This window comes from Microbacterium sp. C7(2022) (assembly GCF_028823665.1).
Lineage (GTDB): Bacteria > Actinomycetota > Actinomycetes > Actinomycetales > Microbacteriaceae > Microbacterium.
The window spans coordinates 227556-342898 of record NZ_JAPEHV010000002.1 but is presented as its reverse complement, the minus strand read 5'-3'; the positions used below and the strand labels follow the sequence as shown (position 1 = coordinate 342898).

Annotated in this window: 101 protein-coding genes, 1 tRNA gene and 1 riboswitch (2 of these 103 cut by a window edge); of the genes, 56 read left to right on the top strand and 46 right to left on the bottom strand. The window is 65.6% G+C overall.

Translation table 11 applies throughout. The annotated features are described in order from the left end of the window. Positions 1-679, top strand: partial view of a 4-hydroxy-3-methylbut-2-enyl diphosphate reductase gene (locus ON062_RS03705; protein ID WP_274645883.1) — the 3' portion only. It extends 362 nt beyond the left edge of the window; only the last 679 of its 1041 coding nucleotides appear in the window; its start codon lies beyond the left edge, outside the window; it ends in the stop codon at positions 677-679. Continuing rightward, a complete protein-coding gene (locus ON062_RS03700; RefSeq protein ID WP_274645772.1) occupies positions 676-1251 on the top strand; it encodes a DUF6264 family protein in 576 nt (191 codons plus the stop codon). Before ON062_RS03705 ends, ON062_RS03700 begins: the two co-directional genes overlap by 4 nt. Positions 1252-1333: 82 nt before the next feature. On the opposite strand, the gene fbaA is transcribed toward ON062_RS03700, so the two are convergent. Continuing rightward, positions 1334-2365 carry a class II fructose-bisphosphate aldolase gene (gene fbaA, locus ON062_RS03695; protein WP_274645771.1) on the bottom strand — a complete coding sequence of 344 codons (1032 nt, stop codon included), beginning with the start codon at positions 2363-2365 and terminating at the stop codon, positions 1334-1336. Between the two features lie 191 nt (positions 2366-2556). On the opposite strand from fbaA, the gene glpX reads away from it, so the two are divergent. Then, positions 2557-3546 carry a class II fructose-bisphosphatase gene (gene glpX, locus ON062_RS03690; RefSeq protein WP_274645770.1) on the top strand — a complete coding sequence of 330 codons (990 nt, stop codon included), beginning with the start codon at positions 2557-2559 and terminating at the stop codon, positions 3544-3546. A gap of 107 nt (positions 3547-3653) precedes the next feature. Beyond that, positions 3654-3863 carry a UDP-N-acetylmuramyl pentapeptide phosphotransferase gene (locus ON062_RS03685; protein WP_274645769.1) on the top strand — a complete coding sequence of 70 codons (210 nt, stop codon included), beginning with the start codon at positions 3654-3656 and terminating at the stop codon, positions 3861-3863. Here ON062_RS03685 and ON062_RS03680 read toward each other — a convergent pair. Next, positions 3860-5194, bottom strand: coding sequence for a DNA recombination protein RmuC (locus ON062_RS03680; RefSeq protein ID WP_274645768.1), 1335 nt, complete (start codon positions 5192-5194; stop codon positions 3860-3862). The genes ON062_RS03685 and ON062_RS03680 overlap by 4 nt on opposite strands. Positions 5195-5263: 69 nt before the next feature. Continuing rightward, positions 5264-5866, bottom strand: coding sequence for an exonuclease domain-containing protein (locus ON062_RS03675; RefSeq protein ID WP_274645767.1), 603 nt, complete (start codon positions 5864-5866; stop codon positions 5264-5266). Positions 5867-5936: 70 nt separating this feature from the next. Between ON062_RS03675 and ychF the strand changes: the two genes are divergently transcribed. The 6 genes from ychF to ON062_RS03645 all read left to right on the top strand — a co-directional run bounded on the left by ychF (position 5937) and on the right by ON062_RS03645 (position 9786). Next, the gene (ychF, locus tag ON062_RS03670; RefSeq protein ID WP_274645766.1) at positions 5937-7010 is read left to right on the top strand and encodes a redox-regulated ATPase YchF; all 1074 of its coding nucleotides are present in this window, start codon (positions 5937-5939) and stop codon (positions 7008-7010) included. A 33-nt stretch (positions 7011-7043) separates the two neighbouring features. Beyond that, entirely contained in the window at positions 7044-7325 is a 282-nt protein-coding gene (locus ON062_RS03665) for a type II toxin-antitoxin system RelE/ParE family toxin (RefSeq protein ID WP_274645765.1), read from the top strand. Next, positions 7312-7614 carry a HigA family addiction module antitoxin gene (locus ON062_RS03660; RefSeq protein WP_274645764.1) on the top strand — a complete coding sequence of 101 codons (303 nt, stop codon included), beginning with the start codon at positions 7312-7314 and terminating at the stop codon, positions 7612-7614. Before ON062_RS03665 ends, ON062_RS03660 begins: the two co-directional genes overlap by 14 nt. Continuing rightward, on the top strand, positions 7611-8174 hold the full coding sequence (locus ON062_RS03655; RefSeq protein WP_274645763.1) for a GNAT family N-acetyltransferase: 564 nt from the start codon (positions 7611-7613) through the stop codon (positions 8172-8174). The genes ON062_RS03660 and ON062_RS03655 overlap by 4 nt, the downstream gene beginning before the upstream one ends. Before the next feature lie 90 nt (positions 8175-8264). Continuing rightward, positions 8265-9098 carry a hypothetical protein gene (locus ON062_RS03650; protein ID WP_274645762.1) on the top strand — a complete coding sequence of 278 codons (834 nt, stop codon included), beginning with the start codon at positions 8265-8267 and terminating at the stop codon, positions 9096-9098. Positions 9099-9117: 19 nt separating this feature from the next. After that, the gene (locus ON062_RS03645; RefSeq protein WP_274645761.1) at positions 9118-9786 is read left to right on the top strand and encodes an alpha/beta fold hydrolase; all 669 of its coding nucleotides are present in this window, start codon (positions 9118-9120) and stop codon (positions 9784-9786) included. A gap of 3 nt (positions 9787-9789) precedes the next feature. Here ON062_RS03645 and ON062_RS03640 read toward each other — a convergent pair whose 3' ends face one another. Further along, complete coding sequence (locus ON062_RS03640) at positions 9790-10140, bottom strand: LysR family transcriptional regulator (RefSeq protein WP_274645760.1); 351 nt, start codon at positions 10138-10140, stop codon at positions 9790-9792. Between the two features lie 116 nt (positions 10141-10256). On the opposite strand from ON062_RS03640, the gene ON062_RS03635 reads away from it, so the two are divergent. Further along, complete coding sequence (locus tag ON062_RS03635) at positions 10257-12017, top strand: solute carrier family 23 protein (protein WP_274645759.1); 1761 nt, start codon at positions 10257-10259, stop codon at positions 12015-12017. A gap of 130 nt (positions 12018-12147) precedes the next feature. Further along, positions 12148-13257: an acyl-CoA desaturase gene (locus tag ON062_RS03630; RefSeq protein ID WP_274645758.1), complete on the top strand. Its 1110-nt coding sequence runs from the start codon at positions 12148-12150 to the stop codon at positions 13255-13257. A 239-nt stretch (positions 13258-13496) separates the two neighbouring features. On the opposite strand, the gene ON062_RS03625 is transcribed toward ON062_RS03630, so the two are convergent. Continuing rightward, positions 13497-15011 carry a DHA2 family efflux MFS transporter permease subunit gene (locus ON062_RS03625; protein ID WP_274645757.1) on the bottom strand — a complete coding sequence of 505 codons (1515 nt, stop codon included), beginning with the start codon at positions 15009-15011 and terminating at the stop codon, positions 13497-13499. 179 nt (positions 15012-15190) lie between these two features. Here ON062_RS03625 and ON062_RS03620 point away from each other — a divergent pair, with 179 nt between their 5' ends. Further along, the gene (locus ON062_RS03620) at positions 15191-17098 is read left to right on the top strand and encodes an ABC transporter ATP-binding protein (RefSeq protein WP_274645882.1); all 1908 of its coding nucleotides are present in this window, start codon (positions 15191-15193) and stop codon (positions 17096-17098) included. 3 nt (positions 17099-17101) lie between these two features. On the opposite strand, the gene ON062_RS03615 is transcribed toward ON062_RS03620, so the two are convergent. Genes ON062_RS03615 through ON062_RS03590 form a run of 6 tightly spaced genes read right to left on the bottom strand, consistent with a single transcriptional unit; the run spans position 17102 to position 23681 of the window. Then, complete coding sequence (locus ON062_RS03615; RefSeq protein WP_274645756.1) at positions 17102-18073, bottom strand: glycosyltransferase family 2 protein; 972 nt, start codon at positions 18071-18073, stop codon at positions 17102-17104. Continuing rightward, positions 18070-19215 (bottom strand): cysteine desulfurase family protein, encoded by a 1146-nt coding sequence (locus ON062_RS03610; protein WP_274645755.1) that lies wholly within the window; start codon positions 19213-19215, stop codon positions 18070-18072. Before ON062_RS03610 ends, ON062_RS03615 begins: the two co-directional genes overlap by 4 nt. A 2-nt stretch (positions 19216-19217) precedes the next feature. Continuing rightward, on the bottom strand, positions 19218-20075 hold the full coding sequence (gene nadC / locus ON062_RS03605; protein ID WP_274645754.1) for a carboxylating nicotinate-nucleotide diphosphorylase: 858 nt from the start codon (positions 20073-20075) through the stop codon (positions 19218-19220). Further along, positions 20069-21619, bottom strand: a complete 1551-nt coding sequence (gene nadB, locus ON062_RS03600) for an L-aspartate oxidase (protein WP_274645753.1) — start codon at positions 21617-21619, stop codon at positions 20069-20071. The genes nadC and nadB overlap by 7 nt, the downstream gene beginning before the upstream one ends. Then, entirely contained in the window at positions 21616-22947 is a 1332-nt protein-coding gene (gene nadA, locus ON062_RS03595; RefSeq protein WP_274645752.1) for a quinolinate synthase NadA, read from the bottom strand. Before nadA ends, nadB begins: the two co-directional genes overlap by 4 nt. 11 nt (positions 22948-22958) lie before the next feature. Next, the gene (locus ON062_RS03590; protein WP_274645751.1) at positions 22959-23681 is read right to left on the bottom strand and encodes an NUDIX domain-containing protein; all 723 of its coding nucleotides are present in this window, start codon (positions 23679-23681) and stop codon (positions 22959-22961) included. Between the two features lie 141 nt (positions 23682-23822). Here ON062_RS03590 and ON062_RS03585 point away from each other — a divergent pair, with 141 nt between their 5' ends. From ON062_RS03585 to gcvP, 4 genes are all read left to right on the top strand, one after another. After that, positions 23823-24998 carry a MarP family serine protease gene (locus ON062_RS03585; protein ID WP_274645750.1) on the top strand — a complete coding sequence of 392 codons (1176 nt, stop codon included), beginning with the start codon at positions 23823-23825 and terminating at the stop codon, positions 24996-24998. A gap of 70 nt (positions 24999-25068) precedes the next feature. Continuing rightward, positions 25069-25165: riboswitch (glycine riboswitch) on the top strand. A 156-nt stretch (positions 25166-25321) separates the two neighbouring features. Further along, positions 25322-26491: a glycine cleavage system aminomethyltransferase GcvT gene (gene gcvT, locus ON062_RS03580; RefSeq protein WP_274645749.1), complete on the top strand. Its 1170-nt coding sequence runs from the start codon at positions 25322-25324 to the stop codon at positions 26489-26491. Positions 26492-26504: 13 nt separating this feature from the next. Further along, positions 26505-26888 (top strand): glycine cleavage system protein GcvH, encoded by a 384-nt coding sequence (gene gcvH / locus ON062_RS03575; protein WP_274645748.1) that lies wholly within the window; start codon positions 26505-26507, stop codon positions 26886-26888. Continuing rightward, entirely contained in the window at positions 26885-29779 is a 2895-nt protein-coding gene (gene gcvP, locus ON062_RS03570) for an aminomethyl-transferring glycine dehydrogenase (protein ID WP_274645747.1), read from the top strand. Before gcvH ends, gcvP begins: the two co-directional genes overlap by 4 nt. A 239-nt stretch (positions 29780-30018) precedes the next feature. Here gcvP and ON062_RS03565 read toward each other — a convergent pair whose 3' ends face one another. Beyond that, positions 30019-30915 (bottom strand): hypothetical protein, encoded by an 897-nt coding sequence (locus tag ON062_RS03565; protein ID WP_274645746.1) that lies wholly within the window; start codon positions 30913-30915, stop codon positions 30019-30021. A gap of 267 nt (positions 30916-31182) precedes the next feature. Continuing rightward, on the bottom strand, positions 31183-31986 hold the full coding sequence (locus tag ON062_RS03560; protein ID WP_274645745.1) for a CPBP family intramembrane glutamic endopeptidase: 804 nt from the start codon (positions 31984-31986) through the stop codon (positions 31183-31185). A gap of 208 nt (positions 31987-32194) precedes the next feature. Between ON062_RS03560 and ON062_RS03555 the strand changes: the two genes are divergently transcribed. The 3 genes from ON062_RS03555 (at position 32195) to ON062_RS03545 (ending at position 36825) form a co-directional block, all read left to right on the top strand. Continuing rightward, positions 32195-33976 carry an ABC transporter family substrate-binding protein gene (locus tag ON062_RS03555; protein ID WP_274645744.1) on the top strand — a complete coding sequence of 594 codons (1782 nt, stop codon included), beginning with the start codon at positions 32195-32197 and terminating at the stop codon, positions 33974-33976. A gap of 85 nt (positions 33977-34061) precedes the next feature. After that, complete coding sequence (locus ON062_RS03550; protein WP_274645743.1) at positions 34062-35609, top strand: ABC transporter permease; 1548 nt, start codon at positions 34062-34064, stop codon at positions 35607-35609. A gap of 1 nt (position 35610) precedes the next feature. Further along, positions 35611-36825 carry an ABC transporter permease gene (locus ON062_RS03545; protein ID WP_274645742.1) on the top strand — a complete coding sequence of 405 codons (1215 nt, stop codon included), beginning with the start codon at positions 35611-35613 and terminating at the stop codon, positions 36823-36825. Positions 36826-36836: 11 nt separating this feature from the next. Here the strand turns inward: ON062_RS03545 and ON062_RS03540 are convergent, their stop codons facing one another. Continuing rightward, complete coding sequence (locus ON062_RS03540; protein WP_274645741.1) at positions 36837-37433, bottom strand: PH domain-containing protein; 597 nt, start codon at positions 37431-37433, stop codon at positions 36837-36839. A gap of 23 nt (positions 37434-37456) precedes the next feature. On the opposite strand from ON062_RS03540, the gene ON062_RS03535 reads away from it, so the two are divergent. The 8 genes from ON062_RS03535 (at position 37457) to ON062_RS03500 (ending at position 49353) form a co-directional block, all read left to right on the top strand. After that, on the top strand, positions 37457-39160 hold the full coding sequence (locus ON062_RS03535; RefSeq protein ID WP_274645740.1) for an ABC transporter ATP-binding protein: 1704 nt from the start codon (positions 37457-37459) through the stop codon (positions 39158-39160). Between the two features lie 43 nt (positions 39161-39203). Continuing rightward, the gene (locus ON062_RS03530) at positions 39204-41882 is read left to right on the top strand and encodes an FtsX-like permease family protein (protein WP_274645739.1); all 2679 of its coding nucleotides are present in this window, start codon (positions 39204-39206) and stop codon (positions 41880-41882) included. Further along, the gene (locus ON062_RS03525; RefSeq protein WP_274645738.1) at positions 41879-44578 is read left to right on the top strand and encodes an FtsX-like permease family protein; all 2700 of its coding nucleotides are present in this window, start codon (positions 41879-41881) and stop codon (positions 44576-44578) included. Before ON062_RS03530 ends, ON062_RS03525 begins: the two co-directional genes overlap by 4 nt. Further along, entirely contained in the window at positions 44578-45498 is a 921-nt protein-coding gene (locus tag ON062_RS03520; RefSeq protein WP_274645737.1) for an ABC transporter ATP-binding protein, read from the top strand. The genes ON062_RS03525 and ON062_RS03520 overlap by 1 nt, the downstream gene beginning before the upstream one ends. Next, positions 45495-46175 (top strand): ABC transporter ATP-binding protein, encoded by a 681-nt coding sequence (locus ON062_RS03515; protein ID WP_274645736.1) that lies wholly within the window; start codon positions 45495-45497, stop codon positions 46173-46175. The genes ON062_RS03520 and ON062_RS03515 overlap by 4 nt, the downstream gene beginning before the upstream one ends. Before the next feature lie 101 nt (positions 46176-46276). After that, entirely contained in the window at positions 46277-48190 is a 1914-nt protein-coding gene (gene typA, locus ON062_RS03510) for a translational GTPase TypA (protein WP_274645735.1), read from the top strand. An 84-nt stretch (positions 48191-48274) separates the two neighbouring features. After that, positions 48275-49042, top strand: coding sequence for an AzlC family ABC transporter permease (locus ON062_RS03505; protein WP_274645734.1), 768 nt, complete (start codon positions 48275-48277; stop codon positions 49040-49042). Further along, the gene (locus ON062_RS03500; RefSeq protein ID WP_274645733.1) at positions 49039-49353 is read left to right on the top strand and encodes an AzlD domain-containing protein; all 315 of its coding nucleotides are present in this window, start codon (positions 49039-49041) and stop codon (positions 49351-49353) included. Before ON062_RS03505 ends, ON062_RS03500 begins: the two co-directional genes overlap by 4 nt. A gap of 84 nt (positions 49354-49437) precedes the next feature. Here the strand turns inward: ON062_RS03500 and ON062_RS03495 are convergent, their stop codons facing one another. Genes ON062_RS03495 through ON062_RS03470 form a run of 6 tightly spaced genes read right to left on the bottom strand, consistent with a single transcriptional unit; the run spans position 49438 to position 56473 of the window. Further along, positions 49438-50769 carry an ABC transporter substrate-binding protein gene (locus ON062_RS03495; RefSeq protein ID WP_274645732.1) on the bottom strand — a complete coding sequence of 444 codons (1332 nt, stop codon included), beginning with the start codon at positions 50767-50769 and terminating at the stop codon, positions 49438-49440. A gap of 47 nt (positions 50770-50816) precedes the next feature. Next, the gene (locus tag ON062_RS03490) at positions 50817-52028 is read right to left on the bottom strand and encodes a branched-chain amino acid ABC transporter permease (protein ID WP_274645731.1); all 1212 of its coding nucleotides are present in this window, start codon (positions 52026-52028) and stop codon (positions 50817-50819) included. Further along, positions 52025-52963, bottom strand: a complete 939-nt coding sequence (locus ON062_RS03485) for a branched-chain amino acid ABC transporter permease (protein WP_274645730.1) — start codon at positions 52961-52963, stop codon at positions 52025-52027. Before ON062_RS03485 ends, ON062_RS03490 begins: the two co-directional genes overlap by 4 nt. Next, the gene (locus ON062_RS03480; protein WP_274645729.1) at positions 52960-54858 is read right to left on the bottom strand and encodes a long-chain fatty acid--CoA ligase; all 1899 of its coding nucleotides are present in this window, start codon (positions 54856-54858) and stop codon (positions 52960-52962) included. Before ON062_RS03480 ends, ON062_RS03485 begins: the two co-directional genes overlap by 4 nt. Beyond that, complete coding sequence (locus ON062_RS03475) at positions 54858-55691, bottom strand: ABC transporter ATP-binding protein (RefSeq protein WP_274645728.1); 834 nt, start codon at positions 55689-55691, stop codon at positions 54858-54860. The genes ON062_RS03480 and ON062_RS03475 overlap by 1 nt, the downstream gene beginning before the upstream one ends. Beyond that, the gene (locus ON062_RS03470; RefSeq protein ID WP_274645727.1) at positions 55688-56473 is read right to left on the bottom strand and encodes an ABC transporter ATP-binding protein; all 786 of its coding nucleotides are present in this window, start codon (positions 56471-56473) and stop codon (positions 55688-55690) included. The genes ON062_RS03475 and ON062_RS03470 overlap by 4 nt, the downstream gene beginning before the upstream one ends. 164 nt (positions 56474-56637) lie before the next feature. Here ON062_RS03470 and ON062_RS03465 point away from each other — a divergent pair, with 164 nt between their 5' ends. The 4 genes from ON062_RS03465 to ON062_RS03450 all read left to right on the top strand — a co-directional run bounded on the left by ON062_RS03465 (position 56638) and on the right by ON062_RS03450 (position 59964). Beyond that, entirely contained in the window at positions 56638-57009 is a 372-nt protein-coding gene (locus ON062_RS03465) for a histidinol dehydrogenase (protein ID WP_274645726.1), read from the top strand. 9 nt (positions 57010-57018) lie between these two features. Beyond that, complete coding sequence (gene fdxA / locus ON062_RS03460; RefSeq protein ID WP_274645725.1) at positions 57019-57342, top strand: ferredoxin; 324 nt, start codon at positions 57019-57021, stop codon at positions 57340-57342. Between the two features lie 27 nt (positions 57343-57369). Further along, complete coding sequence (gene dapC / locus ON062_RS03455; RefSeq protein ID WP_274645724.1) at positions 57370-58482, top strand: succinyldiaminopimelate transaminase; 1113 nt, start codon at positions 57370-57372, stop codon at positions 58480-58482. Between the two features lie 183 nt (positions 58483-58665). Next, on the top strand, positions 58666-59964 hold the full coding sequence (locus ON062_RS03450) for a citrate synthase (protein WP_274645723.1): 1299 nt from the start codon (positions 58666-58668) through the stop codon (positions 59962-59964). A 64-nt stretch (positions 59965-60028) separates the two neighbouring features. Here the strand turns inward: ON062_RS03450 and dapD are convergent, their stop codons facing one another. After that, positions 60029-60976 carry a 2,3,4,5-tetrahydropyridine-2,6-dicarboxylate N-succinyltransferase gene (gene dapD, locus ON062_RS03445; RefSeq protein WP_274645722.1) on the bottom strand — a complete coding sequence of 316 codons (948 nt, stop codon included), beginning with the start codon at positions 60974-60976 and terminating at the stop codon, positions 60029-60031. Positions 60977-61063: 87 nt separating this feature from the next. Between dapD and dapE the strand changes: the two genes are divergently transcribed. The 3 genes from dapE to ON062_RS03430 all read left to right on the top strand — a co-directional run bounded on the left by dapE (position 61064) and on the right by ON062_RS03430 (position 63611). Continuing rightward, entirely contained in the window at positions 61064-62140 is a 1077-nt protein-coding gene (dapE, locus tag ON062_RS03440; RefSeq protein ID WP_274645721.1) for a succinyl-diaminopimelate desuccinylase, read from the top strand. Beyond that, positions 62122-63348, top strand: a complete 1227-nt coding sequence (locus ON062_RS03435; RefSeq protein WP_274645720.1) for a glycosyltransferase family 39 protein — start codon at positions 62122-62124, stop codon at positions 63346-63348. Before dapE ends, ON062_RS03435 begins: the two co-directional genes overlap by 19 nt. 89 nt (positions 63349-63437) lie before the next feature. After that, positions 63438-63611, top strand: coding sequence for a DUF3117 domain-containing protein (locus ON062_RS03430; protein WP_127095811.1), 174 nt, complete (start codon positions 63438-63440; stop codon positions 63609-63611). Positions 63612-63685: 74 nt separating this feature from the next. Here the strand turns inward: ON062_RS03430 and ON062_RS03425 are convergent, their stop codons facing one another. Continuing rightward, positions 63686-64321 carry an O-methyltransferase gene (locus tag ON062_RS03425; RefSeq protein ID WP_274645719.1) on the bottom strand — a complete coding sequence of 212 codons (636 nt, stop codon included), beginning with the start codon at positions 64319-64321 and terminating at the stop codon, positions 63686-63688. 69 nt (positions 64322-64390) lie between these two features. Between ON062_RS03425 and ON062_RS03420 the strand changes: the two genes are divergently transcribed. Next, the gene (locus ON062_RS03420; RefSeq protein WP_274645718.1) at positions 64391-64792 is read left to right on the top strand and encodes a Sec-independent protein translocase TatB; all 402 of its coding nucleotides are present in this window, start codon (positions 64391-64393) and stop codon (positions 64790-64792) included. 1 nt (position 64793) lies between these two features. Here the strand turns inward: ON062_RS03420 and ON062_RS03415 are convergent, their stop codons facing one another. The 3 genes from ON062_RS03415 to ON062_RS03405 are packed head-to-tail and all read right to left on the bottom strand — an operon-like array spanning position 64794 to position 67761. Then, complete coding sequence (locus tag ON062_RS03415; protein WP_274645717.1) at positions 64794-65948, bottom strand: Mrp/NBP35 family ATP-binding protein; 1155 nt, start codon at positions 65946-65948, stop codon at positions 64794-64796. Beyond that, positions 65945-66472, bottom strand: a complete 528-nt coding sequence (locus ON062_RS03410; RefSeq protein ID WP_274645716.1) for a DUF1003 domain-containing protein — start codon at positions 66470-66472, stop codon at positions 65945-65947. Before ON062_RS03410 ends, ON062_RS03415 begins: the two co-directional genes overlap by 4 nt. Beyond that, positions 66472-67761, bottom strand: a complete 1290-nt coding sequence (locus ON062_RS03405; protein WP_274645715.1) for a CBS domain-containing protein — start codon at positions 67759-67761, stop codon at positions 66472-66474. The genes ON062_RS03410 and ON062_RS03405 overlap by 1 nt, the downstream gene beginning before the upstream one ends. Positions 67762-67800: 39 nt before the next feature. Here ON062_RS03405 and ON062_RS03400 point away from each other — a divergent pair, with 39 nt between their 5' ends. Next, entirely contained in the window at positions 67801-68484 is a 684-nt protein-coding gene (locus tag ON062_RS03400) for a general stress protein (RefSeq protein ID WP_274645714.1), read from the top strand. Then, on the top strand, positions 68484-69191 hold the full coding sequence (locus ON062_RS03395) for an alpha/beta family hydrolase (RefSeq protein WP_274645881.1): 708 nt from the start codon (positions 68484-68486) through the stop codon (positions 69189-69191). Before ON062_RS03400 ends, ON062_RS03395 begins: the two co-directional genes overlap by 1 nt. Here ON062_RS03395 and ON062_RS03390 read toward each other — a convergent pair. The 3 genes from ON062_RS03390 to ON062_RS03380 all read right to left on the bottom strand — a co-directional run bounded on the left by ON062_RS03390 (position 69173) and on the right by ON062_RS03380 (position 73437). Continuing rightward, positions 69173-70897, bottom strand: a complete 1725-nt coding sequence (locus ON062_RS03390; RefSeq protein WP_274645880.1) for a gamma-glutamyltransferase family protein — start codon at positions 70895-70897, stop codon at positions 69173-69175. The genes ON062_RS03395 and ON062_RS03390 overlap by 19 nt on opposite strands. Before the next feature lie 67 nt (positions 70898-70964). Continuing rightward, positions 70965-72374 (bottom strand): aminopeptidase P family protein, encoded by a 1410-nt coding sequence (locus ON062_RS03385; RefSeq protein WP_274645713.1) that lies wholly within the window; start codon positions 72372-72374, stop codon positions 70965-70967. Positions 72375-72414: 40 nt separating this feature from the next. Next, positions 72415-73437, bottom strand: coding sequence for an endonuclease/exonuclease/phosphatase family protein (locus tag ON062_RS03380; RefSeq protein ID WP_274645712.1), 1023 nt, complete (start codon positions 73435-73437; stop codon positions 72415-72417). Between the two features lie 92 nt (positions 73438-73529). Between ON062_RS03380 and ON062_RS03375 the strand changes: the two genes are divergently transcribed. Next, positions 73530-74393 carry a PHP domain-containing protein gene (locus ON062_RS03375; protein WP_274645711.1) on the top strand — a complete coding sequence of 288 codons (864 nt, stop codon included), beginning with the start codon at positions 73530-73532 and terminating at the stop codon, positions 74391-74393. Positions 74394-74429: 36 nt separating this feature from the next. Here the strand turns inward: ON062_RS03375 and ON062_RS03370 are convergent, their stop codons facing one another. Next, positions 74430-74864, bottom strand: coding sequence for an SHOCT domain-containing protein (locus tag ON062_RS03370; RefSeq protein WP_274645710.1), 435 nt, complete (start codon positions 74862-74864; stop codon positions 74430-74432). Between the two features lie 106 nt (positions 74865-74970). Continuing rightward, positions 74971-76479 carry a DEAD/DEAH box helicase gene (locus ON062_RS03365; RefSeq protein WP_274645709.1) on the bottom strand — a complete coding sequence of 503 codons (1509 nt, stop codon included), beginning with the start codon at positions 76477-76479 and terminating at the stop codon, positions 74971-74973. Between the two features lie 193 nt (positions 76480-76672). On the opposite strand from ON062_RS03365, the gene ON062_RS03360 reads away from it, so the two are divergent. Next, positions 76673-77386, top strand: coding sequence for a ferritin-like fold-containing protein (locus ON062_RS03360; protein WP_274645879.1), 714 nt, complete (start codon positions 76673-76675; stop codon positions 77384-77386). A gap of 31 nt (positions 77387-77417) precedes the next feature. Here ON062_RS03360 and ON062_RS03355 read toward each other — a convergent pair whose 3' ends face one another. Together ON062_RS03355 and ON062_RS03350 are read right to left on the bottom strand one after the other, a co-directional pair. Further along, positions 77418-77708, bottom strand: a complete 291-nt coding sequence (locus tag ON062_RS03355) for a hypothetical protein (protein ID WP_274645708.1) — start codon at positions 77706-77708, stop codon at positions 77418-77420. Position 77709: 1 nt separating this feature from the next. Continuing rightward, entirely contained in the window at positions 77710-77934 is a 225-nt protein-coding gene (locus tag ON062_RS03350) for a DUF3107 domain-containing protein (protein WP_274645707.1), read from the bottom strand. Positions 77935-78051: 117 nt separating this feature from the next. Between ON062_RS03350 and ON062_RS03345 the strand changes: the two genes are divergently transcribed. Both ON062_RS03345 and ON062_RS03340 read left to right on the top strand, forming a co-directional pair. After that, on the top strand, positions 78052-81273 hold the full coding sequence (locus ON062_RS03345) for an ATP-dependent DNA helicase (protein ID WP_274645706.1): 3222 nt from the start codon (positions 78052-78054) through the stop codon (positions 81271-81273). After that, positions 81234-84599 carry an ATP-dependent DNA helicase gene (locus ON062_RS03340; protein WP_274645705.1) on the top strand — a complete coding sequence of 1122 codons (3366 nt, stop codon included), beginning with the start codon at positions 81234-81236 and terminating at the stop codon, positions 84597-84599. The genes ON062_RS03345 and ON062_RS03340 overlap by 40 nt, the downstream gene beginning before the upstream one ends. A 14-nt stretch (positions 84600-84613) precedes the next feature. On the opposite strand, the gene ON062_RS03335 is transcribed toward ON062_RS03340, so the two are convergent. Continuing rightward, the gene (locus tag ON062_RS03335) at positions 84614-85864 is read right to left on the bottom strand and encodes a phosphotransferase (protein ID WP_274645704.1); all 1251 of its coding nucleotides are present in this window, start codon (positions 85862-85864) and stop codon (positions 84614-84616) included. Between the two features lie 324 nt (positions 85865-86188). Between ON062_RS03335 and nudC the strand changes: the two genes are divergently transcribed. Next, on the top strand, positions 86189-86884 hold the full coding sequence (gene nudC, locus ON062_RS03330) for an NAD(+) diphosphatase (protein WP_274645703.1): 696 nt from the start codon (positions 86189-86191) through the stop codon (positions 86882-86884). Beyond that, entirely contained in the window at positions 86881-88599 is a 1719-nt protein-coding gene (locus ON062_RS03325; RefSeq protein ID WP_274645702.1) for an ATP-dependent helicase, read from the top strand. Before nudC ends, ON062_RS03325 begins: the two co-directional genes overlap by 4 nt. Before the next feature lie 796 nt (positions 88600-89395). Here ON062_RS03325 and ON062_RS03320 read toward each other — a convergent pair. Then, positions 89396-90793, bottom strand: coding sequence for a zinc-dependent metalloprotease (locus tag ON062_RS03320; RefSeq protein ID WP_274645701.1), 1398 nt, complete (start codon positions 90791-90793; stop codon positions 89396-89398). Positions 90794-90918: 125 nt separating this feature from the next. Here ON062_RS03320 and ON062_RS03315 point away from each other — a divergent pair, with 125 nt between their 5' ends. Continuing rightward, positions 90919-92046, top strand: coding sequence for a S16 family serine protease (locus ON062_RS03315; RefSeq protein WP_274645700.1), 1128 nt, complete (start codon positions 90919-90921; stop codon positions 92044-92046). A 71-nt stretch (positions 92047-92117) separates the two neighbouring features. Then, a complete protein-coding gene (locus ON062_RS03310) occupies positions 92118-95021 on the top strand; it encodes a UPF0182 family protein (RefSeq protein ID WP_274645699.1) in 2904 nt (967 codons plus the stop codon). Positions 95022-95096: 75 nt separating this feature from the next. Here the strand turns inward: ON062_RS03310 and ON062_RS03305 are convergent, their stop codons facing one another. The 7 genes from ON062_RS03305 to idi are packed head-to-tail and all read right to left on the bottom strand — an operon-like array spanning position 95097 to position 100690. After that, complete coding sequence (locus tag ON062_RS03305) at positions 95097-95996, bottom strand: prenyltransferase (protein ID WP_274645698.1); 900 nt, start codon at positions 95994-95996, stop codon at positions 95097-95099. 1 nt (position 95997) lies between these two features. Next, positions 95998-96312 (bottom strand): lycopene cyclase domain-containing protein, encoded by a 315-nt coding sequence (locus ON062_RS03300; protein WP_274645697.1) that lies wholly within the window; start codon positions 96310-96312, stop codon positions 95998-96000. Continuing rightward, complete coding sequence (locus ON062_RS03295; protein ID WP_274645878.1) at positions 96309-96632, bottom strand: lycopene cyclase domain-containing protein; 324 nt, start codon at positions 96630-96632, stop codon at positions 96309-96311. The genes ON062_RS03300 and ON062_RS03295 overlap by 4 nt, the downstream gene beginning before the upstream one ends. Beyond that, positions 96632-98206 (bottom strand): phytoene desaturase family protein, encoded by a 1575-nt coding sequence (crtI, locus tag ON062_RS03290; RefSeq protein ID WP_274645696.1) that lies wholly within the window; start codon positions 98204-98206, stop codon positions 96632-96634. The genes ON062_RS03295 and crtI overlap by 1 nt, the downstream gene beginning before the upstream one ends. After that, positions 98203-99090, bottom strand: coding sequence for a squalene/phytoene synthase family protein (locus tag ON062_RS03285; protein WP_274645695.1), 888 nt, complete (start codon positions 99088-99090; stop codon positions 98203-98205). Before ON062_RS03285 ends, crtI begins: the two co-directional genes overlap by 4 nt. Next, on the bottom strand, positions 99087-100139 hold the full coding sequence (locus ON062_RS03280) for a polyprenyl synthetase family protein (protein WP_274645694.1): 1053 nt from the start codon (positions 100137-100139) through the stop codon (positions 99087-99089). The genes ON062_RS03285 and ON062_RS03280 overlap by 4 nt, the downstream gene beginning before the upstream one ends. Further along, positions 100136-100690 (bottom strand): isopentenyl-diphosphate Delta-isomerase, encoded by a 555-nt coding sequence (gene idi, locus ON062_RS03275; RefSeq protein ID WP_274645693.1) that lies wholly within the window; start codon positions 100688-100690, stop codon positions 100136-100138. The genes ON062_RS03280 and idi overlap by 4 nt, the downstream gene beginning before the upstream one ends. Positions 100691-100857: 167 nt before the next feature. Here idi and ON062_RS03270 point away from each other — a divergent pair, with 167 nt between their 5' ends. Next, a complete protein-coding gene (locus ON062_RS03270) occupies positions 100858-101247 on the top strand; it encodes a MarR family winged helix-turn-helix transcriptional regulator (RefSeq protein ID WP_274645692.1) in 390 nt (129 codons plus the stop codon). 53 nt (positions 101248-101300) lie between these two features. On the opposite strand, the gene ON062_RS03265 is transcribed toward ON062_RS03270, so the two are convergent. Next, a tRNA-Met gene (locus tag ON062_RS03265) sits at positions 101301-101374 on the bottom strand. A 102-nt stretch (positions 101375-101476) separates the two neighbouring features. On the opposite strand from ON062_RS03265, the gene ON062_RS03260 reads away from it, so the two are divergent. Then, positions 101477-101728 carry a DUF6328 family protein gene (locus ON062_RS03260; RefSeq protein ID WP_274645691.1) on the top strand — a complete coding sequence of 84 codons (252 nt, stop codon included), beginning with the start codon at positions 101477-101479 and terminating at the stop codon, positions 101726-101728. Then, positions 101725-102540: a carbon-nitrogen hydrolase family protein gene (locus tag ON062_RS03255; protein ID WP_274645690.1), complete on the top strand. Its 816-nt coding sequence runs from the start codon at positions 101725-101727 to the stop codon at positions 102538-102540. The genes ON062_RS03260 and ON062_RS03255 overlap by 4 nt, the downstream gene beginning before the upstream one ends. Here ON062_RS03255 and ON062_RS03250 read toward each other — a convergent pair. Continuing rightward, the gene (locus tag ON062_RS03250; RefSeq protein WP_274645689.1) at positions 102537-103742 is read right to left on the bottom strand and encodes an aminotransferase class I/II-fold pyridoxal phosphate-dependent enzyme; all 1206 of its coding nucleotides are present in this window, start codon (positions 103740-103742) and stop codon (positions 102537-102539) included. The two genes, ON062_RS03255 and ON062_RS03250, sit on opposite strands and share 4 nt — an antisense overlap. A 117-nt stretch (positions 103743-103859) precedes the next feature. Between ON062_RS03250 and ON062_RS03245 the strand changes: the two genes are divergently transcribed. The 3 genes from ON062_RS03245 to ON062_RS03235 are packed head-to-tail and all read left to right on the top strand — an operon-like array spanning position 103860 to position 108208. Next, positions 103860-105443 (top strand): S1C family serine protease, encoded by a 1584-nt coding sequence (locus tag ON062_RS03245; protein ID WP_274645688.1) that lies wholly within the window; start codon positions 103860-103862, stop codon positions 105441-105443. Between the two features lie 48 nt (positions 105444-105491). Continuing rightward, on the top strand, positions 105492-106772 hold the full coding sequence (locus ON062_RS03240) for a CDP-glycerol glycerophosphotransferase family protein (RefSeq protein WP_274645687.1): 1281 nt from the start codon (positions 105492-105494) through the stop codon (positions 106770-106772). Then, the gene (locus ON062_RS03235) at positions 106769-108208 is read left to right on the top strand and encodes a CDP-glycerol glycerophosphotransferase family protein (protein WP_274645686.1); all 1440 of its coding nucleotides are present in this window, start codon (positions 106769-106771) and stop codon (positions 108206-108208) included. Before ON062_RS03240 ends, ON062_RS03235 begins: the two co-directional genes overlap by 4 nt. A 12-nt stretch (positions 108209-108220) precedes the next feature. Here the strand turns inward: ON062_RS03235 and ON062_RS03230 are convergent, their stop codons facing one another. Then, complete coding sequence (locus ON062_RS03230) at positions 108221-109249, bottom strand: glycosyltransferase family 2 protein (RefSeq protein WP_274645877.1); 1029 nt, start codon at positions 109247-109249, stop codon at positions 108221-108223. Positions 109250-109359: 110 nt separating this feature from the next. Here ON062_RS03230 and ON062_RS03225 point away from each other — a divergent pair, with 110 nt between their 5' ends. Further along, complete coding sequence (locus tag ON062_RS03225; RefSeq protein ID WP_274645685.1) at positions 109360-110652, top strand: CDP-glycerol glycerophosphotransferase family protein; 1293 nt, start codon at positions 109360-109362, stop codon at positions 110650-110652. Between the two features lie 21 nt (positions 110653-110673). On the opposite strand, the gene ON062_RS03220 is transcribed toward ON062_RS03225, so the two are convergent. Further along, on the bottom strand, positions 110674-111366 hold the full coding sequence (locus ON062_RS03220) for a phosphocholine cytidylyltransferase family protein (protein ID WP_274645684.1): 693 nt from the start codon (positions 111364-111366) through the stop codon (positions 110674-110676). A gap of 196 nt (positions 111367-111562) precedes the next feature. Between ON062_RS03220 and ON062_RS03215 the strand changes: the two genes are divergently transcribed. From ON062_RS03215 to ON062_RS03205, 3 genes are read left to right on the top strand one after another with little or no spacing between them, the layout of a single operon-like run. After that, positions 111563-112750 carry an ABC transporter ATP-binding protein gene (locus ON062_RS03215; RefSeq protein WP_306802175.1) on the top strand — a complete coding sequence of 396 codons (1188 nt, stop codon included), beginning with the start codon at positions 111563-111565 and terminating at the stop codon, positions 112748-112750. Next, on the top strand, positions 112726-114291 hold the full coding sequence (locus ON062_RS03210) for a hypothetical protein (RefSeq protein WP_274645683.1): 1566 nt from the start codon (positions 112726-112728) through the stop codon (positions 114289-114291). Before ON062_RS03215 ends, ON062_RS03210 begins: the two co-directional genes overlap by 25 nt. 60 nt (positions 114292-114351) lie before the next feature. Next, positions 114352-114618 carry a DUF3039 domain-containing protein gene (locus ON062_RS03205; protein ID WP_274645682.1) on the top strand — a complete coding sequence of 89 codons (267 nt, stop codon included), beginning with the start codon at positions 114352-114354 and terminating at the stop codon, positions 114616-114618. On the opposite strand, the gene ON062_RS03200 is transcribed toward ON062_RS03205, so the two are convergent. Continuing rightward, on the bottom strand, positions 114597-115343 hold the 3' portion of the coding sequence (locus ON062_RS03200) for a nicotinate phosphoribosyltransferase (protein ID WP_274645681.1). The gene runs 615 nt beyond the window's last position; only the last 747 of its 1362 coding nucleotides appear in the window; its start codon lies beyond the right edge, outside the window; the stop codon is at positions 114597-114599. The genes ON062_RS03205 and ON062_RS03200 overlap by 22 nt on opposite strands.

Genomic DNA, 115343 nt, shown 5'->3' with positions numbered 1-115343 from the left:
GAAGGTGCACCGCGAGGCCGTGCGCTTCGCTCGCGACGACTTCGAGATCCTTCTCATCGGCCACGAGGGTCACGAAGAGGTCGAGGGGACTGCGGGGGAGGCGCCCGAACACGTCACCATCGTCAATTCCCCCGAAGACGCGGACCGCATCGTGGTACGCGACCCCTCGAAGGTGGTGTGGTTGTCGCAGACGACGCTGTCGGTCGACGAGACGATGGAGACTGTCAGACGCCTTCGGGTGCGTTTTCCCGAGCTGCAGGATCCGCCGTCGGATGACATCTGCTACGCGACGCAGAACCGCCAGGTTGCGATCAAGAAGGTCGCTAAGGACGCGGATCTTGTGATCGTTGTGGGTTCGGCCAACTCGTCCAACTCGGTCCGACTTGTCGAAGTCGCCCTCGAGTACGGGGCCAAGGCGGCCTATCGTGTGGACTACGCCGACGAAATCGAGCAGTCCTGGCTCGACGGCGTGGAGACGATCGGGCTGACCAGCGGAGCATCGGTTCCCGAGGTGCTTGTCGAGCAGGTGCTGGGCGATTTGGCGGGGGCAGGCTTCCGCGATGTCGAAGAAGTCCGCACGGCAGAGGAAGATCTTCTCTTCTCGCTTCCTAAGGAGCTTCGCCACGACAACTCTGGAAAGAAGGACGACCGCGCACTCGGAGGGCGAGCGCGCGCATGACGGACTCATCTGATCCTCGCCCGCGTCCGCAGTACGGCGAATACGCGACACCCGAAGAGCAGCGCGCTCGGATTCGCCAGCCAGACGTGGCGGCGGCTCTCGACGTGGGGATGCCCGCGCACGAGGTGGCTGAGCCCCCAGCTGAGACGGATGCCGCACCCGGCGCCGGCGCCGCGCACGCCGTTCCCACGCCGAAGCGTCGCCCCGTTGATCGCATCGTCACGTTCGGGTTGCTCGCGTACGGGTTGATCACCGTGGTCACATCGTTCAACACGCTCGTGGACTACAACGCCTACGCTGCCCAGGTGCTCGAGATGATGGGTGCCGACCCGGGGCTCGCCACGGGGATCGACGGTCGATCGTGGGGCGTCGCTGCGGCCCTCGTTCTCGCAGGCGGCTGGCTGCTGACAGCGGCACTCTCGTGGCTCAGCCTTGCGCGCGCGCGAATCACGTGGTGGATTCCTGTCGTCGGAGCGATCGTGTTCACCACCGTGTCGGCTGTCCTCATGCTCACTCCGCTGATGAACGATCCTGCTGTGTGGGACGCCCTCCTCGCGGGCGTCGCGGGCTGAGTTCTCGCGCGACGCCCGCACATGCAACGATGCCGTGGCGTCCCTGTCACAGGGACGCCACGGCATCAGACGTTGAGCGGCGTCAGGCGGCGAGGCTCTTTCCTGCGGAACCCAACTGCTGGGTTGCTTCGACCACGCGGGCGGCCATCGCGGACTCGGCGATCTTTCCCCATGCGCGCGGGTCGTAGGCCTTCTTGTTGCCCACTTCTCCGTCCACCTTGAGCACGCCGTCGTAGTTCTGGAACATGAAGCCTGCGACTGAACGCGTGAAGGCGTACTGGGTGTCCGTGTCGATGTTCATCTTCACCACACCGTTGGCCACAGCGAGGGCGATCTCTTCCGAGGTCGATCCGCTACCGCCGTGGAAGACGAGGTCGAGGGGCTTGTCACCCGTACCGAACTTCGCGGCAATGCCTGCCTGGATCTCGCCGAGGAGTTCAGGGCGGAGCTTCACGTTGCCGGGCTTGTAGACGCCGTGCACGTTGCCGAACGTCAGTGCCGAGATGTAGCGGCCGTTCTCGCCCAGGCCGAGTGCTTCGACGGCCTTGGTGACGTCCGCGACCGTCGTGTACAGAGCGTCGTTGGATCCTTCGTGCTGCACACCGTCCTCTTCGCCCCCCACGACACCGATTTCGACCTCGAGGATCGCGTTGATGTTCTTCAGACGGGGGAGGAGGTCCTTGGCGATCTGGATGTTCTCATCCAGCGGCACAGCGGAGCCGTCCCACATGTGGGACTGGAAGATCGGGTTGCGGCCGGCGCGCACTTCCTCTTCGGATGCTTCGATCAGCGGCATGACGAAGCCGGGCAGAGCGTCCTTGGGGCAGTGGTCGGTGTGCAGGGCGATGGTGATCGGGTAGTTCTTGGCGACTTCGGTGGCGAACTTCGCGAAGGCGAGTGCCCCTGTCGCGCGTCCCTTGACGGAGTGGCCGGCGAAGTAGTCTGCGCCGCCGGTGGTCACCTGGATGATGCCGTCGGATCCGGCCTCGGTGAGTCCCTGGAGGATGGCGTTGATCGACTGCGAACTCGCCGCGTTGATGGCGGGGTATGCGAAGCCACCGGCCTTCGCGCGGTCCAGCATCTCGGCGTACTGCTCGGGGGTTGCGACGGGCATGAAGGCTCCTTCATCGTGACAGCGGGTGCACTCAAACTCTAGCGAAGCACCTGCCGATGTCCGTGTGTGTGAACATTCGCCGTCGAGAGGTCTAGGCTCGGGATGCTGTGGGTGAAAGATTCACTAATCTTTCGTCCTTACGCACGTAAAATTTCGACCGCAATCGGTGAGATGGTGGCTACGCTGGCGGAATGGTGAGTCTGACCGCGGATATGTCCCCGCTGCATCCCGACCGAAATCTGGCCCTCGAACTGGTGCGAGCAACTGAAGCGGCGGCGATTCGCGCAGTTCCGTTTATCGGTCGCGGTGCGAAGGAGGATGCCGACGGTGCGGCTGTCGACGCCATGCGCGCGTTCTTCACCACCGTGAACTTCGACGGCACCATCGTCATCGGTGAGGGCGAGAAGGACGAAGCACCGATGCTCTTCAACGGAGAGCGTGTCGGTAACGGAAAGGGCCCGCGCGCAGACGTCGCTGTCGACCCCATCGACGGGACGTCGTTGACGGCAGCAGGACGCAACAACGCACTTTCGGTGATCGCGGTCTCCGAGCACGGCACCATGCTCGACGCCTCGAGCGTGTTCTACATGGACAAGCTGGTCACCGGGCCCGCGGGCGTCGGCGTCGTCGATATTCGACTGCCCATTGGGGAAAACATCAGACTGCTGGCGAAGGCGCTAGGCAAGCCGGTGGATGAGATCGTCGTTTCGGTGCTTCATCGCCCCCGGCACGAGGAACTCATCCGAGAGATTCGTGAGGCCGGTGCGGGAACGCGCCTGATGAGTGACGGCGACGTGGCGGGTGGCATCAACGCGGCCCGGCACAACGCCCGTACCGATATGTGCGTCGGCGTCGGCGGGAGCCCCGAGGGCATCGTTACCGCGTGCGCGATCAAGGCGCTTGGTGGACACATCCAGGGTCGGTTGTGGCCACGCGATGACGCCGAAAAGCAGAAGGGCATCGACGCCGGGCTGAAGGTTGACGGCCACGTCTACGAGGCCGATGACCTCGTGAAGGGTAGCAACACGATCTTCGTTGCGACCGGTGTCACGGATGGGCAACTCGTCGCCGGTGTTCGGCGTGATGGCGGGTACGTCTATACCGAGTCGGTTGTGCTTCGCGGTGCATCGGGGACGTTGCGCCGGATCTCTTCCGAACACCTCGTTTCTAAGTGGCTGTAGCTGCTCGTTTCGCGGTTCACTGCGCACTCTGACAGAGATTTCTGGCAGAATCGCTGGCGTGCCACGAGGCACATCGGCGGTGCGCCACGTCATCTGAGGAGGAGCCGATGTCTACACCCACCGGTGGTTCTGCGCCTCAAACGGGCGCGCAAATGGTGATCGCCAACGCTATCGATCCCGCTCGTCGCCCCGACGTTCTGCTGCGCAAGCGACGCGAAGAGGGCCACGAGATCAGTGCGTGGTGGATGATCGGTGCGTTCGTCGGGGTGTCAGCCGCAGTTATCCTCATGATGAGCTTCATCCCCGGCGGCGCCTAGTCCTCCCACGCAGCGATGCGAGATCGGATGTCTCCGATCTCGGCGGTGGCGGTGGCGGCTTCGGGGTCGCTTTCTTCTGGTGAGCGTCGCGGCGTCTCCCGTGAATCGAGAGCGTCAAGGAGTTCGGGTTGCGTGAGCGGTCGCGGTGTCGCTTCGATCGACGCCGGTGCGGAGACGGAGTCGAGTTTCGTCTGATCGATGCCGGGGAACTTCCGTGCGGTGACCAGGACGCGCGACTCTAGGGAGCCCGCGAACTTGTTGTAACTGGTGACCGTGCGCTCGATCGCCCGGCGGAGGTCGTCTGCATGCGCGGCAAGACCTCCCAGGCGGTCGTAGAGCTGTGTGCCCAGGTCGAAGAGTTGGCGTGCCTCGCGGGAGACCTCTTGCTGCGTCCACGTGTAGGCGACGGTCTTGAGCACCGCCCACAGGTTGACGGGAGAGGCGAGAGCGACGCGCTTTCCGAAGGCGTAGTCCAGAAGCGACGGGTCGGTATCGAGCGCCGCTGCGAGAAGCGATTCACTGGGGACGAAGCAAACGACAAACTCAGGGCTGGACTCGAGCCCGGCCCAGTATGACTTCCGCGCGAGCGCGTCGACGTGAGCGCGCACAGCCTTGACGTGCTTGTCCAGGAGGGCGGAACGGTGCGCCGCCTGGGCGCCCTGAGCGGTTGGCGCAATCGCGCTGGCTTCGAGGTAGGCGTCGAGAGGAACCTTGGCATCGACGGCGATCGCCTTGCCTCCGGGCAGCCGGATGACCATGTCAGGGCGTCCCGCGCCGGCATCCGATGAGATCGAGGCCTGCAGATCGAAGTCGACGTGCCGCGTGAGGCCTGCGGCTTCGACCACACGCCGCAGTTGGGTTTCACCCCATACGCCCCGTGTCGCGCCAGAGCGCAGGGCCCCGGCGAGCGACTCCGTGGTCGCGCGGAGCGCCTCGTCGGACTCGTGCGCGCGGCGCAGTTGTTCGGCGAGCGAGCCGAATTGTTCTTGGCGGTCGCGCTCGAGTTCGCTGACCTTGCCTTGCATCGCGATGAGAGTCTCTTGAACGGGGGCGAGTGCGCGCAGGATCGTCTGATCCCGTCGGTCCCGCTCCTCCCGCGCCGCATGATCCTGGCGTACCTGCTGCGACAGCTCTCGATACTGCAGTTGCTGCGCGGTGAGCTGTTCATGCATGCTCCGCCGCTCGGCGTCAGAGGCGGCGAGGCGCGCTCCCATGGCGATCATCTCGCCCGACGTCCGGGCGGCGTGTCGAGTGCCCCCGACATACAGGCCAGCGAGCAGGCCGAGCGCGAGGCAAACGGCGGCGATGATCACGACTACGAGTGCGTCCATATGCCCATGGTCACGTACACCACCGACATCGGCCGTGAGGCGCCGCCCGGGAGCGTGGCGAGCGGCGAATCAGGCGGCGAAAACCGTTCGCGCGGGTGCGTCGGTCACGGCGATCTGTGACACGCGCACCGCGTTCGCCTCCGCCAGATCGTCGATGCTGTCGTTCTGTCCTCGGCGAGCTGCATCGATCACGACGTGTGCGCACGCCAGGGCATCGGCCACAGCGTTGTGATGCGCGAATTCAGCGAACCCTGCCTCGGCGGCCACGAACGGCAGCCGGTAGGACGGAAGGTCGTACACCTTGCGCGCGATCTGGAGACTGCACGCGTACCGGTACGCCGGTAGCTCGTCGCCGGTTACCGCACAGGCACGCTTCAGCACGGCCATGTCGAAGCCAGCGTTGTGAGCGACCAGAACGTCGTCGCCGACGAACGCGATGAGATCGATCAGCTGCTCGGACCACGAGGCCGCGTCCGCGACGTCTTCTGCACAGATGCCGTGGATGCGGGTGTTGAGCTCGAAGAACTCGCCATGGCCCGGCGGCGGCTGAATCAGCCACCCTGCCGTCGTGACGACCTGGCCGTTTCGAACGCGTACGAGACCGACGGCGCACGCGGACGCGTTGCTCGAATTCGCGGTCTCGAAGTCGATCGCGGTGAAATCCAGAGGCACGCCACCACCGTCCCCCGCGGGGGCGACCACGGCGGGCAGGCGCGCCGCGCGCCGCGTAGACTGGCTTCCCGTGGCTCTCACTATCGGCATCGTCGGCCTGCCCAACGTCGGCAAGTCCACCCTCTTCAACGCACTGACCAAGAACACGGTTCTCGCGGCGAACTATCCGTTCGCCACGATCGAGCCGAACATCGGCGTGGTCAATTTGCCCGATCCCCGGCTCGACACGCTTGCCGAGATCTTCCACAGCGAGCGCATCCTTCCGGCCGCGGTGTCCTTCGTCGACATCGCCGGTATCGTCCGCGGAGCGAGCGAGGGGGAGGGCCTCGGCAACAAGTTCCTCGCGAACATCCGCGAGGCTGACGCGATCGCGCAGGTCGTCAGGGGGTTCGCTGACGACGACGTTGTGCACGTCGATGGCGCCGTCGACCCCAAGAGCGACATGGAGACCATCAACGCCGAGCTTCAGCTTGCGGATCTCGAAACTCTTGAGCGCGCCATCACGCGTTACGAGAAGGAAGTGAAGGGTCGCAAGCTCGATCCCGCAGTGCTGGCGACGGCGGTCGAGGCGAAGGACGCGCTCGAAAGGGGCGTGCTGCTCTCAGCATCCGGAATCGATCTTTCTCTCATCAAGGAACTCGGTCTGCTCACGGCAAAGCCGTTCATCTTCGTTTTCAACGTCGATGAGGCTGTGCTGACGGATGCCGCGCGAAAGGCTGAACTCGCGGCACTCGTCGCACCGGCACAGGCGGTTTTCCTCGACGCGAAGATCGAGTCCGAGCTGATCGACCTCGACCCGGAAGACGCGGCGGAGCTGCTGGCGTCGACGGGGCAGGAAGAGTCCGGACTCGACCAGCTCGCTCGCATCGGCTTTGACACGTTAGGTCTTCAGACCTACCTCACGGCCGGCCCGAAGGAAGCCCGCGCATGGACGATCGGCAAGGGCTGGAAGGCCCCGCAGGCTGCCGGCGTGATTCACACGGACTTCGAAAAGGGCTTCATCAAGGCGGAGATCATTTCGTTCACAGACCTGGTCGAAACCGGCTCCGTACTCGAAGCGCGCTCCAAGGGGAAGGCGCGCCTGGAGGGCAAAGACTACGTGATGCAGGACGGCGACGTCGTAGAGTTCCGATTTAACGTCTAGCGTTATTGACGCGATGCGTTATGCTCTTGGTCGATGATCAGGTCGTTCGGAAGTAAAGAAACCGAACGACTGTGGCGTCGCGAACGCGTGCCGTCGATCGATCCTCGGATCCACTCGGCGGCGTTGCGCAAGCTGCGTCAGGTGGGAGCCGCCGAGTCATTGGACGATCTCCGGCTCCCGCCGGGAAACCGACTCGAAGCGCTGAGAGGCGATCGTGCCGGACAACACAGCATCAGGATCAATGATCAGTGGAGGATCTGCTTCGTGTGGACCGATGCTGGACCAGAGGAGGTGGAGATCGTTGACTATCACTGACAAGATTCCCCCGATTCACCCGGGCGAGGTCCTCATGGAGGACTTCATCAAGGGCTTCGAGATCACTCAGAACAAGCTCGCGGTCGCAATCGGTGTACCGCCACGCCGCATCAACGAGATCGTGCACGGCAAGCGTGGAATCACGGCCGACACGGCTCTTCGATTCGAGCGCTATTTCGGGGTCACGGCGCAGTTCTGGCTTAATCTGCAGACGCGGTACGAGTTGGACCTAGCCGAGGACCGGGTCGCCGAGCAGATCGCGGCGATCACTCCGCTGAAGGTCGCGTGAACGACGAGCCGGTCGCTCTCCGGCGACTTCGGCGCAATGATGCGCCCGCCGTGCTCGCGGCGTTCTTGTCGAATGCAGACATGGCGCGTCAGTGCGATGTCAAGGCGATGGTCGACGCGGAGCGGTATGTCGATCGACTGATCGAAGCGGGGTCTCCGCACGAGGCATGGGCAGTCGTCGAGGACGATTCGCTGGTCGGCGTCGTCTGCGTGTCCGTTGACCATGCGAATCGTAACGGCTGGTTCTGGTATTGGATGACCGATGCTGCGAGAGGGCGCGGATGGACCGCTCGGGCGGCTGCGACGGTTGCGGACTGGGCGCTGAGCGCGCGCGGACTGGAGCGCCTCGAACTCGGGCACCGGGTGAACAACCCAGCATCGGGTGCGGTCGCCCGACGTGCCGGGTTCATCAAGGAGGGCACCGAGCGCGCGAAGTTCCTGGTCGATGGTCACCGGGTCGATGTCGACACATACGGGCGGCTGCAGTCCGATCCAGCGCCGGCACACACCGACATCCCGATGATCGGCGGGCACATTGCCCCCGCAGATGGCCGTGGGTGACGTAACGTCGTGGAGTTCCGCTTCAACGTGTAGCGCGGGTCGCGTCACCCGTGCACGGGCATCGCGGGCGGATGCAGGTACCGTGAGTGCGTGACCAGCACACGTGAGCTCAGAGATCTCCTCTCTGCCGGAAGGCGCGATGAATTGCTCGGCGCGCTTGTGGCGATCGACGCCCCGAGGCGCCGCGCACTCTCCAAGCCCTTGGTAGCGCGGGCTAGAGCGATTCTGAGCGTTCAGTTCGGATCGACTGTCTCGAGGTGGCTGCGCAGTCTCCGCAAGGACTATCCCGGCGGCTACGCGCAGTTCATCGATGCATGGGAGGGCTCGATCACCACGGGGCACTGGGATGCCGCGACGACCGTACTGCTCGCGGCCCGAACATCGGCGCAGGCGGCGAAGGTGTGGCCGATCCCCACAGGAAGTGGCTTCGCCGAGGCGCTCTATCCGGCGTTGTTCCCCGGCGACCTCTCGATCTTCTGCGAGCAGTGGTCAGCGGACTACTGGTCGAACCCGAAACATTGGGACCGTAACGCCGGTCGCGGCGTGATGTACGAGTGGGTCGAAGCGGGCCTGGTAGAGCCTCCGCGTCACGACGGTGCGGTGCTGATGTTGTTCAGCGGATTGACGGCCGAGCCCGGTCGTCCTCTGCTCCGCTGGCTTCTGGCACGACCGCAGGTCACCAGCCACTTGTTCACGCGCATCTTCGTCACACCTGGTGTGAGCGGCGCCTCGCTGGCGCAACGTGACCTCCCTCCTCATAGTGATAGTTCGCTGCGCGAGGTCGTCGTGCCGGGACTCGTGCGAGCGGGCCTGTGGACTCATGAGTTCGTCGTGCACGGCGCGCAGTCTGCGCTGCGAAGCGACCTGCCCGCCTACCAGAAGCGCTGGTTCGAGGGGGTGGCATCAGATTTCGGGAGCGCGTGAGCGTGAGAGGATTTCAGTCATGAGCGATGTTCAGATCTTCGAACCTGAGGGTCGGCGAATCCCGTACGCCGAAGAGGGGGCGGGTCCCGCGGTGATCCTCCTGCCCGGTCAAGGGCTCACCGTCGGCTACTTGGGAAACCTGGCGCACTCCGTCTCGGAAGAGGACTTCCGGGTCGTGCGGATCGGATCGCGCCGGCCGACTGATGGCGCGGAAACACTCGAGGACCTCGCTCAAGACGTGATCGATGTCATGGATGCTCTCGGCGTGGACCATGCGTGGGTCGGCGGACACGGCTTCGGCGGCTCCGTCGCGCGCGCCGTCGCGGCCGGCCACCACGACCGTGTCAACGGAGTGCTGCTGATGGGCGTCGAGAGCGATGGGCACACGACCAGCTCGCGGGACTTCCCCGGCATCCCGGAGCGACTTCACGACGACGAGGTCAGCGACATGCAAGCCGCGGCGCGGAACGCAGCCGGTCAGGCGGTACCGCTCGCAGAGGGAATCCCGGTGCTGGTGATTCAGGGCACGGACGACGAAATCACGCCGCCCAGCAACGGTGAAGCGTTGCAGCAGAGCGCCGCCGACCGAGTGAGTGTCGTTCCGATCGACGGAGCGGGGCATATGTTCCCGTTCACGCATATGACGGCGACGTCGTGGGCGATCGAGGACTACCTCGACTGGGACTGAGGTTCAGCGCCCCTGGCGCTTCTTGTAAGGCTTCGGTTGGCCCTTGACCGCAGGGGCCCGTCCCTTGCCCTTCGACGCCTTGGCTTTGCCGCCGGAAGGTGCTTTCCCACCGGCAACCGCCGGGGGAGCGGCGGCGATCTGTCGCTTCGCTTCGTCCAATAGCAATGACCCCGCAGCGGTGAGCGACCACCCGGACTTCGCCCTCGTGAACAGTGGATGCCCGACCTCGCCCTCGAGTCGGTCGATAGTCGAGTACAGCGCCGCCAGAGGGATGTCGAGGGATGCCGCCGCACGCGGCACGTGCGCATCGTGTTGCACGATCGCCACGAAGCGTCTCAGATCTGCGATCTTCACGGGGCCGTTCGCATTCGTGGTGTGGCGGGAAGCAGCATCCGATCACGGTACTACGCCCTGACCTGAGCTCGTGGGCGGGCAATCTGCGCCGCGGCGCGCCTCGCTATGGTGAGTGGGTGGCTGAGGAACCTTCGCAGAACACCGATCCGGTCGACAGCACCCCGCCCCGTGTACCCCCTGCCTCTCGCACGCGGTTCGGTCGCCCTACCGGCAAGGACGTCGTCTCGGGGTTCGTGACGGGACTATTCTCCATCCCCGAGGGCATGGCCTACGCGAGCATCGGTGGCTTCGCGGCACCGCTCGGCCTGTGGTCGGGGGTCATCCCGACGATCTTCGGATCGGTGTTCGCCCGCTCGGTGCTGATGGTGACCACGCTGACGAGCGCGATCGCTCTGTCGTCGCAGAGTGTGCTGGCCGATGCCGGCTTGCAACCCGACGACATCGGGGCCGTCGCGACACTCACGGTCATGGTCGGCGTCGTCATGCTGATCATGGGTCTGTTGAAGCTGGGCAGCGTGATGTCGTATGTGTCGACGGCAGTGATGACCGGATTCACTACCGGCATCGCCTTGCAGATCGTTGCCGGCGTCATTGGCGATGTCACCGGATACGACCCTTCCAGTCACAACACCGTGGGCAAATTCATCGACGCGTTCGTGCACGTCGACCAGTGGCAGGGGGCGCCGGTGGTCGTCGCACTCTCGACGGTCGCCGTGTGGTTCATCGTTCGGCTCGTCAGGCCGCTACGTTCGCTCGCCACGCTGATCGCACTGTTGGTGGTGACTCTTGCGTGCGTGCTGCTGCGCCCCGACATCGAGTTGGTCTCCGACATCGCCGACATCATGCGCGCCCTTCCGCCGCTGAGCTTGCCCGACCTGGCGGCTGTTCCCGCGCTGGCCAGCGGCGCTGTTGCAATCGCGCTGGTCGCCCTTGCGCAGGCCGCCGGGATCAGCGCGGCAGTGCCGAATCCCGACCGGTCACGCCCTGACACGTCGAAGGACTTCACCGCACAGGGGCTCGCGAACATCGCCGGGGGCTTCTTCTCCGCGCTTCCCACCGGGGGGTCGCTCTCCCGCACCGGTGTCGCGACGAGCGCAGGAGCGTCGACACGTTGGTCGGGTATCTTCGCCGGCGCGTGGCTGGCGATCGTCGTGCTCTTGGTTGGCCCGTGGGCGGGCTACATCCCCATGGCGGTGATCGGCGGGCTCATGCTCGTGATCGGGGGAGAGCTCATCGTAGGTCGGCGCCGTGACATCGCCCTCATCTTGCAGACGTCCTGGATGTCGGTGGCCGCCATGGTCGTGACCTTCGTCGCGACAACGGCCCTTCCGCTGCAGCAGGCGATCTTTCTGGGTGCCGGGTTGTCTATCGTCCTCACCGCAGCCGCGCTGGCACGCCACGGCCGCCTCATTCAACTCGTCCCGCAAGCGGATGGTGATTGGAGTATCGCCGAGCCCCCTCCCGTGCTCGAGTCGCATCGAACGACCGTCCTTCACTATTCCGGGACTGGTCTGTTCTCCGAGGTGAACACGGTTGTCGAGGAGTGGCCCGACTTGTCGCACGCGACCGATGCGGCGATCGTTTTCTCTCTGCGCACGGCCGCGACTGTCCCCTCTGCGACGTTTTTCAAGGCGTTCCGTACGCAGGCCGACCGATTGCGTGAACAGGGCATCGCGCTCGTGATTTGCGGAGTGCCGCCGCGATACCTGCGGACGCTGCGACGGGCGGGTGTTCTCGACGATGTCGACGCGGCGAACGTCATTCCCGCGAGTTCCACGCTCATGGGCGCGTTGACAACGGCATACCAGCGCGCCGAAGAACTTCGTTCTGAGATGAGGAATACGCGAGAGCAATCCCACGGGAACGACACCCTGTAGGCGCGCCCGGGTCGGGATACATGCCTGTCGAGGCATCCGACCGCACGTAGGCTCGCCACACGGGTCCTACGACAGGGCCTGCTCATTCAGCTTTGGCTCCCGGGTCGCCGCTGTCGACCAGAGGAGCCGCATGGCCTCGATCGCCCCCGCACCCACGCTCGGTCCCGTTCGTCAAACGTATGCGAGCGCTCAGACCTTCCCGCCGATGGCGCGCGCGTACACACACGTGTCGCAAGTGATCAAAGAGACGGGGCTGCTTGCCCGCACGCCCTGGTTCTACGCGCTCGTCGGTGCGGCGCTCGTCCTTGCCTTCGGTGGTGTCGTCGCAGGTTTCATCCTGCTCGGTGATTCGTGGTTCCAGCTCCTGATGGCGGCCGCGCTCGGCGTCATCATGACCCAGGTCGCTTTTCTTGGACACGAAGCAGCCCACAAGCAGATCCTTACGGGTGGCCGCGCCAACACGCGTCTGGCGCGTGTGCTCGCCGCGGGTGTGGTCGGGATGAGCCTGTCGTGGTGGGACGCCAAACACAGCCGTCATCACGCCAACCCCAATCGCGTGGGCAAGGACCCCGACATCGAGGTCGACACGATCTCGTTCTTGGAAGAGGATGCCGCGGCCTCACGCGGCTTCATCCGGGTGCTGACCCGAAAGCAGGGCTACCTCTTCTTCCCGCTCCTGATGCTCGAAGGCGTGAACTTGCACTATCTCGGCCTCAAGCATCTGCTGACGACGCCGGGCAAGGTGGAGGGCCGTGCGTTGGAGATCGTTTTGATTCTGACCCGCCTTGCGATCGTGATCGTCCCGGTGTTCCTCCTGTTACCACTGGGCATGGCGTTTGCATTCATGGGCGTTCAGCTCGCCGTGTTCGGCGTCTACATGGGCGCCGCGTTCGCGCCCAACCACAAGGGGATGCCGATCATTGCGCCCGACGCGCGATTGGACTTCTTCAGCAAGCAGGTGAGGACCTCTCGCAACGTCTCGGGCGGCTGGTGGGCGACGTGGCTCATGGGTGGGCTCAACTATCAGGTTGAGCATCACCTCTTCCCGAGCATGTCGCGCATCCACCTCTCGCGTGCTCGCGAGATTGTGCGTGATCAGTGTGAGACGCTCGGCGTTCCGTACACCGAGACGAGCCTGGTGCGTTCGTACGCCATCGTCATCGAGTACCTCAACCGCGTCGGACTCGCCGCGCGGGATCCCTTCGATTGCCCGATGGTTGGCGAGTACCGTCGTGCCTAACCGCGTTACGATTGCCGTATGACTTCCTCCAACGACACCGTTACCCTTCAGCCCGTACCCGACGAGAAGAACCTTCTCGCCCCCGCCGAGAGCGCGGGCGGTTGCTGCGGCGGCACCAGCTGCGGCACCAACTGAGGACGCGCCTTCCGCAACGAAACGACCCTGCACTGCCGAGCGGCAGTTCAGGGTCGTTTCGTTTGGCTACGGTTCCGCGTGTGGGCGCGCCGGCGGCTCGCCGCTCAGTGCACAGGCGGCGGCGCGTCGAGGTCGTCTGCGGGCTTGCGAATCAGGAAGGCCCCGACGATGGTGAGCAAGGACAGGATCGCTCCGACTAGGAACGCCGAGTGGATGCCCTGGGCCTCTGCCGCGATGGCGTCGGCGCCAGCGGCGCCCGTGCCCGCCGCGACCGATGACATGATGCCGATCATGAGGGCGATGCCCGCGGCGCCGGCAACCTGCTGGGCGGTGCTGACAATGGCGCTGCCGTATGAGTAATAGCGCGGTTGCAGTGATCCGAGGGACGCGGTGAATAGGGGGGTGAACGACAGTGCGAGGCCGATCGAGAGCACCGTGTGAACGGAGATCACGAGCCACAGCGGCGTGTGCTGATCGTACGTGGTGCTCAGCCACAGCATCCCACTGGTGAGAACGGCTCCGGGTACGAGGAGCACTCGCGTGCCCGCACGGTCGTAGATGCGCCCGATCACGGGACCGGCGAAGCCCATCGCGAGCGCGCCCGGCAGGAGTACGAGACCCGAGATGAGGGGATCGAGCGCGAGCACCTGCTGCAGGTAGAGCGGGAGGAGCGTGATCGCGCCGAAGAAGACCAGCGAGATGACGACCATCTGCCCGAGCGCGAGGGAGAAGTTGGCGCTCGTGAACACGCGCAGGTCGAGCAGTGCTTCGTCGGTGCGCTGCAACACGAGTTGGCGCCACACGAAGAACCCGAGGGAGATGACCCCGACCACGAGGGCGATGATGAGCGAGGTGCTGGCTATCGCGTCGGCCGCAGCTGCGTCGCCGCCGCCCGCGCCGTGCCCGCCACCGCCGAGCTGGCTGAGCCCGTAGACGAGCCCGCCGAAGCCGAGCGCTGACAGGATCACGGACAGGATGTCGATGCGGGCGTGGGTGTTCTCGCCCAAGTTGTGGATCCACTTCGCGCCGACGAACAACGCGACCAAAGCGATGGGCAGGATCGCACCGAAAATCCACCGCCATCCGGCGGTCTGCAGGATCAGCCCTGACAGGCTCGGACCGATGGCGGGGGCGAGCGCGATCACGACGCTGACGCGGCCCATCATGGCGCCGCGAGAGTGAGCAGGCACGACCGTCATGATCGTGGTCATGAGCAACGGCATGAGGATCGCGGTGCCCGACGCTTGCACGACGCGTGCGGCGAGCAGAACCTCGAACCCGGGTGCCAGGAATGCAACCAACGTGCCGGCCGAGAACAGCGTCATCGCCGAAACGAACATCGCTCGCGTGCTGAAACGCCGGATCAGGAATCCGGTGATGGGGATCACCACGGCCATGGTGAGCATGAACGCTGTCGTCAGCCACTGTGCGGCGACGGCGGTGATTCCCAACGTCAGAATCAGTTGCGGGATCGCGATACCCATGGTCGTCTCATTGAGGATCGCGACGAAGGCGGCCGACAGCAGCACCCAGATCACGCGTGACCCCTCAGCAGAGAGAGTCGCGGGCGCGGGCGTACGGATGTTGCCCGTATCGGGGGTGGTATCGATCGCCGCCATGGGGCCTCCTGGGTCGGGTGCAACGACCCGGGGGCGTGCACGAACGGCCATCCTCGGATGGCAAGCTTTCACCATAACTCAGGGGTCGGACTTTGCATTCCCGTCGGGGCCGAACTTTTCCATCGAACCTGGCCCGCGCCCGCCCGTGCTCGGTCGCTTAGGCTCGGGTCGTGAGCATGATGCGAGGTGGTGGCGGGGGACACCAGGGCTTTCGCCCGCCCGATACTGAGGCGCAGCGCCGGCAGAACGCGCAGGCGCCGAAGATCCCGCACCTGGGTCATCGCATTGTTGAACTCTTCCGGCCATACCGCTGGAGCATCGCCGTCACTGCTGTCCTGGTCATTGCCGGTGCGTGTATCGCTGTTGTGCCGCCCTTGCTCGTTCAGCGCATCTTCGATGACGCGCTCTTTCCGGTCGACGGCTCGGCTCCCGATGTCCCGCTGTTGTGGGAACTGGTGCTCGCCACGATCGGCCTGTACCTGCTGGGCGCCGGTGTTGGAGTCACGCAGACATGGTTCACCTCCACCGTGGGAAACAAGGTCACCGGCGACCTTCGAGTGCGCCTTTTCGATCACCTGCAGGCGATGGAACTGGGCTTCTTCACGCGGACCAAGACTGGCGTCATCCAATCGCGTCTGCAGAATGATGTCGGGGGCGTCTCGGGAGTGCTGACCAACACGGTCACGAGCATCCTGGGGAACACCGTCACCGTCGCCGCATCCCTCGTGGCGATGATCATCATCGACTGGCGGTTGACGATCATCGCCGTGATCATGATGCCGGTGCTCGTCGCGGTACAGCGGCGAGTAGGGCAAGTGCGGGCGCGGATCGCCGCCGAGACGCAGGAGTCGCTGTCGGAACTGACGGCCATCACTCAAGAAACTCTGAGCGTCTCAGGGATCCTGCTGTCGAAGTCGTTCAATCGCCAGATCACCGAGTCGCGGCGCTATCGCGCCGAGAATCTGAACCAGGTGAGGCTCCAGGTCCGTCGGGCGATGAGCGGACAGGGATTCTTCGCGGTTGTGCAGGTGCTCATGGCCAGTGTGCCGGCAGTGATCTACCTCGTCTCGGGCTACCTCATCTCGGGCGGCACGGATGTACTTACCGCGGGAACGATCGTCGCATTCACGACCGTCCAGGCGCGATTGCTCATGCCGCTCATGGGGTTGATGCGGGTTGCCCTGGATCTCCAAACCTCTGGTGCATTGTTCGCCCGTATTTTCGAGTACCTCGACCTCGTGCCGGCGATCCGCGATGCGCCGGATGCCCTCGATGTCGCACGTGCGAGCGGCCCGGTCGGCAGTGTGGAGTTCCGGGAGGTGGTCTTTGCGTACCCCGATGCAAGCGAAGGCTCACGGCCTACCCTGGACCGCGTCTCATTTCGTGTGGAGCCTGGGCAGCACGTGGCCTTCGTCGGCCCATCGGGCGCGGGCAAGACCACGGTGCTCTACCTGACCCCGCGAATGTACGAGGCCAGTGCGGGCACGGTGATGTTCGCTGGCGAGGACGTTCGCCGACTGCGGCAGGAGTCGATCATCGACCATGTCGGCATCGTGTCTCAGGAGACGTACCTGTTCCACGCGTCGATCCGCGACAATTTGCGGTATGCCCGGCCCGGGGCCACCGACGAAGAACTCGAAGCGGCTTGTCGTGCCGCCAACATCCACCACGTGATTGCCGGCTTCGAACGGGGCTACGACACGGTCGTGGGCGAGCGGGGCTATCGCCTGTCGGGCGGTGAGAAACAGCGGATCGCGATCGCTCGGGTGCTTCTGAAAGACCCGGCTGTGTTGTTGCTCGATGAGGCCACTTCGGCGTTGGATGCCGTGTCTGAGCGCGCCGTTCAGGATGCTCTCGACGCTGCCGCACGCGGTCGGACCACGCTGACGATCGCGCACCGCCTGTCGACGGTGCGAAGCGCCGATGTCATCCATGTCGTCGACGCCGGACGAATCGTCGAGAGTGGCACCCACGAGACACTGCTCGCTCACGGCGGACTCTATGCCGATCTCGCGGCCGAGCAACTCGCGGCGTCGCGGATCCTCGAAGACGAAGAACGCATCGAGGCGGCGCGCGAACCGTCGTAGGTCCTACCAGCTGCGGGCGAGTTCGAGGGCGGATGCTGCGCCGGACTCGCGCGGCAGCGTGACGTCCTCGACGTGGGCGTCAAGCCGTCGAACGAACGCACCGATCGCCGTGCGGTAGGCCGCATCGGGGTGATGTTCGCCGATCGCGACGAGGGGAGGCAGGTCGAGAGTGAAAATCAGCGGCAGCCGCTCTCGAAGCGCGTCGTCGAACCCGCCCGCTCGAAGAACATCAAGCCCGGCTTCTAACGCCTCGAGATAGTCGCGGAGCACCGTGATCTCGTACTTGTGCTGCGTGATCGAGGAACCGTCCGCGCGTTCGCGCCACTCGACCACGACATCCGGGATCACGTCGAACGCGTGAGCACCCGTATACATCCGCTGAGCGACCACCTGGTCTTCGTACGCTTTCCCCTCGGGAAACCGCAATGAGAGTCGCCGCCAGAACTCAATGCGGCTCATCTTCGACCACGCGACGATGTTTCCCGAGGCCGCCGCATGCTCTCGCAGAGTGACGGCGGACCGCCGCGGATCCGTTGCGCGAGCCACCCAGGGTTGAACCTGTCCGGGCGCGTAGCCGCCGGTAGGCGTCGGCCTCAGGCGTACGTATGCGCCGGTCACGAAATCGCTCCCGCTGGACTCGAGACTCGACCACAGGCGGTGCAGTGCTTCCGGGCGCATGATGTCGTCGGCATCAAGGAACGCGACGTATTCGGTGTCGACCCGTTCGAGCGCGGCGTTGCGGGCCGCGCCGAGCCCCCGGCGCATGGGCTGGTGGAGCACGCGGAATCGTTCGTCCCGCCCGGCGTACTCGTCGAAGATTCGGCCGGTCTCATCGGCTGAGGCGTCGTTGACCAGCACTGCTTGCCAGCGCGGCATGCTCTGCGCGCGCAACGATTCGAGCGCTTCGCTGGCGAAGGTGGCGACATCGAAGCCCGGCACGATGACCGTGACTACGGGTGCGGGCGTCAGGGTCACGCGCTCGATCGTACGGCAGTGACGGATGCCGCCACCGCCGCTGCGACGTCATCGAGCGGTTCGCGCATGTGGTGCCCGAAGGTGAACCGCACCGACGTCTGAGCGACCTCGGCGGAGATCCCCAGGGCGATGAGTACGTGGGACGGTTCGTCGCTCCCGGCCGCACAGGCAGAGCCGCTCGAGCTAACGATCCCACGGCGTTCGAGTTCGAGGAGAACTGCTTCACCACTCGTTCCCTCGAAGGTGAAGCTCGCCGTCCCGGGAAGGCGTCGGTCTGGGTCGCCCGTCAGTCGCGCCGCGGGTACCGCGGCCAATACCTCGGCGATGAAACGCTCGCTCAACGCGCTGACGTGGGCCGCGGCATCCATTCGCTCGCGCTCTGCCAACTCGAGCGCGGTCGCGAAGCCCACTGCACCAGCGACATTCTCGGTACCCGAGCGCTTCCCGCGTTCCTGACCACCGCCGTGAAGGAGCGGCTCCAGCGGCACGCGACCGCGCACACCGAGCACTCCGACGCCTTTCGGCGCCCCGATCTTGTGCCCCGCGAGTGAGATGGCGTCGTACCCCAACGGTGCGATGCCCAGGGGCAACCACCCTGCGGCCTGCACAGCGTCGATGTGCAGCAAGGTGGGGGTGCCTTCGATCAGCGCAGCGATGGACGGGATGTCCTGTATCGTTCCGACCTCGTTGTTGGCGTAGCCGATGCTCACCAGCGCGGTGTCAGTGTGAAGCGCGGATGCGACAGTGTCGGGGTCCGCGATGCCGGTGGGAGAGACCGTCACCTTCGTGACGGCGAACCCATGGAGGCGTTGGAGGTAGTGCGCGGATTCGAGGATCGACTCGTGTTCGATCGGGGTCGTGACGATGTGGCGCCGACCGCTCATCTGCCAGGCGCCGATGCCGATGCCCTTGACAGCGAGGTTGTTGGCCTCGGTACCACCCGCGGTGAAGACGATGTCGCCGGGGCGCATCCCCAGCACGCGCGCCACCCGTGCGCGGGCATCTTCAAGTGCGCCCGCCGCGGCTTCCCCGACCGTGTGGTGGCTCGACGGGTTACCGAAGTACCGGGTGAGGAAGGGCGCCATCGCCTCGAGTACCTCGGGGCGGATGGGAGAGGTGGCGGCGTTGTCGAGATAGCGCACGATCAGTCGGCGTCGATCCGGATGTCGAGGCCGAGATCGAGCGCGCGCGCCGAGTGAGTGAGCGCCCCGACCGAAATCACGTCGACGCCAGTCTCGGCGATCGCACGGACGGTGTCGAGCGAGACTCCGCCCGATGCCTCGACGGTGGCACGACCGGCGACTTGTGCGACTCCGGCCCGCAGGTCTTCGAGCGAGAAGTTGTCGAGCATGATGGTGCCGATGCCGGCGGCGAGCACGGGCTCGATCTGGTCGAGCCGATCGACCTCGACTTCGAGGTGACTCGTGTGGGGGAGCCGCTCCATCGCTGCGGCGAGAGCATCGGTGATGCTCGCTCCACCTCGCGTGAGGATAGCTAGATGGTTGTCTTTGGCCATCACCGCGTCCGATAACGAGTACCGGTGGTTGCGGCCACCGCCAGCGCGCACCGCGGCCCGTTCGAAGGCGCGCAGTCCGGGCGTGGTCTTCCGCGTGTCGGCAATGCGTACGCCGGTGTGCGCAACCGCGTCGACATACGCGCGGGTGAGACTGGCGATACCGGACATTCGTTGGGCGAAGTTCAAGCCGATTCGCTCTGCGGTGAGCACGGCGCGCGCCGGGCCCGACACAGATGCCAGCACGGCTCCCGCGGCGAAGCGGGCGCCGTCATCGACGGTGAGCTGGACGACGACGCGCGGGTCCGTGAGTCGAAATGCGGTGGCGAACACCTCCCCGCCGCTGAATACACCGGGCTCCCGCGCGACCAGGTCGGCGTGGGCGGTGGTGTTCTCGGGAATCAGGTACTCGCTGGTCAGATCTCCCCAGGGGGCGTCTTCCTCGAGCGCAGCCCCCACGACGCGCTCGATGTGGGCAGGGGTCAGCATGGGATCACCTCGTGTTGCGTGGCCGTGGCATCCGAACGGAAATGGGCTCCGACGGAGTCAGTGCGGCGAATCGCCGCGAGCACAAGGTGCTCGGCCACCAGGAGCAGGTTCTCGTTCTCGTAGTCAAATTCGGTGCGCGCCGTGCGGGGTTGGCCCCGCCATGCGGCGATCACCTCGGCAGCATGCGCCAGACCGGCCTCGTCTCGCACGAGGCCCGCGTGCTCCCACAGCAGAGCCTGCAGCGCGTGCCTCGAGAAGGCCGGCGGTGCGGGGAGTGGATCGACCCGGTCGGGGATGCTGGGCTCTGGATGCTGTTGCGGCCACTCGTCACGATCTGCATCGGCGGTGAGAACATCACCAGTGCGGGCGCCGAAGACGGCTCCCTCAAGGAGCGAGTTCGACGCGAGTCGGTTGGCGCCGTGCACGCCGGTGCGTGCAGTCTCGCCGACCGCATACAGACCCGGCACGGTACTGCGGCCGTAGAGGTCTGTCGTCACGCCGCCCATCAGGTAGTGCGCGGCGGGGGTGACCGGGATCGGCGTGCGCGCCCAGTCGTAGCCTCTCGCGCGCACCGCGCGGTCGATCGTCGGGAAGCGCTCGGCCAGGAACGCGGCGCGCTCGTCGGCATCCTCGGAGTGCACGTGGGTGGCATCCAGTAGCACCGCACGTCCGTCCTGTGCGTTCATCTGTGCGGCAATGGCGCGCGCAACGACGTCGCGAGGTGCGAGTTCGCCATCGGGGTGAGCGTCGAATGCGAAGCGACGCCCGTGTTCGTCGATGAGGGTCGCTCCTTCGCCCCGCACGGCCTCTGAAATCAGGAAGGCCTGGCCCGCGGCGATGATCGTCGGATGGAACTGGACGAACTCGAGGTCCTGCACGTGCGCACCGGCGCGAAGAGCGGCGGCGACACCATCGGCGGTTGCGACCGTGGGGTTGGTCGAGTGGGCGAACAGCTCTCCGGCGCCACCGGTGGCGAGAACCACCGCGTCTGCCGGCAGCGTGAGCGCATTGCCCGGTGCGTCGGGAGCCTCGCCGACGAGGAGCTCGACCCCCCTCGCGCGACCGCCTCGCACGATGACATCGATCAAGAACGCGTGCTCCATCACCTCGACGCCCGAGGAGCGAAGGTGACCGACGAGAGTCTTCTCGATGGCGGTGCCCGTCGCATCTCCACCCGCGTGAAGAATGCGCGGGTACGAGTGTGCGGCTTCGAGGCCTTTGACGAAGGCGCCGTCCGGTGCCCGATCGAAGCCGACCCCGAGAGAGATGAGTTCGCGGATCCGCTGAGGTCCCTCTTCGGCGAGAACGCGAACTGCTTCTTCATCGCATAGTCCCGCTCCGGCAACCAACGTGTCACGCACGTGGTCTTCGACGCGGTCGTCATCGAACATGACGCCCGCAATTCCACCCTGGGCGTAGCGGGTGTTTGCGTGATCGAGGACGTCCTTCGTCACGAGGGTGACGCGGCAGCCGTGCGCGGCGGCATGCAGCGCCACAGTCACGCCGGCGATTCCGCTGCCGACGATCACCGCGTGCGTGGTCACGAGGCGACCGCCGCGGGGGGCTTGGCTGCCAGCATCCGCTCAAGGGCGACGCGTGCGGGCGCCGCGACATCATCGGTGACAGTAATGCGGTTGCGTGCGTTGCCTGCCACGAGTTCTTCGAGCACCCACGCCAGATAGCCCGGGTGGATGCGGTACATCGTCGAGCACGGGCACACGACGGGATCGAGGCAGAAGATTTCGTGTTGCGGGTACTGGGCTGCCAGCCGCTGAACGAGGTTCACCTCGGTTCCGATGGCGAAGGTCGTGGGCTCGGATGCCGCGGCGATCGCCTTGCGGATGTAGTCGGTCGATCCCGCCTCGTCTGCTGCGTCGACGACCTCCATCGGGCACTCGGGGTGCACGATCACTCGTACCCCGGGGTGCTCGGCGCGTGCTTGTTCGATCTGGTCCACCGAGAACCGTCGGTGGACCGAGCAGAACCCGTGCCACAGGATCACCCGTGCGTCGGCGAGGGCCGCGGCATCCGATCCACCAAAGGGCTTGCGCGGATTCCACATCGGCATCTGATCCAGCGGGACGCCCATGGCCTTGGCGGTGTTGCGGCCCAGGTGCTGATCGGGGAAGAACAGCACGCGACGGCCACGCTCGAATGCCCACTCGAGGACCGTGCGAGCGTTTGAAGACGTGCACACGATGCCCCCGTGGCGACCGACGAAACCCTTGATCGCGGCCGAAGAATTCATGTATGTCACAGGGATCACGGGAACGCGTCCCTCGGCGTCCGGCGCCGACATGTCGCCGTAGACCTCTTCGAGCTGTTCCCAACACTCTTCGACCTGGTCGATGTCGGCCATATCGGCCATCGAACACCCGGCTGCGAGATTCGGCAGGATCACGGCCTGGTGAGGCTGCGAGAGCAAGTCGGCGGTTTCAGCCATGAAGTGCACCCCGCAGAAGACGATGGCCTCGGCATCGGGATGCTCGAGCGCGGCGTTGGCGAGCTGGAACGAGTCGCCCACATAGTCGGCGTGGGTGACGACCTCTTCGCGCTGGTAGAAGTGCCCGAGGATGACCACGCGCTCGCCGAGCGTCTCTTTGGCGGCGACAATACGCGCGGCAAGCTCTTCTTCGGAGGCATCGCGATACTGCTGGGGCAGTTCGCCCTGGCGCGGAGATCCGGTCGGGATGACATCGCCCATCGAAGAGCCGGGGCCGTAGCCGGGGCGAGCGTCGAAGTCCCATGGTCCCGCGGCAAGGTCGGTGTTACACGTGTCGCCTGACGCGGTGCCGGAGACGATCGACTGGATCGCGTGATCGACGGATGGGTCGAGCGGACGTGGTTCGAGGGTGATGTTCACAGCAGGCATTTCAGCTCGTTTCAGTGGCGTACGTCGAGCGGGCCGCGATCGGCGAGTTCGACATCGGGGTTGAAGCGGTACACGCGTGCCGGGCGATGGCTCCCGGTGCGAAAGCGATCGGTCGGGATCAGCGTCCCGGTGCCCTCGACCTGCCGACGGAAGTTCGCCGGGTCGAGGCGGCGGCGCAGGATCGATTCGTACACCTCGCGAAGTTCGGCGAGGGTGAACTCATCGGCCAGCAACCCGTGCGCAATGCGGCTGTAGCCGACTTTGTTGCGCAGGCGCCAGAGTGCGTACTCGACGATCTGGTTGTGATCGAAGGCGAGTGTCGGGAGGGCGTCGGCATCGAACCACTCCACATTGTCATCCGACGAGTCGACGACTTCGTCGGGACGGATCAGTGCCCAGTAGACGATGGAGACGACGCGCGTGGGGGATCGGTCGACGGCTCCGAACGCGTAGAGCTGCTCGAGGTAGCTGGGGGCGATCCCGGTGGTCTCTGCGAGGGTTCGGGATGCCGCGGCATCCAATCCTTCTCGAATATCGAGCCACCCACCAGGCAGAGCCCACTGGCCTGCGTGGGGATCGCGCATGCGGCGCACCAACGGCAGGGCGATGCTCGCGCGATCGGCCCCCTCGCGGCGGCGCAACGTGAAGATCACCGTCGATACGGCGACACGCGTCGCGTCTGCGTCCGGTGTAAGGCCGGGTGCGCTTTGGTTGCGAGTGCTTGTTAGTGTCATGGTGACCATTACTCCACGATCATCTTAGTGTCGCGATGACACAAAGGGCAAAACGGAGTCGCGCCATCGGCATTTTCATAGATTGCGCACATACGCTGATCACCCATTCGTGCGCTCGTGCGCAGATCGCAGAGGAACCCCGTGCTCGTCGTTGACATCGTGCTGATCGTGATCCTGGTGATTGCGCTGGCCGCGGGGGCGTCGCGGGGGTTCACGGGCAGCATCGGCGTCTTCGCCGGAATCGCGGCGGGTGCTGCTGCCGCCTACTGGCTCGTCCCGCTGCTCAATGACTGGTGGCCCTGGCCGCAATGGCGGCTCTTGGCAAGCGTCGCCGCCGCGATCGGACTGATCCTCGTGGGTTCGTCGTTGGGAGCCGCGGCTGGCGCGGCCGTGCGTCGCGGTGTGGATCGCACCCCGCTTCGCGGATTCGATCGTCTGCTCGGTGCGCTCACCGGCGTGGCTGTCTCCGCCCTCGTGATCTCGCTCACGGCGACCGGGCTGATCGCTGCCGGCGTGCCGATCGTCTCGTCCGCACTGTCCTCGTCGCAGGTGGTGCGAACGATCGACTCTCTGACGCCGGACCCGGTTGACCGTGCCCTCGCGGAAGTGCGAGCGATCGTCATCGACGAGGGCCTGCCGCAACTCGGTGAACTGCTCGAGGTCACCCCGACGCAGACGATGCCCCCGGTGGATCTGGAGGATCCGGCGCTCGCGCAGGCAGCCGCTTCTGTCGCGCGCGTCTCGGGTACCGCATTTGCGTGCGGTCGCAGTTCGACCGGCAGTGGCTTCGTGATCGCCGACGACCGTATCGTCACCAATGCTCACGTCGTGGCGGGAGTAGACCAGCCGCTCGTCGAACTGCCTGGGCGCGCTGCGCAAGAAGGACGTATCGTCTACTTCGACCCGGTGGATGACCTCGCCGTGATCGCGGTGGACGATCTCGACGCCCGGGTGTTGCCTCTGAGTCGGACACTGGATGCGGGGGCCGCCGGTGTCGTGCAGGGGTACCCTCTGGGCGGGCCGTTCACCATGGTGGGCGCATCCGTGCTGTCCGTGGGAAGTGCGCCGGTGCCCGACATCTACGCCGAATCATCGGCATCCCGTGAAATCTATGCGCTCGAGGCGACCGTGCGTCCGGGGAACTCGGGTGGCCCACTTCTGACCGGCGAAGGCGCGGTGGCCGGAGTCGTCTTCGCCCGCGCGGAGGCCGACGAGAACCTGGGCTACGCGATGACCATTGCCGAACTGCTGCCGGTCGTCGCGCAGGCGGAATCCCTAGAGCGCGCCGTGTCGTCGGGATCGTGCGTCACGGCGTGATTTGAGAGCAATTGTGTGCGGCGAGCGCACCGGTGACCGATATGCTGGCCACACATGTCAATATCGGCCGATGACCCGGGCGGGAGAGCCTCGACAGTTCGTGTGTCGAGCACCGAAGGAGCAAGCCTCCCCGCCAATCTCTCAGGTACGCGTACCGCCCTGGTCGGCCAACTCTGGAAAAGGCGCTGCGTCGCAGGGCCTGCCGACGGTGAAAGCCCGATCGATCGTTGCTGTAACGCGACGTCGGGTGAAACTCTCAGGCCAATGACAGAGGGGGAGTTCCTTCGGGCGTGATGCGCCCACCCGATCCGACGGGAGAACTCATGACCGACCCCCGCACGACGCCCCTGCACGAGCGCCATCACGAACTCGGGGCATCCTTCACCGACTTCGGCGGCTGGCTGATGCCGGTGCGCTACAGCTCGGACCTTGCCGAGCACCATGCTGTGCGCAGGGCGGCCGGGCTCTTCGACATTTCGCACATGGCCGAGTTCATCGTGGCCGGCCCTGACGCCGCTGCATTCCTCGACTTCGCGTTGGCCGGAGCGATCTCGCCGATGAAGGTGGGGCGTGCAAAGTACTCACTGGTGCTTGCCGAATCCGGCGGCATTGTCGATGACGTCATCGTGTACCGGCTCGCCGATGAGCGCTTCCTGGTGATCGCGAACGCGGGCAATCGTGATGCGGTCGCGGCCGCGTTCGACGAGCGCTCGGAGGGCTTCGCCGTCCCCGAGGCTCCCGCAGAAGACACTGGCGTCGTACCTGTCCACGCCTCCGGGCTGGTCACCGACGTCACCGATGAGTTCGCCCTTCTCGCTGTCCAGGGGCCGATCGCGCGCACCGTCGTGGAAGCGACGGACGGGATCACCGGCATCACGCCCGCGCTGGCCGACCTCGGCTACTACGCGTGGGCGGCGGGCGAGTTCCGCGGCGTGCCTCTCTTCGTCGCGCGCACCGGCTACACGGGTGAAGATGGCTTCGAGTTGCTCGTACCGATCTCGCACGCGCAAACGTTGTGGGACGCCCTTTTGATCGCGGGGCAGCCACACGAGCTCGTACCCGCGGGCCTTGCATCGCGCGACACGCTTCGCTTGGAGGCGGGGATGCCGCTCTACGGGCACGAGCTGTCGCTCGACACGGTACCCGCGCAAGCAGGCCTGGGCCGGGTTGTCGCCCTGAACAAGGACGACTTCGTCGGGCGTTCGGGCCTCGCGAGCGTCGTCGCCGTGGACGCACCCGTGCTCGTCGGTCTCGCCTCCGAGGGCAAGCGTGCGGGACGCGCCGGCTATGCCCTGTATGACACGGCAGACGGTGGCGAGCCGGTGGGCGAGATCACCAGTGGTGCGCTCAGCCCGACGCTCGGGCACCCCATCGCGATGGCGTATGTGGTTCCGCGCGTGGCCCACCCCGACACCACCCTCTACATCGACGTGCGGGGGACGCGCATCCCCGCCACCGTGACCGCCCTGCCGTTCTATCGGCGAAGCAACTGACCTGGAGTAGACAATGACCGACCTGAACACCCTCAAGTACACCGAAGAGCACGAGTGGATCGCCGTGGACGGTGACATCGCCACCGTCGGCATCACCGACTTCGCCGCCGACAAGCTCGGCGACGTCGTGTTCGTCGAGCTGCCCGATGCGGGATCGACCGTCGCCGCGGGCGCCGTCTGCGGCGAGATCGAATCGACCAAGTCGGTCGGGGAACTCTACGCGCCGCTCAGCGGTGAAGTCGTCGAGATCAACGACGCCGCGGTGGACGACCCGTCGCTCGTCAACTCTGACGCCTTCGGCGAAGGCTGGCTCATCAAGATCCGCATCGAGTCCGGCGCAGCAGAGGGCCTCCTCGACCGCGCGGCGTATCTCGAGCTCACCGGCGGTGCCGAGTGACAGGGGCTTTCGCGGCGCGTCACATCGGGACGGATGCCGACGCCCAGCGCGTCATGCTCGATGCCCTCGGGTACGACAGCGTCGATGCCCTCGTGCGCACGGCGGTGCCGGCATCCATTCACTCCACTGCGCGCGCCACGAGCGATCTCTTGCCCGCGGCCACCGAGGCCGAGGCCCTCGCGGAGCTGCGCGCCTTGGCGTCGCAGAACCGCACCGCGCGACCGATGATCGGCCTCGGTTACTACGACACCTTTACTCCCAGTGTGATCGCGCGCAACGTGCTCGAGAACCCCTCGTGGTACACCGCGTACACCCCCTACCAGCCCGAGATCAGCCAGGGGCGCTTGGAAGCTCTCATCAACTTCCAGACGATGGTGACCGACCTCACGGGGTTGCAGACCGCCAACGCCTCGATGCTCGATGAGTCGACCGCCGTCGTCGAGGGGATGCTGGTTGCCCGGCGTGCCTCGAAATCGAAGAGCAATTTGTTCCTCGTCGACGCTGACGCGCTGCCGCAGACGCATGCTCTCCTCGGTCACCGGGCCGAAGCGCTCGGCATCACGCTGGAGATCGTCGACTTCGAGGCTGCCGACGTGGCGTCGCTGCCCGAGGCGTTCGGCGCTTTCGTGCAGTACCCGGGTGCGTCGGGACGGGTGTGGGATCCAACGGATGTCATCGCTGCCGTGCACGCGCACGCCGGAATCGCTGTTGTCGCCGCGGACCTGCTCGCGCTGACGTTGTTGCGCTCGCCCGGCGCGCTCGGAGCCGACGTAGCCGTGGGCACGACCCAACGGTTCGGCGTCCCGCTCGGGTTCGGCGGACCGCACGCAGGATACATGTCGGTCCGTGCGGGCCTTGAGCGACAGCTCCCCGGCCGGTTGGTCGGAGTGTCACAGGATGCCGTCGGCCACGCCGCCTACCGGTTGTCGCTTCAGACGCGCGAGCAGCACATTCGCCGCGAGAAGGCCACGTCGAACATCTGCACCGCGCAGGTGCTGCTGGCCGTCATGGCCTCGATGTACGCGGTCTACCACGGCCCGCAGGGGCTCACCGCAATTGCCACCGAGGTGGCAAAGAAAGCGGAAGCCTTGGCGAACCGGCTGCGTTCCTACGGGCTCACGCTGGTGTCTGACGCGTTCTTCGACACCGTGCGCGTGCGGGTGCCCGGGCTTGCCTCGCGTGTCATCGACCGTGCGCGCGAGCGGGGGTACCAGCTGTACGCAGTCGATGAGGCGACGGTGGCCATCTCGGTAGACGAGACCACCACGACCGAAGACCTCGCCGCAGTGGCCTGGTCCTTCGGGCTTCCCGAAGGGGAGTTCATCGGCGAAGGAGACCAGGGTGAGCGCGCTCTGTCGTATGACGATGCGACGCCGATTGCGGCAGTGCCAGCATCCCTCCACCGTGTCGAGGACTTCCTGACGCACCCCGTGTTCACATCGCATCACTCTGAAACCGCCATGATGCGCTACCTGAAGCTGCTCGCTGATCGGGATTACGCGCTTGACCGCGGCATGATTCCGCTGGGCTCGTGCACGATGAAGCTCAATGCCGCGACCGAGATGGCTGCGGTGTCGTGGCCGGAGTTCTCCCGCGTGCACCCTTTCGCGCCCGAAGCGGACGTGCACGGCTACCTCGCCCTCGTTGAACAACTCGAGCGCTGGCTTGCCGAAGTGACGGGCTACGACGCCGTCTCACTGCAACCCAACGCCGGCTCCCAGGGGGAGCTTGCGGGCCTGTTGGCGATCCGGGGCTACCACCACGCGAACGGCGACGTCGATCGCACGGTGTGTCTCATCCCGTCGTCGGCACACGGGACGAATGCAGCATCGGCGGTGCTCGCCGGCATGAAGGTTGTCGTTGTCGCGTGCGACGAGGCCGGAAACGTCGACCTCGACGACCTGCGCGCCAAGATCGCCGTGCACGCCGAGACTCTGTCGGCGTTGATGATCACGTACCCGTCGACGCACGGTGTCTACGAGCACGACGTGCTCGAGATCACCCAGGCGGTGCATGACGCCGGCGGTCAGGTCTACGTCGACGGAGCGAACCTCAATGCGCTTCTCGGGTACGCCCGCTTCGGTGACCTCGGCGGTGACGTGTCGCACCTGAACCTGCACAAGACGTTTGCGATCCCGCACGGCGGTGGCGGCCCGGGGGTCGGCCCTGTTGCGGCAAAGGCGCACCTCGCGCCGTACCTGCCCGGGCATCCGTTCGATCAGCGTGCAGATCACGCGGGCGGTGTGTTCTCCGGCGGAGCGGTGTCGGCGGCCCCGCATGGTTCGGCGAGCATCCTGCCGATCTCGTGGGCGTACGTGCGCATGATGGGCACGGAGGGGCTTCGGGATGCCACGGCTGCCGCGGTGCTCGCGGCGAACTACATCGCGTTCCGCCTGCGGGACCACTACCCGGTGCTGTACGCCGGCGAAGGGGGCCTCGTCGCGCACGAGTGCATCCTCGACCTGCGGCCGCTGCGCGAGTCGACGGGGATCACGGTGGATGATGTCGCCAAGCGCCTCATCGACTACGGATTCCACTCGCCGACGATGTCGTTCCCCGTCGCCGGGACGCTCATGGTGGAGCCCACCGAGTCGGAGGACCTGGGCGAAATCGAGCGCTTCATCGAGGCGATGATCGCGATCCGCGCTGAAGCAGATGCCGTCGCCGCGGGGGAGTGGCCGGCCGACGACAACCCGCTCGTGAACGCGCCGCACACCGCGGAGTCGGTCGTGAGGGGCGAGTGGTCGCACCCGTACTCGCGCGAGACCGCGGTGTATCCGGTGTCGTCGCTCGTGCGCAACAAGTACTGGGCGCCGGTGCGGCGCATCGATCAGGCCTACGGCGACCGCAACCTCGTGTGCGCATGCCCGCCCATCGAAGCGTTCGCGTAAGACGTCTCTGACTTCGTTCGGTGAAGGGTGGGGTGGATGCCGCGGCATCCACCCCACCCTCGCTCGTTGCGCTGGCGGCGGTGCCGAGACAGTGTGCGTGCGCCGACTGCGGCGCCGAGACACGCTCGCTGCGCTGAGACACGGTGGCTACCGCGGGGTCTCAGCGCACGCACTGTGTTTCGGCAAACGCCCGGGGGAGTTCGCGGTTCCCATCCGCGCCGCGGCACGGCCCGCACCTCTCAACGGTGTCGCGAGAGGGTGGCGAGCATCGCGCGCTGCGGATCAGCGACGACCTGCACGCCGGCCGCGAGTAGTTTTTGAGCGAGCGGATCCACGCGTACGGCGTCGCGCATGTCCCACCGAGCAAACCCGCCCAGATGGCGACGAAGTCGGTCTTCGCGCGTCTTCTCTCTGATCAGCGCGGACTTGATCTTCTCGGCGTCGCCGTCGTACTTGCCGTAGCCGTCTGATTCTCCGACCATCGCGCCGTGACGCCAAAAGAAGTCCGGCCGATCCGTTTCGCCTTCGAAGTGAAACTCCTCTTGTAGGGCGGGCTCATCGAATCCGCACCACTCGATTACCGCTCGACTCACAGATTCGCCGACGGACTCCGCTACGCCCGACGCGCGCGCCCACAGCCACTCGAGCACCCGCACGCCGCGGCGTGCGCATTGCGCTGCCGCAATCGAGGCGAGTTGGTCCAAGCAACAGGCATGGCCCATGCGCGCGGACAGCGATGCGTCAACAACTGCGAGCCCGCGCGCCGGCGAGAGGACCCGCCCCAGGTCGACAACCGTCTCGGGCAGCGACGTCGCGAGCAGCCTCGTCCGACCGATCGGGCTGATCTCCCGCGAGTCCCGACTGGTGTGGACTTCGACGTCGCCGTAGCGCACTGAACGCTTTCGATCTGGATCGAACAGGTGGATGCTTGAAGGTTCGCCGAACACGGGCAAGCCGTGCAGCACCGCCGCTGACTCCAGCGCGAACACCGCGGAGGATGAGGTGAGCGCATACGCATGCACCCTCGCGAGGTAGCGACCCCAGGGGGCAAGGGTCGCCCACTCGTCGGCTTGCGCATATACGCCGTGGCGCACCCGGTGCAGTTGCGGTTGAGCGTGGGGGCGGAAACCGGCCATTCGCGCATCCGATGCGCGCAATAGTGCGATCGGAGCCCCGTTGACGGGTGTGAGAGGGAGGGACATTCCATCCTGGTGTGCCACGCATCTGCCGCGCGGAGCCGCTCCCGGATGGATGGTGGATGGATGCTGGCGCCGTACCTTCTGTGGAGGAGGAGGCGCGTCCACTCAGACACGCCCACTGCGGCGAAAAACAGCAGTAGGCGCTGTGTCTCGGCGCTCGCAGAGTGTTTCGGCCTGGTGGGGCGATGGTAGCCAGAGGCTACGTCAGGAGGTTGGAGTAGGGGTCGGCGGGGGAACCGTCCCGAAGAGCGCAGGCCACAGCGCGACGGCCAGTGGGTACCCGACGAACGCCACGATGTCGATGAGCGTGTGCGCGAGCACGAGAGGCATGACGCGACCCCACCGCTTGTAGCACCAGCCGAAGACGACACCCATGACGAAGTTGCCGATGATCGGACCAATGCCCTGGTACGCGTGATACGCCGCGCGGAGTGCCGCCGTCGAGAGGATTATCGCCCACCAACCCCATCCCAGTCGACGGAGCCTGTCGAACAGGTAGGCGATGAAGATGACTTCCTCGGTGAGGCCCGCCCGCAGCGCCGCGAGCACGAGGAGCGGCACCGTCCACCAGGCCGCATCCAGCGGTGAGGCCTGAACCTGAACGGTGATGCCGAGTGCGCGGCCCACCGCATACAGCGCGAGGCCGGGGAGGCCAATGGCCGCGGCCAACAGGAGAGCGCGGGCGATGTCGCCACCGAAGCGGCGAAAGTCCAGTCCGATCCGGCGCAGCGCATTGCCTCCGGGTTCCCAAAGGAGAAAGACGACAAGCGCGACGAGCGACAGTCCGAAGAACACCGAGAGCACCTGGTAGAGCACATCCCAGAACGCCGCGACGTCACGCGACGGGTTCAGTTGGGTCTGTTGATCGCCGATGGGCGTCGGGCGAAGAAGTGCCCGTGTGAGCGAGAGCACGGAGTAGACCGCGGACTGCCCGACGGTCACCGCCAGGACGATGGCGATCTCCCACCACAGCCGAGGGCGGTCGGAGTTTGCGCGCGTTTCCGCCACGTTGTGGACTCCCTCTCACCGAGCCGACGGCCATCGGCGTGATGTTGTCAGAATGCCACATCGATCGCCGATTGAGTAAAGGGCATGTAACGTTTTCGGCATTCGTTTTGATCAAGGTTGCAAGCGCGCCTATCGTTTACACATTCGTGTCCGGCGATGCACAGCGCATTCTTCGGGCACACATATCCCTTGCACAGGAGGAATCAGGGTGAAGATCACACGTCTGGGTGCAGGCCTGGGCATCGTCACGGTGGGAGCGCTTGCTCTTGCCGGATGCTCGGTCCCGTACGAGTCGGAGGTCATCGAAGACACGGAAATCACCGTGTCGTGGAATGACATCATCGACAACTTCAACACCAGCAGCACGTCGGGTAACAACGTCGCCAACAGCAACGTCACGTACCTCACGACGAGCGGCTTCAACTACTACAACGACTCGCCCGAGCTCGTACAGAACACCGACTTCGGTTCGTACGAGAAGACCAGCGACGACCCGCTGACCGTGGAGTACACGATCAACGACAACGTCACCTGGTCGGACGGTGTGGCCGTCGACGAGGCCGACATGCTTCTGTCATGGGCCTACATCTTCCAGGCGTTCGAAAACGAAGAGGGCGGCGCGCTCTTCAACTACGCGAACCCCCGCGCGGACCTCGCGTCCGAGCTGCCGGAGATCGACGACCACAAGCTCACGCTCGTCTACGACGTGCCGTACGTGGACTGGGAAGTCCAGTTCGCTGTCGGCTCGGTCGCGGCTCACGCAGCCGTGATGCTCGCGTACCCCGAGATCGAGGACCCGCAGGAAGCCAAGGACCAGCTGGTCACGGCTATCCAGGAGGGCGACACCGAGTGGCTCACGCCCGTCGCCGAGGCATGGGAAGCCGACTTCCAGTCGCCCAACACGCCGGAGAACCCGCTCGTCAACCTCTCCTACGGTCCGTACATCGTTGAGGACCTCGTCGAGGAGGACTACGTCACCCTCGTCGCAAACGAGGAGTTCGCATGGGGCCCCTCGCCCAAGTACCAGCGCATCACGATCCGTCAGATCGCTGACGCGACCGCGCAGGTGCAGGCTCTGCAGAACCAGGACGTCCAGGTGGCCTCGGGCCAGCCGACGCCCGACGTTCTCGAGCTCGTGCAGTCGACCGACACGGCTGACTACTACACGGGTGACGAGGCAACCTACGAGCACGTCGACCTGACGTTCAACAACGGTGGCCCCTTCGACCCCGCAACCTACGGCGGCGACGAGGAGAAGGCGCGTATGGTTCGCGTCGCGTTCCTCAAGACCATCCCGCGTGAGGAGATCGTCGAGAAGCTGATCCGTCCGCTGAACCCCAACGCCGAGGTCCGCAACTCGATCCTGCAGATCCCCGGTTCGCCGATGTACGACCCGATCGTCGAGGCGAACGGTTCGGCCGAGTACGCTGACGTCGACATCGAGGGCGCCAAGCAGCTCCTCGCCGACGCTGGTGTCGAGACGCCCGTCGAGGTCAAGTTCTGGTACCCCGAGGGCAACGCACGCCGCGCCTCGGAGTACGAGCTGATCGCCACCTCGGCAGCCCTCGCCGGCTTCGACGTGGTCGACGACTCGGAGCCCAACTGGGAGTTCACCGACACGACCGCATTCCCGGTCAACCCCCACGACGCGGTCATCTTCGCGTGGGCATCGACGAGCCTCGCGCTCACCGGTACCGACCAGTACCTCGGAACGGGCCAGCCCTCGAACTTCGGTGGCTACTCGAACGAGTCGGTTGACACCCGCCTGAAGGACCTGGAGACCGAGCTCGACGAGAACGAGCAGATCCAGATCCAGATCGACGTGGAGAAGGAACTGTGGGCGGATGGCTACGGCATCACGATCTTCCAGTTCCCGGGTCTCACGGCATGGGACAAGGGCGTCGAGGGCATTGCCCCCGCACCGCTGGCTCCCTACTACTTCTGGAACTTCTGGGAGTGGGCGCCGACGAGCGGTTCGGCTGCTGAGTAAGCAGCGATAGCATCGCTCCCGATGGGCCGGATGCTCACGCATCCGGCCCATCGGCCACGTTGATCGACCAAAAGGACCCCTGTCCGTGCTCTCTTTCGTAGCCAGGCGCCTCGTCGCCACCCTGCTCGTCCTCCTCGTCGCGTCGTACGTCGTCTATGTGCTGACTGCGATGTCGGGAGACCCCCTTCGCGAACTCCGTGGGAGTCGCGACCCGAACGCCCAGTTCCTCATGGCGGATCTCGCCGAGAAGTTGCAACTGGATATTCCCCCCACACTCCGCTACTTCACGTGGCTCCCGGGTGCGGCCGCCTGTCTGATCGGGCGCTGCGACCTCGGCATCTCCGTGGCCCGAGGCGAACTGCCGGTGACCGAGGTCATCGCTACCGCCATGGGCTCCACCCTCCAGTTGGTCACCGTGGCGACAGTGCTGTCGATCCTCTTCGGTGTCGCCATCGGTATGACGACCGCGCTTCGTCAGTACAGCGGCTACGACTACACGGTGACCTTTGCGACCTTCGTCTTCTACTCCCTCCCGGTCTTCTGGGTGGCCGTCATCCTGAAGCAGTACGGCGGCATCGCCTTCAACCAGTTCCTGGGTGATCCGACGATTCCCTGGTGGTTCCTGATCGTCTTCGGCTTAGTGACCGGATTCATATTCATGGCCATCGTTGGCGGTGGGCTGAGTACGAGAATCAAAACATTCCTCTTCACAGGACTCGCCGGGGGACTATTCCTGACCGTCCTCGACGTCACCCACTGGTTCGATGAGCCTTCGATCGGCCTTGTCGGCGTGATCTTCTTCGCGATCGCCAACGCGCTCATCGTCGCGAGCCTCACGACAGGACTCAAGGACAACAAAGCTCTCATCGCCTTCGGGATTGCCGCCGTTGGTGGACCGATCGCGCTGTACTACCCGTTCCAGTACCTGTTCTTCTACGGGAACGCGTGGTGGACGATTCTCGTCGCAGCGGTCGCCCTCGTTCTGGTCGGTGTCGTGGTCGGCTTCCTCTTCGGCGGCGACCGCAAGGCGTACATGGCTCGCATTGTGGGTCTCGCCGCAGGGCTGGGCACGCTGCCTCTGGTGTTCGACCAGATGTTCCAGCGTTGGTCGACCTACGAGTCGATCATTCCGCTGTCCAGCGGCGTGATCTCCACCATCGGCGCGTCGACCCCGGCGATCGACCGCCAGGACGACTACTGGCTGCAGATGCTCGACTCGCTCACCCACATGATCCTGCCGACGTTGACCCTCATGTTGATCTCGCTTGCGGCGTACACGCGCTACTCGCGCGCCAGCCTGCTCGAAGTGATGAACCAGGACTACGTGCGAACCGCTCGCGCAAAGGGTTTGTCTGAGCGCGTCGTCGTGATGCGGCACGCCTTCCGCAACGCGATGATTCCGATCGCGACGATCATCGCGTTCGACTTCGGTGGTCTCATCGGCGGCGCGGTGATCACCGAGACGGTCTTCGCCTGGAAAGGCATGGGAGCAGTCTTCTCTGACGCGCTCAGTCATACGGACGTCAACCTGATGATGGGCTTCTTCCTCGTCACCGGTGTTCTCGCCGTCATCTTCAACATCGTGGCCGACCTTTTGTACTCGGCGCTCGATCCTCGAATTCGGGTGAGCTGACATGTCCAACTACAACAACGAGCACAATCCTCAGGAATCGAACCCCAACGACGTGCTGCCCAATGAGGACGACTTCCAAAGCCGTCATCGCAATGACCGAGGGAGCGAACTCTCGATCGAGCAGCGCCAGGTCGCAGGGCTCAGCCAAGGCACGATCGTGCGCCGGCGGTTCCTGCAGCACCGCGGTGCCATCATTTCGCTCATCGTCTTCGCCTTTGTCGTGCTCCTGGCGTACACGTCCGTCGGCACGGTCATTGGGGGCACCGGAGACTACAAGGTGGATCCCACCTCGGGAACGTTGGTGATCGACGGATTCCGCATCGCTGGGTGGTACCCGAAGGACTGGTGGACTCGATACGACCTTGTGAACGGCGGTCAGCCGACGTTCCAGCTGTGGCCCCTCCAATTCGGTGAGCACCCGTTTGGCCAGGATGACCTTGGTAAGGACATGTTCGCGCGAGTGATGCGCGGCACGCAGCAGTCGTTGCTCGTGGTGTTCCTGGTGGGTATCCTCGCGACGATCATCGGCACGTTCATCGGTGCCGTGTCGGGCTTCTACCGCGGTGCCATCGACTCGCTCCTGATGCGCTTCACCGATGTCATCATCATCATCCCGATCCTCGTTCTCGCCGCAGTGCTGGCCTTGACCGTTGGCGGCAACGCCCTCACGATCGGTGTCGTCATCGGTGTTCTGGCCTGGACCGGCCTCGCACGACTGGTGCGAGCAGAGTTCCTCGCGCTGCGAGAACGCGAGTTCGTGGATGCCGCGCGCGTCGCCGGAGCGAGCGACCGCCGCATCATCTTCACGCACATCCTTCCGAACACGGTCGGTGTGGTCGTCGTCAACTCGACCCTTCTCATGAGCGCTGCCATTCTCATCGAGGTGTCGCTGAGCTTCCTCGGCTTCGGCATTCAGCCGCCCGACATTTCACTCGGACAGCTGATCAACGAGTATCAGGGTGCGTTCTCGACACGTCCGTGGCTGTTCTGGTGGCCGGGTGTGTTCATCATCGCGATCGCACTGTGCATCAACTTCGTCGGCGATGGTCTTCGCGATGCGTTCGACCCGCGTCAGAAGCGTGTGCCGAACTTCAACGGCCCGTCGGCCGAGCTGCGACGTTGGTGGGCTGCGCGCGGCGCCGACCGCACGGGTGCGATGGTGGCGGCTGGATCAGCATCGGACGGCGCGAGCTCGACGGGCACTGAAACGCGGTGATGGCGATGTCGCTAGATGAACAGCGAGATCGCCAGCGCGGCGAGCAGCACCACGCCCACGATGATCGTGCCGGTGTGCACGCGTGTGTGCAGGCGACCGGCATGCGTGTCGAGCATGTCCGTGTCGCGCAGCTGTTCCCACCGTCTGCGCACGAGGTAGGCCGCAGCACCCGAGTCCGAGTTGACGAGATCGCCAGGGCGTACGGTTCCGGCAAGGTAGCTCGACTCGGGCAGGTGGCGCCCCTGTTCCCGTTGGGCGAGCAGCAGCCGGTGTCGGCCGGGCGCGGGAGCCGACCACGCCGTCACGCGTTGGGTCTCGGTGAACAGCGTCAGCGCGAATCGCGTGTCGATGCGTTGAATGTTCCCGTACGGCACCGTGATCGTGCGGAAGATGTTCTCGACGCTGACGGCGTCGTCGTCGATGCGCACGGACGGGCGCCAGTACGCCGCCCACGCGGCGAACGCGAGCAGACCGAGCATGGGCAGCGCACGCAGGCCGATCTCGGGCGATTGGACGATCATGGTCACCGCGGCAGCGCCGCAGATGGCGATGACACACGCCGCGAGAACACGGCCGAAACGGGGACGGAGCACATGGGCTTCGGGCATCCCTCTATCGTCGCAGATGCGGCATGACAAACTCTGAAAGGCATCAGCACGTGAACGACACACAGAACAGCGCCCCTCCGGTGCTGGAGGTTCGGGGCCTCGGCATCGACTTCTGGGTCGAGGGCGAGTGGGTCTCGGCTGCACGCGATATCAACTACACGCTCCACCCGGGCGACGTTCTCGCCATCGTGGGTGAGTCCGGGTCCGGGAAGAGCACGAGCTCGATGGGCGTCCTCGGCTTGCTCCCCGGCAACGGTCGCGCCACCGGAAGCGCGAAGCTTGCCGGCGAAGAATTGATCGGCGCCTCCGCACCCCGCTTGCGCAAGGTCCGCGGTAAGGGCATCTCGGTGATCTTCCAAGAGCCGATGACCGCGTTGAACCCCGTCTACACGATCGGCTACCAGATCGTGGAGGCGCTGCAGATTCACGATGTCACTCTTCACCGTGCTCAGGCCAAGGAACGCGCACTCGAACTGCTCGCGCAGGTCGAGATGCCCGACCCCAAGAAGGCGTTCAACTCGTTCCCGCACCAGCTGTCCGGCGGCCAGCGTCAGCGCGCGATGATTGCGCAGTCGATGGCGAACGACCCGAAGCTGCTCATCGCCGACGAACCCACGACGGCACTCGACGTGACGGTGCAGGCCGAGATCCTGGACCTCATGCGCCGCCTGCACACCGAGCTGGATTCGGCCATCGTGCTGATCACTCACGACATGGGCGTGGTGGCTGACCTCGCTGACCAGGTGATCGTGATGAAGGACGGCGCGGTCGTCGAGCATGGGTCGGTGCGCGAGATCTTCAAGGCGCCCACGCACCCGTACACCCAGGCTCTGCTGGCTGCGGTCCCTCACCTCGGGTCGAACCCTGCCTCGCCCGACGATGCCGAGAAGTTCGCGGACAGTGAGACTGTTCTGCGCATGACCGACCTTGTCATCGAGTACCCCAAGCGTGGGCGTGTGCCGGCGTTCCGAGCGGTGGATGGAGTCAATCTCGAGATCCGTCGGGGCGAGGTAGTCGGCCTTGTCGGCGAGTCAGGCTCGGGGAAGACGACGATCGGTCGAGCAGCCATCGGCCTGCTGCCCGCGCATTCGGGTGGGCTCGAAGTCGCCGGACACAACATGGTGGGCGTGTCTAAGCGCGACCTGCTCTCGGTGCGTCGCGACATTGGAATTGTCTTCCAGGACCCGGGATCTTCGCTCAACCCTCGTATCCCGGTGGGGGAGTCGATCGCCGAGCCGCTCCTGCTGGCAGGTGGGTACTCGAAAAAGGAGATGAACACACGCGTTGAGGAGCTCCTCGACGCGGTGGAACTGCCGCGTGCGATGCGCAACCGATACCCGCACGAGCTCTCCGGTGGTCAGCGTCAGCGCATCGGTATCGCCCGTGCGCTCGCGCTCAAGCCGAAGTTCCTGGTCGCCGACGAGCCGACGAGCGCCTTGGATGTGTCGGTGCAGGCACGCGTGCTTCACCTGTTCCAGGAACTGCAGCAGGATTTGGGGTTCGGATGCCTCTTCGTCACGCACGACTTGGCAGTTGTCGACCAGCTTGCCGACCGTATCGCGGTGATGAACCACGGCAAGCTCGTCGAGATCGGCACGCGCGATCAGATTCTGCGCAACCCGCAGGACCCGTATACGCAGCGCCTGATCTCGGCCGTCCCTGTGCCGGACCCGGACGAGCAGGGCGAGCGCCGCGCGTTGCGGGCGGCCGCCAAGAACGGTTCCTGAGCTCGCACGACTGGGAGGAGCGCAGGATGGGCGTGGGCCGCGCGTGAGGGTCCGCTGGCTGTGTGCGCGTGCGCGCGCGATTCCGGTTCCCTTGTGGGGCTTGTTTGCGGTTGCGGCGGTCGTGGCCGGGGTGCTGGCAGGTGCGGGCGTCGCCGCTCAAGCGAGCGAAGCGTCCGCGGTCGTCCGCGCACTGGATGATGTGGCGGGTGACCGCGCCGACGTCATTGTCCGTTTCGAACCAGAGAATTCGGAGCGAGCCGACGTTGCGAGTGCGGTCTCTCATGCGCTGTCCGAGATGGATGCTGCGGGTGCCCTGAGCGACGTCGACTCCGACTCGCTGGACCGCCTCGTTTACCGTATCGACGCTGCCGGCATCTCGACCTCATCCGCCCTGGCATTGATGTCGGGACTTTCCGATCTCGGTGACGGCATCGAAGATGCGCTGGGCGCCGAGGTCCAGGTTTCTGGAGGTCTGCGGACGAGTCTGCTCGCACTCGAGGATGGAATCCGTGCTCGTCAGGCGATCCATGCCGTGGCGTGGGCGACGCTGTTCCTGGCGGCAGTCGTGGTTATGGCCACCGTCGCGGTCGAGCCCGTGCGCGTACGCGCGGGGGAGAACCGTTTGCTCCGCGCCCGCGGAGCTCGACGACGCTGGCTCGCAGCAATCACAGCTATCGAGACGGCGGTGATCGCGGGGGCGGGTGCTCTCGGCGGTGCCGCGGCGGGTGCGTGGGCGGCCGCGGCGATAGCGGGACTTCGAGTCCCGTGGATGACTGCGGCAATCGCGGCGGTCGGAGTGCTGATCGTGGCGGTGCTGGCTGCCGTCATTGCGACCGTTCGCGCTGTTGACGTCCGTACCGGGCGCGCTGATGTGGCCGCAGCTGGGGGCGCAATCGGTCTTCTCGTCGTCCTCGCCAGCGTCTCGGTGTGGCAGTTCGTGGCGACCAGCCGTCGCGTGAGCGAAGGGGCGACATTCACTGTCGACCCGATCGTGGTGGTGGCCCCCGGACTGGTATTGGTGCTCGCCGCGCTGGTAGCCGTGATCGTCGCCACACCGTTGGCAGGTGCTGCAGCCCGTGTCTCTGCGAGGGGACGCACCGTATCGCCTACTCTCGGGTTGCGGCTCTTGGCACGTCGCCCGGGACGGCACGCGCTCACGATGAGCGTTGTTGCCATCGCCATCGGCTCCTTCGTCTTTGCCGGATGCTACGGCGGGACGATCGCGGCCCTTGGCAACGCACCTGAAGCATTGAGGGTCGGTGCCGACGTGCGAGTCGTGAGCGTCCCCGAAGACATGATGCTCTCCGACCTCGACCTCTCTGACGGCGTGGACGCCTCGATGCCGGTGCGGACCTTCGATGCTCGTGGTGCGCAGGAGAACGTTCCCGTCCTTGCCGCGGAAACCTCCAGCCTCAGCGAAGTGATGCTGGATGCCGACGGCGCGATGGACACTGCGGGGGTTGCCGACGACCTCGCGCCGCAGATCGATGGAATCCCGGTTTCGGCGAGTGCAGACGCGCTCGAGGTACGGATTCGCACCGGTGAACGCACCGAGCTCGATCTCGACGGTATGCCTGTGAGTCTCGGCCCCGCACCGATCGTGGCGTCGATCTGGTTTGTTTCCGATGGCGGTGCCCTCGCCGTTGAGGAAGCAACGAACTTCGATATCGAGGAGACAGATTTCGAGGGCGGAACTCTGACCACTACACGGGCCGAGAGCGACCGGAGCACCACGATCGATCTCCCCTCGGGCGAATGGTCGCTGGCTGCCGTGTCGGTCGGTTCAGTCGAGTTCTTCGGAAGCGGCAGCACGGCGCGCGTCGACGTGTCGGTCGCGGGGCAGCCTCTCGACCTTTCGGTGCTCTCGCCGACGGCGGGCGCCGAGATCGAACCCGTGCAGACCGGACTGAGCGTCCGCATCGCGGGGTCAGCGAATGGTGAAGCGGTACGAGACGCCTACGCGGTCGCGCCCGGTTGGCCGTCGCGTCCCGCAGCAACGCTCACCGCTGAGCTTGCCGCTTCGATGGCGGTCGAGCCAGGCGACGTGCTCTCGTTGCGCGCATCCGCGCTCGGCACGACCGTGGACTTCAATGTCGTGAGCCTCGTGGATGTTCTTCCCGGCGCGCCGGGGGGAAGTGGCATCCTGACCGATCTCTCGGCCCTGTCTATGGCCGTGGGGTCCGTGATTGCGCCGAACGAAATCTGGTTATCGACGGATGATCCTCTCGCGGTCGCGGATGCCGTGGAGGCTGCCGCGCCGGCGACGGCGTCGGTGACGGCCGATCCGCGAGCCGCCCAGTCCGCTGCGAGCACCGTCTCGGCGTTCGCTCTGAGTGCGGTCGGCGTGGGGATTCTCGCGGTGATCGTGTTGGTGATGAGGCGGTCGTCGAACCGTACCGACGCTCGAGAGCTCGCACTACTCGATGTGCTGGGGCTCGGGCGTCGCGGTGCTCGGCGCGCGCGGGCACTCGAGGACGGCGTCGCGGTTGTCGTAGGCGCAGTCGGCGGCGTCATCGCGGGCTGTGGATCGGCCTGGTTCGCCGCGCCCGTGCTGGCGCGGGCCGCGTACCCGTCGATCCCGCCCGACTTCGTGGTGTCGCTGCGCGTTGACGTCTCACTTCTCCTGCTCGGGGTCGCAAGCTGCGTCGCTGTGTTCACGGCGATCGCGACCACTGTGCGCGGGCCGCGCGTGCTTGCTCGCTGGCTTCGGGAGGACGAATGAAGACCTCACCGAGCCTGATGTCTCTCATGCGTCGCCGGTTTGCGACGCCGCGCTCTGCTGCCCTGGTGATCGTCGCGCTCACAGCCCTCGCTGCGTTCGTGATTGCTGCCGCACCACGTGCGTTGGTCGGCGTCATTCGCGATGAAGTGTCGTATCGCATCGGCGAGATCGCTCCATCGGGCCGTGATCTCGCGGGCGTGTCGTTTTCGGGGCCGAGCTACGGTTCAGCCACCGATGCCGAGCTCACCTCGGGGTGGGACACCGGGGCAGGAGCGGTGCTCGGCGAACTCGCCCAGCGGCTGAGCGATAACCGTGCAGACTTCGATCCCTCTGTCGTGCACATCACCGACCCGGCAGAGTTCGTCGTCTACACGCGCCCGACGGCCGCAGTGCCAGAGGAATTGCCCGCGACGTCGCCGAATGGCGAGGTGCAACTGGCCGCAGACCCGAGGCTGCAGACGAACCTGACCCTTGTCGAGGGGAGTTGGCCCTCGGCCGGGGAGCAGGGCGACGCGGTAGAGCTGGTACTCACCGTGTCTGCGGCGGACACGATCGTGTGGCCCCTCGGGGAAGTTCGATCCATCGAGGGCGCATCAGGACCCCTCGATGTGGTGCTCGTTGGACTTACCGAACCGGTGGACGCGGCGGACGGGCGCTGGCAGCATTTGCCACCGACGACTGCGGCGTTCTTCTTCGACGACGGAAACCGTAGGCCGACGGCCACCGCGGCCGCGTACGTGGACGCTGCGGGATGGTCGCGGTTGGCAGATGAGTTCCCCACCCAGCTCGAAACGTCCGCGTGGTACCCCGTGGACGCATCGCGCGCCGAAGCAGCTGATCCGGAAGAACTCCTGGCGGGCCTACGCCGAGCGTCCGCGAGTTCTCTGGCGATCGACGACAGCGGGGATCACCGGATCCGTTTCTCCACGGCGGTGCTCGATGTGCTCGACACTGCACTCGCGCGCTCTCATTCTGCGAGCGCGATCCTCGCTGTGGCGGTCACAGGTCCGCTGGCCGTCACCGTGGCGCTCATCGTTCTCGCGGCAGCCCTCATTGTGCGCCGCCGGCGACCCGACCTGACGTTGCTCTCGGCTCGCGGCGCGCCGGCGGCGCGGTTGCGGCGACTGCTGGGCGCGGAAGGACTCGCGCTGGGCCTCCCGGCTGCCGCGCTCGGGACCGTTATCGGGGTCGCATGGACGCCCGCCGATGCCGGACCCGTATCAAGCGCTCTCGCACTGCTCGTGGGGGTCACCGGCTCGCTCGCGCTTGCCAGCGCGCTGTCCAACAACGGCAGCGAGCGCGAGCGGCGCGACATGGGCGCGACCCCACCGAGCCGTCTGGCACGAGCGGCCCAGGCGACGGTGGTAGTCCTGGCGATCGTCGCGGTGGCGTTGCTCGTGATCCGCGGTGTCGGCTCGACCTCTGGGCCCGTGGACCCGTTGGTGATCGTGGCGCCATTGTTGGCCACTGTCGCCCTCGCGCTCGTCGTCGTACGCCTGCACCCGTTGCCCCTCTCGCTCGCCCTTCGAGTCGCTGACCGGGGGCGCGGCGTCGTCGCCATGGTGGGTGCGGCCCGCAACATCCGCGGAGCGGCGGCAGGCTCCACGGCCGTCCTCGCGATGCTTGTGGCCGTTGCGATCGCCGTATTCTCCTCCCTCGTGCTCGCGACGGTAGACCGTGGCGCCGTTGCCGCAGCCGAACGCCAAGTCGGCGCTGATCTTCACTTGGCCGGCCCATTTCTTACGGCGGACCAACTCGAGGCGATGCGCGCTGTCGACGGCGTTGCCGAGGCCACGGGACTGCTCATGGGCGACCGCGTGAGTGTGAGCGGACCGGATGGTCAGGCGAATGCGACCGTCGTGGCATCCGACATCGCGCGCTTGTCCCGGATTCAAGAAGGCATGGCCGGAGGGATGCCGGCGGGTCGCATCGTCCCCGGACAGACCCCGGTGCAGGCGATCGCGACAACTCCGCTGTCTGCCGAGGTCGGCGTGGGCGCGGCAATGGCAGGGCGGGCCGACGTGAGCATCGAAGCCTCCGTCGCTCGTGTTCTGGGGTCGAGCGTGACGGGCGAGGTCTTCGTCGTGGATGCCGCCGACTACGAAGCGGTCACCGGGCTGGGTTTCTACCCCCGCGTCGCGCTCGTGGATGTCACCGAAGACGCAGATCTTGCCCGCGTGATTGCGGACCTGGGCAGCGTCATCGGCAGCGCGCACACGGTCGAGTCGTTGGACGCCCGTACCGAGGCGATCCGCTCGTCGCCGGCAGTCGCCGCATTGCGTGTGGCGCTGTTGGCCGCGGTGGGGCTTGCGCTGGCGCTGTCGGTCGTGGCGCTCTTGCTGGTGGCGGGCGTGATGCGCGACGAGCGATCGCGGACCATTGGACTGTTGCGCACGATGGGACTTCGTCGCCGTCAAGCGCGAGGGATCATCGCCTGGGAGTTCGTCCCGCTGGGCGTGACCTCGCTCGTCGGCGGCATTGTGCTGGGAGCGGTGCTCCCCGTGATCGTGATCGCCTCGATCGATCTGCGCCCCTTCACGGGCGGTGCCGTTCAGCCCGCGCTCACAGTCGACCCGGTCCTCACGGCTGGATTGATCGGCGTCGTGATCGTCGCGCTCGGTGCGGCCGTGGTGTGGAGCGTTGCCGCGGCGCGTACGACATCTCTGGCGACCATTCTCAGATCCGAGGAGGACTGATGACATCTGTTGACATCGCCGAGCGCGACCCTGAGATCTTCTGCGAGGGGCTCGTGCGCATCTTCACCGTGGCGGACATCGAAGTTCAGGCGCTGCAGGGCCTCGATCTGGTGGTCGGCGCGGGGGAACTGGTCGCCGTGGTGGGTGCGTCCGGTTCGGGCAAGTCCACACTGCTGTCGATCTTGTCGGCGCTAGATGCCCCCACCGCGGGCAAGGCCGTCGTCGCCGGGCGCGACCTCCCTTCGCTCTCTGCGCGTGAGCGCGTCGCCTACCGTCGAGAGGTGGTCGGTTTCGTCTGGCAACAGACCGCGCGAAACCTCTTGCCCTACCTGACCGCAGAAGAGAACGTGCACCTCGCGCGAGCGATCGGCGGTGACAGGTCCGCGCCACAGCGTGCGCGAGAGCTGCTGGACATGGTGGGTGTGGCTGATCACGCCGGCAAGCGTCCGGCCGAACTCTCGGGCGGTCAACAGCAGCGGGTTGCCATTGCCGTCGCGCTCGCCAACGAACCGCGGGTGCTGTTGGCCGATGAACCGACAGGGGATCTTGATGAGCACACAACCGCCGAGGTCCTCGAGACGTTCCGTCGCGTGAATCGTGAACTCGGCACGACGGCCGTGATCGTCACGCACGATCCCGCGGTGTCCGAACACGTCGGGCGCACCATCCAGATCCGCGACGGGCGCACGGCGACCGAAGTCCTGCGCTGGACTCATACCGACGTCGAAGGTCGCGAACACGCGATGGCCGAGGAGTTCGTCGTCCTCGACAGGGTGGGGCGGATGCAACTGCCCGCCGACTACATCGACCAGTTGGCCCTGCGTGATCGCGTTCGGCTACGCCTGGAGGCCGATCACGTGGGGGTGTGGCCGGGCGATCGTGCACCGCAACAGAACGACGATGAGGGGGAGGCGTCATGATGTCACCGGTGCTGGTCGCGTCCGGGGTCAGTGTGGTTCACCGCACGGGCGCGGGCGATGTCACGGCCCTGGCGGATGCGTCGCTCAGCCTGCATCCTGGGGAGTTCGTAGCCCTCGTGGGCCCGTCCGGGGCGGGAAAGACGACCCTGCTCCACGCGCTGGGCGGGATTCAACCGGTCACGACGGGGTCCGTCACGATCGGTGACGTCGAGATGACGTCCGCCTCCGAGAGCGTGATCGATCGCGTTCGACGCGAAGAGATCGGCTTCGTCTTCCAGTCGTTCGGTCTCATCGGAGCGCTTTCGGCGCGAGAGAACATCGAGCTGCCCCTACGCATGCGCAAGTCGGATGCCGCCACTCGCGATCGTGAGGTCACCCGTCTGCTCGAGCGAGTCGGGCTCGGCTCGCACGGATCCCAGCGCCCAGCAGAGTTGTCGGGCGGGCAGCAGCAGCGCGTCGGAATCGCCCGCGCCCTGGCCGGTTCGCCCCGCATCCTGCTGGCCGACGAACCGACCGGACAACTCGACTCGCACACCGCGGAAGCCATGCTCGGTCTGATCGAGTCGATCGCTCGAGAGGAGAACCTCGCTGTTCTTCTCTCCACGCATGATCCGAGCGTCGTCCAGCGAGCAGATCGCGTGCTGCACATCGTCGACGGAGTGCTTCGCGCAGCGTGAACCGCTGGTTGTGGCGCGCGTGCACGCGCTCTTCAGGGTTCCGGGGATAGACTGGCCACGCCCGAATCCGGGCATTCTCCCACTCTCGCAAGGATTCCCTCATGGCCCGCGCCCTCCGTCCGGACCTCCGCAACGTGGCAATCGTCGCCCACGTTGACCATGGCAAGACCACGCTCGTGGATGCCATGCTCCGCCAGACTGGCTCGTTCGGCGAGCACTCGCACGTGGAAGAGCGCGCGATGGACTCGAACGATCTTGAGCGCGAAAAGGGCATCACGATCCTCGCAAAGAACACGGCGATCACGTACAACGGCATCCACAGCGATGTTCCCGTCACCATCAACGTGATCGACACGCCCGGCCACGCCGACTTCGGTGGCGAGGTCGAGCGCGGCCTGTCGATGGTCGACGGCGTTGTTCTTCTGGTGGATGCCAGCGAGGGGCCGCTGCCGCAGACGCGCTTCGTGCTGCGCAAGGCGCTCGAAGCGAAGCTTCCCGTGATCCTCCTGGTGAACAAGACCGACCGTCCTGACGCTCGGATCGCCGAAGTCGAGGAAGAAGCGCACGACCTGCTGTTGGGTCTGGCCTCGGACCTGCAGGACGACGTACCCGACCTCGACGTCGACGCTCTGCTCGACGTGCCGGTGGTGTACGCCTCGGGGCGCGCGGGAGCGGCATCCCGCACCCGACCCGCGAACGGCGACCTGCCCGACAACGACGACCTCGAGCCGCTGTTCGAGGCGATCCTGCAGCACGTTCCCGCGCCGGAGTATGACGACGAGGCGCCCCTGCAGGCGTGGGTTACGAACCTTGACTCGAGCCCGTTCCTCGGCCGCCTCGCGCTGCTGCGTGTCTTCAACGGCACGCTCAAAAAGGGCCAGACCGTCGCGTGGGTCCGCTCGGACGGCACCACCAGCAACGCGCGCATCACCGAACTCCTGAAGACCCGCGCGCTCGAGCGCTACCCGGCCGAGTCCGCGGGCCCCGGTGACATCGTCGCCATCGCTGGCTTTGAAGAGATCACCATCGGCGAGACCATCGCCGACCCCGAGGACGTGCGCCCTCTGCCCGCCATCACGGTCGATGACCCGGCCATCTCGATGACCATCGGCACCAACACGTCGCCGCTGGTGGGAAAGGTTAAGGGACACAAGCTCACCGCGCGCATGGTCAAGGACCGCCTCGACCGTGAGCTCATCGGAAACGTCTCGCTCAAGGTCGTCGACATCGGACGCCCCGACGCCTGGGAGGTGCAGGGTCGCGGCGAGCTCGCCCTGGCGATCCTGGTGGAGAACATGCGCCGTGAGGGCTTTGAGCTCACCGTCGGCAAGCCGCAGGTGGTCACGCGTAAGGGTGAAGACGGAAAGGTCAAGGAGCCGTTCGAGCACCTGACCATCGACGCGCCCGAAGAGTACCTGGGCGCGATCACTCAGCTGATGGCGGCGCGCAAGGGCCGCATGGACAACATGACGAACCACGGCACCGGCTGGGTACGCATGGAGTTCGTCGTTCCTTCGCGCGGTCTGATCGGCTTCCGCACCGAGTTCCTCTCGACCACACGCGGCACCGGTATCGCCAACGCGATTTCGCACGGATACGACGATTGGGCGGGTCACATCGTGACCCGCCAGAACGGGTCGATCGTCGCCGACCGCGCGGGCGTCGTCACGCCCTTCGCGATCATTGCCCTGCAGGAGCGCATGTCGTTCTTCGTGCAGCCCACGCAAGAGGTGTACGAGGGAATGGTCATCGGTGAAAACGCACGCGCCGATGACATGGACGTCAACATCACTAAGGAGAAGAAGCTCACGAACATGCGTTCGTCGACCGCCGACTCCTTCGAGTCGATGACGCCCCCACGTCAGCTGTCGCTGGAGGAGAGCCTCGAGTTCGCCCGCGACGACGAATGCGTCGAGGTGACACCCGAGATGGTGCGCATCCGCAAGGTCGTGCTCGACGCCACCGAGCGTGGTCGGGCCGCCGCGCGCCTCAAGCGTCAGGACGCGAACGCCTGATCTCTTTCTGACGCGCACCAGCGCGATCCACTTTCAACGCGGTGGCCACCCCGGTGGTCGCCGCGTTGTCTGTAGCATCGGTGGGTGAATTCGAACGCGAGCCCCGACCGTGCGCGTCGCGGCAGCGACGTGAGCCGCGCTGCGCGCGAAGGCCTCGGCGTCGCGCTGGCGACCAGCGCCTACGGTGTGTCATTCGGTGCGCTGGGCGTGGCCGCCGGCCTCGACGTGTGGCAGACCTGTGTGCTGAGCCTGCTGATGTTCACGGGTGGGTCGCAGTTCGCGTTCGTCGGTGTGCTGGCCGCTGGCGGCATTGCGGCCATGCCAGCGGCGATTGCGTCAGCGGCGTTGTTGGGCGTGCGCAACGTCGCCTACTCGATCCGGATGGTGCCGATCATCGGCACCCACGTCTGGCGGCGCGTGCTGGCGACGCCGTTCACGATCGACGAGTCCACCGCTGTCGCGCTCGCCCAGCACGATCCGCGTGCACGCCAGGTGGGCTTCTGGGTGACCGGTGTCGGGATCTACATCGGCTGGAATCTCTCGACCCTGCTCGGCGCACTTCTCGGTGATGTGCTCGGTGATCCTCGGGCGTGGGGATTGGATGCCGCGGCCGCGGCGGCCTTCCTTGCGCTGCTGTGGCCGCGCCTTCGCCATCGCCAGCCGATCATCGTGGGCATCGCCGCTGCGGTCGTCGCCACCGTGCTCACCCCGGTGCTCATGCCGGGACTCCCCGTCATCATCGCTGCAGTGGTGGCCATCATCGTCGGCTGGACGAACATGTGGTCGACGCCCGAGTCCGAGCGGGCGTGGGACGAACCCGACGATGTGGCCGAGAGAGAGGGGCTGCCATGACGTTGTGGAACGGCATTCTTGTGGCATCCATCATCTGCGTTGCCCTCAAAGCACTCGGGTACGCGATACCCCCGCGTTTGCTCGAGGCGCCGCGGACATCGCGCATCGCAGACCTGTTGACGGTGGCTCTGCTCGCCGCGCTGGTCGCCGTGCAAACGCTCGGCGTCGGTCAGGCGATCACCGTGGACGCGCGAGTGCCGGCGGTGCTCGTGGCAGCAGGCCTGCTCATGCTTCGCGCGCCGTTCCTTGTTGTGGTCGCCGCGGCGGCGCTCACCGCGGCGCTGCTGCGAGCCTGGGGCTGGGCGGCTTGACCCGCGCCGGACACACGTCGAGGTTGCACGAACCACATCGCCGGTGAGGACCCGGGTGCGATTCGCGCAACCTCGAGACGGGTGTCAGCTGGTCGCGACGCAGGCGGCCGAGTAGTCCGTTTGATCGAACGATGAGCCCTCGTAGAAACTCTCGATCGTCCGGAGCCCGAGCTCGACGTCGGGATCGGGGACACCGATGTTGACGGCCTGGTTGGCGTTCGCCTGAGGGTCCCCACCGTACGTGTGCGGTTGCATCATGCCCTCGAAGTCGACCGTCAGACCGTCGACGACGGCCGCGATGCCCTCGGGCGTGAGGTCGCCCGCCTCGGCGGCCGCCTCGAGTGCGGCCTTCAGCGGATAGCCGATCGCCCAGCCGATGATGTACCCACCGTTCGCCGGAAGTTCGCCGTCGAGCGATGCCTTCACTGCTTCAATCGCGGCGCTGGAACCATCCCAGTTCTCATAGGGCGTCATGTGGTTGTACAGGCCGATCAGAGCCGGCGCGGCCGCCGAGTCGAGCAGGGCCGGGTTCCACGTGGGCAACGCGCCCAAGAAGCGGCCTTGGTAGCCTCCGGCGGCGAGCTTGCCGACGATCTCAGCGGTCTCTGCGGGGCCGACTGCCAACACAACGACGTCGGGGGAGCCGGCAGCCACAGCGGCCACGACGGCGTCCTGGTTTCCGACCACTTGGTTGGGGCCCGTACCGATGGCCTCCAGTGCGGTTGCGCCGTTGACCTCGGCCCACCGGTTCACGCCTTCGGCGGAGTCCCCGCCGTAGTCGCCGGGATAGCCCACCGCCTGCACGGTCGTGGGTGCACCGTTCGTTTCGGCGAACCAGTCCAGACCCGCCAGTGCCTCGGTGCAGTACGAGTAACCGGTCTCGAGGATGATCCCGCCGTCGTTGTCGTCGAAGGCGTAGCCGGACCACCATGAGGTAGGAACGGTCACCAGGCTCCGTTCGATCATGTCGGGCAGTACCGATTCAGTGTTGACGGTGCCGAGGGACTGGGCGATCCCCGCGATGCTGTCAGCGATCTGCTGGTACTGCGCCGCGTGCTCGGCAGCCTGATACTTCGTGTCGCGGGTGTACGTGTCGATGTCGACGTCATAGCCGCCGATTCCGCCATCCTCGTTCACCTGCGCCCAGAATGCGCGCTGTGCGTCGGTGATCGGCACGGCGAGCGCAGCGAACGGCCCCTCGGTGAGGTCGGAGAGAACGCCGAGGTAAATGCATCCGTTGTCCGCGTTGACGGCGTCCGGGCAAGGCTCGACGGTAACGCCGGCGCCGGTGCTGATCGCGTCGGGATCGCCCGTGTCGGTATCGGTGTCGGGCTCGACCTGGGTGCAGGCCGAAAGGGTGAGTATTCCCGCCGCGACGAGGGCGAGCGCCGCGCGGCTTCGTTGACGCTTGGTCATGCTGTGCTCCTTTGTTGTGTGTTCGGTGTTCTGTTGTGCGGTTTCTGTCAGTACGAGAAGGGCCAGGCCTTGAAGTAGTTGCGCACGCGGATCCAGATGCCGTACAGCCCGCGAGGCTCGAGGGTGATGAACAAGATGATGAGCACGCCGAAGACGATCGTCTGCAGCTGGAAGACGTTGAGCACTCCACCGCCCGAGACGGTGAGCCACGGAATGATCGCGGTGAGTTCTTCGAGAAGCCGGGGGACGAGAACGACGAAGCACGCGCCGATGATGGTGCCCGAGATCGTCGCGATGCCCCCGATGACGATCACCGCGAGAAAGTCGATCGACAGGAAGAGGTTCCACTGTTCGGGTGCGATGCGACCGATGAGCATCGAGAACAGTGCTCCGGCAAGACCTGCGTAGGCGGACGACAGTGTGAAGGCGAGCGTCTTCGTCCGTAGCAGGTTGACACCCATGATTTCGGCCGCGATGTCGCGGTCGCGTACGGCAGCGAACGCCCGCCCGTACCGACCGCGCATCAGGTTGCGCGCGGCGACGCCGAGAGCGAGCAAGAGGACGAGGCACAGCAGGTAGAGGGTGACCGGGGGAGGCAAGAGTACGGGCCCGATCGCATACGTCGCGCTGAGGTCGACGCCGAACAGGGTGCGCTGGGCGACGCCGCGGCCCACACCCTGCCCGCCGGTGATCGGGATCATGATCTTGAACAAGTGCTCGCCGAGAATCAGCAGGCCGAGCGTCAGCACGGCCAGATAAAGGCCGCGCACACGCGTCGCGAGCGGCGCGACCACCGCGCCGATGAGTCCGGGGATGATGGCCGCCGCAGGGAGGACGATGGCCAGATCCAGCTGCAAGCCCCACGTGGTGCTGCCCGGCGTGCCGCCGAGCACAGCGGCGGTGTAGGCGCCCAGACCGAGGAAGAAGGCGTGGCCAAGGGAAACCTGGCCGGCGTAGCCGGTCAGTAGGTTGAGCCCGATTCCCCCGATGGCGTAGATGACGGCCAGCGTCAACAGGTAGATCAGGTCGGCAGCGATCAGGAACGGTGCGGCAATGGCGATGATGACCACGACGGCTGTCCAGAAGCGCTTGGCCGGTGTGTTCAGCAACGCTTGGTCGGCCGCGTAGCTGGTGTACAGCGTGGGGCGTCCCCGACGCACACGGGCCGATACCTTCCCACGCGAATGCTCGAAGTCCAGATGGGTCGATGCTCCGGTGAGGCGGTGGGACGCCTCGGCGAGCGTGTCGTTGCGGGTCATACCCGTTGCACCTCCTTCGTGCCGTAGATGCCATAGGGCCGCACGAGCAGAACGATGATCATGATGAGGTAGGGCACGACATTGTCGAAGTTGGTTCCTAGCCACGGCGCGAAGATCGGTTGATATGTCTTCGTCAGCGCCATCGCAACACCCACGATGAGCCCGCCGACGACCGCTCCCTTGAGCGAATCGATGCCGCCGAGGATGATCGCAGGCAACGCCACCAGCGCGAAGAGTGCGTCGGTGGCTTGCACGACCGATCCGTTTGCGGCGAGCAACGCCCCGGCGAGGGCGGCGAGGCTGCCGCCGATCGCCCACGAGATCGAAAACATGCGCCCGACCGAAATGCCTTGCGCGAGCGCGGTCTCCTGGTCAAGGGAAGTCGCGCGCATCGCGAGTCCGATCCGCGACCGGGTGAGCCACCACCCCAGAAGGGCGATGACGACGAGCGAGATGACAAATCGGGCGATGGCGTTCTCATAGATCTGGATGCCGCCCGAGCACCCCGTGACACCGAAGGATTCGGTGACCTCGCCGCCGACGCATATCGACCGCAACTGCCACGGGTCACCGACGGTTCGTGGCTGGGAATCGAACAATCGGAACGCGATCACCAGGAGCAGGATGAAAAGGCCGACGGTCACGATCGCCGTCGAGAAAGCGGGCCGACCGACCATGGGACGGATGGCGACTCTTTCAATGCCCGCGGACAGCACAGCGATGACCAGCATCGCGATCGGTACCGCGGCGAAGAAAGGGAGGCCCGCCTGCGTCGCCAGCACGCTGGTGGCGAAGGTCCCCAGGATGAGCAGCGCCGGCTGCGCGAAGTTGAGCACCCCGGTTGAACGGTAGATGATGACGAAGCTGACGGCGATGAGCGCATAGACGGCGCCCTGCCCGAGACCGGTCGCGAGCGCGGCAAGCAGGGTGTTCATCCGTTTCTCCCGAGGTCGCCGCCAGGGAACGCGTTCGAACCTGCGTACATGTCGTCGATGAGATGCGGCACGGTCTTCGCGAACGCCTGACGCTTGAGCTTCTGTGTCGCGGTGAGCTCACCGTCTTCGTGGTCGAGCTCTTTCGTGAGCATGCGGAACTTTCTTACGGCTTCAACGCGCGCGAGCTTGGTGTTCGCCTCGCGGATCACGCCCGCGATCAGCTCGATCACCTCGGGCTTGCTCGAGAGGTCTCGGTACGTCGTGAACTCCAGGCGTCTGCGCGAAGCCCAGTCGGCGACGGTGTCGTACTCGATTCCGATCAATGCGGCCAGATACGGGCGCCGATCGCCGATGACGACGGCCTCTTTGACGAAGGGGGATGCCTTGATCGCGTTCTCGATTTCGCTGGGCGCGATGTTCTTCCCACCCGCGGTGATGATGATGTCCTTGATCCGATCCACGATCCGCAGATGCGTCCCGTCCACCCACTCACCGACGTCGCCGGTTCGCAGCCAGCCTTCCGCATCGAGAGTGTCGGCCGTGGCATCCGGTCGCCCCCAATAACCGGCGAATGTTCCCGGATGCCGCGTGAGCACCTCGCCGGTGTGCTCGTCCAGCCGCACCTCGGTGAGGGGCTGCGGCTCGCCGACCGTGCCGATTCGCATGCGGCCGGCAAAGTTGGACGTCGCCACCGCGGAGTTCTCTGTCATGCCATACGCCTCGAAGAGAGGGATCCCGAGGCCCAGGAAGAACCGCAGCACGTCGGGTGCGATCGGGGCTGCCCCAGAGATGGCGTGGCGCACGCGCAGCAGCCCGAGGCGCTTGCGTAGCGGGCGGTACACGGGCCAGTATCCGATCGCGTAACGGACGCGTGCGCGCCATGTGAATGCGCCGCCGTTCGCGATGCGGTCCGCCGCGATGGTTTGGCTCCAGCGCGCCCCGAGCGAGTACACCGCGCGCTTGAGTCTGCTCGCGTTGGCCATGCGAATGGCGACGGCGGCTTGGATCTTCTCCCAGATGCGCGGTACGGCGAACAGGACAGTGGGCTGCACCTCGGCAAGGTCGGTGGTGACGGTGTCGATCGACTCGGCGAAGTGGACCACCGTGTGCGAGCGCAGATTCGCCCACACCGAGATGCCCCGCTCGACCACGTGCGAGAGGGGAAGGTAGGACAGGAGTGCATCGTCCGGTCCGATTTGTCGCCCCAGCAGTCCGCCGTCGAGGGTGAAGACTTGCGCCGCGAACGAGATGTTGCGTGCCGTCAGCATCGCTCCCTTGGGCGGACCGGTGGTGCCCGAGGTGTAAATGAGAGTGGCGATGTCATCGGGAGTACGGCGCGAGTCCTCGTCGTCGAGCAGGCTCGGGTGGTCGCTGCGGTGGGCATCGCCTCGATCAATGAGGGCATCGATCGAGAGAAGTTTGGGGTGATCGTAATCGGCAAGCCCCCGCGCATCCAGGTAAACGATCCATTCGAGTGCGGGGCACTCCGGCTCGGCTTCGAGCGCTTTGTCGACCTGCTCCTGATCCTCGGCGACCAACACGCGTGCGCCGCTGTCCTGCAGGAGGTACGTCACTTCGGCCACGGGGTTGGTCGGGTACAGGCCGACAATCACGGCGCGCAATGCGGACGATGCCACGTCGGTGAAGAGCCACTCCGGCCGGTTCTCGGACTGGATCGCCACACGATCGCCCGCGCATACTCCGAGGGCCGCCAGACCGAAGGCGATGCGCTCCGCGGCGTCGCGATAGTTTGCCCACGTGATGTCTTGCCATACCCCGGCCCTCTTGACGCGCAATGCCGTGTGGTCACTCCGCTCGGCGGCGACCTGGCGGAGGAGACGTGGCAGGTAGGTCACCTCGAGCTCGGTGGCGGGCAGGACGTCGTTGGTGCTCATCAGTGCTCTCCCGGTGTTGGCGGAGTGGCAGGTTCGCGACTGCCTTCGCTCAGGATGTCTGCCACATCGGCCGACGCTCCGCCGAGGTAGGCAGCGATGACCGCGGGATCCGTCTGCACCTCTTCGGGGGTGCCCAGTGCGATCCGCTTTCCGAAATCGATCACCATCACGCGGTCGGCGAGGTCCATGACCAGTCGCATGTCATGCTCGACCATGATCATGGACGTCCCCAATTCGCTTCGAATGTCGAGGATGAAGCGGGCCATGTCTTCGGTTTCTTCGGAGTTCATGCCCGCCACGGGTTCGTCCAAGAGCAGGAGCTTCGGCTCCATGGCGAGTGCCCGACCGAGTTCGACGCGCTTGCGGATGCCGTAGGGGAGAATTCCCACCGGAAGCCCACGAACGCCCGCCAAGTCGAGGAAGTCGATCAGGTCCTCGACACGTCGGCGTGCGGCGAGCTCTTGGGCGCGTGCGCGTCCGAGCCAGAGCATGCCCTCCAACCATCCGTACGTGGCTGCCTGGTGTCGTCCCAGCATGAGGTTGTCGAGCACCGAGAGATTGTCGAAGAGTTCGACGTTCTGAAAACTTCGGGCGACTCCGCGCCCGGCGATGACATCTGGCGCGTGGCCCAACAGACTTTCGCCGGCGAGAGAAATCGAACCTGACTGCGGCTTGTACACGCCCGAGATGCAGTTGAACGTCGAGGTTTTCCCTGCACCGTTGGGGCCGATGATGGCGAACAGTTCTCCCTGCTGCACGTCGAACGACACCCCATCGAGCGTGGTGGCACCGCCGAACCGCAGGGTGAGGTCGGCAACCTCCAGCAACGTCATGACAACCACCTCTTTCGGCGCTTGTAATGCTTGACGTCGCGCAGGCTCCCCGCGGACGCACCTGTGCCGAGGTAGAACTCACGGATGTCATCGTCATCGCGCAGCGCCTGGGCCGGGGCATCCATCACGATCTTTCCGTTCTCCATGACGTAGCCGTGGTCGGCGATCGAGAGTGCCATGGCCGCGTTCTGCTCGACGAGCAACACCCCGGTGCCGGAGTCACGGATCTCGACGATGAGATCTCGGATTTGCTCCACAATCTGTGGCGCGAGGCCGAGGCTCGGCTCATCCAGCAGGATGTACGCGGGCTCTGCCATAAGCGCGCGTCCGATGGCGAGCATCTGCTGTTCGCCACCGGAGAGGTAGCCTGCCCGCTGCGCTCGGCGTTCGCCGAGGATGGGGAACATGCCATAAATGCGGTCGAGCTTGGCCGCGATATCGGTGCGGCTGCGCGTGTACGCGCCCACTCGCAGGTTTTCTTCCACAGTGAATTCCACGAAGACGCGCCGGCCCTCCATCACTTGGCTGACCCCGGCCTTGACCACGTCCGGTGCGCGCCGGGTGTCCAGGGGGACATCGTCGATAGAAACGTGTCCGCGGGCGATGCGGCCCCGATGGACATCCAGCAAACCCGTCATTGCGCGAAGCAGCGAAGTCTTCCCGGCGCCGTTCGCCCCGAGCAGCGCCACGATTCCGTCACGCTGCACGCGGAGGCTCGCTCCGGTGACCACGAGCATCACATCCTCGTAGACAACTTCGATGTTGTGCACTGCCAGCGTCATGGCTTCCTCTCGGTCACGGCGCCGTGGTTGTGATGAACCTAACAACTCCGTGCGCATACCGCCCGGTCGGTTACCGAGTTGTGATGAAACCGAGGGCCAAGCCAGATGGAATCGCGTTTCACGCGCCTCTGAGCGCTGGCATAGTGCTCCGATAGCATCAAATGATGCGCATGTCACTCGTCACGCGAATCGGCACCTGGGTCGTCGCATTCCTCATCGGCGGGGTCTATGGTGTCGCCGGAACCATTGCGCACACCTTCACCCTGGGGTGGTTCCCCCTCGGCCTTGTGCTCGGAATCATCGGGTGCGCTGCCTTCCTGATCGCGGTCCGCTTGCTGACCCTCGATCGCTGGGCGGCGCTGGGGACGGGGCTGGGGATGATGCTGTCAACCCTGATGTTCTCCGGCACCGGGCCGGGAGGGTCGGTGGTCGTGCCGCAGACAGACGCGGGCGTGGTCTGGACGATCGCGGTGCCGATCCTCGTGGCGCTCGTCGTGGCGTGGCCGGACCGCTTGCCGGCGAGGAATGCCCAGTAGACTGATGCCGTGACGTACGTGATCGCCCTTCCTTGTGTGGATGTCAAAGACCGTGCCTGCATCGATGAATGTCCCGTGGACTGTATCTATGAGGGCGATCGATCGCTGTACATTCATCCGGACGAGTGCGTCGACTGTGGTGCATGCGAGCCTGTGTGTCCCGTCGAGGCGATCTACTACGAAGACGACCTCCCCGACGAGTGGCAGGACTACTACAAGGCCAACGTCGAGTTCTTCGACGACGTGGGATCGCCCGGTGGTGCGGCCAAGGTCGGAGTGATCCACAAAGATCACCCGATTATCGAGGCCCTCCCACCGCAAGAAGAGGCGTGATCTCCTTCGTCCCTGCGGGGCACTGACATGGCGGTCTCGGACCTCGCGGACTATCCGTGGGATGCGGTCGCCCCGTACGCAGAGCGTGCACGCGCCCACCCCGGCGGAATCGTCGACCTTTCTATCGGCTCGCCCGTGGATGCGACGCCGGACGTCGTTTCTCGAGCGCTGATGGGCGCCACTGATGCGCACTCGTATCCGCAGACGATGGGAACACCCTCGCTGCGGGAGGCGATAGCGTCGTGGTACGACCGCCGCCGGGCGGTGACGGGACTCACCCCCCAGCATGTATTGCCGACGGTGGGCTCGAAGGAACTCGTCGCCCTGCTGCCGTTGCTCCTCGGGGTCGGTCCGGGCGATGTTGTCGTCCACCCCCGGGCGGCATACCCGACGTATGAGGTCGGAGCCCGGCTCGTGGGTGCCACGCCTTTCGCCTCGGATGACCCGGCCGAGTGGCCCGACAACACCCGCGTGGTGTGGATTAATTCGCCCGGAAACCCGGATGGCCGGGTGCTGGACATCGACCAGCTTCGTGGGGCCATCGCGCGTGCGCGTGAGGTGGGCGCCGTCCTCGCGTCGGACGAGTGCTACGCAGAACTCGGGTGGGATGCGCCGTGGGACGCCGCCGCTATTCCGAGTGCCCTCGACCCGCGGGCGACCGGGGGAGACCTGACGAACGTTCTGTCGGTCTACTCGCTGAGCAAGCAGTCGAACCTCGCCGGTTATCGAGCCGCCTTCCTCGCCGGCGATCCGGATCTGATCGCTCGGCTTCTGACGGCTCGCAAACACCTCGGCCTCATGCTGCCTGCGCCGGTGCAGGCGGCGATGGTCGCGGCGCTGGCAGACGACGGTCACGTCTCGGCGCAGAAGGAGCGGTACCGCTCACGCCGAGATCTTCTTCTCCCCGCAGTGGAGGCCGCGGGCTTCCGCATCGACGAGAGTCGGGCGGGGCTTTACCTGTGGGCCACAGAAGGGCGCGATGCATGGGAGAGCGTTGCGCGACTGGCCGAGCACGGAATCCTGGTCGGACCGGGCCACTTCTACGGTGCACACTTCCCGCAGCACATCCGGCTGTCGCTGACCGCCTCCGATGAGCGCATTGCCGCGGCTGCTGAGCGTCTGCGTTCCCTCGCGCACTGAGGAATCCTCCACACGAATCGGCCAGGCTTTGGTCGTGTGCGCAGTAGGCCTGAGCGACCAGTAGGCTGTAATAACGCGGCGGCGCGGAATCTCGCCCCGCGCCGGAGTACCGCTCTCGCCATACCGGTTCGTAGCGGCATCCGACCGACACCCCCGTCCGATCAGAAATCGCGAGGAGGCGCCGTGAGCGAAGCGGGCACCCAGCAGGACAAAGCCACCCTTACCATCGGGGACAAAACTGCGGAATTCCCGCTGTTGCGCGGCACGGACGGTGCGCCCAGCGTCGACCTGTCCACCTTTACTCGCCAGACCGGTTACACCGCCCTGGACTACGGATTCGTGAACACGGCGGCGACGCGCTCCGAGATCACCTACATCGACGGGGATCAGGGAATCCTGCGCTACCGCGGCTACCCGATCGAGCAGCTCGCGACGAACAGCACCTACCTCGAGGTCGCATGGCTGCTTATCTATGGTGAGTTGCCGACGGCCGACGAGCTTGCAGAGTTCGATGAGCGCATCCGGCGCCACACGCTCCTGCACGAAGACCTGAAGCGATTCTTCTCCGCCTTGCCGCACACGGCACACCCGATGTCGGTGCTTTCCTCGGCTGTTTCGGCGCTCTCGACCTACTACGAGAGCGAAACCGACCCGAACAATCCTGAGTTTGTGGAGCTCAACACCATCCGCATGCTGGCCAAGCTCCCCGTGATCGCGGCCTACGCGCACAAGAAGAGCGTCGGTCAGGCCTTCCTGTACCCGGACAACAGCCTGGGTTTCGTCGACAACTTCCTCAAGCTGAACTTCGGTGTGCTCTCCGAGCCGTACGAGGTCGACCCGGTGATGTCGCGGGCGCTCGAGCGACTGCTGATTCTCCACGAGGACCACGAGCAGAACGCGTCCACTTCGACGGTTCGCCTGGTCGGTTCCACCGGTGCAAACCAGTTCTCCTCGATCTCGGCAGGCATCAACGCGCTGTACGGGCCGCTTCACGGCGGCGCCAACGAGGCGGTGCTCGAGATGCTCGGACGAATCCGCGACTCAGGTGAGAGCGTGCAGCGCTTCGTCGAGCGGGTGAAGAACAAGGAAGACGGGGTGAAGCTGATGGGCTTCGGCCACCGCGTCTACAAGAACTACGATCCGCGCGCCAAGCTCGTGAAGGAATCGGCGGATGAGGTGCTGCAAGCTCTCGGCGTGAGCGACCCGCTGCTCGATCTCGCGAAGGAGCTCGAAGAGATCGCCCTCAACGACGACTACTTCAAGGAGCGTCGCCTGTACCCGAACGTCGACTTCTACACCGGCGTCATCTACAAGGCGATGGGCTTCCCGACGCGCATGTTCACGGTACTTTTCGCGATCGGCCGCCTGCCCGGCTGGCTCGCTCAGTGGCGCGAAGCCTCGCGTGACCCGCAGACGAAGATCGGGCGCCCGCAGCAGCTGTATGTGGGTGCCGGTGAGCGCACCTACCCGGGTGTCGGCTGAACCTGCCTTCACGAAGAAGCCCGAGCGATGTTTCGCTCGGGCTTCTTCGTTGTCAGTGGTCAATCTATGCGTGCAGCGCCGCGTTGAGGGTCACGCCGACACCGGCTCGGGCAACGGCTTCGACCGCGCCGGTGATCGAGTTGCGGCGGAACAGGATGCCGTTGCGCCCCGACAGTTCGGCTCCCTTCGCCGTCGGCTTCGTGCCGTCGGCTCCCGGTGCCTGGTCGGCCAGCACGATCTTTGAGCCTGCGGTGACGTAGAGCCCGGCTTCGACTACGCAGTCATCACCCAGCGAGATGCCGACGCCAGCGTTGGCGCCGAGAAGGGTGCGGGCGCCGATCGCCACCTTGTGGCTACCGCCGCCCGAGAGGGTGCCCATGATGGACGCGCCCCCGCCGATGTCGCTGCCGTCACCGACGACCACACCCTGCGAGATCCGCCCCTCCACCATGCTCTGGCCGAGCGTTCCGGCGTTGAAGTTGACGAAGCCTTCGTGCATGACGGTGGTGCCCGGCGACAGGTACGCGCCTAGCCGCACGCGAGACGCGTCGGCGATGCGCACGCCGGCCGGAGTGACGTAGTCGAGCAGTCGGGGAAACTTATCGAGTCCTTGTACCTGAATTCCCGCGCGCAGAAGATGCGCACGCTGGGATGTCGCGGTGTCAGGATGCACGGGGCCCGCATTGGTCCACGCCACATTCGGCAGGTGGCCGAAGATGCCCTCGAGATTCAGCTCATTCGGTCGAACGATACGGTGCGAGAGCGCATGTAGCCGGAGGTAGGCATCGGGCGTCGAGGCGGGTGCGGCATCCAGGTCGACCTCGACGGTCACGACCTGCACGGTGACAGCACGGCGTTCGTCGCGTCCTTCGAGGGTCGTGAGTTCGTCGGATGCCGCGGGCGCGGCATCCGGGATCCGCCCGAGCGCGGGGGTCGGGTACCACGTGTCCAGTACTGTGCCGTCGTCAGCCGTTGTCGCGAGGCCCGTGCCCCACACCCATCGTTCAGTCATAACTCAACGGTAGCGCGCACGACGAAGGTGCCTGTCACCGGTCGGTGGGGCGGGGCGGACAAAGACAGGGCTGGATAGACTCGACGGGTGCCGACGCTCGACCTGACTGCTTCCAGCCCCGACATCACGCGCGCGATCTGCGACATTCCTAGCGTCTCCGACGATGAGAAGGCTCTCGCTGACGCGATCTACGATGTCGTCTGCACGCAAGAGCACCTCGATGTGTACCGCGATGGTGACACCATCGTTGCGCGGACGAACCTCGGGCGCGCTCAGCGCGTCGCAATCGCCGGCCACATCGACACGGTCCCGATCAATGCCAACCTCCCCACGCGCGACATCGACATCGACGGCGAACCGCACATCTGGGGACGAGGAACCGTCGACATGAAGTCCGGGCTCGCCGTGCAACTGAAGTTGGCCGTCGAGCTCACTGACCCGAGGGTCGACATCACATGGATGTGGTACGACCACGAGGAAGTGGATGCCGACCTCAACGGCCTCACTCGTCTGGCTCGCACGCGGCCGGACCTCTTCGCTGCAGATTTCGCAATCCTCGGCGAGCCGTCCCTTGCCGGTGTAGAAGGTGGCTGCAACGGAAATCTGCGCGCGGTCGTACGGAGCACGGGGGTCCGCGCGCACAGTGCACGTTCGTGGATCGGGGAGAACGCAATTCACGGCGCGTCGGCCATCTTGGCGAGGCTGGCGGAGTACCGCGCGGCCGAGGTCACCGTTGACGGGCTGGATTACCGAGAGGGGCTCAACGCGGTGCGCATCACCGGCGGCATCGCCGGCAACGTGATTCCGGACCTCTGCGAAGTCGAGGTGAACTATCGGTTCGCGCCGAGCCGTTCCGGCGCCGAAGCGGAAGCACACGTGCGCACCGTGTTCGAAGGATTCGACGTCGAGGTGACCGATCTGGCGGAGGGCGCACGGCCAGGGTTGGACGCACCGCTTGCGCAAGACTTCGTCGCCGCAGTCGGCGCTGAGCCTCGGCCGAAGTATGGCTGGACGGATGTCGCGCGATTCAGCGCGCTCGGCGTGCCTGCGGTGAACTACGGTCCGGGCGACCCCCATCTCGCGCATCACGACGAAGAGCGCGTTCCGGTCGCGCAGATCGACGCGGTGGAGCGCGGGTTACGCGCATGGCTGACGGGGCGCTGAGGCCCGACAGCCGCCTGCACTGGTGGCACGCGATGCCCATCGTGGCGCGCATCGCCGTCATCTACTTCAGTGCGCGTGTTGTGACGACGGCCTTCCTGCTCGGAGCATCCGCACTGTCTGGACCGGGCTCGCGTTTCGGCGTGTCGCCGTCCCTCGGAGACCTGATCCTTGGGTGGGATTCCCGTTGGTACTGGATCGTTGCCGAGGTCGGCTACCCGTCAGACCTACCGACGACCGATTCGGGTGCGGTAGGGGAGAACCAGTGGGCGTTCATGCCTCTGTATCCGTGGCTCGCGCGGATCGTTGCGCTTCCGTTCGGCCAATGGTCCATCGGGGCGTTTCTGGTGTCGATCGTCGCCGGCTTCGCAGCTTCGGTGGTGCTGTATCGGCTCTTGAGGGAGAAGCTCGACGAGAGTACGTCGATGTGGGCGGTGACCTTCTTCGCGTGCGGTCCACTCGCGGCTCTGTTCCAGGTCGGCTACGCAGAGTCGTTGTTCCTGCTGTGGCTGTTTCTCGCGCTGTGGTGTGTTCTTGGCCGTCGCTACGGCTGGCTGTACCTTCTCATTCCGCTGATGGGATACACGCGACCAGGAGTGTTGGCGTTCGCGCTTTTTCTTGGTCTCTACGGAATCTGGCGGTGGTTTCAGCGTCGGCGGGAGGCTCTGGCGGCTTCAGAAGTGGTGCACATCGTTGCGCTCGGGCTACTGGCGGTGGTGGTGGGCTTCTCGTGGCAGGTCATCGCGGCCTGGGGCACGGGGGACGGAGGTGCGTATCTGGCGACGGAACTCGCGTGGCGTCGCAACTGGATCCCGGGCGATGCGGTGTTTGCTCCCTTCGACGGGTTTCTCGCGGCAACCCAGTTCTGGTTTGCGACGATGTGGGGCCTTCCCGTCGAAGTCGGCTACGTACTCCTGGGCGCGGGCGTGGCCGTTATCGCGGCGGCGTTGCTCTGGGCGCCGCCGGTGCGTCGACTCGGGGTGGAGATGCGACTGTGGAGCGCGAGCTACGTCGTGTACCTGCTCCTGGTCTTCTTCCCGCAGTCGAGCATCTTCCGACTCCTGATCCCGCTGTCACCGTTGTGGGGGGCGGTCGCGGTACCGCGCTCACGCCTCTGGCGGATCAGTGTTCTGATCGCATGCCTCGTAGGGCAGTGGTGGTGGATATACAACATGTACGCCCTCGGCAATACCGTGTGGCAGATTCCCTGAAACCGATCCCACCTGTCTCTCAGGACGGTCTGGGGGAGTTCACAGGCACGGTAAACTACCACATAGATCACCGACGAAAGGGAGCCAGCATGGCAGCCATGAAGCCGAGAACCGGAGACGGGCCAATGGAGGCCGTGAAGGAAGGGCGCCTCATCATCGTGCGTGTACCGCTCGAGGGCGGCGGACGCCTGGTCGTCTCGGTTAACGACGCCGAAGCCAAAGAGCTCTACGACGTGTTGGGTGGCGTCGTCGCCCCCGCCTGACGCACCTGAAACGAAGAAGAACGGCCGGTCATCAGACCGGCCGTTCTTCTTCGTCTTGGCCCCGCTGGTCGCATTCAGTCGGAGGCGACCGTCGTCAACTGCAGAAGCCCTTCGCCCACGATCGAGAGCGAACCGATCACGGCGGGCGACGATTGCGTCTCGTGGATGAGAGACCGATACGCCGTGGTGATGTCGTCGCGCTTCACCGGATCCGCGACGTTACCCCCGGCCAGTACCCGTGGAATGAGCACGGTGCCGCCAGCGCGAACGAGACGCAACCCGTGTTCGACGTACTCGATGACTCCCTCGGGGTCGGCGTCGACCAACACGATGTCGTATGACGCTTCGTTCATGCGGGGGAGAACCTCAGATGCACGACCGGTGATGAATCGGGCCCGAGCGGGTGCGATCTTGGCTTCTGAGAAAGACTGTCGCGCCACTCCGAGATGCTCAGGCTCTTTATCGATGGTCGTGAGCGTGGCCTTGGGTGCACCACGCATCAGCCACAGACCGGACACGCCCGCCCCCGTGCCGATCTCGACGATGTGAAGCGCACGCGACGCCGCTGCGATGACCGCGCACTGTGCACCGACCGCCGCGCTGATCGGCGCGGCGCCGATCTCGAGGGCGTGCGCGCGTGCACGCCCGATGTGATCGGGTTCGATCGTGACTTCGTTTGCAAATCTGTGGTTGGCGCTTTGCTCGCCCATGGGTTCCTCCGCCGTTAGCCTACGCGCCCGTGGTCGGCTCAGCCGTCCGCCACGGCGTAACCTATTCGTATGTTCTCCGGCATCACGATCGAGAAGCTGCTGCTCATCGGCGTCATCGCAGCGCTCCTTGTAGGTCCGGAGCGGCTGCCCGGCTATGCCGAGGCTCTCGCACGCTTCGCGCGTCGGGCTCGAGAATGGATGACGACCGCTCGAACCCGCGTGAAAGAGGAGATGGGCGACGACTTCGACGATGTCGATTGGCGGACGCTGGATCCCCGCCAATACGACCCGCGTCGGATCATCCGAGAGGCGCTCCTCGACGACGCTCCGGTGAACCCCACGAAACCCGTGCGCGTCCCCGCGGCGACGATGGCGGCTCAGGGTGCGGCACATGCGCCTAAGCCGCCGACAAAATCCCCGTTCAAAGCAGGCGACGATGCTCCGCCGCCGTATGACGCCGAGGCAACCTGAGTCAGCGCACGTTCACCGAAAGGGGGCGTCCGGCAAGTCCGCGTGGTGCGCGGGAGAGGCGTTCCGCGATCGCATCGATCGCCTGAGCGGCGGGGTCCTCCGGATGCGCCACTACGGTGGGCACGCCTGCGTCGGCATCCTGCCGCAGCAGCGGGCTGAGCGGAACGCTCGCCAGCACGGGGACCGAGTGGTCCTCTGCGGACAACGCATCCGCGACCTTCGTTCCGCCGCCAGTGCCGAATATCTCGAGCGTCGTGCCGTCGGGCAACGTCATGGCGGCCATGTTCTCGACGACACCCGCAATGCGCTGCCCGGTTTGACGAGCCAATAGACCACTGCGCACGGCGACGTCCGCGGCAGCGGACTGCGGGGTGGTCACGACAAGCACCTCTGCGTGAGGGAGGATCTGGCCGACCGAAATCGCAATGTCGCCGGTCCCGGGCGGCATGTCGATCAGCAGGATGTCGAGATCACCGAAGAACACATCAGTGAGGAACTGCTGCACGGTGCGGTGCAACATCGGCCCGCGCCACGCGACGGCGCCGAGGGGGTTCGTGTCTTCTCCCCGTCGCAGGAACATCCCGATCGAAATCACTTTCACACCGTGCGCGACCGGGGGCAACATGAGCTCATCGATGCGCGTGGGCACGGGTGCAGCACCTGTGTCGTCGGTGAGGCCGAGGAGCGCGGGGATCGAAAAGCCGTGCACGTCCGCGTCGATGAGGCCCACGGCCAGTCCACGTGCCGCGAGAGAGACGGCGAGGTTCGCGGTCATCGTCGACTTACCGACTCCGCCCTTGCCGCTCGTGACGGCGATGACTCGAGTGAGTGAATCGGGCGTGAAAGGCATCTCGCGTGCTGCACGCCCGCCGCGAAGCTTTTCGGTGAGCGCGTTGCGTTCTGCGGGTGTCATGACACCGACGTCGAGTTCGACACTTTCGATCCCGGTGACAGAGACCGCAGCGCTGCGTACGTCGGCACTGATTCGCTCAGCGGCCGGGCAGCCCACGATCGTCAAAGCGATCTTCACGAGGGCTCGATCGTCGACGACCCGCACGTCTCGCACCATGTCGAGGTCACCCAAGGGCTGACGCAACTCGGGGTCCATCACCGCTGCGACTGCGCGGCGGACCTCGTCCGCGGTGGCAACGGTCATCGCTCTGCCTCCTCGCTCTCGGTGCGCTCCTGGAGCGACTGGAGGAAGGATGCCAGTTCGGTGCGCAGTTCGTCGCGGGTGAGGAGTTCGGATGACAGATCGGCGACCGTCATGCGGAGAGCAACAACCTCGCGGGCGAGGTACTCGGTGTCGGCGAGGTTGCGCTCGGCGCGCTGCCGGTCCTGTTCGATCTGCACGCGGTCCCGGTCATCCTGACGGTTCTGCGCGAGCAGGATCAGCGGCGCCGCATAGGAGGCTTGCAACGACAGCATCAGCGTGAGCGCGGTGAATCCGTTCGCTGCGGAGTCGAACCGGAGATCGGCTGGCATCAGGGTGTTCCATGCGATCCACGCGACGCAGAACAGGCTGAGGATCAGAAGGAACACCGGCGTGCCCATGGCTCGCGCGATCCACTCGGTGAAACGTCCGAATCGGTCGCGCGAGGGCTGTGCCGGTGGGCGCTGCAACACGCCCGACCGGCCACGCGGCGCGTCGAGTGAAGGCACGCGGTTCGAACGGGCCATCAGCGCCTCCTCGGGATGCTCGCGGTCGTGGTCGGAACGGGCGCAGGAATGTCGGGTCCGTCATGCGAGCGCCAGTCGTCGGGCAGAAGGTAGTCGAGCACGTCATCGATACTCACCGCGCCGACCAGGCGGTGCGCGGCATCGACGACGGGCACCGCAACCAGGTTGTAGCTCGCGAGCAGGCGCGCGACCTCCGCTGCAGAGGCAAGGGCCGACACCGGATCGACCGTGTCGTCGATGATCGCGCCGAGCCTCTCATGCGGCGGATAGCGCAGCATCCGCTGAAAGTGCACCGTGCCGAGGAGCCTGCCCGTCGGCGTCTCATAGGGCGGCAGCGTTACGTACACTGCTGCTGCGAGCGCGGGGTGCAACTCGTGCCGTCGGATGAGGGCCAGTGCTTCGGCGACGGTCGCGTCTGCCGAGAGCACGATGGGTTCGCTCGTCATGAGACCGCCGGCCGTGTCGGGCCCGTACTTCAGCAGGGCGCGAACGTCTTCAGCCTCTTCGGGCTCCATCAGATCGAGAAGCTCTTCCAAGCGCTCCTCGGGCAGCTGTGCCAGGACATCGGCTGCATCGTCAGGCTCCATGGCATCGAGGATGTCGGCGGCTCGTTCGTCGCCGAGGGCCTCGAGGATGTGCACCTGGTCGTCCTCGGGCATCTCTTCAAGAGCGTCAGCGAGACGGTCGTCCGGGAGTTCTTCAGCCACTTCGATCAGGCGCTCTTCGGGAAGGTCGAGGAGAGTGTTCGCGAGGTCGGCCGGCTTGAGCTCGGAGTAGGTGGCGACCAGCTGTTCGGCGGACTGTGCTTCGCCCGGCGTGTTCTGCTCGTGCACGTCCGCCCATCCGGCGAAGGTGGTGGGGCCTTTCGCGAAGGGCGATGCACTGGTCTTCGGACGACGCAGGAAAAGCTGGCCGACGTCCCACTCTCCGAGGCGATTGCGTTCGATGGCGACGTCCTCGATGACGGCGTGCCCGCTTCCGTCGGAGAAGTAGACCTTGCGCCCCAGTAATTCAGCCATCACGCGTACTTCGCCGCCGCGCTGTTCGAATCGGCGCACGTTGATGAGGCCGGTGGTGATCACCTGACCGGTATCGATCGATGTCACACGGCCGATAGAGACGAACACGTGTCGTCGCCCGGGGATCTCGATCACGAGCCCGATAACGCGAGGCGGGTCGTCCTTGCGATAGATCACCACGACGTCCCGGACCTTGCCGAGTCGGTCGCCGGCGGGGTCGAAGACGGCGCAGCCCGACAGGCGCGCGACGAATACCCTCTGCGTGCTCACGAATCCAGCGTAGTCGTGCCCTCGTGGGAGGATGGGGAGATGAGCATGATCGGCGGACGCTTTCCCCAAGGTTCCGACGACGTCGGACAGACCCTCGCCAGCTTTTCCACTTACGAGCGCGCGCAGAAGCTCGTGCAAACGCTGATCGCTGCGGAGGTGCCCGCACGCGACATTGCGATCGTCGGGCTCGGTCTTCGGTCTGTCGAGCGCATCACCGGTCGCCTAGGCTATGCCACGGCCGCACGCTCGGGAGCGATCAACGGGCTTCTGCTCGGCCTGCTGTTCTCCGCCATCTTGGTTCTCGGTACGACAACAGTGCCGATCCAGGCTTTCGTCGGAGTGCTGTTTGTCGGCGTAGCTATCGGGATGCTGCTCAGCCTCATCACGTTCGCGTTCGTCCGTCGGCGGCGCTCCTACGCATCGGTGATGCAGGTCATCGCTGATCACTATGAGGTAACCGTCGCAGCGTCCAGCTTTCACAAGGCACGACAGGCAATGGCGTCACCCGCCCCATCGTCGAGCGGAGCCACAAAGTCAGCGGCAGACGCGGCCACCGTCGATGTGGGTTCCGAGCCCGAGAACAGACGCACTTCGCGCCCGGAGGAACCGCCCCGCTACGGGGAGCGCATCACGGCTCCGACAGGGGAGCAGGTCTCTGAACCCGAGCGGTCCGACCCGGCCGCACCGGGCGGCGAGTCTGAACCACGACGTTCTGACCCGTGATGATCGAGGAACTCGAAGCGGAGGTCGTGGTCCGGCTCCCAAAAGGCGACGTCACGGTCTCGGCGTGGCACGCCATCCCCGCAGGTTCGCAGGATGTGATCGTGTGCGCCCATGGGGCGGGCGCCGGGGTCCGGCATCCATTCTTCGACGGACTGATCGACGGGTTTCACCATCACGGAATCGCGACCGTGCGATTCACTTTCCCCTATCTGCAGGCCGGTCGACGTATGCCTGGTCCGGCCGCGCACGCGATCGCAACCTGGGCCGCGATCGACGCTCACACCCGAGCACTCACTGTCCAAGCCGGAACGAAAGAGTGCCGCCTGTGGGCCGCGGGCAAGTCGTACGGCGGCCGCATGGCATCGATGGCGGCAGCCCAAGGAGAGATCGACCCGACGGGATTGGTGTATCTGGGCTATCCGCTGCATCCGCCGGGCAACCCCGAGAAGCCGCGCGTGGAGCACTTGCCCGACGTTGTACAGCCGCAGCTGTTCATCTCTGGTACGCGAGATCCGTTCGTAGATCCACATGAACAACTCGAAACGGCGATTGCGGGCTGTCGGGACGCCGAGATCGAATGGGTCGATGGCGGGGGCCACTCGTTCGAGGTCGCCGGCCTCCGGAGATCGCCCGAGGAGGTCGGGCGCGCCTTGGCCGAACGCGTGAGCGCCTGGGTGCGGCGGAGATCTCAGCGGCCCGCGGCGTAGCCCTGCATGCCGCGGGGGTTCGCGGCCGCCCAGAGGGTTCCGCGTGCGCGGTCGATACCGACGGCCGACAGACGGCCGAGCCGCCAATCGCCCGCCGTAGTGACAACGTGGCCGCGGCGGCGCAATCCTTCGATCACTGCGCTTCCCAGTCGGTCCTCGACGATGACCCCGCTTGCGTCCCAGGATCGGGGCCAGAAGGATTCCACCATCGCGATCGTGTGGAGAGTCGGTGCATCGATCGCCTCCTGGGCGCTCCACCCACCGACGAGCATGCGCAAGAGCATCGGCAGCTGCCACTGATCTTGCTGATCGCCGCCTGGTGTTCCCAGCGCTATGGTGGCGTAGCCGTCGCGAAGCACGAGGGTGGGGGTGAGCGTCGTTCGGGGCCGTGCGCCAGGTCTCAGGGCAGACGGCGCCTGTGGATCGAGCCACGTCATCTGCAGCCGCGTGCCCAGGCAGAAGCCGAGCTCGGGGATCGTCGGGGAGGACTGGAGCCAGCCCCCCGACGGAGTGACAGCGACAATGTTGCCCCAGCGATCAACGACGTCGATGTGGCAGGTGTCGCCGCGTGTGTCGCCCGTGCGCGAGACCGTGGGCTCGCCGGTGCCCGCGCCGGTGCTGGGTGGGCGTGCGATGAGCGGCGGCGTGAAACCTCGCTGTCCGTCGAGAATGCCGGGCCGCCACTCCTGCGAGGCGGTCGCCTCGAGCTGCGTCCGCCGCTGAGCGATGAACTCGTCGGTGAGCACGCGCGCGGCATCCATACCCTCACCGAAGTGTGCATCACGGTCAGCCAGAACGAGCTTGAGGGTCTCGATGATGGTGTGCGCACCGACCTCGGTGCTGGGGTCGAGGTGTTCGTCGGGCAGCGGATCGAGAATGCGGAGTGCTTCGAGTAGCGCGGGGCCCTGGCACCAGGCGCCGCCCTTCGCAACGACGTGGCCTCGGAAGGACGCCGTGACAGCTGGCTCGTAAGATGCGCGGAATTGCGCGAAGTCGGCGGCGGTGATGACCGCGGCGTGGTCGGTACCGCTGGAGTGACGGTGAGGGCGCGACAAGAAGCGTTCGGTGGCGCGCGCGACCAGGCCGGTCGCCCACTCTTCGCGCGCCGCATCGATACGCGCTTCGCGACTGTCGCTTGCGCTGCCGACGTCCACGAGCATGCTGAGCACATTCGCGTAGGCCGGATTGCGATACAGATCGCCGCCTGAAGGGACGGCGCCCGACGGCATCCACAGATCGGCCGAAGACGGCCAGTGTTCACGGAAGAGATCAGCTACCTGGCTGATCGTCGCCACTGTAGTGGGGAGGAGAGGGATGCCCTCACGCGCGTACGTGATCGCCGGGGCGAGAACATCGCCGAGTTCCATCGTGCCGTGATCACGCACGAGCATGAGCCAGGCATCTACCGCGCCGGGAACCGCCGCGGCGAGGCCGCCCGCTCCGGGGACCATGTCGAGCCCCTCGTTCACGAAGTGGTCGATTGTTGCACCGGCAGGTGCGGGCCCCTGCCCCATGAGCACGCGCGGTTCGCAGGGGGCATCGGCCGTGGCGAAAATCCCGACAAGGTCTCCGCCGGGTCCGTTCAGATGCGGCTCGGCGAGGTGCAGAACGAACGCGCCGGCAGCAGCGGCGTCGAATGCATTCCCCCCGCGTTCCAGCGTCCCCTGTGCAACAGCAGTGGCGAGCCAGTGCGTGGACGCCGCCATACCGAACGTGCCGGTCAGCTGGGGGCGAGTGGTGAACGGCGGGGGAGCGGCGAACGACACAGGCGTGCTACTTGCCGCGCGCCATCCAGGCCTCGATCTCGTCTGCCGTGCGTGGAATGTCAGCCGAGAGATTGACCGGCCCGTCGATCCCCATCAGGACGTCGTCTTCGATGCGCACCCCGATGCCGCGGTACTCCGCGGGCACGGTGGTGTCGTCGATCTGGAAGTACAGTCCGGGCTCGATGGTGAACACCATGCCCGGCTCGAGGAGTCCGTCGTAGTACAGGTCGCGCCGCGCCTGCGCGCAGTCGTGCACGTCGATGCCGAGATGGTGGCTGGTGCCGTGCACCATGTAGCGACGGTGGTGACCGCCCGCATCGGCGGACAATGCCTCCTCTGGTGTGACAGGAAGCAGGCCCCACTCGGCGACCCGCTCCGCGATCACGCGCATGGCAGCGTCGTGCACGGAGCGGAAAGTTACGCCCGGGCGCGCTGCGGCGAATGCCGCGTCCGCGGCTTCGCGCACGGCCTCGTACACCTTGCGCTGCACCGGGTTGAACGTGCCGTTGACCGGGAACGTGCGAGTGATGTCGGCGGTGTATAGGCTGTCGACTTCGACTCCCGCGTCGATCAGAATGAGATCGCCCGGTACGACGGCGCCGTCATTGCGCGTCCAGTGCAGGTAGCAGGCGTGCGGGCCGGATGCCGCAATGGTGTCATAGCCGACCGCGTTGCCGTCGCTGCGCGCACGACGATGGAAGATGCCCTCCACTTCGCGCTCCCCCCGAGAATGGGCGATGATCTCGTCGAAGTGCGCGACGATGTCGTCGAATCCGCGCGCCGTCACATCAACCGCGTGTCGCAGTTGCGCAATCTCGTACTCGTCCTTGACGAGACGCAGCTCTGAGACGACCCGGGTGAGGTCGGCGTCTTCGTCGAGCACGAGGTCATCATCGAAATGCTCGAGCGCGTCGATGTGCGCGGTGGAGATCCCCAGATCGGATGCCACACCCGCCAACGCGGGGCGGGGACCGATCCAGAACTCGCCGATCGTGGCATCCGAATAAAACTCGGCCGTCGTGCGGTCGGCGCGCTCACGGAAGTAGAGCGTCACATCATGACCGGCCTGCTCACGCGGCTCGAAGACGAGAACCGCACCGGGCTCGGCATCGGCGGCCCAGCCTGTCAGGTGCGCAAACGCCGAGTGGGCGCGGAAGGGATAGTCGGTGTCGTTGCTGCGTTGCTTCAACTCTCCGGCGGGGATGACCAGCCGCTTGCCAGGAAACGCCGCCGAAACCGCATCCCGCCGGGCGGCGGCGTACGGTGCCTGCTCTCGAGCAGGCGGGACGACTTCGGGTCGATCGGACCAACCGGTCGAAATGGTGTCGAGGAAGCCCTGGCCGTAGGGCTGCCGTCGGTTGGTGCTCGTGGACGCCGGTGCGGGGGTCTCGGTCGTGCTGTCGCCTGCCGTGCTCATACTCCCAGTCTCGCACGCCAATTCAGGGTCGGCGAGGCCACTACTGAGTGGGTTCGAGTTGGACGATGAGCGGGCGGTGGTCCGAGCCGGAGTCGTCGAGCGATCGCAGGACGATCGATCCTGTCGCCTGCCAGTTCTCGCTCGCCATCACATGATCGATCGGAGCGCCCGCCAGCGTCGGCAGCGTGGCCGGCCAGGTGCCCACCGCGGCGTTGCCGGTCTCGAGCGCGGCATCCCGGCAATGTCCGAGGTCGGCGCCATCCACGCCGAGACCGCCGAAGTGATCGAGGGTCGCATTGAAGTCGCCGGCCATGATCACGTTCGCATCGCTGCATTGATCGGCAAGCCATTGCAGGTCAGAGCGCCACGCGTCCATGTAGGCCTCTCGCGGTGCCACCGCGTGCGCGACCACCACGATCGGTCCTGTGCCGTCGGTCGGAGCAGCCACGGCGCTGGGGAGCGTGGAGGTGTTGGTCACGCCGTCGATCGAGGATTCGATGACCGCATAGTCACCCATCTCCGGCGTAATCAGGAGCGTCGTGGAGCTGGCATCCCATCCATCCTCGCCATACTCGGTGTGATGAGCCCACATCGGGTGTCCGAGTTCGCGCATCGCAATAGCGACTTGCTCGCCTGTCTCGATCGTGGTCTCCGGCAGCGCGACGATGTCGGCGCTCATGGCGACCGCGATCTTCGCGATGGTATCGGCGGGCGTGGCGTCGCCGGCCGTGTTCCATGTCATGACTCGCACGCTGGTCTCAGTTTGCTGAGGGAAGGCATCGTCACCGTCACCGCCGCGCACGAACACGATCGCGGCAGAGGCGATGGACGCGATGCCAAGGACGAGCGCCACACCCAGTGCGAACGCGCGGAGCGGCCGAATCAGGGCGACCAGCAACGCGAGGAGAGTTGCGGCGATGAAGAACGCCAGCAGGATGCCGCGGAACGACACGATCTGAGCGATCGGGTACACGCGGTCGACACGGAAGAACGTCGGCCATGTGAGGATCGCCGCGCCAATGGCGATGACCACGGTGACGAGGATCCCGAACAGGCGAAGCACGCCGTGACTCTATGCGAGCAGTCTGAGAAATCGGTCGGTGGCCGGGGTGTAGACGACGCCCGGGTGTGTCTGCCAGACGCTACTGTCGACTCATGCACGGCACGACGCACATCGCAGGCCCGTGCGATCTGCACCTGCACTCGTCCCAGTCCGATGGTACGGAGCCGCCGGCCCAGGTGATGGCATCCGCTCATCGCCACGGGTTGCGGACGGTTGCGCTGACCGATCACGACACGACGTCGGGATGGGCGGAAGCCGCCGACGCCGCCGCGTCCCTCGACATGCTCCTCCTGCCAGGGATGGAGCTGTCCTCTCGGCATGAGTGGCGAAGCGTGCACCTCTTGGGGTACCTGTTCGATCCTGATGATGCGACACTTCGTGACCTGACGAGCCGTATCCGGTCGTCGAGGTTGGAACGCGCCCGCGCGATGGCTGATCGCATCGCGCGGGACATGGATCTGACGTGGGAAGACATCCTCGCGCATACGTCTGACGGCGCGACGGTAGGGCGCCCGCATATCGCTGATGCTTTGGTCAGTCGCGGGCTGGTGCGCGATCGTAGCGAGGCGTTCGACAGCATCCTGCACCCGGGTGGCGAGTATTACGTGGCGCTGTACGCGCCCGATCCCGTCACCGCGACCGCTGCCATTGTCGGTGCCGGGGGAGTGGCGATCGTGGCGCACCCTGCGGGGCGCGCGGGACTGCTGCCTGCGCCGCTCACCGAGCGAATGCTTGACGCGGGACTGTCGGGGTTCGAGCTGGGACACCGCGAGAATCAACCGGCTGCCACGCGCTCTCTCGCACGGATATGTCGAGACCGGGATCTGATCGTCACAGGGTCAAGCGACTACCACGGGATGGGCAAGCCCAACCTGCCTGGTGAGCACACAACAGCACCCGAGATGGTGCAGCGCATCATCGACCGCGCACACGGAAGCGCCCCCGTCTACCCGTAGGAGACGAGGGCGCTTCGCGAGGGGTGCGCGGACCTATCAGGCCAGGGCCTTGGCCTTCAGCGCGTCGTACTCGGCCTGCGTAATGGTGCCGGCATCCAGAAGAGCCTTCGCCTTGGCGATCTCTTCGGTCGGGCTGGCGGCCGAGCCCCCGGCCACCGACTTGATGTATTCGTCCTGGGCCTGCTTCATGTCTGCGGCGGCCTCGGCGCTACGACGTGCCATTCCGCTGCCACGGGCGATCAGGTAGACGAGCAGAGTGAGGAAGGGCACGAAGATCAGGAAGAAGATCCACACTGCCTTCCACCCGCCGTTCAGCTTGTGGTCCCGGAACAGGTCGCCGATCACGGCGAACAGCGCGAACAGGTAGGACATGAAGACGAAGATGAGCAGGAACCACCAGATGATGTCCCAGAACGATCCCCAGAAACCCTGGTACTCGTAGGAGGTGGTGACGGCGTCGATAAGTCGCACGGGGGGTGCCTTTCTGCATGCGATGTGGCGGCGCCATCCGCGCCGCGTCGATCACACCTTAGCGAACATGCGCCACTCCGTGCGGATTGGTTCCGTTGTGGGCGCGCTACGCGCTGGTCGGGGCGCTCGGCGTGCCGTTCGACCCGCCGCCGCCACCGCGACGCCGGCGGCGGCGGCGCGGTGCCGGCTTACCGTCGTGGTGTTCGGATCCACCACCATCGTGGGTTCCCGCACCTTCGGCGGACACATCCGCCGGCGCCGGCTCACCGTGCGTAGCGGGAACAGATGCGCCGGTGCCCGAGCCTGAGCGACGGCGGCGACGGCGGCGAGACGATGTCCCGGGTCCGTCGTTCGCCGAGGCGTCGGCCTGAGGGGTGGCATCCTTCTTCTGGCTCGCACCCGACTTCGCTGCGGGGTCGGCCTTCGGGGCCGTGCGGATGCGTCCCTTCGTTCCGGCGGGGATATCGAGATCGCTGTACAGATGGGGGCTCGACGAGTAGGTCTCCACGGGCTCGGGCTGACCGAAATCGAGGGCGCGGTTGATCAGCGCCCACTTGTGGAGGTCATCCCAGTCGACAAAGGTGACGGCGATTCCCGTCTTTCCCGCTCGACCCGTGCGGCCCGCGCGGTGCAGGTACGTCTTCTCGTCGTCAGGAATCGTGTGGTTGATGACGTGGGTGACGTCGTCGACATCGATTCCACGTGCGGCCACGTCGGTAGCGATCAACACGTCCTTCTTGCCGGACTTGAACGCCGCCATCGAACGCTCGCGTGCTTCCTGACTCATGTCGCCGTGCACGGCCCCGGCGTTGAACCCGCGATCGTTCAGTTCGTCGACGAGCTTCTGTGCGGCACGCTTGGTCCGGGTGAAAACTACGGTCTTCCCTCGACCTTCGGCCTGCAGAATGCGGGCGATGACCTCGTCCTTGTCGAGCGAGTGTGCCCGGTACACCAAATGGCGGATGTTTGCCTGCGTGAGGCCTTCATCGGGGTCACTGGCGCGCATGTGAATCGGGTTTGACATGAACCGTCGAGCCAGCGCGACGATCGGGCCGGGCATCGTTGCGGAGAAGAGTTGCGTGTGGCGGATCGCCGGCACCTTTTGGAAGATCTTCTCGATGTCGGCGAGGAAGCCGAGATCAAGCATCTTGTCGGCCTCGTCCAGCACGACCTCGGTCGCGTGCGACAGATCGAGGAGTCGTTGGTTGCTCAGGTCGATCAGGCGACCCGGGGTGCCGACGACGATCTGCGCGCCCGCCTTGAGTTGATCGATCTGACCCTCGTACGCCTTGCCGCCATAGATCGCCACCACGCTCGTGGCCCGGTTTCGGGTGAGCATATCCATGTCTTCGTAGACCTGTACCGCGAGCTCACGCGTGGGCACCACAATGAGTGCCTTCACTCCGTGAGTCGGCTCAAGCCCGAGTCTCTGAACGACCGGGATGCCGAACCCGAACGTCTTGCCGGTTCCCGTCTTCGCCTGCCCGATGATGTCCTGACCCGGAAGGGAAAGCGGGATCGTCTGCTCTTGAATAGGGAACGCATCGATGATGCCCTTCGCCTGGAGCGCGTCGACGATGTCCTGGTCTACGCCGAGTTCGGCGAAGGTCGTCACAATCTGTGCCTGTCCGGCAGTGAGATGCTGCCTGGTTCTAAGCCCCGGCGTGTCGTGTTCGACATGCAACGCGGGCGGAAAGCGATCCACGCCTTCTCTCGAGCCCAGGCGCGGGGGTCCCGATCCGACGCCGGGACGCCTTCCAGAATAGCCGAGGAGTGCCCGGATGCCTCCGAGTCGTATGCTGAACGGCGTGGTGAACTGGTTTTGGAAGCGGCGCGACACGGGCCGAAAGCTGCAGCTGCGCTCTCGCGATGACGTCGATGACACCACGCGTGTGGACTTCGAGGAGCTTGCGCCCGACATCGATACGTTCCTGGGTCAAGCCGCGTACCTGCAGCTCGGATACTTCGAAACCTTGAGTGAGCTGATCGCTCACACACCCGAGTTGGCGGACAAAGAGTCGTTGTCGAGAGCGGCGGGCGCAGCCCTCGATAAGCATGAAGGGCTCGTCGCGTTGATCCGTGATCGGGGTGCCGATCCCACCGCGCTGATGCTGCCGTTCCGCGAACCCCTGGACGCGTTTCGACGCGAGACGCACGGGGTCCGGCCGTTCGAGACCATGCTCGCCGTCCACATCACGGCCGGAATGCTCGACGATTTCTATCTCGCGCTGTCGGCGAGCTACGGCGATACCGGCGCGCGCGTCGCGCGAACTCTGCGGGCCGATGACGATCGTGAGGCGATCGTCGAAATCATCGGCCGCGCCATCGCGAACGACGAGCAGTGGCGGTGGCTGCTGGCGATGTGGGGTCGCCGTCTCGTCGGCGACACGCTGCTGATCGCACGTTCTGCGCTCCGCCCGGCCACCCTCGGCGCTGCGGACGAAGAGAAAGTCGAACCGGTGTTCACCCAATTGATGGCGGCCCACTCACGGCGAATGGACGCTATGGGCCTTGCGGCCTGAGTCGGAACCGCCCCACTGATGCGGGCGCGAGTCAGGCGATGCCCAGTTCGACACGCTCGCGAGCATCGTGCTCGATGCGGCGGCGCGCCATCACCAGCGTGACGGGATACGTCACCACCGGCGGCACGATGAGCATCGACAGCCAGAGCCAGACGCTGTCGGTCCCGATGCCAGCCCACGTCATCACGGCCCATGCAACTGACGCGGATGCGGCACCCAACACAGGTGCGAAAGCGACCCCGCGCGTATAGCGATCGGGGACGAGAAAGTGGATGCCGGCGCCGATCGCGGCGCCCACGACGAGCGCCAGAATAATCTGCATGTCAGGCCACGAAACCGACGCGGCGCGACTCTTCGGTCCCGATCTCGATGAACGCCAGACCGGCGGTGGGAACGATGTAGGAGTTGCCCTTTACGTCGGTGAATGAGACGTGAGTGGCCCCGGCGTCGAGGGCTGCGCCCACGGACTTCTTCACGGCTGCAGCCGTCTCGCTGGTGTCGAAGCTGAGCTCGCGGCCGGTGTTCGCGATGCCGATGCGGATCTCCACGTGATGCCCTCTTTCGCGGTGCTGCCCCGGCGATATCCGGGTGCACCGCAAGCCTACGACACACGCCCCGTTGCCTCGGTCGCTGGGCGCTCGCTCTGCGCGAACGGTCGATGAGGCATGCCCGTGAGTGTCGGAACGTACGGCTACGGTCGAGGGGTGGATGAGGCCAGCCGACAGGGGAGTGCGCGACGCGACGATGGCGTATTGAGTGCCGTTCTCGATTCTGTGCAGACGGCTGTGATCGCGCGGCCGGTGAGCGACTCTGCGGTCATCGTCGGCGGCCCGGGGAGCGGAAAGACGACCGCGCTGGTTCGTCGCGCCGTGCATCTCACGCGCGGCGCTGAGGCGCTTCCGCCGGATGCGATTCTTGCCGTGACGCCCTCTCGGCAGAGTGCAACCATGCTCCGGGATGAACTGGCGGTGGCCGTCGGACGAGCGACGTCCGGCCCGCTGGCTCGCTCCCTGACCTCCTTCGCCTTTCAGATCGTGCGCGCAGCGGCGGTGATGGCGGGAGAGCCTTCGCCGCAACTACTCACGGGAGCGGACGAAGACCAGATCATCGGGGATCTCCTCGCCGGGGACGCAGAAGATGAGCGCGCCGGTGAGTCCCGCTGGCCTGAGTGGCTCTCGCCCGAGATTCGCGCTACGGCTGGTTTCCGTGCGGAGGTGCGCACGTTCTTCGCCGAGTGCACGACGGTGGGTGTTGGCCCCGATCGCCTACGCGCGCTGGGCGCTCGCGACGGGCACGACATCTGGCAGTCCCTGTCGAGTTTCCTTGCCGAGTATCGGCAGGTTCGCGCGGTGATGCGCGGTGCCCACCGCGATGCGGCGGGACTCGTACGCGAGGCCGTTGAGATCGTGCGCAGAGAGGCGCCGGGGATTGAGACCCTCGACCGATTGCGTGTCTTGCTCGTGGATGATGCTCAAGAACTCACGTACGGCGGCGTGGCGTTGGTCGACGCCTTGCGTTCCCGTGGCATCGCGGTGATGGCATTCGGTGACCCCGATGTGGGATCCGGTGCGTTCCGGGGGGCGACACCAGCGAACTTCGCGTCGCTGGTGGCACGCATCGGCACGCCCATGGTGCTAGACGGCGTGCACCGTGGCACCCCAGCGCAGCACGACGTGATTCGCCGCGTCACGCAGAGTATCGGCGCGGTCGGAGTCGTCCATCACCGCACTCCGCCGGCAGCGCACGATGCCGCCGAAAGACACGCCGCCGAAAGAGATGCCGCAGGCACGGAACCGTCATTGCGCGCGTTGACCGCGCGCTCCAGTGCCGAAGAGTTTGATCTGATTGCGCGACTCCTGCGTGAACGCCACGTGCACGACGGGGTGGAATGGTCACAGTGTGCCGTGATCGCGCACGACACGCGTCAGGTTGCGGCGCTTCACACGGAACTGGCGGCGCGTGAAGTCCCGACTCGAACTGCGGGGGCAGGGAATGCACTCGGCGCGCTCGCCCCTGTGCGCGACTTGATGCACCTCCTGGAGCTGGCGTCAGCGACTGACTGGACGGCTGACGAGATCACAGCGGCGCTTTCGGGCACTTTTGGGCGGTTGGATGCCGTCGATGTTCGACGGTTGCGCTCGGCCCTGCGTCATCGCGAACTCGCAGAGGGAGGCCAACGAAGCGGCCGGGAGTTGCTGCTTAGCGCGATGCGCACTCCGCTCGAGCTCGATCTCGTGGATATGAGAGAGGCGCGCCGCGCCGCCGTGCTCGCTCGTACGCTCGAGGAGCTGCGGACTGGGCTTAGGCAGGGGGCGACCGCCCACGAGTTGCTGTGGACTGCGTGGAGTCGCAGCGGTTTGGAGCGTGCATGGTCGGATGCCGCCCGAGGACGTGGCCCGGTGGCGGAGCGCGCCCATCGCGACCTTGATGCGGTTGTGGCGGTGTTCCAATCAGCGAAGCGATTCGTCGAACGTTCCCTCGATGCCGATCCGATGGTGTTCGTTCGCAGTGTGATCGACAGTGCCGTCGCAGATGACCGCCTGGATGCACCACAATCGGGTGATTTTGTGCGGGTCATGACTCCCGCAGGCTCGCTTGGACTGGAGTTCGACACAGTGGTCGTCGCCGGTGTCCAAGACGGTGTGTGGCCGAACACGCGGCTACGCGGAAGTCTTTTGGAGACGTGGCGACTGGCGGGTGCCGCTGTTCGCGGCGATGAAGAGCCCGATGTCACGGACACATTGGATCGCCGTCGCGAGGCGATGAGCGATGAGCTCCGTCTCTTGGTTCGGGCGCTCTCACGGGCCACGGAACACCTCATCGTCACCGCAGTTGACGATGACGACACCGGTCCGAGCGTCTTTTTCGAGTTCTTCCCCGATTCGCAACGCGCAGTGATTGACCACCCGCTCTCACTGCGCGGACTGGTTGCTCGTCATCGCCGCCTCGCAGGGGAATCAGCCAGTCCGGCTCGTCGTGACCATTCTGCCGGGCAGCTCGCCTTGCTCGCCCGTGCAGGCGTGCCCGGCGCATCGCCGCAGGACTGGTACGGAGTGAAGGGTCCGACGTCGAACGGACCGGTGCGCGACGTGGCCCGCGAGGCCATCAGGGTCTCACCCTCCCGTCTGCACACGCTCGAGGAATGCGAGCTGAACTGGGTGATCGGCGACCTCGGAGGCGACGCGGGTAGTGCAACAGCAGGGTTGGGGACCATCATTCATGCGGCACTGGAGAACTCTGTAGGCAGTACGGAGGCTCAGCTGTGGGAGCAAGTCGAGTCGAGGTGGGGCGAACTGGACTTCGAGGCAGAGTGGCGCGACCGGGCGGAGCGTGCGAGGGCGCGCGACATGATCGGGCGTTTGCACAGGTATCTGAGTCGCTTCGAGCAGTCCGGCGGAGCGCTGCTCGATGCCGAGCCGCACTTCGAAGTTGCGATTCCCATGGACACGAACGTGTTTCCGCATGGGGCGATACTCTCCGGCTACATCGATCGAGTGGAGCTCACAGCCGAAGGAACCGTGGTGATCGTCGATCTCAAGACCGGCAAGCGCGAGCCCCAGACCGACGCGAAAGTGCTCGAGAATCCTCAGCTTGCGGCCTACCAGCTGGCTTTCGATTTCGGGGCAATCCCTGCGGCGACCGGCCATCCTTCGGGCGGAGCCAAGCTGCTCGTGCTCACGCCGTCCTCGACGCGCCTCGATTACGCCGAACCACGTCAAGCGCCGTTCGATGATGAGCGACGTGATGCGTTTCTTACGCGCGTGCGTGAGGCCGTGTCAGTGATGGGCGGCACAGTTTTTCGAGCGCCATATGAGGAGCACTGCCGCGATGAACACTCCTACGGACTATGTCGGATTCACACGATCGGCTCGGTGAGTGCATCGTGAACGACCAGCGCAAGTCGAAGGTATCCGTCAGCGCGCACGCGATCGCTGCGGCGTTGGGCCAGTTCCCGCCCACACAAGCGCAAGCGGCCGTGATCGAAGCGCCAATGGCGCCGGCGCTCGTCGTGGCGGGCGCGGGTAGTGGTAAGACCGAGACAATGGCGTCGCGCGTGGTGTGGCTCGTCGCGAACGGCTGGGTGCAACGGCACGAAGTCCTCGGCCTGACTTTCACACGGAAGGCCGCGGGCGAGTTGGCGGAACGTGTCCAGAAGCGCCTGCACCGGCTTTCGGAGTTCGAACACGCGGGACTTTTGCCGCATCTCGACCAGCTGCACGCGCACGGGGAGCTTGCGGTGTTCAGCGAACTTGAGCGCACACGCGTGCCCGGGGAGAGCGAGCAGAGGCGGCAAGACGTCATCCGCGCGCTGGCGCGTCGTGTCGGGGCGTCGCCGGAAGTGGCCGCTGCGGATGCCCTGCTTCATCGACCCACTGTGTTGACGTACAACAGCTTCGCCGATCAAATCGTGCGGGAGCATGCCGTGCGGGTGGGGCGCGATGCGGAGGTTGCCATCCTTTCCGAGTCCGCCGCGTGGCTGTTGATGCGGCGGGTCGTGTTGTCTTCGGACGATGACCGACTCGAACACCGAACCGAAGCGCTGCGTACGGTGATCGACGCGGCCCTGCGCATCGCACGCGACTGCAGCGATAACCTGGTGGACCTCGACGCCCTGGCCGCTTTTCCCGCGCGGTTCGATAGCGTGCTGGAGCGGCCATCTACCTCTGCGCGCACCGTGGTGTACCGCGACGTTGTCCTCGCGCACGCTCGTGTGAGCGGACTCTCTCTGCTCGCGGAGCTTGCCCGCGAGTATGGGCGACAGAAGCAGCGGCTTGGTGTCATCGACTTCTCAGACCAGGTTGCGGGCGCGCTCGAGGTGGTGGGTAGTCACACGACGGTGCGCGAGGAGATGCGCGACCGGTTCCGGGTCGTCCTCCTCGATGAATATCAGGACACCTCCGTCGTTCAAACGGATCTGTTGGCGACGTTGTTCGCAGACAGTTCGGTCATGGCAGTCGGCGACCCGCACCAGGCGATCTACGGGTGGCGTGGGGCGAGTGCTGGGAATCTCGGCGGGTTCGCTCACGCGTTCGCTCCGACGATGACCTGCGGCGAATACTCGCTAGTGACCAGCTGGCGAAACAGTTCCGCCGTCCTCGACGCGGCTAACGCGGTTCTCGCGCCGCTCGCGGCATCCGCCCCCGTCGCCGTCGAGCCCCTCCGCGCCCGTCCTGATGCTCCCGTGGGACACGTCGAGATGGCATTCGACAACGATCTCGATGCGGAAGCTGACCGGGTCGCAGAGTGGTTCGAACGCGTGCGCGCCGAACGCGCGGCGCGAGGGAGCGCCACCACCGGTGCCGTGTTGTTCCGCAGCAAGAAACACATGGTTCGCTTTGGCGATGCGTTGGCGCAGCGTGGCATCCCACATCGCATTCTCGGACTCGGCGGGCTGTTGTCGACGCCGGAGGTCGTCGACGTCGTGAGCACACTGCGGGTGATCAGCGACCCGACCGCGGGCTCGGCATTGATTCGGCTTCTGGCCGGGCCGCGCTGGGAGATCGGTCTTCCCGATCTACGGGAGTTGGCGTCGCTCAGCCGGCGCATTGCGCGCCATGATGCGGCCCTTCAGCCCCTCCCCGCGGGCGTGCTCGAAAGCTTGCGCTCGGGCGGGGGTGAAGAGAGCGGCAGCCTGGTCGACGCTCTGGACTTCATCGCTCGCCACCCGGCCGACCATGGGTGGCTCGCTGGCTTCACTGTGGACGCGCGCGCCCGTTTGCGCGAGGCCGGCGAAGTTCTCTCCGGCCTCCGACGTGCTGCCGGTGTTCCGATTCCTGAGCTTGTGCGCCTGATCGAATCAGAGTTGCGGCTCGACATCGAACTCGCGTCGAACGCGGCCCGAGGGCCAGCCCGTGTCGCCTCTGCGCAGCTGCGCGCATTCGTCGACGAGCTCCAGGGCTTCCTTGCGGCAGATGAGTCCGGGTCGTTGCCCGCGCTTCTCGCGTGGCTCGACCATGCCGAGCAACTGGACGAATTCGCTCCGCGCACTGAGCCTCCCGAAGACGATGTGGTGCAGCTGCTGACGATTCACGGATCGAAGGGGCTGGAATGGGACGCGGTGGCGGTCGTTCGGGTGGTGAAGGACGAACTGCCCAGCGCGCCGCGCGACACGCGAGCCTGGCTCGGCTTCGGAGTGTTGCCATATGAGTTCCGCGGCGACGCCGACTGGTTGCCACGTCTGCGATGGCACGAGGACGAGGCCCCGACCGCGCAGGCCATGCGTGACGCAATACTGGATTTCGCGGAAGAGGGCCGCGCACGCGGGGTAAACGAAGATCGACGCCTGGCGTATGTGGCCGTCACGCGTGCACGAGATCACCTCCTGCTGACGGGGTCGTTCTGGTCGGGGACGAAGAATCCACGCGAGCCGAGCGTGTTCTTTCGAGAGATCGCAGCCTCGCGAGGGATGGATCTGTCGGGATGTGATGCCGGAGACAATCCGTATCAAGGGGAGCGGCGCCTCTTGCGGTGGCCGCTCGATCCCTTGGGAGCGCGTCGCGCGCACGTGCTCGACGCTGCAGCGGCAGTGGAAACGGCACTCGCAAGCGAGCCCGTGATCCCTGACCGGGATGTCGCGTTGCTGCTTGCAGAACGTGAGGCGCGCCAGGGCGCCGCATCGCTCGTTGCTCCGACCCGGATCGCGGCATCGCGCTACAAGGACTTCGTGTCGGATTACGACGGGACTGTGGCGCAGATCGAGCGACCGCTGCCTGAGAGACCGTATCGCCAGACTCGTGTGGGCACGCTCTTCCATGCGTGGGTCGAGCAACGCTCCGGCCGCGCAGGGACTGGGCCGTCGCTCGACGATGCGCTGTGGGAAAGTGACGTCGAGAGCGATGCGAGCGTGGCGTCAGAGGATGATGCCGCGACGCTCGCTCGTTTGCGCGAACGTTTTCTTGCGTCTGAGTGGGCGGACCTGACGCCGCTGGAAGTGGAAAGCGAGATCAACTTCACCGATTCTGACCTCGACGGGCGAGACCATGTCGTGATCTGCAAACTCGATGCTGTCTATCGCCGCGACGACCGCGGGGGGCGGATCGAAATCGTGGATTGGAAGACGGGCGTGCCACCCAAAACCGACGCCGAGCGAGCAGAGCGGATGCTGCAATTGGAGCTGTATCGACGCGCCTATCACGCGAAACACGGAGTGGCCATGGACGACATCGACGTGGCGCTTTACTACGTCGCGGACGACCTCATCCTGCGCGGCTGAGTCTGCGTCCGGGGTCAGTCCGCGAGCCAGCGGCGGAGGGCGGCGTCAGAGGCGCGCTCCGCTTCCTCGGTATCCCCCGCAGCGGCGATCTCGGCCTCGAGATCGCCGAGCTCGATCGGTTCGGTCGCGTGTTCTTGGCCATCGGGGGTGAGGACCGACCCGCCGGGTTCGCCCGCACCCTCGGGCGACGCTGCGGGCGAATCGTCTTCGGTGAGCCAGCCTGACAGCTCATCCGCGTCATACGCGTCGGTCTGCATCGAGGTATCCACGGTCACTGCCGAAGGCGCAAGATTGGCCACCATAGCCAGTGCCGAATCTGCATCCGACAGCTCTTCTGCGGCAATATCCTCGCCGCCCGTGCTCTGGGCGAGGGACCGCAACAATTCTTCCGCGTCAGTCAGCACGTCCTCGTTGCCCTCGTCGTAGCCGTGGACTAGCCACTTGGCGAACTCGAGCTCGGCGTACAGGCGACTGCGGGCCCGAAGCATCGGGTCAGGAGAGCGTCCTCCCGCCGCCGAGTATGCCGCGAAGACGTCATCTGCCGCATCGGGGGACGAGGCGAGCCACTGGAGGTCCAAAGCGGGGTCTGCGACACCGAGCCCATGCCACTCGAGGAGTCCCGTGACCGTCGGCACCTCGTCGAGGTCCTCGACCACGAAGGAAGCAGCTGTCACGCCACCGAGGGTCACCGTGGTCTCGAAGCGCCACAACCCGTCGTCGGCCACCGCTCGTCGCCAGCGGGCCGTGAGCGACACCGGAACGCGCTCGGTGGCATCCGCTCTATCCAGGAGCCGCGTGACCTCGGCACGCACCTGCGATGTTGTGCGCGCGGGGAGCCCGGGTGAGCGCACGATCGAGGTGGGCAGGGCATGAACGGCGGCGATAGCCGCGCCGAGCGAGGGTGCCAGTCCGCGTCCTGCGGGAACGTGCGGCGCCTCGACCCGGTAGCCAGGGACGTAGCTCATGACGGCAGCGCGCACTCCGCCCAGCGACGATTGACCGAGCACGTGGGGTGCCTGGAAAGGCAGCAGCTCACGCACACCAGCCGTCAGCGCATCGAGAGCACGAAGCTCATCGGCTAACCGTGCGGCTGCGTTCTCATCGTTCGGTACGCGTACGACCACTCGAACGCCGCCGTCTATCTCGACGAGTGCGGAGTCAAAGGCTCCGTTGACGCGTTCAGAGAGCGGGCTGACCCTCGTAGCCACGGCACCGGGCAAGGCCGATGTGACGGACGCGGCTAGAGTGAGAGGGGAGCGTGCCATGAGCCCAGCGTAGGTCGGGTCTCGGCGCCCCGCGCCGCGCCACGCCCTGATAGGTGCCAGTCACGCCGAGGGCGTTTCGCCGTGAGAGACGACCCGATCGCAGGAGGATTGGCTGATATGACATCACACGTTGATCCCGCCCTGAGGCCAGTCGGATATCGTCGTCCGGGTGCTGAGCGGGCCCGCCCGGATGCCGTCGACGAGGCGCGCAGGGACCCGCGGTCCCGGGTCCTCGTGTTGCACGGAGATCGGGTTCCGCTGGCAAGTGGCGGCCACGTGAGGTGGTGTGCGGTCGATGATGCGCCGCCCGCGACGCAGTGGGCAATGCTCGGTGCATTCGCGGATGGTTCGCCCGCGCTGCTGGCAATCGTGTCGGACGATCACGTCGCCGATTTCGTCGAGCCAGTGGACTGGCAAAGTGTGCGGCGCGTCACGCACGGGCTCGACCCGGACGACGCGGCAGCGGCGGTCGCCGCGGTCAGTCTCAGCCGCTGGTTGACCGACGCATCATTCTGCCCCGCGTGTGGAGAGCGGGCCGACGTCGAAGACGGTGGTTGGTCCCGTCGTTGCGCCTCGTGCGGACGGCAACACTTTCCGCGAACCGATCCCGCCGTGATCGTGGCTGTGACCAGCGCCACAGATCCTGATCGTCTCCTATTAGGGAACAACACCCTTTGGGAGCCCAACCGATTCTCCTGCTTCGCGGGCTTCGTCGAGGCAGGGGAGTCGGCCGAGGACGCCGTGCGCCGCGAACTCCGTGAAGAGTGCGGTATCCGTGTGCACACGATGCGCTATCGCGGCTCGCAGGCGTGGCCCTTCCCACGCTCATTCATGCTTGGCTTCCTCGCCGACGGGATCGATGACAACGATGCTCGCGCCGATGGTGAAGAGATCCGCACCGTCCGTTGGTTCACGCGTGACGAGCTGCGCGCGGCATTCCGCGGCGACAGTGACATCGTGCTACCGGGTGCCGCGTCCATCTCTCATGCCCTGATTCGAGGGTGGTGCGACGGCGAGTGAGTGACGCAGCCCTTGAAGGACTCGACGAGCAACAGCGCGAGGCCGCACGGATTCTGCGTGGCCCCCTGGCCGTGATGGCGGGCGCCGGTACGGGAAAGACGCGCGTCATCACCCACAGGATTGCCCACGGCGTCGATACGGGTGCGTTCTCCCCAGGTCGCGTGATGGCTCTCACATTCACCACCAAGGCCGCGGGGGAGATGAGGAGCCGGCTCCGTGCGCTCGGAGTCGGCGGCGTGGCCGCGCGTACCTTCCACTCGACGGCGCTCGCGCAGTTGAACTTCTTCTGGCCGACAATCGCAGGGGACAGCGCGCCGACCATCATCGACAACAAAGTGCGCTTGCTGGCCCATGCCGCCGACACGATCGGAATGAGCCTCGACACCGCGACTCTGCGTGATGTTGCCGCCGGTATCGAGTGGCGCAAGGTCACGATGCGGAGCATCGAGGCCTACGCGCATGCCCGGCCCGACGGTGTCGGTCGGCTGGGGGTTGAGCGAGTCGTCGACTTGCAACGCGCGTACGAGAAACTTAAGGACGAACGCCGACAGCTTGATTTCGAGGATGTGCTGCTCGCGTGCGCGGGAATGCTTGAGGCTGAACCCCGCGTGGCGCGCGCCGTGCACGAGCAGTACCGTCACTTCACCGTCGACGAGTTTCAAGACGTTTCCCCGTTGCAGAATCGCCTGTTGGAATTATGGCTCGGCGACCGTCGTGACCTTGCGGTCGTCGGGGATGCGAGTCAAACGATCTACTCGTTCGCGGGAGCGGACGCGCGCTACCTCCTCGAGTTCGAGCGACGGCACGAAGGTGCCGCCGTTGTGCGACTGGACGTCAACTATCGCTCCGATAGCGGCGTGCTCGCCGCCGCAAACGAGCTGATGCGTGATCGGCCGGGCGCGCTTCACCTGACAGCGGCGCATGCGGCGACCGACCACGCCCTCCCGACAGTCACGGCGTTCAATGACGATGACGCCGAGGCGCGCGAAGTCGCCTCCCGTGTGACATCGCAGATCGCCGCCGGGATCGACCCACGTACGATCGCGGTGCTCTACCGTTCGCATGCACAGTCGGCTGAGATCTTGTCGGCGTTGGCGTTACGGGGCGTCGCTGCTGGTGTGCTCGGGGGGCGCCGATTCTTTGAGATGCCCGAGGTGCGCCAAGCGGTGTTGGCGCTCCGGGGCGCGGCAGTCGCTCCGATGCAGGCCGGGTTTGTGGAGACGGTTCGTGATGTCTTGCGATCGCTCGGGCTGACAGCGGACCCTCCCGAGGCTGGCGGTGCGCTCCGAGATGCGTGGGAGGCTCGCGCTGCCCTTCTTCGTCTCGCCGAAGAGGCAGGACCGACCGCGACCCTGCGCACCTTCACCGACGATTTGATGGCACGAGCGAAGGCAGGCGAGGATCCCGCGATGCGCACGGTGACGCTGGCGACGCTACACGCGGCAAAAGGCCTGGAATGGGATCACGTTCACATCATCGGAGTTGCCGAGGGCCTCTTGCCCATTTCGTACGCGTCGACGTTCGAACAGATCGATGAAGAGCGCCGACTGGCATATGTCGGCATTACGCGGGCGTCGCGAACGCTCGCATTGACGTGGGCGCGCGGTGCGCGAGATCGACAACCATCGCGGTTTCTGAAAGAGATCGGCACCGGCAATCTTCGTGAGGTGGGAACGCGCGCACCTCGCGGTGCGGCGAGTCGGCGCGGACGCTGATCGTTTCGCCTGCCAGCGATGCTGTTGCCTCAGCGGCAATCAGTCTGCTCGCGGCGGACGCCGCTTCGCGAATGACGCTCACGTCCGTCACGTCGACGGGGCGTGCGACGAGCTGCGCTGCCAGAACGGGCCAGTCCGGGTCATCGGCGCTTTCGTGCAAGGCTACGCAGGCGAGGCATGCCGTGGAACCCGGGCGGATGAGCGGCCCAATGGTGGCTTCCGACCCTCGGAAGACAACCGGGAGGTGAGGTACATCGTCGGTCATCAAGCGAGCGGCGAATCGGGGTTCGACCAGATGGCATGCCAGAACAATCGTGATGTCAGGACGGTTGGTGGCGGGCGCAGACTGATCCCACGCGCGCACCATCGCGAGTCCGTCGGCTGCGAGGCTGTCGCTGAAAACCTCGTACTGGGCATGACTTACTTCGGGTGACACCACAACGGCCGCGGCGAGAGGTCGGTGCGACGAATCATCCCTGATGGCTGGGCGAATGTGGTCGACCAGCCCTTCCGCGCCGCCGGGCGGTGCACCCGCAACAGCAGCCAGAGCGTCGAAGGCATCCGCCGCCACGCCCCGTTCTAGTGCGCGAATGATGCGCAATTGCCACGGGAGGGGGTATGTGAGTGTCGCGACCGCAGGAAGGCCGAACTGGAGTACTGACGCCGATCGCCACAGTGGCGGGTAGGCGGGATCGATACGCGGCATGGCTCGATCATGGACGACGGCCCCGCGCTCGCGCCGGTCCTCCACAGGTCGCTGCGCAGAAAGCTTTGCGCAGCGACCTGGGGAGGAGGGTCAGACCGGTCGGTGGTCGTCGGGGTGGCTGTCGCCAGTCGAGTCGTCTTGTTCGGGGGTCGGGGCCGGCGGCACCTCACCCGCCAACAGCCGCTCGAGCGCATCATCGAACTCGTCCGACGCTGGCTGCTCGCCGCGAGCTGTGGCCTCCAGACGCGCCACCAGCGCGCCGGGGTCATCGATGTCGTCGGATGTGGGCATGAGGTCGGGGTAGTCCCACAACGAATCGCGGGCGGCGGGGCCGACGGCATCCGTGACCGCTCGCCACATCGATGCGGCCTCGCGCATACGCCGGGGTCGCAGTTCGAGCCCGACGAGAGCGCCGAGGGCTCGTTCGGCAGGTCCGCCGACTGCGCGTCGCCTGCGCACGGCCTCCGCGATGCGATCTGCGGAAGGGAGCCTCTCCGTCGCGTCGGCCGTCACGACGTCGACCCACCCTTCGATGGTGGCGAGGAGGTTCTCGAGCCGAGTGAGGGCGGCCTGCTGGGCGTCCGACCGCGGCGGGAGCAGTGCTCCGCTTTCCAGCGCGCGGCGGAGTTCCTCCGTGTCGGAAGGATCGAACCGGCTCGCGAGATCTTCGAGCGCGTCTGTATCTACGCGGACCCCGCGGGCATAGTCGGTGATTTGCGAGATCACGTGCAGGCGCAGCCATCGTGCGTGCCGGAACAACCGCGCATGCGCAAGCTCTCTCGTTGCGATGTAGAGAGCGACCTGGTCGTCCGGAATCTCGAGCGCGGTTCCGAAATCGGCGAAGTTCTGAGGGAGGACGGCGTACTCACCGTCGGGCATCAGGGGAATGCCCACATCACCGCCGCTGACCACCTCTTTGGAGAGGTTTCCGACAACCTGGCCCAATTGAGCGGCGAACATGGCACCGCCCACGCCGCGCATGAGTCGACCGGCGCCGCGAACAAGATCCTGCATGTCCTCAGGCGCTTGAGCGCCCAGCGCAGAGGTCAGCGCATCTGCAACACTCGTGGCGACGGGTGCTGCCATGTCCTGCCACACGGGGAGAGTCGCCGTGACCCAGTCACCGCGGCTCATCGCGCGCGGGGCGGAGGCGAGCTGCGAGATCCCGGTGGCCTCGCTCAGCCACAGATTCGCGAGCGTGTACGCCTGCTGCAAGTCAGTGCGCTGGCCGTCGGTCACCGACAGGCCGTCCTGGTTTGCGATGTGCAGGGCTGCGCGGCGCGCTTGCTCCCAGTCGATCTCTCCGTCTGATGCCATCGCACCTTGCACCTGTCGGAGGATGTTCTGCATCATTGCCGGGTTTACGTCGGTACCCGTCATCTGGGACAACTGCTCGAGTTGCTCGGGTGTGAACTGCGCACCGGCACCACTCAGGAGCTGGCGCAGCAGTTCCTGCAGGTCGTCCGGGTTCTGATCGTCCTCTGCCACTTCGGTCGCCTCTCAGCTGGTCGATCTCGTCACGCTCTACGCTAGTCGCAGCATCCCTGCAGCGACCGGCCGTGCCCTCAATCCGCTTACGCCGCTCGCGAACGACCCGCCCGAGAGAAGCATCCGTGACCCTGTTCCACGAAGAAGACGTCGCCGTTCCCGTTCCCCGACGCCGGCTACCGCGGGCGACGGTGGCCGGAATTTGGGCCCTGGCAGTGGCGTTGGTGGTTCTTCTCGTGCTGACCTTCCTGCCGACCGCGTACGTGATTCAGCGGCCCGGTCCCGTCTATAACACACTCGGGAGCGCAACCGCGGCTGATGGAGAAGAAGTGCCGCTGATCTCGATCGAGGGTGCCGACACGTACGCGACCGAGGGCGCTTTGGACCTGCTCACCGTGCAGGTCGTAGGCAACCGCGAGCGTACGCCCTCATGGGTCGAACTCGCCCTGGCATGGACTGACCCGCGCAAGGCCGTACTCCCTCTGGACTCGGTGTTTCCCGAAGGCACCACGACGGAGGAGAGAAACGAAGAGAGCGCCGCCATGATGGTCGACTCGCAGCAGGAAGCGACGGCAGCGGCGCTGACAGAACTGGGATACGACGTCGGTGCTCAGCTGACCGTGCACTCCGTGATCGAAGATTCTGCGGCCGAGGGCGTCGTGATGGCGGGCGATGTCATTGTCGCCGCAGACGGAGTCGACGTCGCCGATGCCGCGGCTGTGAGAGAGGTCGTCAACGCGGCGGACGGTGACGCCGTCGAGTTGTCCATCATCCGCGACGGAGCGGACGAGACGGTGTCCATCACTCCGCGTGAGACCGAAGTCGATGGCGAGACGATGCTGCTGCTGGGTGTGACGCTCAGCACGGTGTACGACTTCCCGATCGATGTCACCATTCAGCTCAACAACGTCGGCGGCCCGAGTGCCGGGATGATGTTCGCCCTCGGAATCATGGACGAGTTGACGGAGGCTTCCCTCAACGGCGGCGAAACTGTCGCGGGGACGGGCACGATCACGGCAAGCGGCGACGTGGGTCCGATCGGGGGCATTCGGCAGAAGCTCTGGGGCGCGAAGGATGCCGGGGCGACGGCGTTCCTGGCTCCGATCGAGAACTGCGACGAGGTTGTCGGGCACGTCCCCCCGGGGATGGATGTGTTCGCCGTAGACACGCTGGACGACGCGCTGGAGGCGCTTGATGTCGTCTCGACCGGTGGAGCGGGCGCGGACGAGTTGCCCACCTGCACCGCGGACTGATCGACGCGGTCACGGCTGACGCACAGGCGTCGACTGCGCCCAGGCGTCGGGGGCGCGCATAGGATGGTCGGGTGACCTCGACCTCAGCGCCGGCTCCGGCCACACCTTCCCGCTCGCGACGAGTCGTCGCGATTTCCCTCGCGATCCTCGCCGGTTTGGTTGTGGCGTTCTTCGCGTTCGCGAACTTCTACTCAGAGTGGCTCTGGTACGAGCAACTCGGATTCGACTCGGTTCTCATCACCCAGTGGATCGCGCGGGTGGTGATGTTCGTCATCGGCTTCCTCGGCATGGCCGTTCCGGTGTGGGTCGCGATCCAGCTGGCGTACCGGCTGCGCCCTGTGTATGCCCGACTGAGTTCGCAGCTCGATCGCTACCAGGAAGTCGTCGAACCATTGCGTCGACTCGGAATGTGGGGTATCCCGATCTTCTTCGGGTTCTTCGCCGGGTTCGCGGCATCTGCGCAGTGGGAGACCACATGGCTGTGGCTGAACGGCGTCGCCACAGCGACCACCGATCCGCAATTCAACCTCGACACCGGGTTCTACCTGTTCGCGTTGCCCTTCTACGTGTCGGTTACCGGGTTCGTCTCAGCGGTTTTGCTGATCTGCCTGCTCGTCACCGCACTGGTGTCCTACCTCTACGGGTCGGTACGCGTTGGCCAGCGAGAACTGCGAATCTCGAAGGCCGCCCGCATCCAACTTGCGATCCTGGCGGGTCTGTACCTTCTGGTACAAGCCGTCAGCCTGTGGCTCGATCGCTACCAGACTCTGACCGCGCCCGGTGATCGCATCACCGGTCCCGGGTACACGGGCGTCAACGCCATCATCCCTGGGCAGGAGATCCTGGCCGTGATCGCGGTGATCGTGGCGATCCTGTTCTTCGTGACCGCCGTCATCGGTCGCTGGCGCTACCCGCTGGTGGCAACGGCACTGCTCGTCGTGGCATCCCTCATCGTCGGCATCGGATACCCCTGGGTCGTCAACACCTTCCAGGTTCAGCCGAACCGCTTCACGCTCGAGCAGGAGTACTACCAGCGCAACGTCGACATGACGCACGAGGCATACGGTGTCGATGGCCTCGAGAAGATGGACTTCCAGGCGGAGACAGATGCCGGCGAAGGTCAGTTGCGGGAGGATGCTGCGACCACAGCGCAGATTCGGATCATGGACCCGGCCATCGTGTCTCCGACGGTGCGCCAGCTCGAGCAGTACCGCGGTTACTACCAGTTCCAGGACCCGCTGGATGTCGACCGCTACGAGATCGATGGTGTCTCACAGGACACCATCGTGTCGGTGCGCGAACTCGACCTCGACGAACTCGGTGCCGCCGCTGACTGGCAGAACACCGCTGTCGTGTACACCCACGGCTACGGCCTGGTGGCGGCGAAGGGCAACGACCGGACGGGCGACGGCGATCCCGTCTTCCTCGAGCGCGGTATTCCCGCGGCGGGCTTCCTCTCGGACAGCGAGGACTTTCAACCGCGCGTGTACTTCGGTGAGTACTCGCCGCAGTACTCCATCGTGGGCGCACCCGAGGGCTCGGAACCCGTCGAACTCGACTACCCGTCGGGTGAGGACGGCGCCGGCGAAACCAAGACGACGTTCGAAGGCGACGGGGGACCGAGCCTCGGCAACGTCTTCAACCGCCTCGTGTACGCGCTCAAGTTCCAGGCCGAGCAAATCCTCTTCTCGGACTACGTCAACGACGAGTCGCAGATCCTCTACGACCGCGACCCGCGCCAGCGCGTGCAGAAGGTTGCCCCGTATTTGACGCTCGACAGCGACCCGTACCCCAGCGTGGTCGACGGACGAATCGTCTGGATCATCGACGGCTACACGCTCAGCGCGAATTACCCCTACTCATCCACGGTGAGCCTCGCCTCGGCGATCTCTGACTCGTCGAACCCGGCGCCGCGGTTCGCGCTGGACGACATCAATTACATTCGCAACTCGGTCAAGGCGACCGTCGACGCGTACGACGGCTCGGTGACGCTGTACGCATGGGACGAAGAGGACCCGGTTCTCGAGGCGTGGCAGAACGTCTACCCGTCGACCGTCGAGCCGATCAGCGAGATGTCTGCCGACCTGATGAGCCACGTGCGGTATCCGACCGACCTGTTCAAGGTGCAGCGCACCGTCCTCGGCGTCTACCACGTCGATGACGCGCGGTCGTTCTACCAGAGCGACAACCGCTGGCAGACGCCCAACGATCCCCAGGCCGACACGAACCTGCAACCGCCGTACTACCTCACGATGCAGATGCCTGGGCAGGACGAGCCGACGTACTCGATGTTCACCTCGTTTATTCCGGCATCCACCGGGGGCAACGCCCGAAACGTGTTGATGGGCTACCTGGCAGTGGACTCCAATGCGGGGGCAGAGGCCGGCGAGAAGGCTGAAGACTACGGGAAGCTCCGGATGCTCGTGATCGACGCCGACACCACGGTGCCCGGTCCGGGGCAGGTGCAGAACACGTTCGACGCCGACCCGTTCGTGTCGTCGCAGATCAACCTGCTCAAGCAGGGACAGTCCGACGTCCTGAACGGAAACCTGCTCACCCTGCCCGTCGGTGGCGGTCTGCTCTACGTGCAGCCCGTGTTCGTGCAGTCCTCGGGTGCCACGAAGCTCCCCACACTGCAGAAGGTTCTGGTGTCGTTCGGTAACGACATCGCCTTCGAGGACACCCTCAGTGAGGCGCTTGACGCACTGTTCGGGGGTGACTCCGGAGCCGATGCGGGTGACGGTGACGTGACACCGACCGATCCCACCGACCCCGAAGAACCCGTGGATCCTGAGGAGCCCACGACCCCCACGGTGCCGTCGGATGACTACCAGCAGGCGCTGTCTGATGCGCAGCAGGCGATGCTCGATCGTGACCAGGCGCTGCAGGAGGGTGACCTCACCGCCTTCGCCGAAGCCGACGAGCGGCTGGCGGCAGCGGTCGAGACACTTATCGAGCTGGGACTTCAGGAGTAGCCCGAACCCACAGCGCAAAAGCGGAGGGCCGACCCGGACAGATGTCTCGGGTCGGCCCTCCGCTTTCCATGCCTTTCACGCGGTGAGGAACCACCACCAGATGAGAAGAAGGGTGACAACGAACCCGGCCACCTGGTTGAGCCACAAGAATCGGTCCCATCCTCGCGTCGCGGTATCGGCCGTCTCATCCGTGATCGAGCGATAGGGCCACAGTGTCGCGAGGTACGGAAGCGCCGCAATCGCGGCGAGTGGTCCCGGCCACATGGTGAACAACATCAGTACCCCGGCAGCGCTATAGCAGCTCAACGCGAACCAGACGGTCCACCGTGCTCCCTGGGCGGTCGCGATGGAAGAGATGCCGGCCTCTCGGTCAGCGATCACGTCCTGAACGGCGCCGAAGGCGTGCGAGGCGATGCCCCAGAGGGCGAACGAGCCCAGCAACGCGAAGAGTTGCCAAGTCCAGGTCGCGCCAGCGATCACCAATCCAAACACTGCAGGTGAAAAGAAGTGGATGCTGCTCGTGAGTGAGTCCGCGAACGGTCGCTCCTTCAGTCGCAGTGGCGGGGCGCTGTAAAAAACCACGAAAAACATGCTGAGCACGAGGACGATTCCTGACTCCAGCGAGCCCGAGATCAGAAGGAACACGACGAAAGGCAGACTGACGACGGCGGCCGACACCAGCGTGATGGTGTGCATGCGACGATCGAGCACGGCGCCGTGCGCGCCGCCCTTTCGAGGGTTTCGCATGTCAGATTCGTAGTCGAATACGTCATTGATCCCGTACATCGCGAGGTTGTACGGGATCAGAAAGAAGACGGTGCCGATGACAAAAATAAGATCGACCTCCCGTGCGACGAGGAGGTATGCCGCGGCGAAGGGGTACGCCGTGTTGATCCAACTGATCGGTCGCGAAGACACGAAGAGCTGGCTCACAACCTGGGCCGGTGACAACGGAGTGGGCGCTGGGCTGCTCATGTCATGTGCCTTCCTCGGCGAGGGGTGGGGGTAGTAGCGTCCAGATCGCGGGAAGGAGGAACGCCGCGCACACAGAGTAGGAGAAGTCCTCGATAGGGGCGAGGCCGATCCGGATGCCGGTGAGATGCTCGGGCGGATAGGTGAACAGATCGGCGGCAATCATGATGTTGTCGAAGATTGCCGTCAGCACCACCAGCGCCAGCGCTGTCACAGCAGACGCCGCCATGCGCCGGGCAAACTTCGGACGCCGCGCCGAGAAGAGGGTGACAGCAGCGGTGACGACGAAGAACGGAACAGTGAGCAGGGCGTACGTCATGTGTCGGCGCTCCCGTTCTTCCGACGGAGAAATGCGCCGTAGATCACCAGGGAGAGGTAGCAGAGAAACGCGAGGAAGACAGGTTCTTCGAGCGGCAGGTGTGGCGCGAGGTCGATGCCGATCAGGAGAGGGCTCGAGCCTTTGACGAACACGCCGGCTGCGATACCGGCAGCGTCCCAGATGAGGAAGAACACGGTTCCGAGCACGACGGCGAGCGCCGTGCGCGCCGGGGCATGCCATGCGGCAAGCCGGAATCTGGCGTCCAACGCCGCCACGCCGGCGGCCGAGAGCAGGATCGCAGCCAGATAGAGCCCCGGAATCATTGGACTCGGCTGGGTTCGGCCAGGGGGCCAGGCGTGCGATCACCGCGAAGCCGCTTGAGGACGAGTTCTGCCGAGATCAGGCACATCGGCAGACCGATGCCCGGGAGCGCGGATGTTCCGGCATACGCCAGACCGCTGACCTTCTTCGAGACATTGCGCGGGCGGAAGACGGCGCTCTGCCCCAGGGTGTGCGCCAGCCCGAGGGCGTTGCCCCGCCACGAATTGAGGTCCGCGGCGAAGTCACCGGGTGCGACCGTTCGGCGCACGACGATGCGTTCGCGAAGATCCGGGATGCCGCACCACTCCGAGATCTGCGTGATCACGCGGTCTGCGGCGCGCTCGATCGCCTCGTCGCCCGCACCGTCGATCCCGCCTCGCCCGAGTTCGGGGTTCGCAGGGATGGGAACGAGCACGAAAAGGTTCTCGTGGTCGGTTGGAGCCACTGTCGGGTCGGTTCTGCTCGGGGCGCAGACATACAGCGAAGCGGGGTCGGGGATGCGAGGCGACGGACCGAAGATGTCGGTGAATCCTTCCTCCCATTGGTCGGCGAACAGCAACGTGTGGTGAGAGAGCTGCGGGATCCGTCCGCGGACCCCCAGCATCACCAGCAGTGCGCCGGGGCTCGGTGTCTTCGTGTCCCACCATTTGTCGGGATAAGTCCTGAGTCGAGGGGGTAGAAGCGCCGTCTCGGTGTGGTGCAGGTCCGCGGTCGAGACAACGAGGTCTGCACTGAACGTGGCGCCGCCCTCTAACTCCACTCCGGTCGCACGCTCGCCTTCGGTGGTGATGCGCGCCACGGGCGAACCGGTGCGCACGTCGACCCCCTGCGCCACCGCGAGCCTTTCGATCGCGCGGATGATCTCCGTGAAACCACCGCGCGGATATCGAACGCCATCCGAGAGATCGAGATGACTCATCAGGTGATAAAGGCTCGGCACTCCGTATGGCGTACCACCCAGGAAGACCGCGGGGTACTCGAGGATCTGACGCAACCGCGGCTCAGTGAAATCCTTCTCCACTTTCGCTGCGAGCGGGCGGGCCAGGAGAAGGCTCAGTTGGGGGAGCCGTCGGAGCACCTCCGGGTCTCGCAGGCCGGCGTACGACTCGTACGTGTCGTAGAGAAACCGCTGCACAGCCAGTCCATAGGCGTCCTCGGCCGAATCGAGATAGGCGGACAGTCGCGCCCCTGCGCCCCGTTCGATACTTTCGAACAGCGTTGTTGCCGCCTGTCGGCCACTGCGAACGTCCACCGGTTCACGGTGCGTCTCGGGGTCTGAGTACACGCGGTACGCAGGATCGAGATCAATCAGATCCAACTGGTCATCGGCTGAGGTGCCCACGAGACGAAAGAAGTGATCGAAGACTTCGGGCATCAGGTACCAGCTGGGCCCGGTGTCGAATCGAAACCCGTCCCGCTCCCAACTGCCGGCGCGACCGCCAACGTCGTCCTGCCCTTCGAAGAGCGTGACCTGCACTCCCTCGTGGGCGAGAAGCGTGGCGGTGGCGAGGCCAGCGATTCCACCGCCGATGACGATGGCAGTGCGGGGGAGGGGGCGGGCGGCTTCGGTCACGAACGTATCTCTCTCGGGGGGCGTCCCAGCCATGCGCGGGCGGCGAGGGCGGCTTTAGCGGAAGCGGGAACGCTCACTCGATCCGTAGACCGACCCCTCGCGCGCAGCCGAATCGAGAGGGAGGCAAACAGGTCGTGAGCGGCGGTTACTGCGGGTCGGCAGTCTGCAGGAAGGGCCGGTATCACCGCGGCGGCAGCCCGAAGATCGGCGTCGATACGGTCGAGCACGTCGAGCCGCGTCACGCGCCCGCCATCGACCCCCAGGTAGTCGCGTCCGAGCCCCTGCGCGTCGAACTCCAGATCGCGCAAGAAGTTGACGTCCTGGAACGCAGCGCCGAGTCGTCGCGCGCCATCGACCAGGTCGGCTGCGGGGCGCAAGGGTTGCGGGGCTCCAGCATTCACAAACACTTGCAGGCACATGAGGCCCACCACCTCGGCTGACCCATAGACGTAGGCGTCGTGTGAGCGGTCGTCGTGCACGCGGGCGGTGAGGTCGGTGCGCATCGAGGTGAAGAATGGTGCGATCAGGGATTGGTCGATGCCGCACTCGCGAGCGGTTCGAGCAAACGCGTGCACCACCAAATTCGTGCTGAAGCCCCGCTCGAGCGCCCGATACGTTTCGGCCTCGAGGTCATCCAACACGGATCCTGTTGTCGCCGAGTCCAGGCCGGCAGCCGCACAGGGCCCGTCGACGACCTCGTCGGCGACCCGCACCAGCGCGTAGATGTTGCGGACGTGTGGGCGTGGGCGTAGGCCGAGCAGACGGCAGGCCAGGGAAAACGACGTGGAGTACAGTTCGATCACACGCGCTGCCGCCGCGTCGGCCGCGCGGTTGTAAAGTTCCAGACCCGTGGGCTCGGTCTGAGTGCGCAGTGAACCGCTCACGGAACACGCCGTTCGATGTCGTCGGCGAGGCGAATCAGCAACGATCCCAGTCGTGGTGGCATCTCGCCCGCGACTGCCGTCTCGCGGGCGCTGGCCAGGGACTCTGCCACCATGGCGACGACGCTATCGCGAGCTCCACTGGCGGCAAGAGCTGCTTGAGCATGGCGCACGGCTATCGGCCCGGTATGGGCGATCGTCAGCGCGTCGCGCACCTGCGGCCACGTCGTCGTCGTTGCGGCGTAGGCGACCAGTGGGGTCTGCTTGGCTTCTCGGAGGTCAGCGCCGACTTCCTTCCCGGCTTGTGTGGCCGTCCCAAAGGCGCCAATGAGGTCATCCACGAGCTGGAAGGCCAACCCCAGATCCCCGGCCGCGCTGTCCAGGGCTCGCACGGTGGCTCGCGATGCCCCGGCAAGAACTGCGCCGGCGCGAAGCGGCGCGGAAAACGTGTACACAGCCGTCTTCTGAAACGTGGCCTCAAGCACGGCTTTCGCGTCGGCGCCAGCCGTCATGAGGCCGTTCTCGACGTCCGCGAGTTCGCCAGCGGCAGAGATGAATACGGCGTCGTCGAGCAGCATCGCCAGTTGCTCTCGCACTTCCGGTGCAACATTCGCCAGCATGATGATTCGCGTCGCCTCGTGGAGCAGCAGGTCGCCACCCAGAATGGCGGCAGCTTCGCCGAATGAGCGAGCGCTCTGCTCTGTGACGCCTACGCGGCGCGCACGGTTGTGAAACTCGCCGGAGATGTTCGGGATGCCGCGCCGGAGCGTGTCGTGATCGATGACATCGTCGTGCACCACGAATGCGGCGTGGAGCAGTTCAAACGCGGCCGCGATGTCGTAGACCACCGGGGCAGGTTCGCTGTCGCTGAGCGCGCGGAACGCGGCGACGACCAGCGTCGGGCGAAGCCTCTTCCCGCCCATTGTCGCGCGTCGAATTGATTCGCCGAGTTCAGCGAACGAGCCACCGAGAGCTGAGGTTCGGATGAGAATTCGCGCGACAGCTGTGTCGACGGCGTCATCGATCGCGGGGTCGGGCGGCAACGCCTTCATGACGCTCGGGCGAGGTCGGCGGCGGATTGCCCGAAGAAGTCGAGCTGTTGAGATTGCAACACCAGCCACGGGCTGAATGCCCAGGGTGTCGCGGCCAGTGCGGCCGCAAGGTCCGTGGGTGTCACCCATTCGGCATCCATCACCTCGCGAGGGTTCAGGCGGGGTGCATCCGTGGTGCGTGCAATGTACACGGGACACAGTTCGTTCTCCACGATGCCACCCGCGTCCACAGCCCGATAGCGGAACAGGGGAAGCGCGAGCTCGAGGTCGTGGACCGTGATCCCCAGTTCGGAATCTGCGTGCCGACGGACGGCGTGCAGCATCGCTTCTGCGGGGCGAGGATGGCCGCAGAAGGAATTCGTCCAGACCCCCGGCCACGTCTTCTTCTCCAGGGCGCGCCGAGTGACGAGAAGTTCGCCCTCGTCGTTGAGAACGTGGCACGAGAAGGCCAAGTGCAAGGCGGTATCCGTGCCGTGAACGCTGCTCTTGGGGGCGGTTCCGATCGGGTTCCCGTCGCTGTCGAGGAGTACTACGTGATCTGCATCGGTCATGCTGTCCTCCAGGGTTGTTTGCTAGTTTAGCTAGCAATATTCTGAGTCTCGATCGTACAAGTAATTTGAGAGGGGTGTCCACATTGAGCGATTCATCTGCTGTGTCGGTTCCTCGTGAGGGTCTCGTCATGGAGACGTTGCGAGCGATCCGCGCACTCAGTGACGCCATGGATCGCATGAACAACGGCATGAAGAGCGACATGGATATGAACGGAACTGATCTCGCAGCGCTGCGCATGCTGATCGTTCGTGAGCAGCGAGGGGAGTCCATCTCGCCGCATGACATCGCTCATCATCTTCGAATTTCGTCGGCTTCGACCACGAAATTGCTCGATCGTCTCGCAGACTCGGGCCACATCGTTCGGGTGCCGCATCCTCGCGACCGTCGGGCGCGTGTGGTGCAGTTGACCCCCGCGTCCAAGAGAGAGTTCTTTCGGCTCTTTCGCGCTCACTTGCGTGCCATGGAGGCGGTCGCCGATGACTACTCTGAGAAAGAACTCCTGGTTATCAACCAGTTTATGGATGCTCTTGGCAGTGCGATAGATCCGCGTGAGTAGCGCAGAGCGCAACGAAAAAGCGCCCCATTTCTAGGGCGCTTTTTCGTTTTTTGTTGCGGGGACAGGATTTGAACCTGCGACCTCTGGGTTATGAGCCCAGCGAGCTACCGAGCTGCTCCACCCCGCGGCACAAGAAGTTAGCCTAGCACGGATTCGAGCGCGCGTCGACACGGCTGTCGCGATCGGGCTTCGCTTGCCGAATCGGGCGCTGCGCCGGAAAGATGGGACCATGCTGGCGCGCCCCGAACCCTTCGCGGATCTCACGGTTCTCACGACCCTGAGTGCGATCATTGCTCTTTTCCCGGTCGCGCTGCACCGCGTCGTCTTCCGACGGCGCGCGAAGACCGAAGTCGTTCGATATGGACACGAAGCCCGCATCACGGCTCTGTTGACGGTCTCTGTTCTCCTGGTCGGTGTCGGTGCGTTTGTGTTCGACATCGTCGTCAGCGCTCGGGCCGCGTGGTGGGCGGCGCCCACATGACGTCCCGAACCGAAACTGTCGCCGTTGCCGTGGCCCAGTTCGCGCCGACGGCTGACCTTGATGCGAATCTGTCAGCAATCGCCGAGCTTGTCGCGACCGCAACTGCTCGCGGGGCACGACTGGTGGTCTTCCCCGAGTACTCGAGCTACTTCGTCGACCCGTTCGACTCCTCGCTGGCGGCGAGCGCGCAAGCGCTCGACGGCCCATTGACCCGCACGCTCACTGACTTGGCGGGTAAGCACGACGTGACGATCGTTGCCGGGCTTGTCGAGAGAGCAACAGAGGGTGATCGAGTGCGCAACACGGCAGTTGCCGTGACCGGCGGTGGTATTCAGGCCGTCTATCGAAAGCTTCATCTTTACGACGCGTTCGGCCAACGGGAGTCGGACTGGGTGGAGCCGGGTGAACATGGCCCACCTCAGCTCTTTGAGGTCGACGGCCTGCGTTGTGGCTTGATGACGTGTTACGACCTCAGATTCCCCGAGTCCTCGCGGGTGCTCACTGATGCGGGTGCGGACGTTCTTGTCGTCCCGTCAGAATGGGTTCGCGGGCCTATGAAGGAAGCCCACTGGCGCACTCTCATCCACGCGCGAGCAATCGAGAACACTGTTTTCGTCCTCGCGGCGGATCATCCGCCGCCGCTGGGGGTGGGCCATTCGATGATCGTTGATCCGCTAGGGAGCGAAGTGGCTTCCGTGGGTGTGGGGACTGACGTCGCCGTCGCACATCTCGATCCCGCGGCGATTGCGCGGGTGCGGAGGGTCAATCCCGCGCTGGCCCTGCGGCGATTCGACGTCGTACCGCGCGCCTAGTTGGCGAACGCAGCGCCCAGACGTGTCATTGCTTCGCTGATCACTGAGTCCGTGCGGCACGCGGCGAAGCGAACCAGGGTCGCGTAGCGGGCTCGATGCTCCGCGCTCACGAACGCCGAGAGTGGCAGGGCGACGACGCCGGCTGCTACGGGCAGCCGGCGACAGAAGTCGTCCGCGGAAGCGCTCCCGAGTGGGCTGACATCTGCGACGGTGAAGTACGTGGCGGCGGGCGCCGAGATCGCGAATCCGGCGTCGCGCAGGCCGGTGCCCAGCAGCGCACTGCGCCGGCCTTGGGTTTGTGCAATTTCCGCGAAGAAGGCATCAGGCAGCGAGAGTCCCGCAGCCATCGCCGGCTGAAACGGTGCGCCACCTGAGTACGTGAGGTACTGCTTGACGGTCATGACGGCGTCCAAGAGGTCGCGCGGACCTGTGACCCACCCCACTTTCCATCCGGTGGTTGCGAATGTCTTGCCGCCTGACGAGATCGTGAGCGTGCGCTCAGCGGCGCCGGGCAAGGATGCGATGGGAACGTGGCGGCCATCGAAAACCAGGTGCTCGTAGACCTCGTCAGTAACGATCACCGCGTCGTGCTCGATCGCCAAACGCACGATGTGTTCGCGCACCTGCGGGCTGAATACCGCGCCGGTGGGGTTGTGGGGATCATTCACCACGATCACGCGTGTACGCGCGCTCACGGCCGCAGCCAATTCGTCGAGGTCTGGTTGAAAGTCGGGCCAACGCAGCGGTACGGGAACGAGCCGTGCTCCAGACAGAGCGACAAGCCCGGCGTACGCGTCGTAGAACGGTTCGAACACGATGACTTCAGCCTCATCGTCGCCGACGAGGGCCAGGATGCTCGCGGCCAGAGCCTCGGTGGCTCCCGCAGTGACCAGTACCTCTGTTTCCGGATCGAGGGTGAGGTTGTAGAACCGGAGTTGGTGCGAGGCGATTGCCTGGCACAGTTCGGCAGTGCCGCGACCCGGTGGGTACTGATTCAGCCCAGCCGCGATGGCTTGTTGAGCAGCTTCCAACACCTCCGGCGGGCCGTCGGAGTCCGGGAAGCCCTGCCCCAGATTGATCGCGCCTGTGCGGCTGGCTATCGCCGACATTTCCGCGAAGATCGTCGGCCGTGGGCGCCCATCACTCCCGAGGAGTCCCGCTCCGCGCGCCGTACGCTGCCACGCTCCAGAAATGTGTCGCATGCTCGTTCACGCTACTCGACGTCTTCATCTGCATCCCATAGGGCTGTCCCATCCACGACATAGAAAACCCACAGGCTACGTGGGCATGGTGGAATTCACATGGGAGAAGGAGCAGTCATGAGCGACACCACGGGGAACCGACCCGAAGGTCAGAACCAGGCCGACGGCCAGAACCAGACCGAGAGTCCGAATTCGGCCGATCGTCCGGACCACGCCCAGCCGGCCGCCACGCCGACACCGCCGCCTGTTCCTCCGATGGCAGCTCAGGATGCCGCTGCCCAAGCGCCACGAGGTTCTGCTGTTCCTCGTGCAGCAGAAAACGGATACGGTTCGGCCCCTGCGCAGGCGTACGCCCTTCCCGCGGGCTTTACGGTGCCTGGGGCAGCGTTCGGTTCCGCGGCGCACGACACGCAACCCACGGTGCCGTTGGAATCTCTGCCCGGAGCTCACGCCACGGCGTCGGACAAGAAGCCCAGCGGTGCGAGCAAGGTCACCGGCATCCTGGTCGCTGCGGCCCTCGTGAGCGGTGCCTTCGGACTCGGGGGCGCGTACCTGGGCACACAGGTGTTCGAGCCCGTCAACTCGGTTCCAGCCGCGGGGCCATCGACCGTCACGGTGAATGACACCGACTCGGTGACGGCCACCACCGCTATCGCCGCGAAGGTAGTTCCGAGCGTCGTGACCATTGCCGCCTCGAGCAGCAGCGGCAGCGGAACCGGCTCCGGCGTCGTCCTGTCGGAAGACGGCTACGTTGTGACGAACACGCACGTTGTCACACTCGACGGCGCTACCGCGGACGCTGACATTACCGTCACGACGAGCGACGGGCGGGTGTACGCGGCAACGATCGTGGGCACCGACCCGACGTATGACCTCGCAGTCATCAAGCTCGAGGATGCCAGTGGCCTTACCCCGATCGAGTTCGGCTCGTCCGCGGACCTGAACGTCGGCGACGTGACTGTTGCCGTGGGTGCGCCGCTGGGACTATCGAACACGGTGACAGAAGGAATCGTGAGCGCCCTCAACCGTTCGATTGAGATTGCGTCTTCCGCCGCCCCCGACACCGGGTCTTCTGATGAAACCGACTCTCGGGGACGCAACTCGCAAGGCGAGGAAGACGGCAGCGAGGATGATGGGCAGGACACTCCATTCTTCTTCGACTTCGGCCAGGAACAGACTCAGACGCAGGCGTCGGAGACGATCAAGATCGCGGTCATCCAGACCGACGCGGCGATCAACCCCGGCAACTCGGGTGGAGCTCTCGTTGACAGCGAGGGGCAACTGATCGGAATCAACGTCGCTATTGCCTCGGCGAGCGGATCTTCGGGCCAAGCAGGTTCGATCGGCGTCGGCTTCTCCATCCCCGCTGATGTCGTGGAGCGTGTCGCGAACGAGATCATCGAGACCGGTTCCGCAACCCACGGACTACTGGGCGCCAACGTCATGTCGGCTACTGCTGTCGAAGGCGCAACCATCCAGGGCGCATACATCGACGAGGTCGTTGCCGGGGGCGCGGCCGATGCGGCGGGCCTGCGTCAGGGCGACATTGTCACGGGCTTCAACGGCGTACCCATCACGGACTCCGTGGACCTCACGGCTCAGGTGCGCGCCGCCGCAGCCGGAAGTGAAGCGACCGTGACGTATGTGCGCGGTGAGAATACCGAGCAGGTCACAGTCACCCTCGGTGAGTTGCCGCTCTGATCTCTGTCGGTTCTCAAGAAGGACGCCACCCCGCGATAGGCTCGCGGAGTGGCGTCCTTCTCGTTCGGCGCGGGGAATGCGCGCAAGCTCCTCAGCATCCCGCTCTATGCACTTGGACGCATGGCCACCTGGGTGATCCCGCGCACCCGCGAAGACTGGGTCTTCGGTTGTGCCGTGGGACTTGCTGACGGTGCGCTCGCGCTGTGGGAGGTCGCGGCCCGCCACGGCGTGCCGGCGGTGTGGTTGGTGGACTCCGATGAACAAGCGCGTGATGCGGCCGCGCGTGGCATCCCGAGCATCCACAAACACTCCGCGCGCGGCTTCTGGCGCACGGCGCGTGCGCGCGTGGTGGTGCTGACGCACGGGTTTGGCGACGTCAACCGATTCGCCGCGTCCGGCGCGGTGATTGTTCAGCTCTGGCACGGCATCCCTCTCAAGCGCATCGGGATCGATTCACCTGAGACCACCCGCGCACCGCACACGGTGCGAGGAACGTGGCTCGGGGGAGCGACTGAGATGCTGTTGCGGGCGATGTACCGGTCTGCCACCCGGCGCATCACCGTGATCCCCGCGGCATCGGAACTCGTCCGCGGGCGGCTGGAGTCTGCGTTTTCTCTGCGCAGCTCGGCGGTGCCTGTCACGGGGGAACCGCGCGTCGACGTGCTCTCGCAGGGTGATGTCGAAGCTCGTCAGGCGCGCGCCAGAGCGACCATCGAAGCCGCCGTGGGAGCGCTTGGCGGTGCGCGCGTCGTGCTGTACGCGCCGACATGGCGTGACGGTGACGAAGATCCAGCGATCCCGAAGGCCGAGGATTGGCGCGAAATCCTTGCAACTCTCGAGAGAGTTGATGCGGTGCTGCTCGTGCGGTCTCATCCACTGGGCGCGGGGGAGTACCAGCCGGGCTCGAGTACCGACCGAGTTCGACTTCTGGGATCCGATCGGCTGGTTGACATTACGCCGGCGCTTTCGGGGATCGACGCGCTGATTACCGACTACTCCTCGCTCGCCTTCGATGCATCCCTCGTCCCGGTGCCGACGATTTTCTTCGCCCCTGACGTCGAGAGCTATGCCGCTCGCCGGGGCTTCTACGGGGAGTACCGCGATGTCGCAGGCAACGCCTGGGCCCAGTCGTGGACGCAGACTCTCGATCAGTTGACGGGATTGCTGAGCGACGAGGGTGAGCGTACCCGCCGCATCGCGCGCGCACGCGCACTGAGTGACAGCGTTCACGCCTACAGTGACGGACGCAACAGTGAGCGGCTCTACGAGGCGATCGCGGCCCGTATCGGAGCGTTGCCCGGACGCGCACAACTGAGGAGAACCAGATGACTTTGGCGACGTTCTCGACGGACGGTGGCGCGGTCCTCCGTGTCCACGGACGCGGCCCTACCCCAGAGTCAGCTGAACTGGTCGGCCCGCGTGCGCGTGTCTCGAGCGTGCCGACGGGCGATGGGCGCGGATGGCGGGTGGAATTTCCCCTCGAGGCTTCCCGCTGGGGAGGCGCGCCCCTCCCGCTGCCCAGTGGCGACTACCGCCTGTTCCTCAACGCCGTCGCGGAGGACGTGGAGTCCGTTCCTCTGATGCAACTCGGCACGCTGCGTGCTGAGATCGTCGATGGCGTCCTGCGGGTCGGGCCGCCGGTGCATCCCGCGTACGACTCGGGGGAGGCGCAAGACGCCCTCGAACGTCGCTATGCGACGCGGCCCGGCGCACTCGAGAACGCCGTCTTCTTCGAGAGCTTCTACGGTCGCAACGCGAGTTGCAATCCGCTGGCCATCGACCGCGAGCTCGCCCGCCGCGCACCTCACGTCACCCGATACTGGAGCGTCGTTGACCTGTCGGTCGCCGTCCCCGACGGCGCGATCGCGGTGGTAGAGGGCAGCCCTGAATGGTGGCGTGCGCGTGGCGCGGCTCGACTGCTCGTCGTCAATGACTGGCTTCGACGTCGATTCGCGCGCCGCCGGGGCCAGCGCGTTCTTCAGACGTGGCACGGCACCCCCGTCAAGCGTTTGGCGCTGCACCGGCCCGGATTCGATCCGCGCCGCGCGGTCGCGGTCGTCCGAGAGGGTCGCCGGTGGAACGTTCTCCTCGCGCAGAACGCGTACGCCGAACGAATTCTCGGCAAGGCGTACGCCTTCCTGTCCCGCCCGATTTGGGTCGAGGGCTATCCACGTAACGATGTGCTCGTCACCGGCGACGCAACGTCTGCTCGCGAGATTCTGGGGATTGCGGCATCCGATCGTGTCCTGCTCTATGCTCCGACGTGGCGTGATGACCGTGAGCAGATGGTGGACTTCGTCGATCTCTCGCGGCTGGCGGCGGACACCGACGCGGTGATCTTGGTACGCGGACATTCACGCACGATCCAGCAGGGTTCTGACACGATCGGCGCACGAGTGATCGACGTCACGACCTTTCCTGACATCTCGCAACTTCTTCTGGTCGCCGATGCACTGATCACCGACTACTCCTCGGTCATGTTCGATTTTTCGGTCACCGGCAAGCCCATGTACTTCCTGGTGCCGGATCTCGAGCACTATCGCGGCGAACTACGCGGCTTTTACTTCGATTTGGCCGCGCACGCTCCCGGGCCTGTCGTCCGCACGCAGGCGGAGTTGACGGATGCTGTGAACGCGCCCGATCCGCAACAGTTCACGGGCCGCTACCGTGCGTGGAACGCACGCTTCAACTCGCGAGACGACGGACATGCGGCCGAACGTGTTGTCGCACGCATTCTGGACCAGGGATTCGTTGCCCGCGAGTGACGCTGTGGAGCCCTACGGGAGCGGGGTGTTCCGCGTACCCAAGCGTGAGGTGTCCACCGTGTCACGTGCGCCCACCAGCACGCCCGCGAGAAAGCCGTAGCCCCACGCCAGGTGCATCGTCGGCAGCACGGCCGTCGTCCACAGCTTGTCCCGCCACCCCTTCCCGCCACCGGGCCCGAGAGCGACCCCGATGATGATCGCAAGGTAGGCGACTATCGGTAGGTAGACCGCCATCGCCGCAACGAGCCCAAACCACCCACCGACGGCGCCGAAGGCACACAGTGCGGTGAGGATGACGGCAAGTCCCACGTCGACCACGAGGGCCGGGGGAGCGAAAAAGCGAAGGGGATTGCGACCCGGGTACCGCCGGACGAGTTCGCCGCGCCACCGCCCCGTGGCGACGAATTGCTGAGCGAGCCGCACCCAGCTCTCACGTGGCCAGTAGGTGACAGCCAATTGCGGGTCGAACCACACACGGTGGCCCGCTCGGCGGATGCGTAAGTTGAGTTCCCAGTCCTCACCGCGGCGGATCGTTTCATCGAAGCCCCCGACTTCTTCCAGGACATCACGGCGCATCACACCCAAATAAGCAGACTCGGCCTCACCCTCTCGCGCACCGCCGTGGTAGGCACCGCCGCCGAGCCCGATGGGTGAGTTGTATGCGCGGGCGACCGCTCGTTGAAACGGCGTACGACCGCGCGCGCGCATCACGCCACCGACGTTGGCGGCATCCACACGGGCGAGTGTCGCCAGCGCGTGGCGGGTGTAATCGTCTTCGAGCTCGGAGTGGGCGTCGACGCGCACGATGATCGGGTACGAGCCTGCGGCGATCGCCAGGTTGAGCCCGATGGGGATATCAGCCGCGGGGTTGTCGACGAGCCGAACGCGAGCATCGTCGGACGCGATGCGCTGCGCGAGCTCGGTCGTTCCATCGGTTGACGGTCCGAGCGCGAGGATCAATTCCATCGGCCCGTCGACCGACTGGCCGAGGACGGTCGAGACAGCATGCTCGAGGTAATCACGCTCGTTGAGTACGGGCATGATGAACGTGACGCCTGCGGAGCCCGAAACGGGGGAGGCCTTCGGGTGGCCGCTTTGCTCGTCATGCACGGCTCGATCATGCCACGTTCCTTGCTGGGTAGGCTGGAGCCGTGGGTATCGTCTCGGATGGCAAGAAGGCAGTCTCGCTCGTCCGGAAGGCGGTGCAATCTCGCTCGGCTGTGATCTCGGTGCGGCGTGCGCTCGCGGCGCTCCCGCCGCACCCGCGCCAGCACTACCGGGTAGCGGTGTACTTCGCAGACGGCGACGTCAACATGTACCAGATCCGCCAGTGGTATAAGCCGCTCGCGGAGCTGGCACGTACGTGGCCGGTGGTCGTCCTGAGCCGGTCTGCGTCGGGTGCTCAGGCGCTGCTGCGTGAGCAGGGCGCGCCCCCCGTTGCGTTCGTCCCGACCGTGCGTGATCTCGAACGCTTCATTGGTACCCAAGACATCCGTGTCGTGTTGTACGTGAACCAGAACACGCGCAACTTTCAGATGTTCCGGTACGGACGACGGTGGCATGTATTCATCAACCACGGCGAGTCCGACAAGATGTACATGGCCACGAACCAGTACAAGGCGTACGACTTTGCGTTCATTGCCGGGAAGGCAGCGCGCGAGCGCCTCGGACGGGTGCTGTGGGACTATGACTTCGACCACCGTGCGATCGAGATCGGTCGACCGCAAGCCGATCACTATTCGGGCCGGCTCCCATACACGCCGGATGCTCGGCGTGTCATCCTTTACGCGCCCACGTGGGAGGGGGATCGCCCGTCCGCTCACTACGGGTCGATCGCGTCCCACGGCGAGGCATTGATCTCGGCGCTGTTGCGCGCAGGCACCTATCGCGTGATCTATCGTCCCCACCCTCGTTCAGGGGTGGTGAATGCTGCGTATGGCGCCGCGAACCAACGGATCATCGCGTCGCTCGCGGCGGCGAACACAGCGGATCCGAGCGCACAACACGTCTTCGATGATGGCCCCGATCTTGGGTGGCAGCTCGCCGCTGCCGACGTCGCCATCGTTGACATTTCTGCGATGGTGTACGACCGGTTAGCGGCAGACAAGCCGCTGCTGATCGCGCGGCCCACCGATCCCGCCGCGCTCATCGATACGCACGGCTACTTGTCGGAGTGCGAATGGCTCGATGCGGCCGACGCCGAGGACGTCACGACGCAGATTGATCGGGTTCTCGACGACGAGAACGCTCAGGCCACCCTACATACGTGGGTGTCTCACTACTTCGGTGACACCACCCCCGGCGCAGCGACACGGCGATTCCATGACGCTGTGGCTCGGCTGATGTCCGAGTGGGAACGCTGGCACGGTCAGGACGAAGAAGAGGAGATCGAGGACGATCTCGACGATGACGCGGAGGATGACGACGTCGTTCTTGGCGCCTGACGCGGGCGAAGCCGCGCGACCTCAGACGAAGAGGTTCGCCCGCTCGAGATCTTCCGCGAAGTCGATCTCGACCGCATAGAGATCCGAGATGTCCAGCGGCACGACGCGCACGCCGTCTTCGGCGATGGCCAGTTCCAATCCGCGCTCGAAGTAATCCTGATCACCTACCCGGGTCAACTGGCGCATGAACGCCCGCTTGTCGCGCGAGGAAATGTAGTTGATCCCGACGGCTTCGCCGATGCCACGCTCGACGGTCTTCGACAGCTCGTCGATGTGTCCGTCGGCGGTGACGGTGTACTTGACTTCTTCGTCGCTGACCTTCGACGTGTTGACGGTGACGAACGATTGGTCTGCCTCGATGTGGGCGATCGCCCGCCCGAGTACCCGCGGGTCGAAAACGACGTCGCCGTTCATCCAGAGCACGCCGGAACGGCCGGTGTTGGCCAGCCCGCGCAGCAGGCTCTTCGATGTGTTGGTCTGGTCGTAGCGGTCGTTGTACACGTAGTCGACGTTGGGAAACGCGTCAACGATCGACTCCGCGCGGTATCCGACGACGGTCGTGATTTTTGCGTCCGAGCCGAACGCGGCGCGGATGTTGTCGTGCTGCTGCCGCATGATGCTGCGACCGTCGCTCAGCTCAGTGAGGGGCTTGGGCAAAGCGCGACCGAGTCGCGAACCCATGCCTGCGGCGAGGATAATGGTCTGAAGGGTCAAAGTCTGCTCCTGAAAGTGGGCGGTTCATCGTCGGTTAACCGACGGGACACCCCTTCGTGCCGATCTCATGGTAGCGAGTGGGGCTGGGAAGGACCAGAAATTCTCCCGGCTGTTGCGGATTCGTGATGTGCTGAGTATTCGCTGTTCGCCCACACTGCCTTACCGTGCTGTCTGCCTTGCTTGGTAGGTTGGATCGATGACAGCATCTCTGCCGGCGCCGAATGACCGTGATCCGCAAGAGACGGATTCGACTGTCTCCGCGCCCATCGTCCGGCTTTCTGCAGCCGCAGGGCGATTGATCAAGCAGAAGTCAGGTCCGTCCCGGCCGTCTGTTTCGGGCGCCCCCGAGGACCCCGCCGTCGGGGAAGAGAGCTCGGATGCTGACACGGACACAGACGCCGGGTTGATCATCCCGCCCAAGCCGCCCCTGCCGGCATGGGCGCAACCGTCACCCTCCAGCGATGACGCGGCCGATCCCGATCCGGCCGTCTCGGACGGGGAACTCGTCAGCCCTGAGCCTGAGCCTGAGCCTGAGCCTGAGCCTGAGCCTGATGATTCTTCGACGGGATCGGCGCCCGCCTTGGTCGAGGTGGACGGCGTGTTTGAGCAGCAGGCAGCGTCCGGTGAGGATGTGCTGGTGCTGAGAGGCGTCACCAAGCGCTTCGGTGATGTCGCCGCAGTTGATGGGATCGACCTCACCATCCCCGCGGGTTCGTTCTATGGAATCGTTGGGCCGAACGGCGCTGGCAAGACGACGACGCTGTCGATGATCGCCGGACTTCTTGCCCCCGATAAGGGCAGTATTCGAGTTGCTGGGTTGGACGCGGCATCCGATCCCCGCGGAGTCAAGCAGTTGATGGGCGTGCTGCCCGATCGGCTGCGGACTTTCGATCGCCTGACCGGCCGGCAGCTTCTCTACTACTACGGCGTGCTGCGCGGGCTCAAACCGGCCGTCGCAGAGAGCCGCACGGCCGATCTGTCTCGCGCGTTCGATCTGACCGACGCCCTCGGGCGTGTGGTGTCGGACTACTCCGCCGGCATGCTGAAGAAGGTCATGCTGGCCGGCGCGTTGATCCACTCGCCGCGCCTCTTGGTCTTGGATGAGCCGTTCGAGGCTGTGGACCCGGTTTCCAGCGCGGTGATCATCGACATTCTCAACACGTACGTCGCGCACGGTGGCACGGTCATCCTGTCGAGCCACGGCATGGAATTGGTCGAGCGCATGTGCAGCCGAGTCGCGGTGATCGTCGCGGGGCAGGTTCTTGCAGAAGGCACCGTTGATGAGGTGCGAGGAGAGCTGACGCTCGAACAGCGATTCGTCGAGTTGGCCGGCGGGCTCAGTGACGTGGAGGGCCTGGAGTGGTTGCACACGTTCTCCGACTGAGGCTTGCGCTGCTGGTCGGTGCGTTCCGCGGTGACATCGTCGATGTGAGCCGTACGGTTGTGCAATACCTTGTGGTTGCCGGTGCGACGGCCGCCGGGTGCTGGGCTTTGTTGTCGTTGCGCGACTCGCCGGTGGAAGTGGCACTCACGGTGACGGTGCTGGCTGGCTCGGCGGCGACCGTGGGGTTCGCCTTGTCGCCTTTGATCGGCGCGGCAAGCGACCCGCTCGACCCCCGACGATTCGCCGTGGTCGGGCCGGCACCCGGTCCTCTTGCGGGTGCTCTCGCTATGGCCGGCATGATCAGCGTTCCGGTCATCGCACTGGCAGCCCTGGCGATCAGCACCGGGGTCATGTGGTCGTCGTTCGGCGCGCCCGTGGCGACGACCGTGATCGGCGGGGCGCTTGGCGTGATCACCTGCTCGCTCGCAGCTCGCGTCTGCTTGGCTGCGGCGTCTCTGTTTTTGAAGGAGCGGCAGTCCCGTGAACTGACAGGGCTTTTCCTCCTGCTCATCATCATCGTGGTGGTGCCCGCGGGAGTCTTCTTGTCCTCGCTGGAATGGGAAGGGATTGTCCCATCGCAGCTCTCTGAAGCCGTCCAGTTGCTGGCGATCACCCCGCTGGGTGCGGCATGGGCTTATCCCGGTCTCATCGTCGTGGGAAACCCCGCCTCGACCACAGCGATCCTCGTCGCGCTCGCCACAATCGTCGTCTTGGTCGCGCTGTGGGTCTTGCTCGTGCGGCGTACGCTCACGACCACAGAGCGCCCACTCGCGGTGCGCGAGCGGCGCGGCCTCGGTTGGTTCGCAGTTGCGCCCGGAACGCCCGGCGGCGCCATCGCCGCACGGAGTCTGCTGTATTGGCTCAACGATCAGCGCTACCTCATGAATTTGCTGGTGATCCCGGTCGCCGCGGCGGCGACCACGGTGCCGCTACTCGTGGCGGGCGTGGCGCCCGAAACGGTTGCGCTTGTGCCGGTGCCATTCGCGGCTCTGTTCCTCGGTTGGCTCGTGCACAACGACGTGGCTTACGACTCCACGGCCGTGTGGATGCACTTCGCCAGCGGCGTGCGCGGTCTGGCTGACCGCGTCGGGCGACTGGTGCCGGTGTTTCTCATCGGCACACCCGCGTTGGCGGTAGCGATCCCGATCGCTGTGTCGTTGCACGGTCGTTGGTCAATTCTTCCTGCCATGATCGGGCTGTGCGCGTGCCTGTTCCTCACGGGTCTCGGCTTGTCGAGCATCGCATCGGCGGCAGCCCCGTACCCGGTTTCGCGCCCCGGTGATAGCCCGTTTCGTCAGCCGGCGCGTACCGGTTCGACGCCGTTCCTGTCGCAGGGGATGGTGCTGCTCGGCGTTCTGCTGTTGAGTGCCCCGGTGTTCTGGTGGTCATGGCTCGCCATCGAGGACCCCACGTCTGCAGACCGTGCCCTGTGGGGCGGGGTCGGTATCGGGTGCGGAACGTTGGTGTTCGGCGTCGCCATCGGCGCGGCCGTCTTCGAACGACGCAGCGGTCGCCTGATGGAGTTCGCCGAAGCGACGTGATCGTCTGTGCACGACCCATTCCGCGCCCCAACCGGCCTGAGTCACGGGTACACTGACGGCATGAGCACCCCCCTCGACAGCCCCGATCAGGGCGGCTTGGCCACCCTCGACCGAGAGCTCGAAGAGCTCATCCAAGAAGAGAACATCGAACCCGGTGACCACGAGCGCTTCTCGCATTATGTGAAGAAGGACAAGATTCTCGAGTCCGCTCTCACGGGAAAGCCGGTGCGGGCGCTGTGCGGCAAGAAGTGGACTCCGGGCCGCGACCCCGAGAAGTTTCCGGTGTGCCCGACGTGTAAAGAGATCTACGAGTCGCTCGGCGGCTGACCCTCCATATCGACGTCGACGTACACGGTCGGTAGGGCCGGCTCGGAACGGCTCAGCGCAAGCCCGCGCAGGGGCAGCTCTCGCCGAACCGCGCGATGGTGATCGCGCGCTGCCTGCACGCCCGATGGCCCCTCGAAGTCGGTGATCACCTCACCGGAGCGCACCAGCGCGTGATGAAGCGGGCGGGCGCCTTCGGGTGCGTCCGGCGAAGCGAGGGACTCGAAGGCCGACGCGACCAGGATCAGTTCTCCGGTCGCGGTGCCGCCTTCCAAGGTGCGGAACGCGGATTTCCGTCCGCCATGGGACGCCTTGTTCGTTGATGCCTTGGCGACTGACACCCAGCCGCCGGCGGGATCCTCGCGTGCCACCAGCTTGTAAACCATCCCGGCCGTCGGGCTCCCTGCCCCCGTGACCACGGACGTTCCCACGCCGTACGAGTCGACCGGCGAGGCGGCAAGTGCCGCGATGGCGTGCTCGTCGAGGTCGCTGGTGACGGTGATCTTGGTGTGCGTGGCACCGAGGTGGTCGAGTTGTTCGCGAACGGCCGAGGCAACAGAGGGAAGGTCGCCGGAATCGAGCCTCACGCCACCGAGTTCGGTCCCTGCCACACGGATCGCGGTATCGACGCCTGTGCGCGTGTCGTACGTATCGACGAGCAGGGTAGTCTCCACGCCGAGCGCAGCTATCTGCGCGCGAAAGGCGTCCTCCTCCGAGTCGTGGAGCAA

What these genes read in the sequence shown, in the direction of transcription:
- ON062_RS03475 (WP_274645728.1), bottom strand. Translation starts at nt 55,691, where the DNA reads ATGACGTTGCTGGAGGTTGCCGACCTCACCCTGCGGTTCGGCGGTGCC.
- glpX (WP_274645770.1), top strand. Translation starts at nt 2,557, where the DNA reads ATGGTGAGTCTGACCGCGGATATGTCCCCGCTGCATCCCGACCGAAAT.
- gcvT (WP_274645749.1), top strand. Translation starts at nt 25,322, where the DNA reads ATGACCGACCCCCGCACGACGCCCCTGCACGAGCGCCATCACGAACTC.
- ON062_RS03630 (WP_274645758.1), top strand. Translation starts at nt 12,148, where the DNA reads ATGGCCTCGATCGCCCCCGCACCCACGCTCGGTCCCGTTCGTCAAACG.
- ON062_RS03410 (WP_274645716.1), bottom strand. Translation starts at nt 66,472, where the DNA reads ATGGCCCGTTCGAACCGCGTGCCTTCACTCGACGCGCCGCGTGGCCGG.
- nadA (WP_274645752.1), bottom strand. Translation starts at nt 22,947, where the DNA reads ATGCCTGCTGTGAACATCACCCTCGAACCACGTCCGCTCGACCCATCC.
- ON062_RS03565 (WP_274645746.1), bottom strand. Translation starts at nt 30,915, where the DNA reads ATGGCCGGTTTCCGCCCCCACGCTCAACCGCAACTGCACCGGGTGCGC.
- ON062_RS03215 (WP_306802175.1), top strand. Translation starts at nt 111,563, where the DNA reads ATGACAGCATCTCTGCCGGCGCCGAATGACCGTGATCCGCAAGAGACG.
- ON062_RS03205 (WP_274645682.1), top strand. Translation starts at nt 114,352, where the DNA reads ATGAGCACCCCCCTCGACAGCCCCGATCAGGGCGGCTTGGCCACCCTC.
- ON062_RS03540 (WP_274645741.1), bottom strand. Translation starts at nt 37,433, where the DNA reads ATGCCCGAAGCCCATGTGCTCCGTCCCCGTTTCGGCCGTGTTCTCGCG.
- ON062_RS03520 (WP_274645737.1), top strand. Translation starts at nt 44,578, where the DNA reads ATGACATCTGTTGACATCGCCGAGCGCGACCCTGAGATCTTCTGCGAG.
- nadC (WP_274645754.1), bottom strand. Translation starts at nt 20,075, where the DNA reads ATGCTGACCCCTGCCCACATCGAGCGCGTCGTGGGGGCTGCGCTCGAG.
- ON062_RS03590 (WP_274645751.1), bottom strand. Translation starts at nt 23,681, where the DNA reads ATGACACTAACAAGCACTCGCAACCAAAGCGCACCCGGCCTTACACCG.
- ON062_RS03545 (WP_274645742.1), top strand. Translation starts at nt 35,611, where the DNA reads ATGTCCAACTACAACAACGAGCACAATCCTCAGGAATCGAACCCCAAC.
- ON062_RS03235 (WP_274645686.1), top strand. Translation starts at nt 106,769, where the DNA reads ATGACTTTGGCGACGTTCTCGACGGACGGTGGCGCGGTCCTCCGTGTC.
- ON062_RS03305 (WP_274645698.1), bottom strand. Translation starts at nt 95,996, where the DNA reads ATGAGCAGCCCAGCGCCCACTCCGTTGTCACCGGCCCAGGTTGTGAGC.
- ON062_RS03385 (WP_274645713.1), bottom strand. Translation starts at nt 72,374, where the DNA reads ATGAGCACGGCAGGCGACAGCACGACCGAGACCCCCGCACCGGCGTCC.
- typA (WP_274645735.1), top strand. Translation starts at nt 46,277, where the DNA reads ATGGCCCGCGCCCTCCGTCCGGACCTCCGCAACGTGGCAATCGTCGCC.
- dapC (WP_274645724.1), top strand. Translation starts at nt 57,370, where the DNA reads ATGGCGGTCTCGGACCTCGCGGACTATCCGTGGGATGCGGTCGCCCCG.
- ON062_RS03700 (WP_274645772.1), top strand. Translation starts at nt 676, where the DNA reads ATGACGGACTCATCTGATCCTCGCCCGCGTCCGCAGTACGGCGAATAC.
- ON062_RS03415 (WP_274645717.1), bottom strand. Translation starts at nt 65,948, where the DNA reads ATGACCGTTGCCACCGCGGACGAGGTCCGCCGCGCAGTCGCAGCGGTG.
- ON062_RS03500 (WP_274645733.1), top strand. Translation starts at nt 49,039, where the DNA reads ATGACGTTGTGGAACGGCATTCTTGTGGCATCCATCATCTGCGTTGCC.
- ON062_RS03435 (WP_274645720.1), top strand. Translation starts at nt 62,122, where the DNA reads ATGGCTGACGGGGCGCTGAGGCCCGACAGCCGCCTGCACTGGTGGCAC.
- fbaA (WP_274645771.1), bottom strand. Translation starts at nt 2,365, where the DNA reads ATGCCCGTCGCAACCCCCGAGCAGTACGCCGAGATGCTGGACCGCGCG.
- ON062_RS03260 (WP_274645691.1), top strand. Translation starts at nt 101,477, where the DNA reads ATGCTGGCGCGCCCCGAACCCTTCGCGGATCTCACGGTTCTCACGACC.
- ON062_RS03355 (WP_274645708.1), bottom strand. Translation starts at nt 77,708, where the DNA reads ATGCAGATTATTCTGGCGCTCGTCGTGGGCGCCGCGATCGGCGCCGGC.
- ON062_RS03400 (WP_274645714.1), top strand. Translation starts at nt 67,801, where the DNA reads ATGAGCATGATCGGCGGACGCTTTCCCCAAGGTTCCGACGACGTCGGA.
- ON062_RS03685 (WP_274645769.1), top strand. Translation starts at nt 3,654, where the DNA reads ATGTCTACACCCACCGGTGGTTCTGCGCCTCAAACGGGCGCGCAAATG.
- ON062_RS03230 (WP_274645877.1), bottom strand. Translation starts at nt 109,249, where the DNA reads ATGCCCGTACTCAACGAGCGTGATTACCTCGAGCATGCTGTCTCGACC.
- ON062_RS03470 (WP_274645727.1), bottom strand. Translation starts at nt 56,473, where the DNA reads ATGACGCTGGCAGTGCACAACATCGAAGTTGTCTACGAGGATGTGATG.
- ON062_RS03680 (WP_274645768.1), bottom strand. Translation starts at nt 5,194, where the DNA reads ATGGACGCACTCGTAGTCGTGATCATCGCCGCCGTTTGCCTCGCGCTC.
- ON062_RS03280 (WP_274645694.1), bottom strand. Translation starts at nt 100,139, where the DNA reads ATGAAGGCGTTGCCGCCCGACCCCGCGATCGATGACGCCGTCGACACA.
- ON062_RS03495 (WP_274645732.1), bottom strand. Translation starts at nt 50,769, where the DNA reads ATGACCAAGCGTCAACGAAGCCGCGCGGCGCTCGCCCTCGTCGCGGCG.
- ON062_RS03645 (WP_274645761.1), top strand. Translation starts at nt 9,118, where the DNA reads ATGAGCGATGTTCAGATCTTCGAACCTGAGGGTCGGCGAATCCCGTAC.
- ON062_RS03395 (WP_274645881.1), top strand. Translation starts at nt 68,484, where the DNA reads ATGATCGAGGAACTCGAAGCGGAGGTCGTGGTCCGGCTCCCAAAAGGC.
- ON062_RS03375 (WP_274645711.1), top strand. Translation starts at nt 73,530, where the DNA reads ATGCACGGCACGACGCACATCGCAGGCCCGTGCGATCTGCACCTGCAC.
- ON062_RS03340 (WP_274645705.1), top strand. Translation starts at nt 81,234, where the DNA reads ATGTCGGATTCACACGATCGGCTCGGTGAGTGCATCGTGAACGACCAG.
- ON062_RS03420 (WP_274645718.1), top strand. Translation starts at nt 64,391, where the DNA reads ATGTTCTCCGGCATCACGATCGAGAAGCTGCTGCTCATCGGCGTCATC.
- ON062_RS03255 (WP_274645690.1), top strand. Translation starts at nt 101,725, where the DNA reads ATGACGTCCCGAACCGAAACTGTCGCCGTTGCCGTGGCCCAGTTCGCG.
- ON062_RS03390 (WP_274645880.1), bottom strand. Translation starts at nt 70,897, where the DNA reads ATGGCGGCGTCCACGCACTGGCTCGCCACTGCTGTTGCACAGGGGACG.
- ON062_RS03250 (WP_274645689.1), bottom strand. Translation starts at nt 103,742, where the DNA reads ATGCGACACATTTCTGGAGCGTGGCAGCGTACGGCGCGCGGAGCGGGA.
- ON062_RS03465 (WP_274645726.1), top strand. Translation starts at nt 56,638, where the DNA reads ATGCGCATGTCACTCGTCACGCGAATCGGCACCTGGGTCGTCGCATTC.
- ON062_RS03335 (WP_274645704.1), bottom strand. Translation starts at nt 85,864, where the DNA reads ATGGCACGCTCCCCTCTCACTCTAGCCGCGTCCGTCACATCGGCCTTG.
- idi (WP_274645693.1), bottom strand. Translation starts at nt 100,690, where the DNA reads ATGACCGATGCAGATCACGTAGTACTCCTCGACAGCGACGGGAACCCG.
- ON062_RS03490 (WP_274645731.1), bottom strand. Translation starts at nt 52,028, where the DNA reads ATGACCCGCAACGACACGCTCGCCGAGGCGTCCCACCGCCTCACCGGA.
- ON062_RS03300 (WP_274645697.1), bottom strand. Translation starts at nt 96,312, where the DNA reads ATGACGTACGCCCTGCTCACTGTTCCGTTCTTCGTCGTCACCGCTGCT.
- ON062_RS03270 (WP_274645692.1), top strand. Translation starts at nt 100,858, where the DNA reads ATGGATCGCATGAACAACGGCATGAAGAGCGACATGGATATGAACGGA.
- ON062_RS03480 (WP_274645729.1), bottom strand. Translation starts at nt 54,858, where the DNA reads ATGAGCACCAACGACGTCCTGCCCGCCACCGAGCTCGAGGTGACCTAC.
- ON062_RS03425 (WP_274645719.1), bottom strand. Translation starts at nt 64,321, where the DNA reads ATGGGCGAGCAAAGCGCCAACCACAGATTTGCAAACGAAGTCACGATC.
- ON062_RS03620 (WP_274645882.1), top strand. Translation starts at nt 15,191, where the DNA reads ATGCGAGGTGGTGGCGGGGGACACCAGGGCTTTCGCCCGCCCGATACT.
- gcvH (WP_274645748.1), top strand. Translation starts at nt 26,505, where the DNA reads ATGACCGACCTGAACACCCTCAAGTACACCGAAGAGCACGAGTGGATC.
- nudC (WP_274645703.1), top strand. Translation starts at nt 86,189, where the DNA reads ATGCTCGGTGCATTCGCGGATGGTTCGCCCGCGCTGCTGGCAATCGTG.
- ON062_RS03515 (WP_274645736.1), top strand. Translation starts at nt 45,495, where the DNA reads ATGATGTCACCGGTGCTGGTCGCGTCCGGGGTCAGTGTGGTTCACCGC.
- ON062_RS03245 (WP_274645688.1), top strand. Translation starts at nt 103,860, where the DNA reads ATGAGCGACACCACGGGGAACCGACCCGAAGGTCAGAACCAGGCCGAC.
- ON062_RS03665 (WP_274645765.1), top strand. Translation starts at nt 7,044, where the DNA reads ATGATCAGGTCGTTCGGAAGTAAAGAAACCGAACGACTGTGGCGTCGC.
- dapD (WP_274645722.1), bottom strand. Translation starts at nt 60,976, where the DNA reads ATGACTGAACGATGGGTGTGGGGCACGGGCCTCGCGACAACGGCTGAC.
- ON062_RS03430 (WP_127095811.1), top strand. Translation starts at nt 63,438, where the DNA reads ATGGCAGCCATGAAGCCGAGAACCGGAGACGGGCCAATGGAGGCCGTG.
- ON062_RS03625 (WP_274645757.1), bottom strand. Translation starts at nt 15,011, where the DNA reads ATGGCGGCGATCGATACCACCCCCGATACGGGCAACATCCGTACGCCC.
- ON062_RS03535 (WP_274645740.1), top strand. Translation starts at nt 37,457, where the DNA reads ATGACAAACTCTGAAAGGCATCAGCACGTGAACGACACACAGAACAGC.
- ON062_RS03525 (WP_274645738.1), top strand. Translation starts at nt 41,879, where the DNA reads ATGAAGACCTCACCGAGCCTGATGTCTCTCATGCGTCGCCGGTTTGCG.
- ON062_RS03485 (WP_274645730.1), bottom strand. Translation starts at nt 52,963, where the DNA reads ATGAACACCCTGCTTGCCGCGCTCGCGACCGGTCTCGGGCAGGGCGCC.
- ON062_RS03345 (WP_274645706.1), top strand. Translation starts at nt 78,052, where the DNA reads ATGCCCGTGAGTGTCGGAACGTACGGCTACGGTCGAGGGGTGGATGAG.